Source organism: Rhizobium sp. BR 314, assembly GCF_047445805.1.
In the GTDB taxonomy this organism is placed as follows: Bacteria; Pseudomonadota; Alphaproteobacteria; order Rhizobiales; family Rhizobiaceae; genus Rhizobium; species Rhizobium lusitanum_B.
The window spans coordinates 1-81950 of the sequence record NZ_JARWLA010000033.1 but is presented as its reverse complement, the minus strand read 5'-3'; the positions used below and the strand labels follow the sequence as shown (position 1 = coordinate 81950).

75 protein-coding genes and 1 pseudogene are annotated in these 81950 nt (G+C 59.7%); 38 read left to right on the top strand and 38 right to left on the bottom strand.

Translation table 11 applies throughout. The annotated features are described in order from the left end of the window. The coding region (locus QD461_RS29010; protein WP_414090679.1) for a caspase family protein at positions 1-287 on the bottom strand (287 nt) is incomplete at its 3' end. Positions 288-585: 298 nt separating this feature from the next. On the opposite strand from QD461_RS29010, the gene tyrS reads away from it, so the two are divergent. Next, a complete protein-coding gene (gene tyrS / locus QD461_RS29005; RefSeq protein WP_414090678.1) occupies positions 586-1842 on the top strand; it encodes a tyrosine--tRNA ligase in 1257 nt (418 codons plus the stop codon). Positions 1843-1963: 121 nt separating this feature from the next. Here the strand turns inward: tyrS and QD461_RS29000 are convergent, their stop codons facing one another. After that, on the bottom strand, positions 1964-2569 hold the full coding sequence (locus QD461_RS29000; protein WP_414090677.1) for a Type 1 glutamine amidotransferase-like domain-containing protein: 606 nt from the start codon (positions 2567-2569) through the stop codon (positions 1964-1966). Positions 2570-2877: 308 nt separating this feature from the next. Here QD461_RS29000 and QD461_RS28995 point away from each other — a divergent pair, with 308 nt between their 5' ends. Further along, positions 2878-3204 carry a hypothetical protein gene (locus QD461_RS28995; RefSeq protein WP_414090676.1) on the top strand — a complete coding sequence of 109 codons (327 nt, stop codon included), beginning with the start codon at positions 2878-2880 and terminating at the stop codon, positions 3202-3204. Positions 3205-3242: 38 nt separating this feature from the next. Here QD461_RS28995 and QD461_RS28990 read toward each other — a convergent pair whose 3' ends face one another. After that, a complete protein-coding gene (locus tag QD461_RS28990) occupies positions 3243-6659 on the bottom strand; it encodes an AsmA-like C-terminal domain-containing protein (protein WP_414090675.1) in 3417 nt (1138 codons plus the stop codon). A 130-nt stretch (positions 6660-6789) separates the two neighbouring features. On the opposite strand from QD461_RS28990, the gene QD461_RS28985 reads away from it, so the two are divergent. The 6 genes from QD461_RS28985 to QD461_RS28960 all read left to right on the top strand — a co-directional run bounded on the left by QD461_RS28985 (position 6790) and on the right by QD461_RS28960 (position 12559). Next, a complete protein-coding gene (locus QD461_RS28985; protein ID WP_414090674.1) occupies positions 6790-7272 on the top strand; it encodes a peroxiredoxin in 483 nt (160 codons plus the stop codon). 4 nt (positions 7273-7276) lie between these two features. Beyond that, complete coding sequence (locus tag QD461_RS28980; RefSeq protein ID WP_414090673.1) at positions 7277-8107, top strand: ferritin-like domain-containing protein; 831 nt, start codon at positions 7277-7279, stop codon at positions 8105-8107. A gap of 115 nt (positions 8108-8222) precedes the next feature. Continuing rightward, on the top strand, positions 8223-9539 hold the full coding sequence (locus tag QD461_RS28975; protein WP_414090672.1) for a peptidoglycan DD-metalloendopeptidase family protein: 1317 nt from the start codon (positions 8223-8225) through the stop codon (positions 9537-9539). Positions 9540-9736: 197 nt separating this feature from the next. Continuing rightward, on the top strand, positions 9737-11254 hold the full coding sequence (locus tag QD461_RS28970) for a DEAD/DEAH box helicase (protein ID WP_414090671.1): 1518 nt from the start codon (positions 9737-9739) through the stop codon (positions 11252-11254). A gap of 36 nt (positions 11255-11290) precedes the next feature. Next, a complete protein-coding gene (locus QD461_RS28965; RefSeq protein WP_414090670.1) occupies positions 11291-11713 on the top strand; it encodes an NUDIX domain-containing protein in 423 nt (140 codons plus the stop codon). 213 nt (positions 11714-11926) lie between these two features. Continuing rightward, positions 11927-12559, top strand: coding sequence for a DapH/DapD/GlmU-related protein (locus QD461_RS28960; RefSeq protein WP_414090669.1), 633 nt, complete (start codon positions 11927-11929; stop codon positions 12557-12559). 187 nt (positions 12560-12746) lie between these two features. On the opposite strand, the gene QD461_RS28955 is transcribed toward QD461_RS28960, so the two are convergent. From QD461_RS28955 to QD461_RS28925, 7 genes are read right to left on the bottom strand one after another with little or no spacing between them, the layout of a single operon-like run. Next, positions 12747-13067: a TfoX/Sxy family protein gene (locus tag QD461_RS28955; protein ID WP_414090668.1), complete on the bottom strand. Its 321-nt coding sequence runs from the start codon at positions 13065-13067 to the stop codon at positions 12747-12749. A gap of 3 nt (positions 13068-13070) precedes the next feature. After that, positions 13071-14705: an NTP transferase domain-containing protein gene (locus tag QD461_RS28950; RefSeq protein ID WP_414090667.1), complete on the bottom strand. Its 1635-nt coding sequence runs from the start codon at positions 14703-14705 to the stop codon at positions 13071-13073. Next, entirely contained in the window at positions 14702-15409 is a 708-nt protein-coding gene (locus QD461_RS28945) for an XdhC family protein (RefSeq protein WP_414090666.1), read from the bottom strand. The genes QD461_RS28950 and QD461_RS28945 overlap by 4 nt, the downstream gene beginning before the upstream one ends. Next, positions 15409-15738, bottom strand: a complete 330-nt coding sequence (locus tag QD461_RS28940) for an XdhC family protein (protein WP_414090665.1) — start codon at positions 15736-15738, stop codon at positions 15409-15411. Before QD461_RS28940 ends, QD461_RS28945 begins: the two co-directional genes overlap by 1 nt. A 7-nt stretch (positions 15739-15745) precedes the next feature. Further along, positions 15746-16993: a vWA domain-containing protein gene (locus tag QD461_RS28935; protein ID WP_414090664.1), complete on the bottom strand. Its 1248-nt coding sequence runs from the start codon at positions 16991-16993 to the stop codon at positions 15746-15748. 3 nt (positions 16994-16996) lie between these two features. Continuing rightward, positions 16997-17929 (bottom strand): AAA family ATPase, encoded by a 933-nt coding sequence (locus QD461_RS28930; protein WP_414090663.1) that lies wholly within the window; start codon positions 17927-17929, stop codon positions 16997-16999. Positions 17930-17948: 19 nt separating this feature from the next. Next, the gene (locus tag QD461_RS28925; RefSeq protein WP_414090683.1) at positions 17949-18443 is read right to left on the bottom strand and encodes a flavin reductase; all 495 of its coding nucleotides are present in this window, start codon (positions 18441-18443) and stop codon (positions 17949-17951) included. 169 nt (positions 18444-18612) lie between these two features. On the opposite strand from QD461_RS28925, the gene QD461_RS28920 reads away from it, so the two are divergent. From QD461_RS28920 to purB, 4 genes are all read left to right on the top strand, one after another. After that, on the top strand, positions 18613-19695 hold the full coding sequence (locus tag QD461_RS28920; RefSeq protein ID WP_414090662.1) for an ABC transporter substrate-binding protein: 1083 nt from the start codon (positions 18613-18615) through the stop codon (positions 19693-19695). An 80-nt stretch (positions 19696-19775) separates the two neighbouring features. Then, entirely contained in the window at positions 19776-20462 is a 687-nt protein-coding gene (rpe, locus tag QD461_RS28915; protein ID WP_184704166.1) for a ribulose-phosphate 3-epimerase, read from the top strand. After that, positions 20449-20970: a hypothetical protein gene (locus tag QD461_RS28910; protein WP_414090661.1), complete on the top strand. Its 522-nt coding sequence runs from the start codon at positions 20449-20451 to the stop codon at positions 20968-20970. Before rpe ends, QD461_RS28910 begins: the two co-directional genes overlap by 14 nt. Positions 20971-21068: 98 nt before the next feature. After that, complete coding sequence (gene purB / locus QD461_RS28905) at positions 21069-22370, top strand: adenylosuccinate lyase (RefSeq protein WP_414090660.1); 1302 nt, start codon at positions 21069-21071, stop codon at positions 22368-22370. On the opposite strand, the gene QD461_RS28900 is transcribed toward purB, so the two are convergent. Beyond that, the gene (locus QD461_RS28900; protein WP_414090659.1) at positions 22367-22867 is read right to left on the bottom strand and encodes a low affinity iron permease family protein; all 501 of its coding nucleotides are present in this window, start codon (positions 22865-22867) and stop codon (positions 22367-22369) included. The genes purB and QD461_RS28900 overlap by 4 nt on opposite strands. 87 nt (positions 22868-22954) lie before the next feature. Continuing rightward, complete coding sequence (locus QD461_RS28895; RefSeq protein WP_414090658.1) at positions 22955-23755, bottom strand: DUF2189 domain-containing protein; 801 nt, start codon at positions 23753-23755, stop codon at positions 22955-22957. A 167-nt stretch (positions 23756-23922) separates the two neighbouring features. Between QD461_RS28895 and QD461_RS28890 the strand changes: the two genes are divergently transcribed. The 11 genes from QD461_RS28890 to QD461_RS28840 all read left to right on the top strand — a co-directional run bounded on the left by QD461_RS28890 (position 23923) and on the right by QD461_RS28840 (position 33326). After that, positions 23923-24477, top strand: a complete 555-nt coding sequence (locus QD461_RS28890) for an RBBP9/YdeN family alpha/beta hydrolase (RefSeq protein ID WP_184704156.1) — start codon at positions 23923-23925, stop codon at positions 24475-24477. A gap of 264 nt (positions 24478-24741) precedes the next feature. Next, positions 24742-25506 carry a phosphoribosylaminoimidazolesuccinocarboxamide synthase gene (gene purC, locus QD461_RS28885; RefSeq protein WP_184704154.1) on the top strand — a complete coding sequence of 255 codons (765 nt, stop codon included), beginning with the start codon at positions 24742-24744 and terminating at the stop codon, positions 25504-25506. Between the two features lie 17 nt (positions 25507-25523). Further along, on the top strand, positions 25524-25766 hold the full coding sequence (gene purS / locus QD461_RS28880; RefSeq protein ID WP_414090657.1) for a phosphoribosylformylglycinamidine synthase subunit PurS: 243 nt from the start codon (positions 25524-25526) through the stop codon (positions 25764-25766). Positions 25767-25774: 8 nt separating this feature from the next. Next, positions 25775-26332, top strand: coding sequence for an RNA 2'-phosphotransferase (locus QD461_RS28875; RefSeq protein ID WP_414090656.1), 558 nt, complete (start codon positions 25775-25777; stop codon positions 26330-26332). After that, positions 26329-27000: a phosphoribosylformylglycinamidine synthase subunit PurQ gene (gene purQ / locus QD461_RS28870; protein WP_414090655.1), complete on the top strand. Its 672-nt coding sequence runs from the start codon at positions 26329-26331 to the stop codon at positions 26998-27000. Before QD461_RS28875 ends, purQ begins: the two co-directional genes overlap by 4 nt. Positions 27001-27127: 127 nt before the next feature. Next, complete coding sequence (locus QD461_RS28865) at positions 27128-27538, top strand: hypothetical protein (RefSeq protein ID WP_414090654.1); 411 nt, start codon at positions 27128-27130, stop codon at positions 27536-27538. A gap of 80 nt (positions 27539-27618) precedes the next feature. Then, positions 27619-28152, top strand: a complete 534-nt coding sequence (locus QD461_RS28860; RefSeq protein ID WP_414090653.1) for an AAA family ATPase — start codon at positions 27619-27621, stop codon at positions 28150-28152. 370 nt (positions 28153-28522) lie between these two features. Continuing rightward, positions 28523-29941 (top strand): PLP-dependent aminotransferase family protein, encoded by a 1419-nt coding sequence (locus tag QD461_RS28855; protein WP_184704141.1) that lies wholly within the window; start codon positions 28523-28525, stop codon positions 29939-29941. A gap of 118 nt (positions 29942-30059) precedes the next feature. After that, positions 30060-30674, top strand: a complete 615-nt coding sequence (locus QD461_RS28850; RefSeq protein ID WP_414090652.1) for an acyloxyacyl hydrolase — start codon at positions 30060-30062, stop codon at positions 30672-30674. A gap of 171 nt (positions 30675-30845) precedes the next feature. Beyond that, a complete protein-coding gene (purL, locus tag QD461_RS28845; RefSeq protein WP_414090651.1) occupies positions 30846-33077 on the top strand; it encodes a phosphoribosylformylglycinamidine synthase subunit PurL in 2232 nt (743 codons plus the stop codon). 15 nt (positions 33078-33092) lie between these two features. Continuing rightward, on the top strand, positions 33093-33326 hold the full coding sequence (locus QD461_RS28840; RefSeq protein ID WP_004108912.1) for a BolA family protein: 234 nt from the start codon (positions 33093-33095) through the stop codon (positions 33324-33326). Here the strand turns inward: QD461_RS28840 and QD461_RS28835 are convergent. Continuing rightward, a complete protein-coding gene (locus QD461_RS28835) occupies positions 33312-34511 on the bottom strand; it encodes a hypothetical protein (protein ID WP_414090650.1) in 1200 nt (399 codons plus the stop codon). The genes QD461_RS28840 and QD461_RS28835 overlap by 15 nt on opposite strands. Positions 34512-34736: 225 nt before the next feature. Further along, positions 34737-35039, bottom strand: coding sequence for a hypothetical protein (locus QD461_RS28830; RefSeq protein ID WP_414090649.1), 303 nt, complete (start codon positions 35037-35039; stop codon positions 34737-34739). 381 nt (positions 35040-35420) lie between these two features. Between QD461_RS28830 and grxD the strand changes: the two genes are divergently transcribed. From grxD to QD461_RS28815, 3 genes are all read left to right on the top strand, one after another. Then, positions 35421-35756 (top strand): Grx4 family monothiol glutaredoxin, encoded by a 336-nt coding sequence (grxD, locus tag QD461_RS28825; RefSeq protein ID WP_184704132.1) that lies wholly within the window; start codon positions 35421-35423, stop codon positions 35754-35756. Between the two features lie 139 nt (positions 35757-35895). After that, entirely contained in the window at positions 35896-37128 is a 1233-nt protein-coding gene (locus QD461_RS28820; RefSeq protein ID WP_184704280.1) for a multidrug effflux MFS transporter, read from the top strand. Positions 37129-37141: 13 nt separating this feature from the next. Next, a complete protein-coding gene (locus tag QD461_RS28815; protein WP_184704130.1) occupies positions 37142-38425 on the top strand; it encodes a multidrug effflux MFS transporter in 1284 nt (427 codons plus the stop codon). Positions 38426-38457: 32 nt separating this feature from the next. Here QD461_RS28815 and QD461_RS28810 read toward each other — a convergent pair whose 3' ends face one another. The 12 genes from QD461_RS28810 to QD461_RS28755 all read right to left on the bottom strand — a co-directional run bounded on the left by QD461_RS28810 (position 38458) and on the right by QD461_RS28755 (position 49821). After that, entirely contained in the window at positions 38458-39381 is a 924-nt protein-coding gene (locus QD461_RS28810) for an adenylate/guanylate cyclase domain-containing protein (protein ID WP_414090648.1), read from the bottom strand. Positions 39382-39479: 98 nt separating this feature from the next. Then, positions 39480-40304 carry an inositol monophosphatase family protein gene (locus QD461_RS28805; protein WP_414090647.1) on the bottom strand — a complete coding sequence of 275 codons (825 nt, stop codon included), beginning with the start codon at positions 40302-40304 and terminating at the stop codon, positions 39480-39482. 16 nt (positions 40305-40320) lie between these two features. Continuing rightward, entirely contained in the window at positions 40321-41148 is an 828-nt protein-coding gene (locus QD461_RS28800; RefSeq protein ID WP_414090646.1) for an inositol monophosphatase family protein, read from the bottom strand. A gap of 68 nt (positions 41149-41216) precedes the next feature. Then, positions 41217-42113, bottom strand: coding sequence for a tRNA 2-thiocytidine(32) synthetase TtcA (ttcA, locus tag QD461_RS28795; protein WP_414090645.1), 897 nt, complete (start codon positions 42111-42113; stop codon positions 41217-41219). A gap of 60 nt (positions 42114-42173) precedes the next feature. Next, positions 42174-43103, bottom strand: coding sequence for a glutaminase (locus QD461_RS28790; protein WP_184704119.1), 930 nt, complete (start codon positions 43101-43103; stop codon positions 42174-42176). Between the two features lie 71 nt (positions 43104-43174). Then, positions 43175-43792 (bottom strand): 30S ribosomal protein S4, encoded by a 618-nt coding sequence (rpsD, locus tag QD461_RS28785; protein WP_004108946.1) that lies wholly within the window; start codon positions 43790-43792, stop codon positions 43175-43177. Between the two features lie 232 nt (positions 43793-44024). Further along, positions 44025-45542 (bottom strand): ATP-binding protein, encoded by a 1518-nt coding sequence (locus QD461_RS28780; RefSeq protein WP_184704118.1) that lies wholly within the window; start codon positions 45540-45542, stop codon positions 44025-44027. Positions 45543-45778: 236 nt separating this feature from the next. Then, positions 45779-46924: an alpha-hydroxy acid oxidase gene (locus QD461_RS28775; protein WP_414090644.1), complete on the bottom strand. Its 1146-nt coding sequence runs from the start codon at positions 46922-46924 to the stop codon at positions 45779-45781. A gap of 74 nt (positions 46925-46998) precedes the next feature. Continuing rightward, complete coding sequence (locus tag QD461_RS28770) at positions 46999-47463, bottom strand: N-acetyltransferase family protein (RefSeq protein ID WP_414090682.1); 465 nt, start codon at positions 47461-47463, stop codon at positions 46999-47001. Positions 47464-47465: 2 nt separating this feature from the next. Further along, a complete protein-coding gene (gene murI / locus QD461_RS28765) occupies positions 47466-48266 on the bottom strand; it encodes a glutamate racemase (RefSeq protein WP_199150404.1) in 801 nt (266 codons plus the stop codon). Further along, on the bottom strand, positions 48247-49101 hold the full coding sequence (locus QD461_RS28760; protein WP_414090643.1) for an RNA methyltransferase: 855 nt from the start codon (positions 49099-49101) through the stop codon (positions 48247-48249). The genes murI and QD461_RS28760 overlap by 20 nt, the downstream gene beginning before the upstream one ends. 114 nt (positions 49102-49215) lie before the next feature. Then, complete coding sequence (locus QD461_RS28755; protein WP_414090642.1) at positions 49216-49821, bottom strand: hypothetical protein; 606 nt, start codon at positions 49819-49821, stop codon at positions 49216-49218. A gap of 221 nt (positions 49822-50042) precedes the next feature. On the opposite strand from QD461_RS28755, the gene QD461_RS28750 reads away from it, so the two are divergent. Continuing rightward, a complete protein-coding gene (locus QD461_RS28750) occupies positions 50043-51257 on the top strand; it encodes an NADP-dependent isocitrate dehydrogenase (protein WP_184704110.1) in 1215 nt (404 codons plus the stop codon). Positions 51258-51378: 121 nt separating this feature from the next. After that, entirely contained in the window at positions 51379-52005 is a 627-nt protein-coding gene (locus QD461_RS28745) for a glutathione S-transferase family protein (RefSeq protein WP_414090641.1), read from the top strand. A gap of 49 nt (positions 52006-52054) precedes the next feature. Here the strand turns inward: QD461_RS28745 and QD461_RS28740 are convergent, their stop codons facing one another. The 3 genes from QD461_RS28740 to recA form a co-directional block, all read right to left on the bottom strand. Further along, the gene (locus tag QD461_RS28740; protein ID WP_414090640.1) at positions 52055-52906 is read right to left on the bottom strand and encodes an AraC family transcriptional regulator; all 852 of its coding nucleotides are present in this window, start codon (positions 52904-52906) and stop codon (positions 52055-52057) included. A 136-nt stretch (positions 52907-53042) separates the two neighbouring features. Continuing rightward, on the bottom strand, positions 53043-55703 hold the full coding sequence (gene alaS / locus QD461_RS28735; protein WP_414090639.1) for an alanine--tRNA ligase: 2661 nt from the start codon (positions 55701-55703) through the stop codon (positions 53043-53045). Positions 55704-55875: 172 nt separating this feature from the next. Next, positions 55876-56964, bottom strand: a complete 1089-nt coding sequence (gene recA, locus QD461_RS28730; RefSeq protein ID WP_414090638.1) for a recombinase RecA — start codon at positions 56962-56964, stop codon at positions 55876-55878. A gap of 240 nt (positions 56965-57204) precedes the next feature. Between recA and QD461_RS28725 the strand changes: the two genes are divergently transcribed. Together QD461_RS28725 and QD461_RS28720 are read left to right on the top strand one after the other, a co-directional pair. After that, complete coding sequence (locus tag QD461_RS28725) at positions 57205-58149, top strand: carbohydrate kinase family protein (protein WP_414090637.1); 945 nt, start codon at positions 57205-57207, stop codon at positions 58147-58149. Between the two features lie 46 nt (positions 58150-58195). Then, positions 58196-59122, top strand: coding sequence for a pseudouridine-5'-phosphate glycosidase (locus tag QD461_RS28720; protein ID WP_414090636.1), 927 nt, complete (start codon positions 58196-58198; stop codon positions 59120-59122). A 72-nt stretch (positions 59123-59194) separates the two neighbouring features. Here the strand turns inward: QD461_RS28720 and trpS are convergent, their stop codons facing one another. Continuing rightward, complete coding sequence (gene trpS / locus QD461_RS28715) at positions 59195-60214, bottom strand: tryptophan--tRNA ligase (RefSeq protein WP_414090635.1); 1020 nt, start codon at positions 60212-60214, stop codon at positions 59195-59197. 221 nt (positions 60215-60435) lie between these two features. Then, complete coding sequence (gene cckA, locus QD461_RS28710; protein ID WP_414090634.1) at positions 60436-63054, bottom strand: cell cycle histidine kinase CckA; 2619 nt, start codon at positions 63052-63054, stop codon at positions 60436-60438. Between the two features lie 289 nt (positions 63055-63343). Between cckA and QD461_RS28705 the strand changes: the two genes are divergently transcribed. Beyond that, positions 63344-64279 carry a flagellar biosynthetic protein FliO gene (locus QD461_RS28705; RefSeq protein ID WP_414090633.1) on the top strand — a complete coding sequence of 312 codons (936 nt, stop codon included), beginning with the start codon at positions 63344-63346 and terminating at the stop codon, positions 64277-64279. An 86-nt stretch (positions 64280-64365) separates the two neighbouring features. On the opposite strand, the gene dksA is transcribed toward QD461_RS28705, so the two are convergent. Beyond that, positions 64366-64785 carry an RNA polymerase-binding protein DksA gene (dksA, locus tag QD461_RS28700; protein ID WP_004109001.1) on the bottom strand — a complete coding sequence of 140 codons (420 nt, stop codon included), beginning with the start codon at positions 64783-64785 and terminating at the stop codon, positions 64366-64368. Positions 64786-65065: 280 nt separating this feature from the next. Here dksA and QD461_RS28695 point away from each other — a divergent pair, with 280 nt between their 5' ends. From QD461_RS28695 to QD461_RS28675, 5 genes are all read left to right on the top strand, one after another. After that, a complete protein-coding gene (locus QD461_RS28695) occupies positions 65066-65557 on the top strand; it encodes a SixA phosphatase family protein (protein WP_414090632.1) in 492 nt (163 codons plus the stop codon). Positions 65558-65682: 125 nt separating this feature from the next. Beyond that, the gene (locus tag QD461_RS28690; RefSeq protein ID WP_414090631.1) at positions 65683-67158 is read left to right on the top strand and encodes a YcjX family protein; all 1476 of its coding nucleotides are present in this window, start codon (positions 65683-65685) and stop codon (positions 67156-67158) included. Continuing rightward, entirely contained in the window at positions 67155-68240 is a 1086-nt protein-coding gene (locus QD461_RS28685) for a YcjF family protein (RefSeq protein ID WP_414090630.1), read from the top strand. The genes QD461_RS28690 and QD461_RS28685 overlap by 4 nt, the downstream gene beginning before the upstream one ends. Positions 68241-68344: 104 nt before the next feature. Further along, positions 68345-68896: a hypothetical protein gene (locus QD461_RS28680; protein ID WP_414090629.1), complete on the top strand. Its 552-nt coding sequence runs from the start codon at positions 68345-68347 to the stop codon at positions 68894-68896. A 256-nt stretch (positions 68897-69152) separates the two neighbouring features. Continuing rightward, complete coding sequence (locus tag QD461_RS28675; protein ID WP_414090628.1) at positions 69153-70106, top strand: IS110 family transposase; 954 nt, start codon at positions 69153-69155, stop codon at positions 70104-70106. Positions 70107-70133: 27 nt separating this feature from the next. Here QD461_RS28675 and folK read toward each other — a convergent pair whose 3' ends face one another. The 3 genes from folK to folP all read right to left on the bottom strand — a co-directional run bounded on the left by folK (position 70134) and on the right by folP (position 71950). Further along, positions 70134-70652, bottom strand: coding sequence for a 2-amino-4-hydroxy-6-hydroxymethyldihydropteridine diphosphokinase (folK, locus tag QD461_RS28670; RefSeq protein WP_414090681.1), 519 nt, complete (start codon positions 70650-70652; stop codon positions 70134-70136). Further along, positions 70645-71016, bottom strand: a complete 372-nt coding sequence (folB, locus tag QD461_RS28665; RefSeq protein ID WP_184704081.1) for a dihydroneopterin aldolase — start codon at positions 71014-71016, stop codon at positions 70645-70647. The genes folK and folB overlap by 8 nt, the downstream gene beginning before the upstream one ends. Positions 71017-71080: 64 nt before the next feature. Further along, the gene (gene folP / locus QD461_RS28660) at positions 71081-71950 is read right to left on the bottom strand and encodes a dihydropteroate synthase (protein ID WP_414090627.1); all 870 of its coding nucleotides are present in this window, start codon (positions 71948-71950) and stop codon (positions 71081-71083) included. Between the two features lie 92 nt (positions 71951-72042). On the opposite strand from folP, the gene QD461_RS28655 reads away from it, so the two are divergent. Next, on the top strand, positions 72043-72663 hold the full coding sequence (locus QD461_RS28655; RefSeq protein WP_414090680.1) for a DUF922 domain-containing Zn-dependent protease: 621 nt from the start codon (positions 72043-72045) through the stop codon (positions 72661-72663). 456 nt (positions 72664-73119) lie between these two features. On the opposite strand, the gene QD461_RS28650 is transcribed toward QD461_RS28655, so the two are convergent. Both QD461_RS28650 and QD461_RS28645 read right to left on the bottom strand, forming a co-directional pair. Next, positions 73120-73440: a 2Fe-2S iron-sulfur cluster-binding protein gene (locus tag QD461_RS28650; protein ID WP_414090626.1), complete on the bottom strand. Its 321-nt coding sequence runs from the start codon at positions 73438-73440 to the stop codon at positions 73120-73122. A gap of 144 nt (positions 73441-73584) precedes the next feature. Continuing rightward, positions 73585-73953 (bottom strand): Hpt domain-containing protein, encoded by a 369-nt coding sequence (locus tag QD461_RS28645; RefSeq protein WP_184704073.1) that lies wholly within the window; start codon positions 73951-73953, stop codon positions 73585-73587. A gap of 494 nt (positions 73954-74447) precedes the next feature. On the opposite strand from QD461_RS28645, the gene QD461_RS28640 reads away from it, so the two are divergent. Beyond that, a complete protein-coding gene (locus QD461_RS28640; RefSeq protein ID WP_414090625.1) occupies positions 74448-81638 on the top strand; it encodes a hypothetical protein in 7191 nt (2396 codons plus the stop codon). A 163-nt stretch (positions 81639-81801) separates the two neighbouring features. On the opposite strand, the pseudogene QD461_RS28635 reads toward QD461_RS28640, so the two are convergent. Beyond that, positions 81802-81950: pseudogene (locus tag QD461_RS28635) on the bottom strand (IS5/IS1182 family transposase); the annotation flags it as partial.

Below are 81950 nucleotides of genomic sequence, written 5' to 3'. Positions count from 1 at the left end.
CTCATCGCGTCGCGCAACCCATTCTGATCGAGGTCGCGCGCGCCGATCACATCGAAGCCGGCGGCTTGAAGCGTCTGCGCAATGAGGCCGGCGTCATTGGCAGGCGTCGCCAAGGCGCCAGCCTTGTAAGCCGCGTTGCCGACGACAAACGCTATTCTCTTTTCAGGAGAGCCCTGCGCTTGAGCTGGACTCACGGCAACAACGCCTGCCAAAACCAACATCAGGGCGAGGAATGCAGAGATCGTCTTTTTGAACGACAATCCTATCATCGATAGCAAAGGTGACATACCGGTTTCTTTCACGAAACATGTGGCGCACACGGGATCAATAACAAAGGGTTAGGCTTCGATTCAGGCGATTGCGCGGCATATTCCGGGCAGTATCGGGGCGATGTTACGGTGCATTCACGTTGAGACGCGCCAAATTACAAATGGCGCCGACCGCCCCGCCCGGCTACCAAAACCGGGCCTTTGCATCAAACCAAAATGGTGACGCGCCGGCAAATCAATGCTAAACGCGCCCGGCAACATTCAACAATAGTGAGTTCGCCGCACGACCTTACCGCGGCGTCGAGAGACCAAGATCATGGCTGAGTTCAAATCCGATTTCCTGCGCACACTGCAGGAGCGTGGCTTCATTCATCAGATTTCCGATGAAACGGGCCTCGACGACCTTTTCGCAAAGGAAACCGTGACGGCCTATATCGGCTATGATCCGACGGCATCGAGCCTGCATGTCGGCCATCTCACCCAGATCATGATGCTGCACTGGCTGCAGGCGACCGGCCACCGGCCGATCTCCCTGATGGGCGGCGGCACCGGCATGGTCGGCGACCCCTCGTTCAAGGAAGAGGCGCGCAAGCTGATGACCATCGACATGATCGAGGACAACATCGCCTCGATCAAACGCTGCTTCTCCAATTACCTTGACTACGACAGGCCGGGCAATGCGGCCTTGATGATCAACAACGCGGAGTGGCTGCGCTCGCTGAACTATCTTGAGTTCCTGCGCGATGTCGGCCGTCACTTCTCGGTCAACCGCATGCTGTCTTTCGACAGCGTGAAGACGCGCCTCGACCGCGAGCAGTCGCTATCCTTCCTCGAATTCAACTACATGATCTTGCAGGCATACGATTTCGTCGAGCTCGCAAAGCGCTACGATTGCCGCCTGCAGATGGGCGGCTCGGATCAGTGGGGTAACATTGTCAACGGCATCGATCTCGGTCACCGCATGGGGACGAAGCAACTCTTCGCACTGACATCGCCGCTACTGACGACCTCTTCCGGCGCTAAAATGGGCAAATCTGCCTCCGGCGCCGTCTGGCTGAACGCCGATCTGTTGCCGGTCTATGATTTCTGGCAGTACTGGCGCAATACCGAGGATGCGGACGTTCCGCGCTTCCTCAAACTGTTCACGACATTGCCGATGAACGAGATCGCACGACTTTCCGCCATCGCGGGCTCAGAACTCAACGAGGTCAAGAAGATCCTTGCCACCGAAGTCACGGCAATCCTTCACGGCCGTGCAGCGGCCGAACAGGCAGCCGAAACGGCACGCAAGACCTTCGAGGAAGGCGGGCTGTCCGAAAACCTTCCATCGGTCGATGTGCCGGCATCCGAACTCGAAGCCGGAATCGGGCTTCTGTCGCTGGTCGTTCGCGCCGGCCTTGCCGCCTCGAACGGTGAAGCACGCCGCCACGTTCAGGGCGGCGCTGTGCGCATCAACGACGAGCCCGTCAGCGATGAACGCAAGGTCATCAGCACCGGTGAAATCACCGCCGATGGCGTCATCAAGCTGTCGCTTGGCAAAAAGAAGCACATCCTGATCCGCCCGGCTGCTTGATCGGCTCATATTCGGAATGCAATGAAAGCCGGCGCCACTCGCCGGCTTTTTCATATGCATATCATAGCTTTGATTTTTGAGATCCTTCTGCCGCGTCGCGAAGGTTACGCCCACAAGTCAATCAGCGAGCAAATAAGGAGGTCGCGCCATCTTCAACGATGATTGCGTCTCCATCCCGGATAGCCTGAAAAGGCAGAGAATTTTCTTCGAAAAAGCGCACTGCTTTTTCTGCGGCATCGGCCTCCCCATGATCAGACCTGTAGTGTGGAACGATGGAGAAATCGACGAGGCCCAATCCGTGCCAAAGAACCGGCGGATCATATCCCTCCGCCAGTTCGTGGGGATCGTCCATGAGATCGATTCCTTTCAATGTTCCGGTGGCAACAACGGCGCCGGCGCTGAATCCGCCGTAGACGATGCGGTCCTCCTCCAGCAATCCCGGTATCAGATCGTCGAATCCGCTTTGCCTCATGGCACGACGCAGAAGAAAAGAGTTGCCGCCGAGCACCCACACCAGATCGATTTCTCTCAGCGCTTGTTCCAAGGCACCTGGGTTTCCGAAGTGTCGTCTGAGATCAAGATATTCAGGCTCGGCCCCCAGATCCGACAGTTCCCTCAGTGGACTGTAGACCGTCTCCTCGTATCTTCGCCGCGCGCTGTCGGGAATAAAATCGAGGGCGTTGGCGACGATGCCAACGCGTCGTTCCCCTCGCATAAGATCAAACAATCGATCGGCATGGTCGCCGAGGCGATAGGAAGACAGATACATTCTCACGGAATTACACCCAGCCGAAGATTGATACCGCGGGACGATATTTCCGACGAAGAAGCGAGCATACAGTGTCCGGATTACAATTGTTCCATTGAGACCCACGATAGCTGTCGGTCAGTATAGCCTCATCGGAACGTCGACAAAGGCGAAAGCATTTCTTCATGTATTCACGGGCGATCTCCGGCGATTTTCTTGCGCCCGCTTGTCGGATCACGGATTACGCGTTCGTCCTCTGTTAGGATATACAACATCGGAGGTGGATTATGAAAGAGTTGCCTGTCATCAAGACGAGGGCCAAAGGCCGAAGCGCGACTCAAAGCATGTTGATCCCGAGCGAAGACATGGTCGCCCGCATGCTGCGAGCAGCACCTCCGGGCGAATTGTCCGAAGTGGCCGCTGTAAGAAAATCGCTTGCAGCGCAATATGGAGCCGATGCCTGCTGTCCCGTCACCGTTCAGCGACATCTGGTGCAAATCAGCCAAACCGGTACTGCACCCTTCTGGCGCATTGTCGATCCCGACCGACCATTCGCCAGACGGATGAACGGTGGACCCGACCTCATTCGGGCGCGATTGAAGGAAGAACAATGATCGTTTGTGGAGTTTCCGCTCTATAGTATCAGGCGATATCAGTACTCGAATATCGACCTGAACACCCCTGGCGCGATGATCGACAGCGGATTGATTTGCATGGTCGGCTTGTCGAAGCTGCCGGTTAACCTGAAAGTGATGCCAATCAGGCCGCGATCGCTGCCATTGCCCAAAAGGAAGCCCACGATGGGAACCTCCGCGAACAGGCGGTTCAGGCCATAAGCGGGCATGAAGGTTCCTGTCAGATCCATCTTGCCGTTGGCGTCCTTGACGGTCCCCTGGAAGGTTGCCCCGACCTGCACACCGCGCACGACGCCATTCTCGACCGCCAGTGTCCCATCGCGCAGCACCAGCCGGGCGAAGCCGCGCTCAAAGCTCTGCGCACGCGTATCGATATTCTGCTTCACGGCGGAATTCAGGCTCTTGCCGTTTTTGCCGCTTGGCGTCGAAACGATGGTCGACAGCTTTTTCTCATCGATGATGGAGAAGTTGCGGATATCCAGCGAGCCGTCCCAGTCGTCCTGCCCGATCGAGCGCAGCGACAGATTGAGCAGGCCGCCCTGCAAATGCTTGTAGAGGTCGGTAAAGCGCGCCACCGCGCCCGCGTCGCCGCTGGTAATGCGGATCACGCCATTGTTGCCCTTGCTCATCTGGGTGACGAATGCCTCGCCACTGCGGGTAACGCCGGCAAAATCGACAGCCGTCGTCTTGCCGCCGGAAATGGAATAGACCCCCTTGAGATTGCCGATCGATTCATCGTTGAAGCCGACAACCTTGTTGAGATTGACGCGAACGGTCGCGCTTGTGCTCGCGGGATCGTCGGATCCCTGCTTCCCACCTGATGATGATTTGATACGTGCGAGAATCGGGCGGATATCGGCCGAGTTTCCGGACACCGAGACATCGTAGCCGCCGCCCTTGCCGTGCTTCAGCGATAGTCCGAAATCGTCGAGTGCCGAGAGCTTCACCTCGCTGAAGTTCGCTGAGGTCAAGGTCCCCTTGCTGATCACGAGATCGCCGCCTGCGCCGAAACCATCCCCCTTGAGCACGAAGTTCTTCAGCATCATCTGATTGTCGGAACCAGACGCTTCGAACTGTGCACTCGCCGGAATACCGCTGCCCTTCGACCATCCGATCCAGGGCACCGTCAACGCGGCCTTGCCCAGATCGACCTTGACGCCCTGATGCTCATCGTCGATGCGCGTCAATTCGATCTTGACCGGTCCGTCGATCATGTCACGCAGACCAGGCAGAACATTGTTGCGTTGAGCATCGGTCAGAGTTGCCGATATCACCCGGCCGCGCTTGACGGTCGACTTGCTGTCGGTGGGCTCGACCATGTTGATCTGCGCGGGAATGCCATCGATCTGAGCCTGGGCCTGCAATTGCACCGACTGCGGATCGGCGTCGATCTCGCCATTCAGATCGGTGATCTTGCGATTGTTCATCGGCTTCAGCAGATCGACATCGATGAGCGTCAACTTGGCCTGCCAGTCGGGCGGTGGCGGTTTCTGGTCGCTGATCAGGCCGATCCGCGCGTCGATCTTCGCGACGATCTTGCCGTTGAAATCCTCCGGCTTGAATTCGGTCCTTTGCAACGCCTGAACAGGCTTGTAGGTCAGCAATTCGCCGATGGCATCGCCAGCGCCGGAAATCTCCAGATCCAGATCGGCCATCAAGGGTTTGTCGTATGTGGCGGGGATCGAAAAGTTGCTGTTGTTCAGCGTTATTGTGCGCCCTGTCGGAAAATAGGAGGTCGCACTGGCGATATCGACCGCCATCTTCGGGCCGGTCAGGTCGAAATGCGCCTTCGCATCGCGCAGCGGTGGAATGTCGCCGGGCACGTTGAGGCGCGCTCCGTCGATATCGAAGGCGATATGCAGCTCATTAGGGCCGAGTTGCAGTCGGCCGGTTTGCGACGCCTCTCTCAGCCTTCCGGCTGGAATGAAAACGGATATGATCGCGTTTGTGACCGAGCCGCCGAAAAGATTGTTCTCCACCCAGGTCCTGGGTTTCGACGCCATCCAGAAGGGCCACAGCTGCTTGACTGCAGTAGTGTCAAGCTTATCCGCGCGGCCACCGAAACTGATTTCGGGCGAGCTGTCTCCGAGCTTCAGATGCAGCGAGCCGAACAGCGCACCCAACGGCGTCGATACGCCGAGGTTATCGAACTGAAACTCCTTCGTTGCCGCCAGAAAACGTCCGGTCGCCTGACCGTCGAAGCTTACGGGCTTCTCTCCGGAAACCGAAGAGGCAGCGGTGCCGTTCTTGATCAGGAAATCGATGCCGAAGCCCTTGCCCGCATTCGCGTCGACGCGATCAAGATCGATAAGTGCGCCGGAAAACGGCACGATGGTCCGAGCGAACTGCGCCTCCGATGGCGCAATCTCAAGCGTCTGATGATCGAAATTATAGGATAGGTTGAGGCTTGCCGCGGTCAGATCCTGTGGATCGCGATCCATGTAGAGTGTGCCGGGCCGCATCTTGATCGATGTCTCAAGTTTCGGATCGACGCCGGCGTCCCCCTTGACCGCCGAAAGCGTCACATCGGCAAAGCTCATGAGGCCCTGACGCGGAGCGCCGGACACGTCGTAAACCATCGTCAGCGGCTGGAGGTCGAGATTGGCAATTTTCGCGATCAGCGAGGACGTGCGGCCGGCTTCCTTCTGCTCAGCCCTGATATCCAAGGTCGCCACAGAGCCATTGACGGCAACCTGCCCATAAAGATGCAGCTGGTTTTGCTCTGCACGCTCGAACGTGAGGTTATCTACGACGAGCGCTATGGGCGCAGCTTCCGCGCGCGCCAGCTTTACGGAGAAGCCCGAAATATGCACGGAGTTCGTACCGCCGCGCTGCACGAACCGCTGAAGAAAATCGAGATTGTCGAAGGCGGCGATCAGCGCTTTCGGCAGCGCATCCACGCGCAATGCGGTGAGATCCACAGGATCGCCCTGCGGCAATAGCGACGTATCGAGCGCTATGCCTTCCGCCGCCACGCTCGCAACCTCCACGCGCCCTTCGACGAGTGCAAACGGATCGAGCTCCATATTGACCACCGACATGGTCGATAGATGCTTGCCGCTATCCTGATCGACGACATTGACGTCCCGCGCCTCGAGCGCAAGACGCAGGTCTGATGTGAAGCGGATAGCGGTCGCGCCGACCTCTGCCTTGTAGCGCGGGCCGATTGCCTTATCGAGCGCGATCTGTGCCTTTTGCGACAGCGGCTGGTCGAAAACACCGCTTTCTATGGTGACGATCACCGCCCCGAGGATGATGGTGAGAAACGTGAAGAAAACCAGCGTGATACGGCAGACATGCCAGACATGGGAACGGTTACGGCGGGAGCGCTCGGGCACATGCACGATCAACGGGTCATCGACCTGAGCGGAGGGCAAATGGTCGAGTGACACGAGATCCTTTTTGCGGAATGTTACCTTTTCGCCTCGGATCACTCCTGTGCGTCCCTTTCGTTCTCAACAATTTTTTTGGTGACGCCGCGTCCCATGTGGACGCCATACCTGATCAGTATATATGGCTCACCCCGTGTGTCATCTAAAAAACCGGCAAAAGAAAGGTTTTCCTGTGACGGAACTTGCTCCTGTTGAACTGAAAATTGGCGACAAAGCGGCAGATTTCGATCTTCCGCGTGACGGTGGCGGACACGTGCGTCTGGCCGATTTTGCGGGGAAACCGCTGGTTATCTACTTCTATCCCAAAGACGACACGACCGCCTGCACAACCGAATCGATTTCCTTCACGGCGCTGGCAGCCGATTTTGCCAAGATCGGCGTTGCCCTTCTCGGCGTATCGCCCGACTCGGTCAAAAGCCACGACAAGTTCGTCAAGAAGCATGCCCTCTCCATTCCGCTGGCTGCGGACGAGGAAAAGGCAATGGCGATGGCTTATGGCGTTTGGCGGGAAAAGAGCATGTATGGCCGCACCTATATGGGGGTCGTCCGCTCGACCTTCCTGATCGGCGCAGACGGGCGGATCGCCAGAATATGGGATAAGGTCAAGGTCGCCGGCCATGCGGAGGATGTTTTCGCTGCCGCAAAGGAGCTTTGACGGCATGACAGGCAATCCCAATGCGATTACATCGCTGCGTGGCGGCGCGATCTCCGCCATTCGGTCTACCGACCTTGATCGCAAGACTGCGCTTGCGCAGGAATCCGCGACGCGCTGGTTTGGGCGCACCCTGTCACTGCGTTCGCCGCTTGATCCGCCGCTTGCCGATCGTCCCGGCCGGCCGGAGCGCCCGGAGCTGGTGCCGCCGAAGCATATGGAGAAGCGCTCTCTGCATACGCTGAAGGGCCGCATCGCATTGCTGCATGCGATTGCCCACATCGAGCTCAATGCGGTCGACCTCGCCCTCGACATCGTCGCGCGCTTCGCAACCGAGCCGGTTCCCAACTCCTTCTTCGATGGCTGGATGCAGGTGGCCTTCGAGGAGGCCAAACATTTCCGCATGGTTCGAGATCGTCTCCGCGAACTCGGTGCCGACTACGGCGATCTGCCGGCCCATGATGGTCTTTGGCAGGCCGCGCACGCGACACGCACCGATCTCACCGCTCGCCTCGCAGTCGTACCGCTGATCCTCGAAGCCAGAGGGCTGGACGTGACGCCCGCACTGCAAACAAAAATGCGAGAGACCGGCGACATGGAAAGTGCGGCCGTGCTCGATGTCATCTACAACGACGAAAAGGGCCATGTCGCCGTCGGCGCCAAGTGGTTCCGATTTCTCTGCGCGCGCGAGAAGCGCGATCCTGCCCGCACATTCCAGGAATTGGTTCGCGCAAACTTCCGCGGTTCGCTGAAGGCGCCGTTCAATGACATAGCGCGCGCCGAAGCCGGGCTGACGCCCTCGTTCTATCGCTCGCTGACCTCCACAAGCAACGCATGATATACTGATAAAACTCACTTTTTCCGGCAATCAATACTGAAACAGAAAGCATTCGTTAACCATAATACCGTGTACTTCCATTGGGTGCCAAAAGGCATCGATTGGGAGAGTCTCGGTGACAGCAAGGCCTCAAAACCGGGTTTTCGGCAAACAAAAGCACCATCACACCATCATCCTCGCCAGCGGCGATATGGTACGCCATATGACCGTGCGCCCGTGGATGGCGGCTTTGGCCGTCTGTATGGTCGGTATCCTTTCGATTGGCTACCTCCTGGCGACCTCCTACCTCGTCCTGCGCGATGATCTGATCGGTGCGACGATGGCGCGCCAGGCCCGCATGCAATACGACTACGAAGACCGCATCGCCGCGCTGCGCGCGCAGGTCGATCGCGTCACCTCCCGCCAGCTTCTCGATCAGCAGGTGGTGGAAGAAAAGGTCGACAAACTCATCGAGCAGCAGCAGCAACTCTCTTCACGCGGCGGCAAGCTCAATGCCTTGCTCGACCGGGCCGAAAGCTCCGGGTTGACGGACAAGGGGTCCCGGACCGATGCCAATGCGCCAGCGGCGAAGAATGAGCATGCGCAGCTGACGGCACCGAAGGCAATCGAGAAGCTTCTGTCGTCGGGCAAGCCTGCGGACGCAACGCCTGACAACTCGACCCTCGCCTATGTTCCTGCTCCGGAAACCGTCGCGGATCGAGCCGATCGGGTCTTTTCCAAGGTGACGCTTTCGCTGAAGCATATCGAACAGGACCAATTGACCCGCATCCGCAACCTCACCGCTGATGCCTCCGGTACGGCAAACGAAATTCAGTCAATCATGCACAATGTCGGCATCAAGCTTCCGAATGAGGTGGCAAGTACCGCCGGCAAGGACGAAGACGGCGGCGTCGGCGGTCCTTATGCCGCGCCGGAGAATGTCGATCAGTTCGAGCAATCCATGGCCGACCTCGATACCGCGCTGACGCATTTGGAGACCGTACGCGGCGCAGCAGAAAGCCTGCCGTTCCGCAACCCCGCACCCGGTAAGCTCGTCACCAGTCCTTTCGGTAATCGCAAGGACCCGTTCTTTGGCACGCTGGCTCTCCATACAGGCACCGATTTTCACTTCAGCCCCGGTGAAAAGATCAAGGCGACGGCTCCCGGCAAGGTCGTGGCGGCCGGCTGGACGGGCGGCTACGGCAACATGGTCGAGATTGATCATGGCGACGGAATATCCACCCGCTACGGCCATATGGAACAGGTGCTCGTCAAGATTGGCGACAAGGTCGACCGCAGCGGCATAGTCGGTCTCGCCGGCAGCACCGGCCGTTCGACGGGAACGCATCTGCACTATGAGGTCAGGGAAAACGGCCGCCCCGTGGATCCGATGTATTTCATCAATGCCGGTGCGAAGCTTGCAAGTTACATCAGTGGAATGGGCGCAATTTAGCCGCCAAAATTGTGACATAGGCGCAACAAAGATGACACTAATCTGAAAATTGCGCCAGGAATTAACTTCAGGCCGGTAGAAGCGCCCGCTTTCCTTGACTTCGCAGGTATTTGGTTCTATGTCGCGCTGCATTCCGGCACGTTGTTGCGTGTCGATTCATGGTGTTCGACCGAACCAAGACGGAACTAGTTTTCCCTTTGACAACATTTGCTGACCTTGGCCTGAGCCAAAAAGTCCTTTCCGCGGTGACTGACGCGGGTTATTCCACACCGACTCCGATCCAGGCCGGTGCCATCCCCTTTGCGCTCCAGCGCCGCGACATTTGCGGCATCGCCCAGACGGGAACCGGCAAGACGGCCTCTTTCGTGCTGCCGATGCTGACGCTGCTGGAAAAGGGCCGCGCCCGCGCCCGCATGCCTCGCACGCTGATCTTGGAGCCGACACGCGAGCTGGCAGCCCAGGTTGCTGAAAATTTCGAAAAGTACGGCAAGAACCATCGCCTGAACATCGCCCTTCTGATCGGCGGCGTTTCCTTCGAAGAGCAGGACCGCAAGCTCGAGCGTGGCGCCGATGTGCTGATCTGCACGCCTGGCCGCCTGCTGGATCATTTCGAGCGTGGCAAGCTCTTGATGAGCGGCGTCGAAATCTTCGTCATCGACGAAGCGGACCGTATGCTCGACATGGGCTTCATCCCGGATATCGAGCGTATCGCCAAGCTCATCCCCTTCACGCGCCAGACGCTGTTCTTCTCGGCAACGATGCCGACCGAAATCCAGAAATTGGCCGACCGGTTCCTGCAGAACCCGGAACGCGTCGAAGTCGCCAAGCCTGCCTCGACGGCCAAGACCGTGACGCAACGCTTCGTCGCTTCGCACGGCAAGGATTACGAGAAGCGCGCGACTTTGCGCGATCTCATTCGCGAGCAGACCGATCTGAAGAACGCGATCATCTTCTGCAATCGCAAGAAGGACGTGTCCGACCTCTTCCGTTCGTTGGATCGCCACGGCTTCTCCGCCGGCGCGCTGCACGGCGACATGGATCAGCGCTCGCGCATGGCCATGCTGCAGAACTTCAAGGACGGCAATCTGCAGCTGCTCGTCGCCTCTGACGTTGCAGCACGCGGCCTCGACATCCCCGATGTCAGCCACGTCTTCAATTTCGATGTTCCGATTCACTCGGAAGACTATGTCCACCGCATCGGCCGCACCGGACGTGCCGGCCGTTCGGGCGCTGCCTTCACCATCGTGACGAAGCGCGACACCAAGCATGTCGACGCGATAGAAAAGCTCATTGGCGAAGATGTTCAGTGGCTTAACGGCGACCTCTCGTCGCTGCCGCCGGCCGACGAGAGCGCGGACGACAATCGTTCTTCCCGTCGCCGCGACCAGAAGAACAAGGGCCGCGATCGAGATCGCAGCCGCGGAGGCCGGAGTGCCTCGAGTCATAAATCTGATATCGACGTCGAGGATAATGGCGTCGTGGCGATCGAAGCAGCACCAGCAAAGGCCGAGAGCGTGAGAAACGAGCGCAAGTCTGAGAACAATAACAAGTCCAACAACGGTTCTCGCAACAACAACCGGCCCTTCCCCGCTGCCAACGACGATCATCGCGAACGCCGCAACCGCTACCGCGACCACGATGACGGCCCGACGCCAGTCGGTTTCGGCGACGATATTCCGGCTTTCATGCTGATCGTTGCCAACGCCAAGGCCTGATCGCTCCCATCCAGCAGCACATCTCGGGATGTACGCATGGGCAAGCCCGGCATCGATTTCCCAGGTTTAGGAACCGGTCTCGCAATATTGCGGGACGGGAAGTTATTGCTGTATCGGCGCCTCAAGGCGCCAGAGGCCGGTTTCTGGAGCATCGTCGGCGGTAAAGTCGACCATATGGAGCCAGCCGCAAGAGCCGCTATCCGCGAGGCGGAAGAAGAAAGCGGCCTCTCGATCGGCAGGATCGACTATCTCTGCACCGAAGAAGTGATCGTAGAGGCGGATCGCCAGCACTGGATCTCCCTGATCTATGTATGCAAGGACTTCTCCGGCGAGCCTCGGCTAATGGAGCCGGACAAGCTCTCCGATTTCGGCTGGTTCGGCCGCAAAGACCTGCCCTTGCAGCTTTCCGAATTCGCCAAGGCAACTATCTCGCACCTGAGCGAAGAAGACTTTCGCTAAGGCGCGAATCACCCGATCCCAGCACTCGCTGCCAGCCCTCTAACTCTATGATTTTCATAGGCGATTATCGCGACGCCACCCTTGTGCCTGCGCAGCAAGATCCCTCGATTGCTATTTCCTGCACCAGCGAGCCGCGCAGCTGAACTTGCGTTTCCCGGCGTCACATATGCTTCACCGTTCCCGGATAGGCAGTGCGAAACTTGGAGATTGTCAATGGACCAGACCGCACAACCAAATCGCCCCAAAATCGCCGAGACCTTCATCCACCCATCGGCCAGCATCAAAGATTCGAGCATAGGCAAATGCTGCGAGATCCTGGCGGATGCATCGCTACATGCGGTTGAACTCGGTGATTATTCCTATCTGGGGCAACGCTGCATGGTCGGGGATGCGACGATAGGAAAGTTCTGCGCCATCGCGGCGGAAGTGCGGATCGGCGCGCCCAATCACCCGATGGATCGCCCGTCGATGCACCGCTTCACTTACTGCCCGGAATATTACTCCGCCGAAGCCGTGCGTGACCATGCCTTTTTCGATGAGCGCAAGCAGGATCGCGCCATCATCGGCAACGACGTGTGGATCGGTCACGGGGTCATTGTTCTTCCGGGCGTAACCGTCGGAGATGGTGCCGTTCTTGCTGCCGGAGCGGTCGTCACCAAGAACGTCGAGCCATATACCATCGTCGGCGGTGTTCCGGCGAAGTTCATTCGCGAGCGGTTCTCGCGAGCCATTGCGGAGAGGTTGACCTCCATCGCCTGGTGGAACTGGCCATTCGAAACCATCATGGCGCGGCTCGCAGACTTTCAGTCAAGCGACATCGAAGCCTTTTGCGAACGTTGGGCATAAAACAACGCCGGTAAAAATGCGCGGCGGATTTGCTTCCTAGATTGCATCGTAGCAGAGAGGTAAAGCATTTCCGCGACGCCATTGGAGGCAGAAATGCTCCAGTACATTTGCTCAACCGCTTCTTTGAAAGAGCTGCCGCTGGATCAGCCGGCGTCACGGTCCCTCATCCCAACGCAGCGGTGCCCATCTATTTATCCGCGCGCAATGCCGCCTCATAAGCGAGCCTCACCCAACGCGACATCTCATCCGGATCGTCGAAGGCGTCCTCGGGGATAGACCAATAGGGCATATTGACGGCCTTACCCTTCTTGCTCTCAAAGGCCCAGCGTCGCGCGCCGGCAGCCTCGAATTCGGAAGCACTGGCGTCGTCGGCCTTCAGTAGAATTTCATCGTCTACTTCCAGCGCCAATATCCGGCCCATATGATAGATGCCCTTGCCGCCGAACATCCGCTTGATGGTCACAGGCCCGAGCGACTGAAACATTTCCTCAATATCTGTATTGTCCATTCCCTATCCCTTCAGGACTCCCCCGGCCGCGACGACAGCCTCGGGCGTATCGACATCGAGATGTGCCGCATCGCCGATGTCGACGTCGATCACCGATAGCCCCGATGTTTCGATAATATGCCGGGCGCCGACATCACCCTCGAGCCGCATGACGGCATTCAACACAGATCTGGGCAGAATGACGGGATTGCCGCGCTTGCCGCTCGATACCGCCCGTACGATCGCCTGGCCGTTCGTCCTGCGAAATGCCGTGATCAGTGTCCTCAGATCGTCGCTGGTGATGCCCGGCATGTCCGCTAGCATGACTAGCACACCGTCTGCCTGCTGAGCAGCTCGCGTGCCGACACCTGCAACCAGGGAACTAGCCATGCCGGATGCGTAATCCGGATTATACACCCGCGTGATATCGAGGCCTTCGAGTGCCTGCTCGATGTCGTCCCGACGATGTCCCGTCACGGTGACCACGGCGGACGCTCCACCGGCCATCGCTGTCGACGCCGATCGGCGAACCAGCGAAATGCCATCGAACTCGGCCAGAAGCTTGTGGGCACCGCCCTCGCCCATGCGGCTGGCCCTGCCGGCAGCCAACAGGACAATAGCAACCTCGATCGCTGCCACTGGCTTTGCGGCGATATCGCGTGGCCGCGGTCGCGACTGAATTTCCATGAGCAGCCCTCCCACGCCCAAGCCGCTTATATCTCGCGAGGTCGGTTGTTCGCCGGCTAATATGCGATCAAGAACCCAGTCAAAGCCGTTTTCCTTTGGGCTGCGAGCGCATCCGGGTGCCCCGACGATGTGCACGTTGCCTACTTTTCCGAGCACCAGCAGATTGCCCGGATCGACGGGCATTCCGACCTGCACAACCTCGCCCCCCGCAAGCCGGATAGCAGCCGGGATGACGTCGTCGGCATCAATGACGGCAGACGCGCCGAAAACAATCACCAGCTTCGGCAAGCGATCCGGCGCTTTGAGTGCACGAGTGATCGCGTCTGCAACCACACCGGCTCGATGAGCGACGCGTTCTTCCCGCTGGAGGATGCTACCTGCAACTTGCAGCCGCTGTAAGAGGATGCGAGCCGTCTTGTCCATGACTGTTGTCTTCAAGGACGGCAGCTCCGTCGCGACGAGCGACACCGCATGTGGCTGGAACGGCTTGACCTCGAAGACGGTGGTGCGTCGTAGGATCTCGACGCCTGCCGCCACCTTGCTTCCCGAGACAGCCAGCGGAATGATCTTGAAGGTGGCAACCATGTCGCCCGAACGGACCGGCACATGATCGGCCAGACAGGCAAGGGTGATTGCGGGATCCACGCTGTTCAGCCCGTCGACGGCCGCTCGGTCTGCAACGAAAAGCCCGTCGACAGTGCTGTGAACGTTGACGCGCCCCGTTGCCGCCTCCGAGAAAGTCAGGTGATCTGGAGCAATTGCTCGCGCCAGTTGTTCGGCGGCCTCGTCCTCCATGAGATCGCCCGGCTCGATACGAGCGGCGATGACGCGGTCGATGCCGTCAGTCGCCAGACGTTCGATATCTCCTCGATCAAGCTTGTGCCCCTTGGCGAAGCTACCGTCGGACAGCCGGACGGAATGCGCGAGAACGGCACCTTCGGCTTCCACCGTCGGAAACTCTCCAAAGATCATGATCTGCCACCTTTCGGCAACGACACATCGCGCCCACGCAGCGAAGCGATGATCTCAGCCAGGATGGCGACGGCAATCTCCGCCGGACTGGCGGCTCCAATGGCAAGACCGATAGGCGCACGAATGCGGGCCAAATCCGCTTCCGTCAATCCCTCACGCCTCAAGCGCTCCACGCGCCCGGCATGCGTCTTGCGGCTGCCAAGGGCGCCGACATAAAAACAGCCGGCCCTCAGCGCCTGCGCGATCGGCTCATCATCAATCTTCGGATCGTGGGTGACGGCGACCAGCGCCATGTAACCGTCGAGCGGACGCTCCTTCAGCGCATCCACGGGCCAGTCGGCGACAAGATCAATGCCTTCGAAGCGTTCCGGCGTCGCAAAGGCGGTGCGCGGATCGATGATCGTGATGTCGAAGCCTGCAAGTGCTGCCATGCGAGCCAGGACCTGGCTGATATGGACAGCGCCGATAACGACGATGCGCGGCGGCGGCAGGTGCACATTCAAGAACAGGCTCTGTCCTTCAATCTCTACCGCCGACGACTTGCCTGAGCGGAATGCCGAAGCCGCTGCCTCCGTGAGAGCACCGTCGAGCACGTCGCCCTCGACAACAAGCCTATCCGGGCCGCCATCGAGATCCGTCACAAGGATCGCGGCCTGCCGTTTGCGGCGCATTTCATTCAGCCGCGCCAGTATCTGACGATCCATCAGCCCAGCCTTTCCACATAGACGCGGATGCGGCCGCCACAGGAAAGGCCGACACGCCAGGCCGTCTCATCGGCAACACCGAATTCCAGCATGCGGGACTTGCCGGTCTCGATGACGTCAAGCGCCTCCGTAATCACGGCGCCTTCAACGCAGCCGCCCGAAACCGAACCGTGAAAATTGCCCTCGCCGTCGATCACCAGATGGCTGCCCGAGGGGCGCGGCGCCGAGCCCCAGGTATCGACGACCGTCGCCATGGCCACGCTGCGCCCTGCCGACACCCATTCCTCCGCAATGACAAGCGGATCCAGACTTTCGGATATATCTGACATCGGAGCCTCATGACTTGCCGAGAAACCGGCGCGGATCGTAAGCGCCCGCGCGGCCGGCGGTGAGAGCCGATACGAGATCGGCCAGAGATAATAGATTGTGAACGGGACGGAATTCGTCAACATGCGGCAGCATTGCTTTTACGCCGCGAGCCCGCGCCTCGAAGCCTTCGAAGCGCAGCAGCGGATTGAGCCAGATCAGCCGCCGGCAAGAGCGATGAAGGCGATCCATCTCCTCGGCAAGCAGTTCCACTCCCTCGCGCTCCAGCCCATCGGTGATCAAAAGCACGATCGCGCCCTGCCCCAACACGCGGCGCGCCCATAGCCGGTTGAATTCCTTCAGCGTCTCGCCGATCCGCGTTCCTCCCGACCAGTCGCGCACCGCCGCGGCGCATTCGTCAAGCGCCTGGTCCGGATCCTTGTGGCGCATGGCTCTCGTGACATTGGTCAGCCTTGTGCCGAACAGAAACGTATGCACGCGCCGGCGCCGTTCGGTCAAAACGTGCAGAAAATGCAGAAAAATGCGCGTGTATTGGCTCATCGAACCCGAGATATCGGCAAGCACCACGAGCGGCGGCTGCATCTCCCTGGGCTGCCGAAAGCGCGGCAGGATCAGAGCACCGCCGGTACGCAAGGCGGACCGCATCGTCGCACGAGGATCGACCTTGACTGAAGCATGCGACGGCGCGAAGCGGCGCGTCCGCACCCGGTCCAACGGCAATTGCAGCTTGGCGAGCTCCTTCTTGGCCACGGCGATCTCTGTTGCCGACATCTGGGCAAAATCCAACCGGCGCAGAACTTCGCTTCCTGATGTGGTGAAGCGGGCATCGATTTCGATGTCGGGCGTCTCACGCTGCGGTCGACGGTCGTCACGATCACCGAGCAAGGCATCTCCGGCTCTGGTTTCGCCAGGCTTCGGTTTTTCCTTCTCGCGACTGTCAGGTGCGACCGGCGACATCATGGCGATCATCTTCGCAACAAGATCGCGAGAGCGCCAGAACAACCGGAATGCCTCATCGAAAACGGCGAGATCCTCATGGCGCTTCACGAAGACCGAACAAAGAGCGGCGTGGAATTCCTCGCGAGAGCCGATGCCGATCGCCTTGACTGCCTCAATGGCATCGGCAATCGCACCAGGCCCGATCTTCAGCCCGGCCTTGCGAAGGGCGCGGCCGAACAGCACGATATTGTCGGCCAAGCGACCATCACCGGGCGGTGACGGCGCAAGAATGATGCCATCTTGCGCACCCGGTTCCATGGCTCATCCCGCCGCAAGCAGTTCGGATTTCACGTCGTCGAGCACACGTTTGCCCTCGCCGCCTTGAATGCGGGCTATATCGTCCTGGTATTTCAGGAGCGTCCCCAGCGTGTCTGAGATCGTCTCTGGGTCGAGCGCGAGCCGGTCGAGCTCGGTCAAAGCCGTCGCCCAGTCGATCGTCTCGGCAACGCCGGGATTCTTGTAAAGATCGAGTGTGCGGAGCTTCTGCACATAGGCGACGATCTGGCGAGACAAGACTTCGTTGCAGCCCGGTACCTTGCGGCGGATGATCTCCAGCTCCTGCTCGGCTTGCGGATAGTCGACCCAATGATAGAGGCAGCGTCGCTTGAGAGCGTCGTGCACCTCGCGCGTCCGGTTCGTGGTGATGATGACGATGGGCGGCTCAGCCGCACGGATCGTCCCAAGCTCCGGCACCGTGACCTGGAAATCGGACAGCACTTCCAACAGGAATGCCTCAAAGGCCTCGTCCGTGCGGTCAAGTTCATCGATCAGAAACACCGGTGCGCGTCCGCCAAGACCGGAAAGCGCCTGCAGCACCGGTCGGCGGATCAGATAGCGTTCGGAGAAGATATCGGCTTCGATGCGATCGCGATCGGTTAGACCGGATGCTTCGGCAAGCCGGATTTCCAGCATCTGTGCCGGATAGTTCCATTCATAGACGGCCGATGAAACATCGAGCCCTTCATAGCATTGCAGCCGGATGAGCGGTCGGTCGAGCGCCTTGGACAGGACCTTGGCGATCTCGGTCTTGCCGACACCTGCCTCCCCCTCCAGAAAGAGCGGTCGCTTCATTTTCAATGCCAGGAAAAGGACCGTGCCAAGCGCGCGCCCAGCCAGATAGTCGTGCTCCGCGAGCAGAGCCATCGTCTCCTCGATCGATCCCGGCAACGCATTAGATGATTTGTGATCCGCCATGATAGCTCCCCTGCAGGGGTTATAGCGCGTGATAGCCCCGGTTCATATAGAGCAATGCCGGCTTCGGCTCGCTATAGCGGACGGCCATGACTTCACCGAAGATGATGTTGTGCGTCGATGCCTGCTTGATCTCGATGACGCGGCAATCGAAAGCAGCAAGTGCATCCGATAGCACCGGCGCCCCGGTCACCAGTGTCTCGAATTTACCGGAAGCGAAACGCTCATCCGTCGTCAGTTGCGTCTTGCCGGAAAAGGCATCCGCGAGCGATTGGTGGTCAGCACCAAGCGTATTCAAGGCGAAAATACCGCTATTGAAGAAGATATCGTTCTTCTCATTGCTGTTGTTGAGGCAGATCAGAACGGTGGCCGGGCTGTCCGACACCGAGCATGCAGCCGTGATCGTGACACCGCGCCGCTCTTTGCCGAGCGCCGTCGTCACCAATTGCACATGCCCCGCATAGCGGCTCATGGCATCGCGATAAAGCGCCGGATCCATACGCTGCCTATCTAGCACCATCATCTCCATTTCTCTGTGACACCCCGTCTTTCTTTCAATATGGCGGTCAGATGTTAGCTTTTCTACAATGACTCCATTGAAAGCTGAGGGATTTTGCTGCTTTTTCTTTGACGAGCCTCTTCATACGGATAAATAGAGCAGAAAAATTGCCCGGGATAATCGATCGATGAACGTTCTGCGTCGCCTTCCGCTTCTGTTCGCGCTGCTTTCTGCGGCCGGCAGCAGCTACGCGGCAGGAATTCACATCGGTGTCGTCGCGCCACAGGACGGTAATTTCGCCACGCTCGGAGCCGAGATCACTGCAGGCGCCAATTTCCAGATCCAGGCGCAGAAGGACACGGCGACTGTCGTCAACGAGCCCTGCACCGAAGATGGCGGTCGCGTCGCCGCCGAGGCGCTGATCGCCGCGAAAGCGCAGGTGGCGATTGGCTTCCTGTGCACGGAAACGCTCGAAGGCGCATTGCCCCGCCTCAAGGATGCCGGCATTCCCGCCATCACTGTTTCGGTGCGCTCCCGTATCCTGATGGAAGACGCTTTGAAGAACGGCTGGCCTTTGTTCCGTCTTACCTCGGTGGACAGCGCCGAATCTGCCATTGCCATCAGCACCATCCTGAAGAACTGGGCGGCCGAGCCGATGGCCCTGATCGATGACGGCACGATTCACGGACGCGAACTGGTCGGCGCGATCCGCAGTGCGCTTGAGGAAAAGGGGCTGAAGCCCGTCTTCACCGACACCTACCGACCGGGCCAGGAACAGCAGATCGCCCTCGTCCGCCGCCTGAAGAAGGCCGGCGCCACACGCGTCTTCGTCGGCGGCGACCGCAGCGATGTCGCCGTGATTGCGCGCGACGCCAAGAGCGAAAACATTCCGCTGACCCTCATGGGAGGTGACGCGATGCGCGCCGCCGATCAACCGGTGCCTCTGCTCGAAGGCGTACAGGCAATCGCGCTGCCTGATTTTGCCAGCCTGCCCGCAGCGCAATCGACGGCACAGGCCATGCGTGCTGCCGGCATAGAACCGGACGGCTATACACTGCCCGCCGCCGCGGCCGCACAGATCGCCAGTCAGGCCGCCGAAAGCGCCAAGACGGAAAACAAGCCCGTCGCGGACAAGCTTGTCAGTACGGCTTTCCAGACGGCGATGGGTCCGATCACATTCGGTCAGAACCACGAACTCACCGAGAATTTCTATCAGCGGCTGGAATGGCGCGGCAACACTTTCGTGCCGGTAACGACGCCATCAAATTGAGACGCCCTCCGCGAACGGTTGTTTGCCCGCACTGTCGGTGCTAATTCAAGCCGAAAATTCAGTTGGAGCTCAGCTACACCATGACCTTGCCGATCCGCATTGCCCCTTCCATTCTTGCAGCCGATTTCGCCAGACTAGGGCAGGAAGTGAAGGATGTGACCGAAGCCGGAGCCGACTGGATCCATCTGGATGTCATGGATGGGCATTTCGTGCCGAACATCTCCTTCGGCCCCGATGTCATCAAGGCGCTGCGCCCCTATACGACCGCTACCTTCGACTGCCATCTGATGATCTCGCCGGCCGATCCCTATCTCGAAGCCTTCGCTAAGGCCGGCTGCGACCGCATTACGGTCCATGCGGAAGCAGGCGTGCATTTGCATCGCTCACTGCAGACGATCCGTCATCTCGGCAAGAAGGTCGGCGTCACCCTTAATCCGGCCACGCCGCTATCGATCTTGGAAAACGTGCTCGACGATATCGACCTGATCCTGATCATGTCGGTCAACCCGGGCTTCGGCGGCCAGAAATTTATCCCGGCCATGGCCGACAAGATCCGCAACGCCAAGTCCCTGATCGGTGACAGACCAATCGAACTGGAAGTCGACGGCGGCGTTTCCACCGACACGGCCGAGCTCATCATCGCGGCAGGCGCCAACGTTCTGGTTGCCGGTTCAGCAATCTTCAAGGGCGAATCGGTCGATGCCTACAAACAGACGATCGGCGACCTCAGAGCTGCGGCGGAAAGAGGTCGCGTTGGATCCAAGTAATCCAGCCAGAATTATCGAGGCGGCGGACCGGACCCGGACTGCCGTTTCCTATTGCCTTGGATATCTGCGCGACGCAGCCTGCTGGGGGCTGGCAATGACCGCCTCGGCTCTTGCCGCGCTTTATCTACGCAACGGCCTGCTCACGAGCCACTTGACCGCGCTGACCCTCATCTACTTCTTTGGCGGTCTCCTCACCTGGCCGATCGTCGTGCCGATCGCCAAACGCTACGCAAGCCATCGTCCGCCAACCGCGCGCTTCGCAGCCTTCTTCCTGGCGCTATCCATCGGCACCCTAGCCATGACGGCATTCCTCTTTGCCATGGACTATCGCTGGTTCTACGCACGCTGGCATGCACCGTTCGGCTCGCTCATCTGGATATTCCAATTCCTGTTCACCAGCGCCAGCGCCGTTTATCAGTTCGCCGTTCTCGGCTCTACGCTGTTTTTGCCCCTCGGTTTGCTTTGCCTGATCGCTGCATCGGCCTATCTTGTGCGACATAGGCGTTGAGGATCAAAGATTGATCCGCCAAACATTGTGAATGCCGCCCGTCTTTGTTATGGGGGCGCAAGTTCTCCTTTCCCGTTAGCCAAGAAAGCTCTGAGCCAATGATCCCGCGCTACTCCCGACCGGAAATGGTCGCCATCTGGTCGCCCGAAACCAAGTTTCGCATCTGGTTCGAGATCGAGGCCCATGCCTGCGATGCACTGGCCGCCCTCGGTGTCATCCCGAAGTCCGCAGCCGACACCATCTGGGAAAAGGGTGGCAAGGCGACCTTCGACGTCGCCCGTATCGATGAGATCGAAGCCGTTACCAAGCATGATGTCATCGCCTTCCTGACGCATCTGGCCGAAATCGTTGGCCCGGACGCCCGCTTCGTGCATCAGGGCATGACCTCCTCCGACGTGCTCGACACCTGCTTCAACGTTCAGCTCGTACGCGCTAGCGACCTGCTGCTTGCCGATATCGACAAGCTACTTGAAGCCCTGAAGCGCCGCGCCTTCGAACACAAGGACACCGTCACCATCGGCCGCTCGCACGGCATTCACGCCGAGCCAACCACCTTCGGCGTCAAGCTGGCGCTTGCCTATGCCGAATTCGAGCGCTGCAAGCAGCGCCTGATCGCAGCACGCGAAGAAGTCGCCACCTGCGCTATCTCGGGTGCCGTCGGCACTTTCGCCAATATCGACCCGCGCGTTGAAGAACATGTCGCTGCTGCCCTTGGCCTGAAGCCGGAGCCGGTCTCCACACAGGTCATCCCGCGCGATCGCCATGCCATGTTCTTCGCCACCCTCGGCGTCGTCGCTTCCTCGATCGAGCGCCTTTCCACCGAAATCCGCCACCTGCAGCGCACCGAAGTCCTGGAGGCCGAGGAATATTTCTCGCCGGGCCAGAAAGGCTCGTCGGCCATGCCGCACAAGCGTAACCCGGTGCTGACGGAAAACCTCACCGGTCTCGCCCGCATGGTCCGTTCCTACGCGATGCCGGCTATGGAAAACGTCGCACTCTGGCACGAACGCGATATCTCGCACTCCTCGGTCGAACGCATGATCGGCCCGGATGCGACGGTTACGCTGGACTTCGCGCTGGCCCGCATAACGAGCGTCATCGACAAGCTTCTCGTCTACCCGGACAATATGATGAAGAATATGAACAAGTTCCGCGGACTTGTTCATTCGCAGCGCGTCCTGCTGGCACTCACCCAGGCCGGCGTCTCCCGCGAGGATTCCTACCGCCTTGTGCAGCGCAACGCGATGAAGGTCTGGGAACAGGGCAAGGACTTCCTCGAGGAGCTTCTGGCCGACCAGGAAGTGCGTGCCGCGTTGTCCGAAGAGGATATCCGCGAAAAGTTCGACCTCGGCTATCACACCAAGCATGTCGACACGATCTTCAAGCGGGTCTTCGGCTAAGTCTTGGTATGATTGGTCTGATTTGACGGTGAGGCGGTGCGGTTGACGCGCCGCCTTTTCCTTTTGTTCGCGGGCTTGGCAACGATCACGGCATCGAGCTCGACGCTTTCGCCGGCCTTGCCTTTGTGTCGTTCCTGGTGCCGCTTTGCTGCCTTCTCGACGAGCCTATCGAGGTGCTTCAGATCCTCTTCATCGAGATTTTCGATCCCAACGAAGCGATTCTCTGCCCCGCTGGTCAGGATCAACTCGTTGAGTTTCGCCTGAATGGCCCGCGTGTCGCGCGTCTGCGCGCTCTGCAGCAGAAAAACCATCAGAAAGGTGACGATCGTCGTGCTGGTATTGATGACCAGCTGCCAGGTGTCCGAATAATCGAAGATCGGCCCTGTCGTGCCCCACACAATGACGCAGAGCAGCGCCAGCACGAAGATGGCCGGCTTGCCGGTCCAATCCGAGACCGTCATCGCGAAACGGGTGAAAATATGCGTGAGCGAAGGCATGATCCGCATCTCCATGATGATGCGGATCAACGTAGAAATCCCGTTGCGGTTCCAACGATGGCTGAAAACCGCTGAAAGCTTGAAGGCCTATTCCTGAGCTACGACCAGCTTGCGGTAGAGATGCCAGGACGCGTGGCCGAGGATGGGCATGATGACCGCAAGACCGGCAAAGATCGGGATCGTGCCGACAGCGAGCAGTGCTGCCACCATCAGGCCCCAGACCGCGACCGGAACCGGATTGATCAGCGTCGCCCTGATGCTGGCGTCGATCGCCGCAACGACACCGACGTCACGGTCCAATAGCAGCGGAAACGTCACGACCGTGGTCGCGAGCACGACGAGCGCGAAGAGGAAACCTGCCAGATTACCCCAGAACATCATCGCCATGCCTTCCCGTGTCGTCAGAATTTTCGACACGAAGGATGAAAGCGTCGGCGGCACGCCGTCGCCGAAGAAGATGAAGTAAATGTTCTGCGCCACGATAAGCCAGACGATGAAAAGGCCGAACAGCATCAGGCCCGCAACGATGATCGACGGCAAGGCCGGCGAATGGCGAACCTCGAATGCATGACTCCAGGATGTGTCCATCCCCTTTTCCCGGCGCCGGCTGATCTCGTAGAGACCGATTGCCGCTATAGGGCCGAGCAGGGCAAAGCCTGACATCAGCGGGAATAGCAGCGGCAACAGGTTCTGGTCTGTGCTCCAGATTGCAAGCGCAATGCCTGCAATCGGATACATCAGGCACAGGAAGACATAATGCGAAGGCTTCTCGCTGAAATCGTCGAGCCCCAATTTCAGGGCGTCGACAAGGTCTGCAATACCTATCTTGCGGATGGCGGGACGGGAAAATGTATGGTCCGCTCCGGCCATGACATGAAAGGCCGTCATAATGCTCTCCTCCTCAACCGTGGCGCTCGGCTGCGGTGAAAGATGGCGGCAAATTGCTCGCCGACATCGTCATTCGCTACCGGCAAGAGCAATCCTAGCAAATTTCGCCGCAATTGTCGCCTTTTTCCCTTGACACTTGGGGCCACCTTTTCCACATCGGCGCTATCATGAAAGCTTCCGACGCAAACATCCTCATCATTCCCGGCTATACGAACTCCGGCCCCGACCACTGGCAGACGCGATGGGAGCAGAAGCTCTCCACTGCGCGGCGCGTGGAACAGGCCGAATGGTCGAAGCCCGTGCGCGACGATTGGGTAGCCCGTATCGCCGAAGAGGTGAACGCCTCGGATAAGCCTGTTGTGCTCGTGGCACATTCGCTCGGCGTGCCGTCGGTGATCCATGCGATCCCGCATTTCCGCAACAAGGTCGCAGGCGCCTTCCTCGTGGCGCCGCCTGATGTTGCCAATCCGGGCATCCGGCCGAAGCATCTCATGACGTTTGGCCCCTACCCGCGTGAGCCGCTGCCGTTCCCGTCGATCACGATCGCGAGCCGCAACGACCCTTTCGGCAGCTATGAGCATGCAGACGATGTTGCCAACAGCTGGGGCTCGCAGCTGATCGACGCCGGCGAGTCCGGCCATATCAACAGCGAATCCGGTCACGGCCCCTGGCCCGAAGGTACCATGGTCTTCGCCAAGTTCCTGAGCCAATTGAAGCCATGATGGCCCGGAAATAACAATGGGATGGAGAGGGCCGGGCTCACTAGCCTGTGAAGTATAGACCGCCTTCATTCCATCGTCAGATAAAAGCCTGTAAAACAGGGTGTGACAGGATCTCGATTCAGAGCCTTGGCACCCCGCCCGGGCCGGAATTCCGAGGAAGGAGGCGCAGGCGGATTGTGAATTCGCTTCTTATCCGTTATGGGGACGCCCACACACGATCCACTTGCGCTGTCCCATGAGCGCCAAAGACAGAGAACAATACCAATGAACCGTCGCCGCCGTATCTACGAAGGCAAGGCCAAGATTCTTTATGAAGGACCTGAGCCGGGCACGCTGATCCAGTTCTTCAAGGACGACGCTACTGCCTTCAACAAGAAGAAGCACGAAGTCATCGATGGCAAGGGTGTTCTGAACAATCGCATCTGCGAATATATCTTCAGCCATCTGAACAAGATTGGCATCCCCACCCATTTCATCCGTCGCCTCAACATGCGCGAGCAGTTGATCAGGGAAGTGGAGATGATTCCGCTCGAGATCGTCGTTCGCAACGTTGCCGCTGGCTCGCTCTCCAAGCGCCTCGGCATCGAGGAAGGCGTGGTGCTGCCGCGCTCGATCATCGAATTCTATTACAAGTCCGATGCCCTCGAAGACCCGATGGTCTCCGAAGAGCACATCACGGCTTTCGGCTGGGCCAACCCGGCGGAGCTCGATGACATCATGGCGCTCGCCATCCGCGTCAACGACTTCATGACCGGCCTTTTCCTCGGCGTCGGCATCCAGCTCGTCGATTTCAAGATCGAATGCGGCCGTCTCTTCGAAGGCGACATGATGCGTATCATCCTCGCCGACGAAATCTCGCCGGACAGCTGCCGTCTCTGGGATATCGCAACTCATGAGAAGATGGACAAGGATCGATTCCGTCGCGATATGGGCGGTCTGCTCGAAGCCTATTCCGAAGTCGCTCGCCGCCTCGGCATCATCAATGAAAACGAACCCGTGCGCGGCACGGGCCCGGTTCTCGTCAAGTAAGTTCAGGAAGGACAATCGTGATCAAGGCTCGTGTAACCGTCACGCTGAAAAACGGCGTTCTCGATCCTCAGGGCAAGGCAATCGAAGGCGCACTCGGCGCACTTGGCTTTGACGGCGTCCATCAGGTTCGCCAGGGTAAAGTCTTCGACCTTGAGTTTGAAGGCACCGACAAGAGCAAGGCCGAAGCCGAGCTGAAAGCCATGTGCGAAAAGCTCCTCGCCAATACGGTGATCGAGAACTTCGCCATTTCGATCGACTGATATCGTTGATGGCAGCCACCAAACTCCGGACCGAAATTTCGAAGTTCATGAGCTACGCGCTAAGGCATGCACCGCATGAGGCTGGCCTGGCTCTGGACTCTGAAGGGTGGGTGCCTTTTGACGATTTGAAAAAGGCGGTTCTTGACCGCTTCGATGTCACCGAAGCCGATATCCTCGAAGTGATCGAGTCCAATCCGAAGAAGCGCTTCACGCTGCTGGGTGATCGTATCCGCGCAGCGCAGGGCCACAGTGTCACGGTGGATCTGGCGCTGAATTCGGCGACGCCACCGTCGAAGCTGTTTCACGGAACATCGCTCGAAAGCTGGTCGGCAATCCAAAGTTCAGGACTGAATAAGATGCAGCGCCATCATGTTCACCTGTCTCCGGATATAGAAACGGCCAAAATCGTCGCGACGAGACGCAAGGGTGACTACATCATCCTCGAAATCAACGCGGCGCGCATGCATGCGGAAGGTCATTCTTTCTTTGTCAGCGACAATGGAGTATGGCTCACCGATCACGTTCCAAGCCAGTATCTTTCGCCTCTTGCGGGACCAGCATCATGAAATCAGCAGTCGTCCAACTCCCCGGCCTCAATCGCGATCGCGACATGATTGCGGCTCTGACCAAGATTTCCGGCCATGCGCCCGTGACCGTCTGGCAGACCGAAACCGAGATCCCGGATGTTGACCTGATCGTTATTCCCGGCGGCTTCTCTTACGGCGATTACCTTCGCTGCGGCGCGATCGCAGCGCGCATGCCGATCATGCAGGCGATCAAGGACAAGGCCGACAAGGGCGTCAAGGTTCTCGGCGTCTGCAACGGTTTCCAGATCCTGCTGGAAGCCGGCATGCTGCCCGGCGCGCTGATGCGCAACGCCTCGCTGAAATTCGTCTGCCGCGAAGTGAAGCTAGAAGTGGTGAACGCCGATACGGAATTCACCAGCGCCTATGCCAAGGGTCAGGTCATCCGCAGCCCGGTCGCGCATCATGACGGCAACTATTTCGCCGATGCCGACACGCTGAAGGCGATCGAAGACAACGGCCAGGTGGTCTTCCGCTATGCCGAAGGCACCAATCCCAACGGCTCTGTCAATGATATTGCCGGCGTCATCAACGCCAAGGGCAATGTCCTCGGCATGATGCCGCATCCGGAAAACCTGATCGAAGCGGCACATGGTGGCAATGACGGCCGCGGCCTGTTCGCCTCCGCACTCGGCGTCATCGCCGCCTGATAAATCGCCGAGCCGGGCGTCAACATCATAAAAACGGCGTCTTTGCGCAAAACAGCAGAGCGCCGACGAATGGTCAGTTGGTGACTATGGCAGAGCCAGACCTAACCGCTTCACTGGAAAGAAATTGATGCGCCCTCGCCTCCCGACAGGACTTTACTCCGCCGCTGCCATCGCGATGCTTGGGCTTCTCGTCACCTCTTGCGCCGGTCCGCGCACTCCCAGCATCGTCGCGACCGATCGCAGCGCACTGTCGACGATGGAACGCGTCATGCTCAATGCCAGCGCCTGCTGGTTCAAATCGTCGGACCCGGCCTTTGCGGGTTACCAGCTTTCTCCGGAACTCAATTCCTTTACCGGTCGCCCGCGCATTCTCGTAGTCGACAAGAAGCATCCGACCGGCCGGCCGTCGCTCGTTGTCCAGGCGGAAGGCAATCCGGCCCAATTGCAGGCCTTCGGTCCGATGATGGGTGGCGCTTCCGGCGGCCGTATCACGGGCGACGTCAATCGTTGGGCTGCGGGTTCGAAAAACTGCACCTAAGGCCATCGGCCTGAACTCTTCTCGCATTCTGCGACACCGCAGCCGACGCATGACGGCCCTCAACTTCAGGGATCATTGTCATGGATAGATTTGTCATTCTTTCAGGCTGCTCGGGTGGGGGCAAATCGACCCTGCTCGAAGCGCTCCGGCTTCGCGGACACCATGTCGTCGAAGAACCGGGCCGACGCATCGTCACGCAAGAACTGGAGAGCGGCGGATCGGCGCTGCCCTGGGAGGATTTGACCGCCTTCCTGCGCCGGGCAATCGATATGTCACTCTCCGATCGCGACGCGGCAACCAAGCGCGCCGGTATCGTTTTCTTCGACAGAGGATTGATCGATGCTGCGTCGGCGCTTCAGCACATCACCGGCGAACCGGCGCTGGCCTCCTATAGCCAGAAGCATCGCTATAACAGCCATGTCTTCCTCACGCCGCCCTGGCCGGAAATATATGTCGGTGACCATGAGCGTAGGCACGATCTATCCGCCGGCATTGCCGAGTATGACCGGCTGTGCGCAGACTATCCCAAGCTCGGCTACGGGCTGCATATTTTGCCGAAGATCAGCGTCGACGCGCGCGCCGACTATGTGCTCTCAGCGCTGGGCCTGCTTTGATAACGGCCCAGCTCCGATGAGAGCGGACATTCCGCGACGACCGATCAATCCCAGAAGAACGATTTGTTGGCTTCGGTATTCGCTTCGCGGCGCGTGAGACCGATGTCCCGCAGTTGATCATCGGTCAGCTCCCGCAGAACCCAGCGGCCCTCCCGCTTCTGCATCCACAGAAGAAGGGCTACCCAAAGCCGGCGCATGGGGTGCGACTTTGGCCGTGTCGCTCCACTCTCCGCATTCGCTGCGCAAATTGTATCAATTGTACTCATATCAAGGCCTATAGGGTTGAATCAATGTTCGTGCGCCTAGCCAAACGGCGCAATTGACTCATAGTATTGACTCCCGTTTCGAGACAATCTAGGAAATTGTCATTATGACAAATTGGCTCCCTGACATTTCCAGTGGCAACGGACCGGTCTATATCCGCGTTGCCGACAGCATCGAAAACGCGATCACGCATGGTGTCCTGCCTCCCGGCACCAAGCTGCCGCCACAGCGCAATCTTGCCTATGACATCGGCGTAACGATCGGTACGGTGAGCCGCGCCTACGCGCTGGTGCATGAGCGCGGCCTCGTCGCCGGCGAAGTCGGTCGCGGCACCTATGTGCTTGAGCGCTCGAACGGCAAGCAGATAGAGCAAGTGGATCCGATCACGCAGGCGCTGGCCGGCACACGCGGCCTAAACACGCCCGATGCCAAGATACGCTTCGACACGACGGCCGCTCCCGATATCGGCCAGGGCGAGATTATCGGAAAGCTGTTTGCCGACATCAGCTTGGATCATCGCTCGGAGATCTCATCCTATTCGCGGAACTTTCCCGGAAGCTGGTTCGATGCGGGGCAGATCTGGCTTGCTCGCAATGGCTGGAAGCCAGCAATCGAAACGGTCGTGCCGACGCTGGGCGCCCATGCTGGAGCCATCGCCGTGATTTCGGCCGTGACGTCGCCGGGCGACAAGATCGTCTTTGAGAATCTCACCTATACGCAGATCAGCCGCGCAACGCGCCTTCTCGGTCGCCGCTCGATATTGGTCGATTCCGACGAGCACGGCATGATCCCGGACGATTTCGAGCGACTGTGCCAACAGCAGCACCCCCGCCTCGCGTTCCTGATGCCGACGGGCCACAATCCCACGCTGGTGACGATGCCCGAGGCGAGGCGGCGCGCAATCGCTGCCATTGCCCGCCGCCACAGCGTCTGGCTGATTGAGGACGATCTCTATGGCGGCATGACCGGCGACCAGAACCCGCTAATGGCCACCATCGCACCGGAGCGAACCTTTGTTGTCAGCAGCCTGGCGAAAGCGGTAACGGCCGGCGTGCGCGGCGGCTGGGTCGCCTGCCCGCCGCATTTCGCGCAGCGCATCAAGGTCACCCATAAGATGACCACTGGCGGTCTACCTTTCATTCTGGCGGAAACCTGCGCGCGTCTCGTGCTGGAAGGTCACGCACTCGAATTACGCCGCAAGTCGATCGAGGAAATCAAGGCACGCGAGCGGATCGCACGGGAGGCATTGGCTGGCTTCGAATTCAATTCGCATCCACACCTGCCATTCCTTTGGCTGAAGCTGCCTGAGCCTTGGCTTTCTGGCACCTTCAAGAATGCTGCTATTGCCGACGGCGTGCTCATTGATGACGAGGACGAGTTCAAGGCCGCCCGGATGGAGAAAGTCTATCACCGCGTTCGCGTCGCCTTTTCCTCGCCACGGCAACGTGAAGATGTCGAGGCCGGCTTCATGACTTTACGCCGGTTGCTGGAAAATGGCTCATCGGGTTACGATAGTCACATTTAAGCAAGACTTTTAGTTTATCGACAGAGATCTTGCCGAATCCGAGTTCAGCCGTCTCGACTCCTAGCTCCCTACCATTCTATGAATATTGCGGGATTCGCCCGCCATTCAGGGGGAGTGCATGGCTATTGACAGCGTTTCAGCATGCAGTTCGCGTAAGCGTTTAGTCGCGAGTTTTCTAGCAATCAGCACGGTATTCGTCACAGGTGCGTTCACAGCAACCGCGGCAGATCAGGTAGCGGTCGCCGCTGGCCCGAAGGTCTTCGACGAATTGCGTTTCGGCGCAAGCGGCTCGATCCAGACAGGATACGATCACGAAAAGGGCGTTTTTCCGGACGTCCAGGTGCTTTTCAATCCGTTCGGTTACAACCCGACCGCCGATTGGAAAGACCAGCTGATGCATCCGCGCATCCACTTGGGGACATCGATCGGCACTGCGGGATCGGCGACCCAGGTCTATAGCGGCCTCTCGTGGACACTCACCCACAGCAACGGTATCTTCACGGAACTCGGCTTCGGTGGGGCGGTGCATACCGGCAATCTCGACGATTGGCAGGATCATGGCCCGATGCTTGGCTGTCGGCTGCTTTTCCACGAATATGCCGGCCTCGGATACAATTTCGACAACCACTGGAACGTGATGGCGCAGATCGCGCATTCGTCGCACGCCAATCTTTGCGACGGCCCGAACGGCGGCATGACGCGCGTCGGCCTCATGGTCGGCTACAAATTCTGATTGATGGAAGCGGCCGCGAATGGCCGCACCCTTCATTCGGCGATGACAAGTGCCGGCGTCCTGTGAACGCCGGTGATTTTCCTGTCGCACGACGGAGAGACTTGCGCTAAAGAGACCCCGATCCCCTGACCGGCCTTCAAACCCTTTACAGGCAAGGACACTCGAGCGCCCATGACCATTTCCAATACGATCCAGATCACCCCCGAACTGATTGCCGCCCACGGCCTGAAGCCGGATGAGTATCAGCGCATTCTGGATCTGATCGGCCGCGAACCTTCCTTCACCGAACTTGGCATCTTCTCGGCGATGTGGAACGAGCACTGCTCGTACAAATCCTCGAAAAAGTGGCTCCGCACGCTGCCGACGAAAGGTCCGCGCGTTATCCAGGGCCCGGGCGAGAACGCCGGCGTCGTCGACATCGATGACGGCGACTGCGTCGTCTTCAAGATGGAAAGCCACAACCACCCGTCCTATATCGAGCCCTACCAGGGCGCTGCGACCGGCGTCGGCGGCATTCTGCGCGACGTCTTCACCATGGGCGCTCGCCCTGTCGCTGCCATGAACGCACTGCGCTTCGGCGAGCCCGACCATCCGAAAACGCGCCACCTCGTCTCCGGCGTTGTCGCCGGTGTCGGCGGCTATGGCAATTCCTTCGGCGTTCCGACTGTTGGCGGCGAAGTCGAATTCGATGCGCGCTACAACGGCAACATCCTGGTCAACGCTTTTGCGGCCGGCCTTGCCAAGTCCAACGCCATCTTCCTGTCCGAAGCCAAGGGCGTCGGCCTCCCCGTCGTCTATCTCGGCGCCAAGACCGGCCGCGACGGTGTCGGTGGTGCGACCATGGCGTCGGCAGAGTTCGACGAATCGATTGAGGAAAAGCGTCCGACCGTTCAGGTCGGCGACCCCTTCACCGAAAAATGCCTGCTGGAAGCCTGCCTGGAATTGATGCAGACCGGCGCCGTCATCGCCATTCAGGACATGGGTGCGGCCGGCCTCACCTGCTCGGCCGTCGAAATGGGCGCCAAGGGCGACCTCGGCATCGAGCTCGAGCTCGACAAAGTGCCGGTGCGCGAAGAGCGGATGACGGCCTACGAAATGATGCTGTCGGAAAGCCAGGAGCGCATGCTCATGGTGCTGCAGCCGGAAAAGGAAGCTATCGCCAAGGCGATCTTCGTCAAGTGGGGACTGGATTTCGCGATCGTCGGCAAGACGACGGACGATCTGCGCTTCCGCGTCATCCATCAGGGCGAAGAAGTCGCCAACCTGCCGATCAAGGATCTCGGCGACCAGGCTCCGGAATATGACCGCCCATGGCGGGAATCCGACAAGCGCGCCGCCCTGCCCGCTGACCTCGTGGCAGCTCCGGAAGATTACGGCCAGGCGCTGCTGAAGCTCGTTGGTTCCGCCAATCAGTCCAGCCGCCGCTGGGTCTACGAGCAGTACGACACGCTGATCCAGGGCAATTCGCTGCAGCTTCCCGGCGGCGATGCCGGCGTCGTGCGTGTCGAAGGCCATCCGAGCAAGGCTCTGGCCTTCTCCTCCGACGTCACGCCGCGCTATGTCGAAGCGGATCCTTTTGAAGGCGGCAAGCAGGCGGTGGCGGAGTGCTGGCGCAACATCACGGCAACCGGCGCCGAGCCGCTGGCTGCCACCGACAACCTGAATTTCGGCAATCCCGAAAAGCCGGAGATCATGGGCCAGTTCGTCGGCGCCATTAAGGGTATCGGCGAAGCATGCCGGGCGCTCGATTTCCCGATCGTCTCCGGCAACGTCTCGCTTTACAACGAAACCAACGGCGTCGCGATTCTGCCGACTCCGACGATTGCCGGCGTCGGCCTGCTGCCGGACTGGAAGACGATGGCTCGCATCGGTTCCGCGTCGGAAGGCGATCACGTCGTCATGATCGGTCTCGACGGCAGCCATCTCGGCTCATCTATCTATCTGCGCGATATCATCGGCTCGACCGATGGCCCCGCGCCGGAAGTCGATCTCTTCGCCGAGCGCCGCAACGGTGATTTCGTGCGCTCCGCAATTCGCAACGGCCAGGTCACGGCTTGCCACGACATTTCCTCCGGTGGTCTGGCACTCGCCCTTGCCGAAATGGCGATGGCCTCGCATAAGGGCCTGCGCATCGATCTCAGCGAAGGCCGGACGCAGCCGCATGCGGCACTGTTCGGCGAAGATCAGGCGCGCTACATCATCACGGTTCCGGCCGATGTCGCCGATTTCGTCTGCATCAATGCAGAAAGCGCCGGCGTGCCCTTCCGTCGTCTCGGCACGGTCGGTGGCGACGCACTGGTTGTCGATGGCCTGTTGTCACTTCCGGTTGAACAGTTGCGCGAAGCGCATGAATCGTGGTTTCCTGCCTTCATGGATGGCAGCGCCCTCGCTGCCGCTGAATAGATCGAGGTACCACTTATGCCCATGAACCCCGGCGATATCGAAGACATGATTAAGGCCGGCATTCCCGGCGCCAAGGTAACGATTCGCGACCTGGCCGGGGATGGCGATCACTATGCTGCAGAAGTTGTCGCGGAAGCCTTCCGCGGCAAGAGCCGCGTGCAGCAGCACCAGATGGTCTATGATGCCCTAAAGGGCAATATGGGCGGGGTGCTGCACGCCCTTGCGCTACAGACCTCAGCGCCCGATTGAGAGCGCCTGCGCCTCGTCGCCGGAGTTGAATGTCAGCTCCGGCATTTTCTTCAGGGAAAACTCAGCGAAATGCGAGGTCGGCAGCGGGCCGGCCGTCATCAACGTGAAATCGAAGAACGCTTTCACATCCGGGCCGAGCACATATTGCCGGTGAACCCGCAGAAAATCGCGCTTGATCTTGGCATAGTGTTGCGCTGTCAGCATCTGCTTGAAACGCACGAAAAGGATCGACGCCTGCTCGGCATCCGGATGCCCGCAAACGGCGGCAACCTTCGCTTTGTAGAAATGGATCGCATCGGTCAGACAGTGAATGTCGAGCCAGAAGATCTCCCTGCAGCGCGCGATCAATCCGACGCGTGCGCGCAGCACCGAGGCCGGACGCATGAGGGCGCATTGCAGGATGGCGCTGCCAAGCGTCATGAACACCACTTGTTTGCCCTGCAGCAGTCCCGGCTCCCGCTCCAACAGCAGACCGATCACGTGCGTCGCAACGGATGAGCCCATGCTGTGCGAGGAGATGACGAATTCGTCGACGTCGGGTTCTTCCAACGCCTGCCGCACACTAAGCGCGCTCGCCTCCAGCCATTGCTCGGCAGCGAGCCTGTTCAATCCAGCCATTGCCACCGCCATCTCCCAGTCGGAGAACAGGTGCAGCGTATGCAGCTTCTCCGCCTGCGGCAGGAAAACGTAGACGAAGAACGCAACCGCCAAGGCAATGCTGCCGATATGGCTCCAGGATGGCAAGCCGAACAGGAATGGTGCAAAGGCGATGGAGAGGCTAATCGCCAACCCGCAAAGCATCAGCAGAAACGGAAAAATAAAGAACAGGCCGAAACGCCACGCATGGCGAAAATAGCCGACCATGCCGCCGCTAAGGGCGACCCTCGCCGCCGCAAGATAGCCGTTCAGCAATCGTATGAAGAATGGCCGGCCGTTCAGCGCGGCAACCAAATCATTGTGATCGACGATATGGACGCGGCTTTGCGTCTGCCAATCCGCCGCCGCCGCAACGACGTCGAAATAGGGCGCGCGTCCGAAATTTTTCAATTCGTCGACAGAGGCGGAAAAGTTCCATACGGCCGCGCTCTGGCGAGCCGAACGCTCGTAACGAGCCCGATGCGCGGCAGCATCCAACGGCTCGAAGCCAGGGAAGTGGAGAACCACCCTCTTCTTGATCCTGTTCATATTTTAGTCTGTCCCCGGGGTGCGCCAGTACATCGATGAATGCTGGACGTCAGCCAAGACCACGGGCTGCCGGCTTTTTCATGGCAACACAAGACAAATCGTCTAAAAACAAAAAGATAAGATCAAGTACTCGGCGGCAAGGTGCCTCGCCCCGCGAACGGACATAGCTCGGCCTTGCGCCCTCTCCGGATCACCATGCGGTGACGATATTGAGCTATATGAATATTAGCATTCCCGGCGTGGATACGGAGAAACCTCAGCACAAGAGTCCAAAGCCGGTTCGGTCATGATCTTCTGTACGATCGGCGCGACGGCCGGTTGCTGCGTTGGGGTGATCGAGGCTCGGTAGCCGAAGACGACACTCAGAATGAGCACGATTGCGCTCACGGTTACCGTGCTGTTCAGCACCGAGGCTCTTGGCGTACGGACATGCTCATAATATTCCCGTTCGCCTTCGCTCGTATCGTCAGAACTATAGAATTCCCGTTCCTCACCAACCTGCCCGTCAGAATAGTGATGGTGGCTCATGGTGTTCGCTCCCTCAAAAAATGCGAATGCCGTGCTCATAAGGGACCGATACGTGCCAAATCGCATCAATCGACGAACTCTAACAAACAAACCGGCCGCATGTAAATTAAGTAGCAGCCTAATCTTAATCGTCCCTTATGTTTTCCCCATATGCGTTGTTCGCCTATCGAGTTGAAGAGCCGTTTTCAAAACGCACTGTTCAGAAAAAAATGCCAATGAATCATTTTCGCCGTCTTCCTTAACAGCGCCACCCGGAATCATTCATGCGATGAAAAAGAAGACGACGACGTTTTGCCGCTGGAAATCACGTCGGTCGCTTGCTATTTAGAGAACGGATTTTAACGCTGCGGACCTTGACTCCGCATGTGAAAGGAACTGGACATGAGCGGCATTCAGGAATTCATCGCCAACGAAGTAAAGAACAACGACGTCGTTCTCTTCATGAAAGGCACGCCCCAGTTCCCGCAATGTGGTTTCTCGGGCCAGGTCGTGCAGATTCTTGATTATATCGGTGTGGACTATAAGGGCATCAACGTCCTTGCCGACGCCGAGATCCGCCAGGGCATCAAGGACTACTCCAATTGGCCGACCATCCCGCAGCTCTATGTGAAGGGCGAGTTCATCGGCGGTTGCGATATCGTCCGTGAGATGTTCCAGGCAGGCGAGTTGCAGCAGCATTTTCAGGAAAACGGCATCAGCGTTCGCGGCGCCGCCTGACCGGTCACCGGGCTCTTCGTCCGGTTTCCATAGTCCAGTTCGATCGATCAGGCGCTGCTGCCGAGCAGCGCCTTGATATGTTTATGGGAATAATACCGTGACGACTTCATCCCAGGCTCTGTCCCATGGGCAACTGCCCATGGGCAAGCGCGAGTTTATCGCACTTGCGGCCTTCCTGATGGCAACCAATTCGCTTGCAATCGACATCATGCTCCCTGCCCTTCAGCAGATCGGCTCCAGCCTTGGCGTGCTGAACGAAAATCATCGCCAGTTCGTGGTGACGGCCTACCTGATCGGCTTCGGTGGTGCACAGCTCATCTACGGTCCGCTGTCGGATCGTTTCGGCCGTCGCTTGCCGCTGCTGATCGGCCTTGCAATCTACGTTGTCTCCGCTTTCGGCATCGCGCTCATACCGTCCTTCGGCGGTCTGCTCGCCCTTCGCTTTATCCAGGGCCTGGGCTCGGCAGCAACCCGCGTCATTACCATTTCCATCGTCCGTGACGTCTTCGGCGGCCGCCTCATGGCCGAAGTGATGTCCCTGATCATGATGGTGTTCATGATCGTTCCGGTCATCGCGCCGGGAAGCGGCCAGATCATCCTGCTGGTCAGCACCTGGCACATGATCTTCGTCTTTATCGGCGTCATGGCGATGCTCGTGGGCGCATGGATGTATTTCCGGCTTCCCGAGACACTGAAGCCGGAAAACGTGCGTCCGCTGACGATCAAGTCCGTCGCATCGGGCTTCAAGATCGTTCTGACGAACCGCGTTGCGCTCTGTTACACCATCGCCAGCACGTTCCTTTTCGGCGCGCTGTTCGGCTTCATCAATTCCGCGCAGCAGATCTACAACAATATCTACGGCCTCGGCGCCTATACACCGCTGGCGTTCGGCGGCGTGGCGGCTTTCATGGCACTCTCGTCCTTCGTCAACTCCCAGTTCGTCGGTAGGTTCGGCATGCGAAGGCTGTCGCACACGGCGCTGCTCGGCTTTGTCGGCATCACCTTCTGTTGGCTGCTGGTGCAGCTCTACGGACCGTCACCGATGCCATTCCCGCTGTTCATGATCTTTTTCGCGCTGGCCATGTTCCAGTTCGGCTGGATCGGCTCCAATTTCAACTCTCTCGCGATGGAACCCCTCGGCCACGTCGCCGGCACGGCATCCTCCGTACTCGGCTTCATGAGCACGGTTGGCGGCGCGTCGATCGGCGCATGCATAGGGCAATTTTACAACGGCACGGCAACACCGATGGTCATCGGCTATTTCACCGTTTCCCTCATCGGCGTCGTCTTCGTGCTGATCGCCGAAAAGGGAAAGCTGTTCCGCCCGCACAATGCGCCGCCGCCGGCTGACCAGTCCCTCGCTTTGCATTGATAGGCAAACTCATATGACCCCGCCTCAAGAACAGAAAACATCGGCGCCAACTGGCGCCAACCGCATCGGCCTCGGCATCGTCGAGTTCATCATCACGATTGCCCTGATGACGGCGAGCATCTCCATGGGCATAGACAGCATGTTGCCGGCACTGCCGAACATCGGCCAGTCGCTCCATGTCGCCAATCCCAATGACACCCAGCTCGTCATCGGCGTCTATTTCCTCGGCTTCGGCATTTGCCAGCTCTTCTTCGGCAGCCTGTCGGACACCTATGGCCGGCGGCGCATCCTGCTCGGTGGCCTGGCCTTCTATACGGTAACCCTCTTTGCTGCGGCCTGGAGCGGCAGCCTTTTCGCACTGCTCGCGATGCGCTTTGCACAGGGCGTCGGCGCCGCGGCCGTGCGCATCACGACACTGGCGATTGTCCGCGATTGCTTCGGCGGCCGCGAAATGGCGCGTGTCATGTCCTATGTCATGATCGTCTTCATGATCATGCCAATGGTGGCGCCTTTCGTCGGCCAGGTGATTGTTGCCTATTCCAATTGGCAGTGGATCTTCATCCTGCTCGGCATCGTCAGCGCCGGCCTCGTTCTGGTGGCCTTTTTCCGCATGAAGGAAACGCTGCCGAAGGAAGAGCGTCTGCCGCTCTCCGTCGCTTCCGTTCTTTCCGGCTTCAAGACGGTCCTGACGAACCGCATCACCTGCGGTTACATGATCGGACTTACGCTCTATACCGGCGTGATCTGCTCTTACATCGTCTCGGTGCAGCAGGTATTCGGCGAAGTCTACGGCCTCGGAGATTCGTTCCCGATCGCCTTTGCGGCAACGGCAGCCGGCACGGCCGTCGCGCAGTTCGCAAACGGCTATTTCGTCCGCAGCTTCGGCATGAGGCGCATATCGCATGCCGCGATGATCATCTTCACCGTTCTGGGCGCCATCGGCTACGTCGCAGGCATGTTCGGCCAGCCGAGCTTCACGTTCATCTATGTGCTGATCTCGGTCATGCTGATGATGTTTGCGGTCATCACCACCAACTTCATGGCCATCAGCCTGGAGCCGATGGGACACCTGGCGGGCACGGCGGCTGCGATCACCAGCTCGGTCTCAACCACGGTGGGCGTTCTCCTGGGCGGCATCGTCGGCCAGATGTTCGATGGGACCGCCCAGCCGATGATCGCCGGTTTCACCATATTCGGTGCACTAACGATCCTGGCAACGCTATGGGCCGAACGGGGCAAGCTCTTCACCCATCCCGGCGATACGCCGGCGCTGGAGCCGGGCATGGGTCACGTCTAGTCCGACGGGCCGCCAATATTGGACGTGTAATCCTAGACGCGGCTGCGTGGGCGGCTTACCCAGCGCAGCGCAGCTGCGATACCGAGCCCGAGCAATGGCAGGATTGCCCATGGCGTTCCATGCCATGTGAAGAGATTGATCATGACGATGCCGACACCGGTAACGGCAAGCGCGGCAATGGCCGTATCGATCTGCTTATTGCTACGAACAAAGCGAAGCGCAGCCACCCATGCAATGGCGAGGATTGGCCATTTGGCCCAGAACTCTCCATGCCAGCTCAGCCCATTGAGCATGGCAAGACCGATGCAGATGACTAGCGGCACGCCAAAGCTCCGCCGCCAATCTTGTATCACGGGCTCACCGATAGAAGCCTCAGGCGCGCGGTAGGGTTCCGGTGCGGCCCGATAGTCCGAAGTGGTGTCGGCAACCTGCACGCCGCCGACCCGCACCGCATAGCTCGGCACGCCACCGTCGATATTCTTGACATCCAGCTGGCCGAGAAAATCGAAGCCGACCGCAACCTTGTTGCGGACCTGATCGTAAACCGTGTTGGAAATGACAATGCCGCCGGCAACAGCGCGCGATTGCAGTCGCGCAGCTATGTTGACGCCATCGCCATAGAGATCGTTGCCATCGGCAATCACGTCGCCCAAATTGAGGCCGATACGGAAAAGCATCTGCTTCTCGGCGTCCATGGCGGCGTTGTACCCGGCCAGCTCGTTCTGAACGTCGATCGCCGCCCGCACCGCTTCGACAACGCTTGGAAATTCTGCAAAAACGCCGTCACCCCAGGTATTGATGACCCGACCGCCACGCACCTCGATCAGCCTTTTCATGGCGTCACGATAGCGGCGGAGGGTCGCAAGCGTACCCTCCTCGTCCTTTCCCATGAGGCGCGAATAATCCTGCACGTCGGCGCAGAAAATGGTGGTAAGCTTGCGGCTCGTTTCGGACATCTGCCTCATCCTTTGGCAAGGGCCGACCAGGCTGCTTGCCTACGCGGCAAGGATAGCCCGCCCGGCTCCAGTTTCCAAGTAGCCGCGTTGCAGGTCCGTCACACGGTGAAGACTTCGCGACGCAGCAATTCCCAGGATCCCTTGTCCACCGCGATCAGCAACCCGCCGTCGAGATGATGCGGCAGATAGGGCGTGCCGTCGAAACGGCGCACATAGGCACCAGCTTCCTGCGAGATCAGCGAACCGGCCAGATGATCCCAGGGCATCAGCTTGTTATACATAAGATAGTGAACGTGGCCGCCGGCAAGCGTGCGATATTCATGCGCGGCGCATCGATAGTTAGTGGAGTAGCGGACCTTGGCGAGATTGCCCATGATCTCCGCCCGCTTCTCCTTCGGCAGGAAGCCTGTCGACGCCATGCCGACCATGTCCTCCAGTGCCACGGCCTGCGTGGTTTTCAGGCGTAGCATTTCGCCGTCGGGACGGCGCAGCCATGCGCCGCCGCCGCGCTCGGCAAGCACCCAGTCGTCACCCATCGGATCGAAGATGATGCCGGCGACCGTCTCTCCCTTGGAGATGACCGAAGCCATTACACCGAAAGCGGGAATGCCGGAAGCAAAGTTGAAGGTGCCGTCGACGGGGTCGACGATGATGGCAAGATCGGCTTCCTTCAGCTTGTCGAGCAGCGCCGGGTCGGCCGCGACGGATTCCTCGCCGATGAACAAGGCTTCCGGCCAAAGTCGCGAAACCTCGGCCTTCACCATCCGTTCGGCACGCTCATCAGCCTCGGTGACCAGATCGGTGGCTTCGCTCTTGGCGCGAACGTCGTCACTGCCGAGCCTGCGGAAACGTGGCAGGATCTCCGTCTGCGCCGCGCGGCGCAACACATGGGCAAGTGTGGTAACGTCAACCAGCGAAGTCATGATTGGTCCTTTCCTGTCAGTCGCCGATGATTTCGCGGCGAATTATGTGCCAGCTATGTTCATCCGGCGCAGAGATTATGCCGCCGGTCGTTTCGCCGGGCCGGTAGGGTGTGCCGTCGAATTTTGCCGTATAGCCGCCAGCCTCCTGGTGCACCAGTACCCCAGCAAGATGATCCCAGGGCATCAACGTGGAATGACCGATAAAGTGCCATTTGCCTGACGCCACCATCCAATATTCATAGGCAGAGCAATTCAGCGCGAAAGCCATGCGGGCCTTCCGCAGATTCCCACCGATGCGGGACCGGTCAGGCTCCTTCATATGCCCCCAGGATATGGCCCCGGTCATCGCGCTCAAAGGTGCCGCCGGAGCAACGGAAAGTCGCCTCGCCTGCCCCGCCTGCCGGCGAAGAAAAGCACCGGCCCCGCGTATCGCGGTTATCGTATCGCCGAGAACGGGATCATAGATGACGCTTGCGATCGTCTGGCCTTTAGCGACCACGGCGACGATCGTGCCGAAAACGGGAAGCCCGGCCGCAAAATTGAACGTGCCGTCGACCGGGTCGATCGTAAAAGCGAGATCCGCATGTGCGAGCGCCGACACCACGGACTTGTTGGTCTCGTAAGCCTCTTCTCCAACGATAAGGGCGCCCGGGAAATGCGCCTTCAACGCTACGGTAATGTGCTTTTCCGCCAGCAAATCGGCTTCGGTCACCAGATCGATAGCCGAGGTCTTTTCCGATATGTCATCGGCGCCCAGATTGCGGAACCGTGGCATGATTTCCTGCGCCGCCGCTTCGGCGACGATTGTCATCAGGTAGTCGAGATCTGTATCGGAGAAAGTCATCGGAAGCCTTTGTTTTGGAAGGGCCTCCTCTTATGCCCGATTCGATGACAGTGGTGTGGCGAAACCACTTATCCGGCGTCAGATGGCTCCGCAGAGGATCCTGCGGCCATCAGGCCGGCGAAATCGAAGAGTTTCGGATCCAGCAGATGTGAAGGGTTCACATGCGCCAGCGCGCGCAACATCGTATCCTTGCGACCCGGCATGCGCCGCTCGATGTCAGCAAGCATGTCCTTCATGGCGTTGCGCTGCAGACCGTCCTGCGAACCGCAGAGATCGCAAGGAATGATCGGAAATTGCATGGCGGTCGCAAATTTGGCGAGATCGTCCTCGGCGGCATAGGCGAGCGGACGCAGCAGCATCAGATCGCCCTCGTCATTCAGAAGTTTCGCCGGCATGGAAGCCAGCCGTCCACCATGGAAGAAGTTCATGAAGAAGGTTTCGAGAATGTCTTCGCGATGATGGCCGAGCACCAGCGCGTCGCAACCTTCCTCGCGGGCGATGCGATAGAGATTGCCGCGACGCAGGCGCGAACAGAGCGAGCAATAGGTTGCACCCTCGGGCACCTTTTCCTTCACGATGGAATAGGTGTCGCGATACTCGATGCGATGCGTGACGCCGATCTTCGTCAGATATTCGGGCAGAATATGTTTCGGGAAATTCGGCTGGCCCTGGTCGAGATTGCAGGCAACCAGTTCCACGGGCAACAGACCGCGCCATTTCAGGTCAAGCAGCAGCGCCAGCAAACCATAGGAATCCTTGCCGCCGGAAAGACCGATCAGCCAGCGCTTCTGCCCCTTCAGCATCTGGAAGTCTTCCATAGCCTGGCGAACCTGCCGCAGCAGCCGCTTGCGAAGCTTGTTGAAGGAGACCGAACGCGGCGCTTCGGAAAACATCGGATGAACGGCAGAGCCGCCATCTTCAGCCTCGATATCGATTTCATCCTTCACGGTCGTCGCGATATTCATTCCGTCATTCCTTGCAGGTCGTCACGCTGATAGCAGAAAGCAGCGCGAGAAGACACCGTATCAATCGCCGAACACCGACCAGCCCGTGCGTGCCGCCAGCATTTCAAGCGCCACGGCCCCAAGCAGCGAATTGCCGACCTTGTTCAGCCCCGGCGACCAGGCGGCGATCGAGCCGATGCCCGGAGCAACCGCCAGGATGCCGCCACCGACGCCGCTCTTGCCCGGTAGGCCGACGTGATAGGCAAAGTCGCCGGAGCCGTCATAATGGCCGCAGGTCAGCATCAGCGCATTGATCCGTCGCGCCCGTTTTGGCGAAACGACTGAATGGCCGGTGATCGGATTGCTGCCCCGCGCGGCGAGATAGAGCCCCGCCTTGGCAAGCTGCTGGCAGCTCATCGACAGCGCACATTGATGAAAATAGACGCCGAGCACATGCTCGACCGGATGATGGATATTGCCGTAGGCGCGCATGAAATTGGCAAGCGCAAAATTGCGATAGCCCGTCTGCGTCTCCGAGCGCGCAACCCTGTCGTCGATGCTGATCGTTTCGTCGTCGGCCACATAACGCACAAAGCGTAAGAGCTCGCCGATCGCTTCACGCGGCTCGTGCCCGGCCAGCACGACATCGCTGACGGCAATCGCGCCGGCATTGACGAAGGGATTGCGGGGAATGCCTTCTTCCCGCTCGAGCTGCACGATCGAGTTGAAGGCCGTGCCGGAAGGCTCACGCCCCACCCGCTTCCAGAGGCTTTCCCCGACCTTGCCGAGCGCAAGGGTGAGCATGAAGACCTTGGAAATACTCTGAATGGAGAAAGGAATTGCAGCATCGCCGATGCTGTAGACATCACCATTGACCGTTGCGATCGCCATGCCGAACTGGTTCGGATCGACCTTCGCCAATTCGGGAATGTAATCGGCAACCTTGCCTTCGCCGATGCGTGGCGAAAGCTCCGCATGAATGCCGTCGAGAATAGCCTGCAAATCCGTCATGAGGCGCTCCAAAGACAAAAAAGCCGCTCGAACCGAGCGGCTTTTCATTCATCAAGAAAGTTATCCGCTTATTAACGCGAATAGAATTCGACGACCAGATGCGGTTCCATGACGACAGCGTACGGTACGTCGCTGAGAGCCGGAACGCGGGCGAAGGTCGCAACCATCTTGTTGTGGTCGACTTCGACGTAGTCCGGAACGTCGCGTTCAGCCAGGGCAACCGACTCGAGGACGGTTACGAGCTGCTTGGACTTTTCGCGAACTTCGATAACGTCGCCAGCCTTGCAGCGGTACGAACCGATGTTGACGCGAACGCCGTTAACGGTGACGTGACCATGGTTTACGAACTGACGGGCAGCGAAGACGGTCGGAACGAACTTGGCGCGGTAGACGATCGCGTCAAGGCGCGATTCGAGCAGGCCGATCAGGTTTTCCGAGGTATCGCCCTTGCGGCGGTCAGCTTCAGCGAAGATGGCGCGGAACTGCTTCTCGCGCAGGTCGCCGTAGTAGCCCTTCAGCTTCTGCTTGGCGCGCAGCTGCACACCAAAGTCCGAAAGCTTGCCCTTGCGGCGCTGGCCGTGCTGGCCCGGGCCGTATTCGCGGCGGTTAACCGGGGACTTCGGACGGCCCCAGATGTTTTCGCCCATACGGCGGTCAATTTTGTACTTGGACGATTCGCGCTTGCTCATCGCATTTCCTTTCAAAGTGTTGTGGCGGCCCGTTGCCGAACCGCGAAGGAAACACGCCCTCCTCTGAACTCCGTTTTCGAGCTCTGACAGGCTTCTCACGTTCGCGAACGGACGAAGCCACGGGACATGTCAAATGAAACACCGGACATTTCTGCCCGGCGTTGGGCGGTCTCTAAGCGGTCGTCATGAAAATGTCAACAGCGCCAAGCGCTCTTCAACGAGAATAGGGCAGCTATTCCGCAGCTGCCTGCTCGCCGCCATCCAGATCAGGCGCATTGGCATCGCCCGGAGCGGTCTGGCATCCCATATCCGGGAAGGCGACGATACGCTTGCCGGAGAAATCCGTGTGGACGACGACGCTGCCCTGCTCCTCGAAATAGCTGAGAAGACGCCGCGCGCGACGGGCCGAATGGGTGCCGTAGGCACGGGCGATGCGCGCGTCCGAGGGGCACGGCTCACCGCTGATGGCGGCCTTGGCCAGCATCAGGAAAACGCCCTGCAAATCATCGGTGACGCTGGAAGAAAGCGAGAGCGCCGTCGCCCATTGTTCGGTTGCCATGATCTCTTCGTCGGCGCCAGACCGCGTGATCGCCACGCGGCGCCGGAACTCCGACAAGCTCATCGGCGAACCGGGAACGCGGCGCATGCGCAACCGCACGAGAAACTCCTGATAGAGCACCGAATCCGTGCGGAAGCCTGACGCCGGATCGTCAAGGATCTCGGAGAGCACAGCGCTGACCCTGGCTTCACGATCCTCGCTCGATAATTCCGGCTGGCTGACCTTCGACTCCGAAGGTGCCGGTCCTGCGGCTGGCACCGAGCGGGAAAGCTCGGCCAGAATATCGGTCGTCGGACGCGGCGCCGGCGTGGCGCGGCGAACGGCGGGTCGTGTAAATTCTTCGGGATCCGGCGTGAAGATCAGATCTTCCACGTCCTGCGGCGCATCCGGCAAAGGCATCAGCTTCGGGCTGGAAGAACGCGCCGAGGTTTCCACCGTGCCGATCGCGATCGGCAGCGGGCGACGCGAAAGCGCCGGCCCAAGTGCGACGAAATTGCCGCGCTTCAGATCGCGGAACATTTCCGCCTGCCGGCGATCCATGCCAAGAAGGTCGGCGGCACGGGCCATGTCGATATCGAGGAAGGTGCGGCCCATCAGGAAGTTGGACGCTTCTGCCGCCACGTTCTTGGCAAGCTTTGCCAGGCGCTGCGTGGCGATGACGCCGGCAAGGCCGCGCTTTCGACCACGGCACATCAGATTGGTCATCGCGCCGAGCGACATCTTGCGCGCGTCTTCCGAGACGTCGCCGCCGACAGAGGGTGCAAACATCTGCGCCTCGTCCACCACGACAAGCACCGGATACCAGAACTCGCGATCGGCATCGAACATGCCGTTGAGGAAGGCGGCGGCGGCGCGCATTTGCTGCTCAATATCGAGCCCCTCCAGCGTCAGCACGCAGGAGACGCGATGCTGGCGGATGCGGTTGGCGATACCGGCAAGCTCAGCTTCCGTGCGCTCGCCATCGACGACGACATGACCGAATTTGTCGGCCAGCGTGACGAAATCGCCTTCGGGATCGATGATGACCTGCTGTACCCACTGCGCGGATTGCTCAAGCAACCGCCGCAAAAGGTGCGATTTTCCGGAGCCGGAATTGCCTTGGACCAGGAGACGCGTCGCCAGCAGCTCCTCGATATCGAGCTGGGCGCTGGTCCCGCCGGACGCCGTTCCCATGTCGATGCCGACCTGCAATGCACTTCCCCTATATGATCAAGAATCAAATGCGGCTGCGTCCCATCATTCTGAAAGGACGAGCCTCCGTCTAGAGCACTTCCGCTTTTCTTCGAATCGCGAAAATGCTCTATCTCGTATTCATTTAACGCAATTCCGGACGGAAAACCGCTGCGCACTTTTCCTGGAACTGCTCTAGCAAAGATTTCCAACCTTCGCGCCCGTGGATTGAGAAAACCCACAGGCGATTGCGAGATCTACCTGAACCGCAGATTGGCCCGCGACAGCTGGCTGACGGAGCTGCAGCCCATCAGCTTCATGTCGCGCTCGACTTCGGTACGCAGATGCCGCAATGCGCGCTCCACGCCCGCCTGACCGGCGGCAGCCAGAGGATAAAGATAGAAGCGGCCGAGGCCGACCGCCTTGGCGCCGAGCGACAAGGCTTTCAGGACATGCGTGCCGCGCTGAATGCCGCCATCCATCATCACATCGATGCGGTGCCCGACGGCGTCGACGATCTCGGCCAGTTGATCGAATGCTGAGCGAGAACCGTCCAGCTGTCGCCCACCATGGTTCGAGAGCACGATGCCGGTGCAGCCGATATCGACGGCGCGCTTGGCGTCCTCGACCGACATGATGCCCTTCAGGCAGAACTGCCCGTTCCAATGCTTCACCATTTCGGCAACGTCGTTCCAGTTCATCGACGGATCGAGCATCTCGGTAAAATACTTGCCGATCGACATGGCGCCGCCGCTCATATCCACATGCTCGTCGAGCTGCGGCAGCCGGAACTTCTCGTGCGTGACATAGTTCAGCGCCCAGGCAGGCTTGATGGCGAACTGGGTAAGGCCTGCGAGATTGAGCTTGAACGGAATGGAGAAACCGGTACGCAGATCGCGCTCGCGATTGCCGCCGGTGATGCTGTCTACGGTCAGCATCATCACATTGATGCCGGCGTCCTTCGCCCGCTCCATCATCGCCCGGTTCAGCCCACGATCCTTGTGGAAATAGAACTGATAGACCTGCGGCCCCTGATACTTCTTGCGTATTTCCTCAAGACTGACGGTGCCGAGCGAAGAGACCCCGAACATCGTTCCGAGAGAAGCCGCAGCGGCGGCAACTGCATTCTCGCCCTGATGGTGAAACAGCCGCTGCAGCGCCGTCGGCGAGCAGTAGAATGGCGTCGCGAGCTTTTGTCCCATGACGGTGACAGACATATCGATCTCACTCACCCCACGCAGGACGTTGGGAACGAGATCGCAGCTTTCGAAGCTCGATGTGTTTCGCCGCAGGGTCACCTCATCGTCGGCTGCGCCGTCGATATAGTTGAAGATCGGGCTGGGAAGACGCTTTTTCGCGAGTAGGCGAAAATCATGGAAGTTGTAGCATTCACGCAGGCGCATGGCTTGCCTCGGCATTCTCAAAAGACATCAACTATCGAACTCCCGCTAATCCCGCCGTTCATACCGGTCGTGCATTACATCCGGTGCAGACGTGCTTCCCATTTGTAGAGCACATCCGGTTCCTTTTCCTCATTGCCTGCCCCGTCCGACTCGTCAACCACGAAGAAGCCGTGCTTCTCGTAAAAGCGGCGCGCCGGCGCATTTCTCTGGAAGGTCCAGAGCGAGAGCACCGGATAGCTGGATTTCGCCACATCAAGCAGGCGGCCGCCGATGCCGCGCCCTTGGGCCTCGGGCAAAACATAGAGCTGGTCGATCCAATCCTCGAGAAAGGCGATGACGCCCACCAATCGGCCGCCCTCTTCTGCGCCCCAGATCTGGCAATCCTTGTAGACGACGGCGCTCCAGAAACCGACATCCTCTTCGGGCGTATGAAGGCCGCTAAGCGTCGGCAGCCGTTCGTCGAAGGACGCGCGGTGGACCGCCGCAGCGGCCGGCATGTCGGCAAATTCGAGTTTACGCAACGAAATCTTGTCGGTCATCATCAAGCCTTCAGTCCAAAACCCTGCATCAGCCGGCGGGTGGGAAAATCCGGCGCACCTGACGTGAACACCGCAAAGTCGAAATTGTCGGGATGGACCGCATCGGCCGCTTGTGGCACCAGGCTGCGGGCGCGCCTCGCGATCGCCTCGGCGGGATCCAGCCAATCGACCGGCCACGGCGCCAGCCGACGAAAAATATTGGCCATGAACGGATAATGTGTGCAGGCGAGCACGACGATATCGGTCTTGCGGCCATCCATCTCGACGAAGCACTGGTCGATCTCCGTCATGACAGCCTCGTCGGCAATCGCATCGCCGCGAATATAGCTCTCCGCAAGGCGCGCCAGATTTTCCGATCCGACAAGCCGGACATGGCATTGGGTGGCGAAAGACTGGATCAGATCGCGCGTATAAGCTCGTTTGACCGTGCCTGGCGTCGCCAGCACCGAAACTAGGCCTGAACGCGTCCGCTCCGCAGCCGGCTTGATCGCCGGCACCGTGCCAATGAAGGTCATCTGCGGAAAAGCCGCGCGCAAATCAGCCCCGACAAGCGTGAAGGCTGTATTGCAGGCGATGATGCAGACTTCCGGATCATATTGCGCAAGCAGCTTTGCAAAGAGATCGACAACGCGTTGCTTCAGCGCCGGCTCTTCCCAGCCGCCATAAGGAAAGCCGGCATCGTCAGCGACATAGATGAAACCGCGCTCCGGCATCAGCACCCGCGCCTCCCGTAGCACGGTCAAACCGCCGATTCCTGAATCGAAGACGAGGATCGGTTTCAGCTCATTCGCCGCTGCTGTCATCGCTGATGGTTTCCTTGGGCGCCTTGGAGGAGGTTTTGCCGGGCCGGGGATGCGAACCGCTACCGCGCGGAGACTTCCGCGTGAAGCGATCAAGGGAAGATATCACCCCGCGAAGGACGCTGATTTCCTGCTCGGTAAACGCCCGGCGCGAGAGGACTGCGCGAAGATTGTCGACCATTTTCGGCTTTTTCCCGGCGGGATGGAAATAATTGCGCGCATCGAGCGCTTCCTCCAACTGGTCAAAAAGGCCGAAAAGCTGATCCTTCGTCGAGGGTCGCTGTTCCAGCGCCTGGAACGGCACCGCACCAAGATCCTCCATGCCCGATTTCATCCACTCATAGGACATCAGCAGCACGGCTTGCGCGATGTTGAGCGAAGCGAAGGCAGGGTTGACCGGAAAGGTGACGATTTCGTCGGCCAGCGCCACTTCCTCATTCGTCAGGCCCCAGCGCTCGCGCCCGAAGAGAATACCGGTGCCCTCGCCCGCCTTGAACTTCGCGCGAAGGGTTTCGGCCGCAACGACTGGCGAGCGAACCGGCTTGTAGCCGTCCCGTTCCCGCGCGGTCGTCGCATAGACGAAGTTGAGATCCGATATCGCCTGTTCCAGCGTGTCGTAGACCTTCGTCGCTTCAATGATGTGATCCGCCTTGGAGGCGGTGGCCTGCGCCCTCTCGTTGGGCCAGCCATCGCGCGGATTGACGAGGCGCAGCTCGGCAAGGCCGAAATTCGCCATGGCGCGCGCCACCATCCCGATATTCTCGCCCATCTGCGGCTCGACCAGAATGACGGCCGGCCCCTCGGCCAGAAGTTGACGTTCGCTGTTCGTGCCTGCCATGGTGCTCAAATCTCCGCACGCGAACCCAGCCGCGCCATTTACGGGTCGCAATAGCGGCACACCAACCGATCGGCAAGGTTTTTGCGCGCGGGCTCGGTAATGCTGTTCGCCCGATTATTGCGGATTGGCCGGCTTCGCCTGATCCGTGGGCTGCTGTTGCTGATCGGCAGGCTGTTGTTGCTGCTGTTTTACGAGATCCTGCATCACGTTTTTCAGTGAGCTCGGATTACCATTGTCATCGTTCGTGACGATATCGTCGATGACGGGCTTTCCACCCTCTTCGATCACCTCGAAGCGCACCGTCGTCATCTTCTGATAGTCGGCATCCGAGCCCATGCAGGTGGATTTCTTGAAGGTCGCCAACACTTCCGTTGTATTGTTCTTGGGTGGTTGCGCGACGATCTTCATCTCCTCAAGCGGACACGCATCCTGCGCATTGACGATCACATCGTAATCGAAAGGCGAAATCCCATCTTCATCCGCGGCAGGAAATTGCGCTGCCGCCTGATACTTTGCCGCGAAATCCTTGCTGTAGACATTCTTGAGCTTGTCCTCGCCGAAAATATCCTGCCAGTCGCTGTCGCCGCCCGCCCAGTTCGAGACGGTCGCATCCATAATGACCTTGACCGGCGTCGTCGCATCGGCGGCGAGCGCCATATGCGCACCGAGCGAAAACTGAAAGAGCGTGAGGGCAAGCGCGGATACGGCAAATTTCTGCATGATACGATTCCGTTGCGATCGGCAAAACATGCGCGACATTAGACCCATCGACCGCTTTGGCAATGCCCGATCGCAAAATGCCAATGATGTCACGAATGATCAAAAACGCGACGCGGGAGGCTCTAGCGGCTTTGCGTTCGCTGCTTGCAGTGTTATAGCGCTCGGGACTTCACATTACCCACAGGGCCATCCGGTCCCACCAGCTTAAACGAGGCAGAAGTATGAAGAAGATCAAGGTCGCTAACCCCGTTGCCGATCTCGATGGCGATGAAATGACTCGCATCATCTGGCAGTTTATCAAAGACAAATTGATCTACCCCTACCTCGATATCGATATCGACTATTACGATCTCTCGGTTCAGAACCGCGACGCGACCAACGACCAGGTCACCGTCGATGCCGCCAACGCCATCAAGAAGCACGGCGTCGGCATCAAGTGCGCGACGATCACCCCGGACGAAGATCGCGTCAAGGAATTCAACCTGAAGCAGATGTGGAAGAGCCCGAACGGCACGATCCGCAACATCCTCGGCGGCGTCATCTTCCGCGAGCCGATCATCTGCAACAACGTACCGCGCCTCGTTCCCGGCTGGACCAAGCCGATCGTCGTCGGCCGTCACGCCTTCGGCGACCAGTACCGCGCAACCGATTTCAAGTTCCCGGGCAAGGGCAAGCTAACCATCAAATTCGTCGGCGAAGACGGCACGGTCATTGAAAAGGACGTATTCGACGCCCCCGGCGCCGGCGTTGCCATGGCCATGTACAACCTCGACGAGTCGATCCGCGAGTTCGCGCGCGCCTCGATGATGTACGGCCTGATGCGCAAGTGGCCGGTCTACCTCTCCACAAAGAACACCATCCTCAAGGCCTATGACGGCCGCTTCAAGGACATCTTCGAGGAAGTCTACCAGAACGAGTTCAAGGCGCAGTTCGACGAAGTCGGCATCACCTACGAACACCGCCTGATTGACGACATGGTCGCTTCCGCGCTGAAGTGGTCCGGTGGTTACGTCTGGGCCTGCAAGAACTACGACGGCGACGTCCAGTCCGACACGGTCGCTCAGGGCTTCGGCTCGCTCGGTCTGATGACCTCGGTTCTCCTGACGCCGGACGGCAAGACGGTGGAAGCTGAAGCCGCACACGGTACGGTGACCCGTCACTACCGCCAGCACCAGAAGGGCCAGGAAACCTCGACGAACTCGATCGCGTCGATCTTCGCCTGGACCCGCGGCCTCGCTCATCGTGCCAAGCTCGACGATAACGCCGAACTCGCGAAGTTCGCCGCCACGCTCGAAAAGGTCTGCGTAGACACCGTCGAAGCCGGCTTCATGACCAAGGACCTAGCGCTGCTCATCGGCCCGGATCAGCCGTGGCTCTCGACCACCGCATTCCTCGACAAGATCGACGAAAACCTTCAGAAGGCCATGGCTGCCTAAGCCTCGTCGACAATGAGCCCCTTGAAGACCCGGCCCTAGCGCCGGGTTTTCTTTTGTCCGGAAGCTTGCCGTCGCAGTCGGCCGGTGGCAACAATGCGCGCGTCAAAAATGGGAGAGACAAATGGCCGAAGAACTCGTTTTCTATACAAACCCCATGTCACGCGGACGCATCGCTCGCTGGATGCTTGAGGAAATCGGCCAGCCCTATCGCACCGAATATCTCGATTACGGTACGACGATGAAGTCACCCGAATATCTCTCCGTGAACCCCATGGGCAAAGTGCCTGCGATCAAGCATGGCGATACCGTCGTCACCGAGGGTGCTGCCATCTGCGCCTATCTGGCCGAAACTTTTCCGGATGTTGGCCTTGCGCCGACCGCGGCCGAACGCGGTCGCTATTTCCGCTGGATGTTCTTTACTGCCGGCCCTTTGGAAGCGGCAGTTACCATCCGCGCGCTTGGCTTCGAAATTCCGCCGGAACGTCAGCGAATGGCGGGCTGCGGCAGCATCCAAAGCGTGCTCGATACGATCGAATATGCAGTCTCAAGCTCGCCATTCATCGCCGGCGACCGCTTCACGGCCGCCGACGTCTATGTCGGTTCGCATATTGGCTGGGGTCTCAACTTCGGCACGATCGAGAAGCGCCAGGCCTTCATCGATTATTGGGCTCGGGTCACCGACCGCGACGCATACCGCCGCGGTAACGAGATCGACAACGCTGCCATGCCGAAAAAGGAAAACAGTTGAATATACAATGCGCTGAAGAGAAATCCTCAGCCCAAATTCCTATATGCCGTTATTTCAGCGGCATATAGATATCGGTCAGAAGCTCCGTCGGCGGCACGTCGCGCGGATTGTTGATGTATTCCTCAAACATGACGGTATCGCGCAACTGTCGCCCGGAAGCCGGCAGCCACTGCGCATAGAGCCATTGATAGGCCTTGTGCATGTTTGCGTAAGGTCCCTTGTGGCGCAGCACGGCATATTCGCCGCCTTCAAGTGAGCGCCGCTCCAAGGGAGCATCGGCAGCGACAGTTTCCGCCGCGCTGACGCAGGCGTAAGAGCGCAACTTATCGACAGCAACGACATCGGGATCATCGAGATAGATGCCAATCATGCGCATATTTGGCCCGGCAAGCCCGCGAGTGAAGATCGTGCCGAAAAGCGTTTCGAAAGCCTGACCAATCTGCATGTAGGAACCGCTATGAGCGACACCGACGAGCGAAATCGGAGAAATGGTGCGAAGCGTAACGTCGAACAAGAGAGTAGTCCTTCCTTGGATATTGGGTTCGAAGATCGTGTGGCTTCCCTCATTCCGATATCGCGCCGGCGGCATGCCGTAGACGGATCCAAAGATGCGGTTGAACGACTGGAGGTTGGGATAGCCCGACCGCTTTGCAATGTTGCTGACGGATAGACGGGTGTTGACGAGATCGCCCGCGGCGCGATGCAGCCGAAGCCGCTTGACCGTTGCCGCCGCCGTCTCGCCGTATATCGCCCGATAGATCCTGTGCCAGTGATAGCTGGACATACAGGCGATCTCGGCGAGCTTTTCCATATCAAGTTCATCGTCCAGATGCTCATGGATATAGGCCGAAACCCGCCGCAACCGGGTCTCGTAAAGCGTCCACGCCGTTCCACCACTCATGTCAACTCCCTTGCAAATCGATCGGCCCGACAAGACCATAACCTGATTTGACAAATCCTGCTGACTTGCGCTCGCAAAAAGAAATGGCGGATACCGAAGTATCCGCCATTGTCATTATAGACAGAAAATCAGTCTGTTAGCCGGCAAGCGCCGCAGCAATCGCCTCGATCGCTTCGTCGGCCTTATTGCCATCTGGACCGCCGGCCTGCGCCATGTCGGGACGCCCGCCGCCGCCCTTGCCGCCGAGGGCAGCTGACGCGACGCGCACGAGATCGACGGCACTTGCGCGGCCGATCAGATCCTCGGTAACGGCCACGACAGCACTGGCCTTGCCATCTTCGGAAACACCGATCAGCGCAACCACGCCCGAGCCGAGGCTTGCCTTGGCCTCATCCGCAAGACCCTTCAGATCCTTCGGATCGACGCCGGAGATGGCCTTGCCGAGGAACTTGACGCCGTTGACGTCGCGTACCGCATCGGCAGAGCCGCCCTGACCGCCGCCCATGGCAAGCTTGCGCTTGGCGTCTGCCAATTCGCGTTCCAGCTTGCGGCGCTCGTCCATCAAGGCTTCGACGCGCGAAACCACCTCTGCCGGCTGGACCTTCAATGTCGAGGCGAGGCTCTTCACGCGATCATCCTGCTCGGCGAGATAGTCACGCGCGGATTCGCCGGTGACAGCTTCGATGCGGCGCACGCCGGCACCGACGGCGCTGTCGCCGAGGATGCGCACCAGGCCGATCTGGCCAGTGGCGGACACATGCGTGCCGCCGCACAGCTCGATGGAATAGGCCTTGCCGGCCTTGGTGCCGCGCACGCCCTGCCCCATGGAAACGACGCGAACTTCGTCGCCATACTTTTCGCCGAACAGCGCCATTGCTCCTTCTGCGATCGCGTCGTCGACGCTCATCAGACGGGTTGTGACCGGCGAGTTCTGCAAGACGATCTCGTTGGCCATCTCTTCAACGACCTTCAGCTCCTCGGCCGTCATCGGCTTCGGATGCGAAACGTCGAAGCGCAGGCGCTCCGGCGCGACCAGCGAACCCTTCTGGGCGACGTGGGTGCCGAGCACTTCGCGAAGAGCTTCGTGCAGCAGATGGGTGGCCGAATGGTTGGCGCGCAGGCGCGAACGCCTGTTATGATCGACCGTCAGCACGACGGCATCGCCAACCTTGATCTTACCTTCAGAAACTTCCGAGCTATGAACGAAAAGGCCTTCGCCCTTTTTCTGGGTGTCGCCAACAGCAAGCTTGCTGTGGTCGCTTGCGATGACGCCCGTATCGCCCATCTGACCACCGGACTCGCCGTAGAACGGCGTCTGGTTGACGATGACCTGCACCTTCTCGCCGGCAGACGCGCTGTCAACCGCGACGCCGTCCTTGATGATCGCCTGGATCACGCCCTCGGCCGTTTCCGTGTCGTAGCCGAGGAATTCGGTCGCGCCGAGCTTCTCCTTGAGCTCGAACCAGATGGTTTCGGTCGCCTTGTCGCCGGAGCCGGCCCAATGCGAACGTGCCTCTGCCTTCTGGCGCTCCATGGCGTCGGTAAAGCTGGAGGTATCGACGCCGATGCCGCGGGCGCGTAATGCATCCTGCGTCAGATCGAGCGGGAAGCCATAGGTGTCGTAGAGCTTGAAAGCGGTTTCGCCGTCCAGGCTGTCGCCCTTGTGCAGGTCCGAGGAGGCATCGTTGAGCAGCGACAGGCCGCGCTCCAGCGTCTTGCGGAAACGGGTTTCTTCCAGCTTCAATGTCTCGGAGGTCAGCGCCTCAGCGCGAACCAGCTCGGGATAGGCACGGCCCATCTGCTGGATCAGCGCCGGCAGCAGCTTCCACATTAGCGGCTCCTTGGCACCAAGCAACTGCGCATGACGCATCGCGCGGCGCATGATGCGGCGAAGCACGTAGCCGCGGCCTTCGTTCGACGGCAGCACGCCATCGGCAATCAGGAAGGCGGAAGAGCGCAGATGGTCGGCGATGACGCGGTGGCTGGCGCGATGCTCACCCTCGGCCTTGACGCCGGTCGCCTCTTCCGAAGCTTCGATCAGCGCACGGAAGAGATCGATATCATAATTGTCATGCTTGCCCTGCAGAACCGCGGCAACGCGCTCGAGGCCCATGCCGGTGTCGATCGACGGACGCGGCAGGTCGACACGCTGTTCCTTGGTGATCTGCTCGAACTGCATGAAGACGAGGTTCCAGATCTCGATGAAGCGGTCGCCGTCTTCTTCCGGAGAACCGGGAGGGCCACCCCAGATATGATCGCCGTGATCGTAGAAGATTTCCGAACAGGGCCCACAAGGACCGGTATCGCCCATCGCCCAGAAATTGTCATTGGTAGCGATACGAATGATCTTGTCATCGGAAAGACCGGCGATCTTCTTCCAGAGGTTAAAGGCGTCATCGTCCGTGTGGTAGACCGTGACCAGCAGGCGCTTGGCGTCGAGGCCGAATTCCTTGGTGATCAGGTTCCAGGCAAGCTCGATGGCACGCTCCTTGAAATAGTCGCCAAAAGAGAAGTTGCCGAGCATCTCGAAGAAGGTGTGATGGCGCGCGGTGTAGCCGACATTGTCGAGGTCGTTGTGCTTGCCGCCGGCGCGCACGCATTTCTGCGCGGTCGAAGCCGTTGTATAAGGGCGCTGTTCCAAGCCGGTGAAGACGTTCTTGAACTGCACCATGCCGGCATTGGTGAACATCAATGTCGGATCGTTGCGCGGGACGAGCGGGCTCGACGGCACGATCTCGTGGCCGTTTTTCTTAAAATAGTCGAGGAAGGTCGACCGGATTTCATTCACACCGCTCATAGGGGGCCCTTCAGTACTGCCGTCAACAACTTGCTTCAAAGTCAGTGGCTTTTATCGTTCGCTCCGGGCGCTGTCCAGCCGCACGAACAAAACCGGCCGCACATCCCTTGGACAATACGGCCGGTTTCAGCATTTAATCTTGTCTTACGCCGGGAATTGCTCCCGAAATTCCTTATTCGCCGCCGGCATCGCCATCGTCGCCGGCATCCGGACCGCCATTCTGCAGGAAGCGGTCGGCAATCAGGCCGGCGTTCTGGCGCAGAGACAGTTCGATCTCGCGAGCTAGATCCGGATTGTCGCGCAGGAAGATTTTCGCATTTTCTCGGCCCTGACCGAGGCGCTGGCTGTTGTAGGAGAACCAGGCGCCCGACTTCTCGACGATGCCTGCCTTGACGCCCAGATCGACCAGCTCGCCGGTCTTGGAAACGCCTTCGCCATACATGATGTCGAATTCGACCTGCTTAAAGGGAGGCGCCATCTTGTTCTTGACGACCTTCACGCGGGTCTGGTTGCCGATCACCTCTTCGCGTTCCTTGACCGCGCCGATACGACGGATATCGAGGCGAACCGAGGCGTAGAACTTCAGCGCGTTACCGCCGGTCGTCGTTTCTGGCGAGCCGAACATGACGCCGATCTTCATGCGGATCTGGTTGATGAAGATCACCATGCAGTTCGATTTCGAAATCGAGGCAGTGAGCTTGCGCAGCGCCTGGCTCATCAGACGGGCCTGCAGGCCCGGCAGGCTGTCGCCCATTTCGCCTTCGATTTCGGCGCGCGGCGTCAATGCCGCAACGGAGTCGACGACGAGAACGTCGATGGCGCCGGAGCGCACCAGCGTGTCGGTGATTTCAAGCGCCTGCTCACCGGTATCCGGCTGCGAGATCAGCAGGTTCTGAAGGTCGACGCCGAGCTTGCGGGCATAGACCGGATCGAGCGCATGTTCAGCGTCGACGAAGGCGCAGATGCCGCCTTTCTTCTGGGCCTCTGCGATGGTCTGCAGCGCCAGCGTCGTCTTACCGGAGCTTTCCGGTCCATAGATTTCGATGATACGACCCTTCGGCAAGCCGCCGATGCCGAGGGCAATATCCAGGCTCAGAGAGCCGGTGGAAACCGTTTCGATTTCAACCACGTTCTCGTTTGAGCCGAGCTTCATGATCGAGCCCTTGCCGAACGACCGCTCAATTTGAGAGAGTGCCGCTTCAAGTGCCTTGCTTTTATCCACCGATTTGTCCTCTACAAGCCGCAAAGAATTCTGAGACATTCGATCCACCTTTAGGTTATTGAAGCCGCTCAAGCAATGTCGCCGCTGATGAGAATTATGTACTCTATTTGTTCTCTAGTCACAAGAGCACAACAAGCAATTGAAAGAAAAAGGTAAAATGAATTCCGTTCTACTTTTGTTTTCTCTTTTCTTACCAGATACTTACATATCTGGGACGATCGGTTCCGCCATGTCGGCAGACGGCTCGATTCGCTTTTTTTGATTGCTGAGGAAAACCATATGGCGAAGAAGATTCTCGTTCTCGGCGGCGCTCACGTCGATCGTCGCGGCCGCATTTTCGGCGAGACGGCGCCCGGAGCCAGCAACCCCGGAGCATGGTTCGAGGAGCCAGGCGGCGGCGGCTTCAATGCGGCCCGCAATCTCGCCCGCCTCGGCTTCGACGTGCGGATGATTTCGCCTCGCGGCGGCGATCCCTCGGGCGAGATGGTGGCTGAAGCCGCAAGCCACGCCGGCGTCGATGATACGCCCTTCGTCTTCCTCGACCGCAAGACGCCGAGCTACACCGCGATCCTCGAGCGTGACGGCAATCTGGTCATCGCGCTTGCCGATATGGAACTCTACCAGCTGTTCTCACCGCGGCGCCTGGCGATTCGCGCCGTTCGCGATGCGTTCGAGGCAGCCGATCTCGTTCTCTGCGACGCCAATCTGCCAGCCGAGACTCTCACCGCAATCGCTATGAAGGCGGCTGCAGGCGGCAAGCCCGTTGCAGCCATCGCAATCTCGCCCGCCAAGGTCATGCGACTGAAACCTTGCCTTGCCGGCATCGATCATCTCTTTCTCAATGAAGCGGAAGCCGCAGCACTAACAGGCCATCGGCCGGAAGACCCGCGTGAATGGGTGAGCGGATTGCGGGCGCTCGGGTTGCGCAATGGCGTCATCACCCGCGGCAAACGCGAGCTGATTGCATTCTCGCACAATGCGGTCGTCAGCCTGCAGCCGCCCATCGTCGAAAATGTCGCCGATGTCACCGGTGCCGGAGATTCGCTGGCTTCAGGCGTTCTGGCCGCCCTGCTTGCCGGTCACGATCTCGCGGAAGCCGTTCGTCACGGCACGGCGGCAGCGGCGATTACGGTGCAATCCCCGTTCGCGACGGCCGAAAATCTCTCGCCCGAACTGCTAAACTCGATGTTGGCCCTTGTTCCCAAGGCCGAAATTCTGTCATGAAGCCTCTTCAAAACGCCTAAATAGTTTCAGTGAATTGGAAACGAAAATGACCCAGCCTATCTCGCCCCTGCTTCCGATCGCCTATTCGAAGGAAGTTGCTGCCGCCAAGCTGCGCGGTGCGCCGATCGTCGCTCTCGAGTCGACCATCATCACCCATGGAATGCCCTACCCGGGCAATATCGAGATGGCCCGCAGCGTCGAAGCGATCATCCGGCAGAAGGGCGCCGTACCGGCAACCATCGCCGTCATTCACGGCACCTTGCATATCGGCCTTGAGCCGGAGGAACTGGAAGCGCTCGCCAAGACGGAAGGCGCCATGAAGGTCTCGCGTGCCGACATCGCCTTTGCGATCGCCGAGCGCCGCACCGGCGCAACCACTGTTGCCGCAACGATGATCGCGGCTGCCCGCGCCGGCATCAAGGTATTCGCAACCGGCGGCATCGGCGGCGTGCACCGCGGCGCAGAAGAGAGCTTCGATATCTCGGCCGATCTTGAAGAACTCGCCCGCACCGGCGTGATCGTCGTCTGCGCCGGCGCCAAGGCCATCCTCGACATTCCGAAGACGCTCGAAGTACTCGAAACCCGCGGCGTTCCGGTTGTCACCTATGACAGCGCCGAATTCCCGGCCTTTTGGTCGCGCTCTTCCGGCCTGCCGAGCCCGCTGACCCTGAACAGTCCCGCTGCGATCGCCAACTTCCAGACCACCCGCGAACAGCTCGGCATCGACGGCGGCATGCTGATCGCCAACCCGGTTCCGGAAGGCGACGAAATCCCGCGCGAGGAGATGGAAATCTACATCGAGCGCGCCCTCGACAGCGCTGCCCGCGACGAGATTGCCGGCAAGGCAGTCACGCCCTATCTGCTAAGCACCATCTTCGACATCACCGAAGGCCGCAGCCTCAAGACCAACATCGCTCTGGTCGAAAACAATGCACGTCTCGGCGCGGAAATCGCGGTTGCTCTCGCGGAATAGCTAGTACTGCCACCACGACAAAGGGCCGGGCGTTTCGCACGATCGCCCGGCCCTTTGCATTTCGGGATTCCTTCAGGCCAGCGTGAACAGGCCCAGGGCGTTTCGCAGCTCGGCGAGCGTCGCCTCCGTCCGTTCCCTCGCCCTCCGCGTACCATCGCGCATGACACCCATCACATAATCCGGCGCCTCAGCATAACGAGCACGCCGTTCTCGAATGGGTGCAAGTAGTGCCTGCAGAATGTCCTCAAGCTGTCTCTTCAGGGTGACATCCCCGAGGCCACCTCGGCGGTAATGCGCCTTCATCTCCCCGACCAGCTGCCGGTCGTCACAGAAAGCATCCAGATAGGTGAAGACGACGTTTCCCTCTACTTTGCCGGAATCAACGACCTTGAGATGATCAGAGTCAGTATACATGCGCCGCACCGCAGCACTGATATCATCCGGCGATGCCGAAAGCGCGATAGCGTTGCCCTGCGATTTGCTCATCTTCGCCTTGCCATCGACGCCGGGCAATCTTCCGACGCTCGGCACCATGGCCGTAGCTTCCACGAGGATCGCGCGTCCGATCTGCCGGTTGAGGCGACGAACGATCTCGTTGGTCTGCTCGATCAGGGGCGTCTGATCCTCGCCGACCGGCACGACAGACGCCTTGAAGGCGGTGATATCAGCGGCCTGCGCCACCGGATAGCAGAGGAAACCCGCCGGCACATCTCTCTCGAAGCCACGCAGTTGGATTTCCGTCTTGATCGTCGGATTGCGCTCGAGGCGGCTCACGGTGACGAAATTCATATAGAGCAGCGTCAATTCCGCCAGCGCCGGTAGTGCGGATTGCACGCAGATCGTCGTCAGCGCCGGATCTATGCCGACGGCAAGATAGTCGATGGCAACCTCCAGAACATTGCGGCGAACCTTTTCGGGGTCTCCGGCATTGTCTGTCAATGCCTGCGTATCGGCCAAAAGCAGGAATTGTTGGTGGCTGCGCTGAAGCGCAACCCGGCTCTTCAGCGAGCCGACATAATGGCCGAGATGGAGTGGGCCGGTTGTCCGATCGCCCGTCAGGATGACGGGACGGGTATCGATGGGGGAAGACATTCTTTGCTCCGCAAAAGGAGCCGCCGCAATCGGGAAGGGAATTGAAATGAACATGCCTGCCGGATCACGGCGGCAGGGTCGATTTCAAGATATGACGACTGCCGCTCCTAGAAGGAGCGCCACCACATTTGGCAAATTGGCTTGGCAAGGTCGATCATACGCGATTGATTACACCTTTGCGCTGCAGTCGGCAACAGTAAGAGGCGAGCAACGCCTCTCACTTAATCCTTGTCCAGCGTCTCGCGCACGACCACAGCAAGCTGCTTCAGCGAGAACGGTTTCGGCAGGAAGCCGAACTGCGCATCGGCAGGCAGATTTCGGGCGAATGCGTCCTCGGCATAGCCCGAGACGAAGATGAACTTCAGATCCGGATACTTCTTGCGCAGCTCGCGGAGCAGCGAAGGACCGTCCATTTCAGGCATCACGACATCCGACACGACGACATCGACCTGGCCATCGAGTTCGTCCATGATATCCAGCGCCTCGACACCAGAGCCGGCCTCGTGGACCGTATATCCGCGCGTCTCGAGCATACGCTTGCCGCCGCGGCGAACTGCCTCCTCGTCTTCGACCAGAAGAACGACGGCGGATTTTCCGGTCAGATCGGCCGGTTCTTCAGCGGGGGTGACAGCTGCAACGCTCTGGTCCATCGCGGTGACATCGCGGCTTTCCGGCGCCTTCGCTTCGGTGACGGCAGGCATTTCGACGATGTGGCGCGGCAGGAAGATGCGGAAGGTCGTTCCCTTGCCCACTTCCGATTCCGGCTGGATATAGCCGCCGGACTGCTTGACGATACCGTAGACCATCGCCAGCCCGAGACCGGTACCCTTACCGACTTCCTTGGTGGTGAAGAAGGGCTCGAAGATCTTGTCCATGATCTCGGGCGCGATGCCGGTGCCGGTATCGCTGACCTCGATGAGAACCATGTCTTCATGCGGCAGATAAGGGTAATTGAAGGCGCTGACATCGGTCGCGAGCAAATTGCGGGTGCGCAGCGTCAGCATGCCGCCGCCCGGCATCGCATCGCGAGCGTTGACGCAGAGATTGATAATTACCTGCTCGAACTGCGACAGGTCGGTTTTCACCGGCCAGAGATCGCGGCCATAATCGACGTCGAGCTTGACATGCGTACCCGACAGCAGCCGGTCCACCAGCATGCGCAGATCGCCGATCACATCGGTCAAGTTGAGCACGGTCGGCCGCATCGTCTGCTTGCGCGAGAAGGCCAGCAGCTGGCGAACCAGCACCGCCGCACGATTGGCGTTGCGCTTGATTTCCATTAGATCCGCAAAGCTTGCATCGGAGGGTCGGGCTTGCAGCAGCAGATGATCGGAAGACAATAAGATCGCGGTCAACACATTGTTGAAGTCATGCGCGATGCCGCCAGCAAGCGTGCCGACAGCGTTCAGCTTCTGCGTCTGCGCCATCTGCGTCTCGAGCGCCTTCTGCTCAGTCACCTCGACCGCATAGACGATCGCAGCCTCCTCCGGCGCCTCGTCGGTCTGGTCGATAACGGCATTGACATAGAAGCGGAAATGCCGCGTATCGTCCTTCGGATTTCGGGAGTCGATGGGCGGGATATCGCCCTGCCGATCCTTGGCGGCGGCCAGTGCCTGATGCAGTCGCGACCGGTCGCTCTCGTTGACGATGGTCTCCAGCGCCGCACCGCGTTCGATATCGTCGCGTGAAACGAGATCAGAGAAAAGTTTCAGGAATGGCGCGTTGGTACGCAGAATGCGGCCGCTGCCATCGACGGACGCGATCGCCATCGGCGTATTGTTGAAGAAGCGGCTGAAGCGCATGGCTGCCGCCGAAGCCGAGTGTTCCGTATCGCCGCCATTCTGCCGGGTCAGCACGATGGTGCGGCTTTCACCCGGAGCGCCATCGCGCATCGACGTGACACTGTGGACGATCTGCACCGGCAGACTCTGGCCGTTGGAACGCCGCAGATCGAGATCGAGCGTCACCGTCTTCTTGAAGCCAGGTTCGGCCTGCACGGACTGGATGAGCGCCAGCCCCTCCCCGGCCACGAGATCGCCTATGGTCATGGATCCCGGCACGAATTTCGTAAGATCGAAACCAAGCCACTCTGCCAGCGTCGCGTTAAGATAGAAAATCTCACCCTTGCGACCGGCAGAGAAGAAACCGGCCGGCGCGTGATCGAGATAATCGATCGCGTTCTGAAGCTCTTTGAAGAAGCGCTCCTGATCATCGCGTTCTGAGGTGATGTCGGTGATCTGCCAGATGTGCAGCGCGTTGCTTCCGCCCTGCTCCGGCTGCAGCACCCGCGCCTTCAATCGATACCAATGCGCTCCCTGGCCTATTCCATTGAAAGGACCGAGCGGCTTCAGCAGCCGAAACTCCTCCGACCCCTCCTTGCCGTCACGCAAGCCGTTGGCGAGGCGGTAGAGAGCCTCGTTCGACTCGCGATTGCGGGAGAGCAGCGTCTCGAGAGACTGCACCTCGGTCGCCTTGTTGGCTCCCGTCAGCCGTCCGTAGGCGGCATTGGCGTAGACGATGCGGCCCTTCTCATCCGTGATCAGCGTGCCGTCCGGATGGCTGTTCAGAAACGAGCGCGCCAGGCTATCGGACTGGGGCTGCGGCATGACCTCGACGAAGCCGATGATCGAGGAAACCAGAAAGAAAATGCCGACCATGGCAAGAATGCCGAGGCCGCCGAGCACGGCTTCATTGTCGAGCTGGCTCTTGAACAGGACGAAAGCGGCTGCGGCAGCCATGAGAACGAGCGCAAGCAGGATGATGCGCAGCACGGTTCCGGAACGAACCCCGCGATCCACCAGCGGCACGCTATACTCGTCGGACGGACGCTGCTTCGTCATAAACCCCTCGTCTGCGCCGTTCTCCTCGCGACATGTCTAAACACTACGGATCGCCGGAGTCGGACCTTTCGAATCTTCTTTACCAATTTGCATGACAGGCAAAAAGCTTTGCAGGGCCAGAAAGGCTTGAATTCACAAGCAAGAGAGCCCGAGAGGCTATAATCTCATCTTGTATCCCGCTAGATCCTGTCCTTATGATCGCCGCATAGGAAGACCAAAGTCACAGCATCTACTTTGCAGTGGTTGCGCCTCGGCCGCGACATCGGGGACAAATACGGAGTATCTCGACATGTGGGACGACATTGCCGGAGCCTATGGCAGCCGCTTTTTCCTCGCAGCCGGTGGGGTTGCCCTCGCTCTTATCTTACTCGTTGGCGTTCTATGGATCTTGCGAAATCGGGCGCCATCGCCCTTCGTGCGCGGCGGCAAGAGCCGTCAACCGCGCCTGCAGGTGCTGGATGCCGCAGCGGTTGATGCCCGTCGACGGCTTGTGCTCGTGCGGCGCGACGGCATCGAACATCTGATCATGATCGGCGGCCCGACCGATATCGTCATCGAAACCGGCATTTCCGATCCGACGAAGGCAGGTGCCGCGGCATCGCTCGACATTTCCGCTGCCACGCCCGAAAACCGGCCGCAGCTGCAACAGAGGGTCGCCGAGCCGAACAGTCCGCCGGTCGCACTTCCCGTGCAGCGTCAGCAGCCTGCGGAAGACTCGCTCGAAGCCTATCTGCGCTCCGGGTCTGTCGCTGCCGCAACACCAAAGCCAGCGCCGCAACCGGTCGAACGCGCGCCCCAGCCGCTCGCAGCGCCGCCGCAGCGCGCCCCTCAGCCGGCACCCGTCATAACCGAGGCGGAGGCTGCCGACATATTGGATGCGGCCCGCCATGCCGTGCTGCCGCCTCAGGCCCAGCCGCAGCCGGTACGGGCCGCACCGGTCGAACCGACTGTCACTCCGCCGGTCGCGCAGCCTGCCTCCAATGATGCCGCCAACGATTTCCAGAAGATATTGGAAGCGGAAATGTCGAAGAACTTGACGGCCGAGCGGATCATTCCAAGCGCTCCGCCTCAGCGCCAGGTTCAGCAACAACCCGCGGCTGCTGCCAGCCACTCTCCTGCGCAACGCGTCGAGCCGGAACTTGCGCCGATGACCGGGGCAGATAGTGCCCTTCAGAAGGAAGTGGCGCGCATCTTCGGTGAAATGAGCGTCAGCCGCGACAAATAAAACGAAGCAGGTGACATCCTGGAATCAAAAAGGCACGGCGGATATTCCGCCGTGCCTTTTTGATTCGGTCGAAACCGGCCGTCTCTTTATTCGTCGCGATAAACCTTCTCACGGCGCTCATGACGTTCCTGCGCTTCGATCGACAAGGTGGCGATCGGACGTGCATCGAGACGCTTGAGGCCGATCGGCTCGCCGGTTTCTTCACAGTAGCCGTAAGTGCCGTCTTCAATGCGCTGCAAGGCGGCATCGATTTTCGAGATAAGTTTACGCTGGCGGTCTCGAGCCCGAAGTTCGATGGCTCTATCCGTTTCTGAGGAGGCCCGATCGGCGAGATCGGGATGATTTGCGCTTTCTTCTGCCAGGTGATCCAGGGTTTCGCGCGCTTCTCTTAGGATATCGTTTTTCCAGGCTATCAGCTTCGCTCTGAAGTAGGCTCGCTGATTAAGGTTCATGAACTCCTCGTCTTCCGAGGGCACGTAGTTACTAAGATCGATCTTCTCACTCAACGCGATTCTCCTGAAGAACATCTCATATGGCGGGGTGTATATCCCAACCGCTAGTGCCGATTCAAGCCAAATAGACGCTGTCAACTGATTTTTAAATTTGTCATAAATTTCAGCTAAGTGTATATTTTTTCATCATATATTGGCTTTGCCGGAAAATCGGCATTTTTAAAACCTTGGCGAGACTATGCGCTGGATCGCGATTCGGGCGGTCTCGCGGCGGTTGACGGCATAGGCGAAGAGACGCTACCTGATTATCGAAATCGAGCTCCGGAATTTCATCATGACCCGCATCTTGCCGCCGCCATCGAGGATCTATCTCCTGCGTCATGCCGAGGCCCAGCGCGCCGCACCCGGACAAAAGGATTTCGATCGCCCGCTGAACGACAATGGCTACGCTGCAGCCGAAATCGTCGCCGATGAAGCTGCAGAAAAAGGTTACAAGCCGGAGCTGATCATTTCGTCGACTGCGCTGCGTTGCCGCCAGACTACGGAGGCTATACGGCGGATCGTCAGCCCCTCCACCGAATTCCGTTTCGTCGATGCGATCTACAATGGAACGCTCGATATCTACCTCTCTCTCATCGCATCGCAGAACGGCCGCCAATCCGTGATGCTGGTGGCGCATAATCCGACTATCGAACAAACGCTGGAGGCCCTGATCGGCCATGAGGCGCTGGGACGAACGCTTCCGCATGGCTTTCCGACAGCAGGCCTTGCTGTGGTCGATGCGACGACATCCGGCTGGTCGCTGACGGATTTCATCACCGAATAGAGATAGCACCGGGCGCAGAAACGCCGTCCTGCACCGAGCAGGTGCAGCATTGCCGATCGCTCATCTTTTCTGCGCAAGCTTTACTTCCTATATTCCCGGTCACGCTGCCACCCAGGGATCCCGCCTTGTCGCCAAGCCTGACCTCCTTCACAGACGACGCTCTCATCGCCTTCGACAATCTTGCGGATCGTGCCGCCGGGCTCGTCAACCCGACAATTCGGCTGGGAGTGACCGGCCTGTCGCGTTCCGGCAAGACCGTATTCATCTCGTCGCTCGTGCACAATCTGCTGAATGGCGGCCGCCTGCCGCTGTTCGAACCGGTGCAGTCCGGCCGTGTTTCGGCTGTTCGGCTTGAGCCCCAACCTGATGATGCCGTGCCGCGCTTTCAATACGAGGATCATATCCGCGCGCTGGTCAAGGAGCGCATATGGCCGGATTCGACCCGCGCGATCTCCGAACTGCGCATCACACTCGACTATCAAAGCGCCAGTGGCTGGAACCGGCTGTTTTCCCCCGGCCGACTTTCCATTGACATCGTCGACTATCCGGGTGAATGGCTGCTCGACCTGCCGCTGCTAGGCAAGGATTTCCGCACGTTCAGCGAGGAAACCCTCGCTCTGGCGAATACCGGCATCCGCGCCGAACTATCGCATCACTGGCTGGAGACAACCATAAGGGCCGATATCCTCGCGCCGGCCGACGAAATGGCTGCACGGGACCTTGCCACTGCCTTTGCCGATTATCTGAAGGCCTGCAAATCCGACGAGCGCTCGCTGTCGACGCTGCCGCCCGGTCGCTTCCTTTTGCCCGGCGATCTCGATGGTTCGCCCGCCCTCACCTTCGCACCGCTGAAACTTCCGGCAGAAGGCGCCGCGCCAAAGGGTTCGCTCTGGGCGATGATGGAGCGCCGCTACGAGGCCTACAAATCGGTCGTGGTCAAACCCTTCTTTCGCGAACACTTCGCCCGCCTCGACCGCCAGATCGTTCTCGTCGATGCATTGCAGGCCATCAATCGCGGTCCGGAAGCCGTGCAGGATCTCGAACGCGCACTGACGGATGTGCTTGCCTGCTTTCGTCCCGGCAATAATTCCCTGCTTTCGTCGCTGCTCGGCCGGCGCATCGACCGCGTGCTGGTGGCAGCCACCAAGGCCGACCACCTCCATCACGAAAGCCACGACCGGCTGGAGACCTTGACCCGCCGTCTCGTCGAGCGCGCCATCGAGCGGATCGGCATGGCGGGTGCCGGCATCGAAGTCATGGCAATCGCCTCCGTGCGCGCCACACGCGAGGCGACGGTCACGCGCGACGGTGAGACGCTTCCCGTCATCGTCGGCACGCCGATGGACAGGGAAACGATTGCCGGCGAGACTTTCGACGGCAACCGCAAGACGGCCGTATTCCCCGGCGACCTCCCCACCAGTCCGCATTGGCTGTTCGAAGCCCTTGAATCGGATGGGGCGAAGGTCCACTTGCCGGAGGTGAATGTCATCCGCTTCCGCCCGCCGGAGCTAGACGAAGCCAATGGTGGCATCAAACTGTCTGTGCCGCACATTCGGCTCGACCGCGCCATGCAGTTCCTGTTCGGAGACCGTCTCGCATGACGAAGCCGACCGCAAACGAACCCGGCGGGACCGCCCGCCGCCCGGCAGCCTTTGCGCTAGACCCGAGCGAAACGAGCGCCAAGGCCCCCCCCGAAACCGTACGCCGCAAGCCGCAGAGCTTCGATACGGAAATCGTACTCACCCCGGATGAGGAAGATCCGTTCCTCAATCCGGCCCTCGACCCGGCATTTGCCGGAACCGCTGAGGCAAAACCGCGCCGCCGCGGCTTTTCCTTCGGCAAGGTTGCCTTAAGCGCGCTCGGCATTCTCATATCGCTTGCCTTCGGCCTCTGGACTGATCAGCTCATCCGCAATCTGTTCAGCCGCGCCGACTGGCTCGGCTATACGGCCCTTGCCGCGGTCGCTATCGGCATTCTCGCCGTGCTCGCGATCGTCGTGAGGGAAACGGCGGGCATGATGCGGCTCGCCGCCGTGCAGACGATCAAGGCCGAGGCGGAAGCAGCCGTATTGGAGACGCGACCGGCGCGAGCGAAAGCCTTGGTGAAGCGCCTCTGCGTCATTCTCGAGGCCAATCCTGAAACAGCGAGGGGCCGCGCAACGCTGAAGGCGGCAGAGGATGACATCATCGATGCGCCGCAGCTGATCGACCTCGCGGAGCGCGAGCTCCTCGGCCCTCTCGACCGGCGCGCAAGGGCACTCATCCTCGGTGCATCAAAGCGCGTCTCGGTCGTTACGGCCGTCAGCCCCCGTGCGCTCGTCGACATCCTCTACGTTCTCTATGAGGCGGCCAAACTGGTGCGCGCCATGGCGGAACTCTATGGCGGAAGACCAGGCACGCTCGGAATGGTCAGGCTGGTGCGTGATGTGCTCGCCCATTTGGCCGTCACCGGGTCGATCGCGGTCGGTGATAGCATCGTTCAGCAACTGATCGGCCATGGTCTTGCGTCCAAGCTCTCGGCGCGACTCGGCGAAGGCGTCGTCAACGGCATGATGACGGCACGAATCGGAATCGCGGCCATGGATCTGTGCAGGCCGCTCGCCTTCAAGGCGCTCAAGCGACCCGGCATTGCCGACTTCGCCGGTGATCTCACACCGAATGTAACCGGCCGTTCCACAACGTAAACGCTTGCGAAGCCGGCCTTGCAAGGCGCAAGAAACCAAGCATTAACCATTATCAGGCAAAAGTGAGTACCAGTTTTACGGTTCCGCCTCGCTAGGGAATGCCCATGTTTTCGCGTCAATTTCTTCTTGTAAGCAGCCTCGCCGCCGCGACCCTCACCGCCGGTGTTTGCGTGCACTCTGCCGAAGCGGCTCCCCGCGACAAGGCATTCTTCCAGTCGGTCGCCGGCTCGTGGAATGGTCCGGGGGAAATCGTCGCCGGCAAATACAAGGGTACGAAGTTCACCTGCAGCCTCACGGGCAAAGCAATCGATGGCAGCGGCGCCGGCGTGAAGCTCGACGGCACCTGCCGCGTCGGCGTCTTCCAACAGCCGATGTCGGCGGAGATTACGCAAAGCGGCGGCTCTTATTCCGGCAAATTCTTGGATGGCGCAGCCGGAAAGGGCCTCGACGTCACTTCCGGCACGGTCAATGACGGCACGGTGGTTCTCGGCCTCAACCGACAGAAACTGAACGGCGCCATGATCGCCCGGGTTTCTGACAGCAAATCGATGAACGTCACGATCTCGGTCAAGGTCGGAGAGCAGATGGTACCGGTTATCGGCGTCACTCTGAAGCGTGCCGATGTGGACCCGATAGCGGTGGGATCGATCCAGTAATTAGGGCGCACAGCACCATGGTCGAAGGCCGGCTATTTGCCGGCCTTATACATTGCGAGGCCGGTGCATTCTATGATGCACCGGCCTCGTTTGTCATTGGGGTGATCGCAGCACCGTGATGACGATGCGTATAGTGGTTGGTCCTTGCCGGGCCTGAACTTTCGTTCGTAAAAATGCAGAACCCTGTGCGCATTTCGAGGCTTCGTCGAACCGTTGAGAGAGCTACGCGCTCGCGTATATGGGAGACTACAGCCTCATGACCTATACTAGTCGTTTTATCGGCATCGACATATCGAAATCGTCGTTCGACATCTGCGTGCTTCCCGACAGACACTCGGCAAGCTTCTCCAACGATACTGACGGCATTGCCCGGTTCATCGCCTTGCTCGCGCGGCTGGATGGCGTCGAACGCCTGGTTCTGGAGCCGACAGGCGGTTACGAGCGATCCGTCGTGGATGCCCTACTGGCCGCTCATCTGCCGGTCGCCAAGGTCAATGCCAAGCAGATCAGACAGTTCGCGCGTGCCTGCGGCCAGCTGTCGAAAACCGACACGATCGATGCATTCGTCCTGGCCGACTATGCCAGACGTATGGAAACCAAGGTTCTCATGGCACCCTCACCGGCACAGGCGAGGCTGTTCGATCTGGTGTCGCGCTACAGGCAGCTGTCGCATATGATCGTCCAGGAAAAGAACCGGCGCGAGAAGCTCGGCGCTCGGACCGATGCCAGGGCAAGGGCGTGGATCGAGGAGACGCTTGCGTTCCTGCTGCAGCAGCGCCAGTCGGTGGTCGATGCAATGGAGGCTTGCCTCACGTCGGACAAAGACCTTGCTGGCAAGGCGCATGTTCTCATGTCCCTCAAGGGCATCGGCCTGCGAACCGCATGCTTCCTGATCGCCGGGCTGATGGACAAGGGGCTGATGGACAAGGGGCAAATCGCCAAGCTGGTCGGTGTTGCACCGGTCAACCGCGACAGTGGCCTGATGCGCGGCAAGCGGATGATCGCAGGCGGTCAAAAGCCGGTGCGAGACGCTCTCTACATTGCCGCCTTACCGGCCATCCGCTTCGATCCCCGCATGAAGGCCGTCTTCGAGGGCCTAAAGACCAAAGGCAAACCCGCAAAGGTCGCTCTCGTCGCTGTCATGCGCAGGATGATCATCATCCTCAACGCGAGAATGCGCGATCATCGGGCAACGGTGCTTGACGCCTAACACCGTTGCTTTTTCGTTCATCCTCGTTCAGGCCGACCGCCACCACTCCTGGCTCTGATCGGCGACTTCAATTCCCTCAATCTCGACGTCCTGGAGCCACTCATTGATGGCCCGGCCTCCGACCACGAGATCCCCGGCAAAATCGGCAAGCGGCATCAGCACAAAGCCACGCTCGGTCATGCGCGGATGCGGAATGATGAGCAACGGCTCGGCTTGCACCAGATCATCATAAGTCAGGATATCGATATCGATCGTGCGCGGTCCCCAACGCTCGATCCGGACCCGCTTCATTTGACGTTCGATGTCGAGACAGACGTCGAGCAATGCTTCCGGTGTAAGCGTGGTATCGATTGCCGTGCAAGAATTATAAAAGAAGGATTGATCCGTCTTGCCCCATGGCGGCGTGCGATAGAGCCGCGACACCGCAATCACATGGCAATCGTCGCGCGCATCGATGGCACGCAAGGCAAGCGTCATTGCCCGCACCGGATTATCAAGATTGCCGCCCAGACCGAGCGTCGCACGCATCGCAGTACCTTCAGGCAAAGTGCTCAACGCTCACCTGTACGTAATCGAGAACGCCGGGCACTGGGGCATTGGGCTTGCGCACCGTGATCTTAGCCCGGCGAATGCTGGGGAAACGCCGGCACAGCTCCTTCGCCACATCGAGCGCCAAAGCCTCGATCAGATATCGGCGGCGACCGGTAACGATTTCCTCGATAACCGTGAAGGCGATGCCGTAGTTGACGGTATCGTCGATCGAATCGCGCTCTAACGCGTCGCCGGCCTCCACATCGAGTTCGGCATCGACAAAGAAGCGCTGTCCGAGGAATTCTTCCTCGTCATGCACACCGTGTCGGGCAAAGAATGCGCAATTCTGTAGAGTAATAGTATATGTCACAGCGCTCATGGCGTCCCTCCGTTTCGAACAGGCACGACGGCGTCCGAAAACCGTTCCCTATCATGTTTCGGGATCATGCTTTAAGTCTCGCGCGCGTCCTGAGAATAGCATCAGCAACCGCCAGCGCGTCTCTGTTGATTGCGACATTGTGCACGCGGAACAGGGCAGCTCCCTGCAAACGCAATATCGCGCTTGTCGCCGCCGTACCCGCATCTCGATCCCCCGCATCGCGCCCGGTGATCGTACCGACAAACCGCTTGCGCGACGTGCCAACCAGAAGAGGCAGCTCGAACCGGAGCAGCGCATTGAAACGCGCCATCAGCTCGAGATTTTCCTCGGCGCTTTCCTTGGCAAAGCCGAAACCGGGATCGAGCACGATATTCTGCCTGCTGACGCCCGCCGCGGCTGCAATGTCGAGCGAGCGATTGAGGAACAGCAATTGGTCGTCGATTACATCGGGAAGCTTCTGCCGGTCGCGGCCGGTATGCATGATGCATAGCCCCGCTCCTGTCTGCGCCGCCAAGTCAGCGATATCAGGCTCTCGTTGCAGCCCGAAGACATCGTTGACGATATGCGCTCCCGCGCCGATCGCCAGCCGGGCCGTATCGGCGCGGTAAGTGTCGACCGAAATCAATGCGTCGGTCTTGCCGCGCAATGCCTCAATGACGGGCAGCACCCGCCCCTGCTCCTCGCTGGCGCTAACGGCATCAGCGCCCGGCTTAGTCGATTCGCCGCCGATATCGATAATGGCAGCTCCGTCCTCGACGCAGGCGAGCGCATGGGAAACAGCTGCATCGACAGCTTCATAATGCCCGCCGTCGGAAAAGGAATCCGGCGTCGCATTGACGATCGCCATGATCAGGCTCTGCTTGCCGACCTCGATGCTGCGGCCATGTGCGACATGCCAGATGTGGCTGCGAAGCTCCGTCAAGAACTGTCCCATCCCATTGAAAATGAAAAAACCTTGCGCTTGATATTGCGCTCACAGTGGCTATGCCGCAAGGTTCGCCGAAGTTCAACATGGTAGCGACACGAATGCCGCTTGCATCCCAAAAGTTCAGTATTTCGTGTGCATTGCTGCTCGCGTTGTGCCTGCCTGAAATAGCCAAGGCCGAAGTAGTCGCCCGCAAATCCATTTCCTATTTCGACATCAAGGGCCGCACCGCCGACGAAATCGACGCGTCGCTGAACCAGCGCGGTCCGCTTGCGATGGGCTCCAGCAGCCATCATCCGGGCGCCACCAAAATTCGCTTCGGCGGCAACGCGACCTATAGCGAGGCGAAGGGCCGCTGCTACATCTCGGGCGTCAAGGTCACGGTCGACACCGAGATCATCCTGCCACGCTGGCGTGACAGGCGCGGTGCAAACAAGCAGCTGTCGATGATCTGGGATACGCTGACGGCCGACATTCGTCGCCATGAAGACCGGCACGTCGAGATCGCCCGTCAGCATGCGCGACAGATGGAACAGCAGATCCTGGCGCTGCCGCCGGCGACCGATTGCGACACGCTTCAGGAACGGGCAAACGAGGTCACCGCAAGAGAAACAGATCGGCATGATGCCGATCAGGCGCGCTTCGATCGCGTCGAGGCGATCAACTTCCAGAGCCGTATGCGGAGACTGCTCTATTATCGCAGCCGGCAGAATAGCCAATAATTCATCTGCGAGAGCTTCATCCCTGTGGGAATGATGATCGGAAGCCCGCCCTCTGTGGGAAAACCGCCACTATATCTGTGAATCGTCCCGTTTTTTCGTTCTTTGAACTTTACGAGAATCTGAAATAGGTTTTTTCTATCAAGCATAGAGATAGATGTACCAACTGATTCTAAAGAGCGGACAATATCTCGAAACGGAACGATTTTTGAGTGCCTGCGCCGTCAGGTTATCTCAGTGTTCGGCGCAGTCTGGGGTTTGTTTTTCAAAGCATGCGCTAAGTGTTCTCCTGGCGCGTCCTGAAGCCGCAGGTGTTTCCTCCCTTGCCTGTGGTGATGCGCCCGCCTCGCCTCGCTCGCTGCACCAGCTGAGCGGGGCATCTTTTTGGTACGGGCGCCAACCTCAGTATCCGACAGACCGGCAGGAAAAACACTGGCAGCCAATCAGCGCCGGAAAATCTCAGGCTTGACGTTCCGGCACATGGACGACGAGCCCGTCAAAGGCAGCCTTCATCCGGATCTGACAGGACAAGCGCGAGTTCGGGCGAACGTCGAAGGCGAAGTCGAGCATGTCTTCTTCCATCGCCTCGGGGCTGCCGACCTTCTCCGTCCATTCCTCATCGACATAGACATGACAGGTGGCACAGGCGCACGCGCCGCCGCATTCGGCTTCGATGCCCGGAACGGAGTTGCGCACGGCATTCTCCATTACGGTGGATCCGTTGTCGACATCGAGGTCAAAGCGTGTGCCGTCGAAGGCGACGATGGTCAGTTTGGTCATGTCAGTGAATTCCGAAATTCGTGAATGAAGAACGATCCTGAATTTTACTTCCAACAAATCGTCTAGCCAGTCAACATTTGCGCCGCCGAAACGGTTTTGCCCGTCTGGCGGCGCAAGCATTTACTGATTGCCGGAGCGAAGGCTTCAGCGTGACAATTTGAGGATGAAGTTCTCTGCCTCGATCACCGAGGTGGTGACAGCCGCCATTTGAGCGGCGTCGCTTCCATTCCTTTCGAGCGCAGCAGCGGCATCCGCGACGCGGAACGCACCGACGGCGCTCGCCGCACCTGTCAGCTTGTGGGACGCGGCATGAATACGCTTGGCGTCGCCGCTGCCGATCTCCTGCAGACAGGAACGAGCCTGCCGGGCGAACATCTGCAGCACCTCGACTTCGAGTGCCTTGTCGCCCATCGTCTGTTTTCCGAGATGAACAAGATCGATTGCCTTCGTCTGCGCGGGGGTCGGTCCCCGCGAGTTATCCGGAGATTCAAATGCAATATTCGATGCTGCCATGTGCCAACGCTCCCGTCCTTTATCTATTACTATATTAGCGACCCGCCCTATACTTGCGGCCTGGGCATGGCCATCGAGTTAAATTTTGGCACATTGAGGGCGTAAAACTCGAGACATGGTTAACGTGCATTAAACATGCTCAAAATCTTGGATTTTCATGACGTTGAACGTGCAAAGAGGGTTAACGTGACCCTAACGATCCACTGTATTTAAGGTGGAATTAATTGTCATGACTGGGGGAATGTGTCACTACGATACTGGTGAAATGGGTAGATGGCACATGCCTTTGCCCAGGAAGTGGATGATGGTAATGTTTTCATAACATCCGTTTGAAAAACCAGTTATCCACTCTGAAATGTAATGGGAATTCCAATACCGGTTTCGACCGGAGGCGGAGCCCCCCACGGGAGGCAGGGTTCGTCTTTTCCGGACGCGGCGGAATTACCGGAAACGACACGGCAGGCCCGAGTGAGTTTGTAACGAGGCGTAACCGCATGGCGAACAAGAAGTACATCGAGTCGGTCGAGGACAAAGCCTTCCAGGCGTTGGACGAAGCATTGCAGATCGATTTCAGTGACGAGAACTTGGAGTCTCGCAGCGGCCCTGCGCCTGATGTCCCGGAGCGAAAAGTGTCTGAGCCGCCAAAACAGCCGATCAAGCAGACCATGGACGATGCCGCTCGCAAGACCGCCGGCGCACGCAGCGCAGCCGCCCCGGCCGCATCGCCCCGCTCCGCCGAGGCGCCAAAGAGCCCTAACCTGGCAGCCGCCAACGACGGCAACCGGGCAAGCCCCGCCAGCATCCTGAAGGCGCTCGACGGCGGCTCGCAGAGCCATGCTGTCCGCAACGCGACGATCTTCTCGCTGTTCTGGATCATCGGTGGCGCCGGCCTCGCCTTCCTTCTTTATGGAGAGCAGATCCGCAACATTCGCTCGATTGCCGATCTAGCGGCCCTCCCCGGTGTCATCGCCTGCATTGTCGGCGTCGTCGTTCCGGTTTTGCTGTTCTACGCCTTCGGCATGATGATTTCGCGAGCGCATGACATGCGCAATGCCGCGCGCTCCATGGCAGAAGTCGCCCTGCGCCTCGTCGAACCCGAAACCGTTGCCTCCGAGCGCATCATGACGGTCGGTCAGGCCGTTCGTCGCGAAGTATCCGCGATGAACGAAGGCATCGAGCGGACCATCGCACGCGCCACCGAACTGGAAACCCTCGTCCATTCGGAAGTCAACGCGCTCGAACGCAGCTACGCCGACAACGAATTGCGTGTCCGCGGTCTCGTCCACGAACTCGGTACCGAGCGGGACGCGATCGTCAACCACGCCGAGCGGATCCGTTCGTCGATCGCAGGCGTTCACGATCAGATCAAGGAAGACCTGTCGCTTGCGACCGAAGAGATCGCGGTGCGCCTCTCCACCTCAGGCGAAGCCTTTGCCTCCATGATCGATACGCGCGCTGCGGCGCTGATGGAGAAGTCGGATTCTGCCGTCCAGGCGCTCGGAACCCTGCTTTCGGCCAAGACCGACAGCCTCCTGCAGAACCTCAACGCTTCCGGCCTGGCGCTCAGCCATGAATTCGACTCCCGATTGGATGCGCTGTCATCGACGCTGAGCGAGCGCGGCAGGGAACTGCTCGGCCAGTTCGAGACCCGCGCATCCACGCTCGACGCGAACACGGAAAAGCTGAACAACGCGCTCAACGATCGTGCCCGCCAGCTGAACGAAACGCTGGTCGCACGCACCCGCGAAATCAGCGAGAGCCTGACGGGCGGCGAACGCTCCATCACCGGCACACTGGATAATGTTCTTGCCAAGCTCAATTCGTCCCTCGACGAAAAGGGCGCGAGCTTTCGCCAGAGCCTGCAGTCGACGGCCGACGATGCCATCATGGACATCGACCTGCGCTCCGGCTTCTTCGATGAACGCTTCCAGTCGACGATCGCGCAGCTTTCGACGACTTTCGACGAACGCGTCTCGGAATTCACCTCGGCCTTCGACAAGCGCGCCGGCACGCTGGACAGCAAGCTTTCGGAAAGCCTCGCCCGCATCAATCAATCGCTCGGCAGCAACTCCGAGGCTCTCGAAGGCATTCTGACTTCAAGCATCGAGCGTCTCGGCTCGTCCCTCACGGATCAGTCCTTTGCTCTCGCAACCACCCTTGCCACCGGCCAGGAAGTGCTGGAAAGCGCAATCGGTTCCAGAGCCGGGGAAATCACTTCTGCGCTCCAAAACGCCACCAGCGGAATTTCGTCAGCCCTCAGCTCCGGCACAGGCGAGTTGCATTCCGCGCTGTCGACCCACGCAAACACTTTCACCAATGCTGTGCAGGGTGTGACCCGGGACGTCACCACCGCGCTTCAGAGCGGCACCGAAGAACTCACGACGGCCTTCACGGGCCGCGCCGCCGAGATCAACGACACGCTCTCTTCGCGCACCAGCGAAATCACGCAGGCGCTGGGTTCTGCCCATGAGCGCATCGACGCCGTCATGGCCTCGCGCAGCAGCGCATTGTTCGGCGCTTTGGCCGACAATCAGTCGCGCTTCGAGAAGACGCTCGCCGAGCGTTCCGAAGGTATCGTCAGCGCCGTCAGCGGCTCGCATGAGCATCTGACTGCCGCGCTCGATGAGCGCACCTCGATGCTGGCGATCTCACTGGCCGAAAACCAGCTTCGCCTGGAAAATACGCTGGCGAGCCGCTCCGATGCCATCACCGGCGTACTCGCCGATACCCATGGCAAGATCGCCGATACGCTAGACGATAAGACGATGGCGCTTGCCATCGCCCTCTCCGAAAGCCAGTCGCGGCTGGAGGATACGGTCTCCGGACATGCCGAGCAGGTGGCCGGCACCCTGGATGAAAAGACCAAGGCCATCGCCCGCGCTCTTGCGGAAGGTCAGGCCCGTCTTGAAAGCACCGTTTCCAGTCACGCGGAAAGCGTCACGAATGCGCTCGACGACCGTACCATGGCGTTGGCGATCGCTCTCTCCGAAAGCCAGGCTCGCCTCGAAGACACCGTTTCCGGCCATGCCGAGCGCGTCACCGAGACATTGGACGGCAAGACCGGAGCGCTGGCGCGCGCCCTCTCCGAAGGTCAGGCTCGCCTGGAAAGCACCGTGTCCGGCCATGCGGAAAGTGTGACCAATGCGCTTGACGACAGGACGATGGCCCTGGCGATCGCACTCTCTGAAAACCAGGCGCGTCTTGAAGAAGCCGTCTCCGGTCACGCAGAGCGCATCGCAGCAACGCTCGACGGCAAGACCGGAGCTCTGGCTCGCGCCCTTGCCGAAGGGCAGGCACGCCTGGAGAGCACCGTTTCCGGACATGCGGAAAGCGTAACCAACGCGCTCGACGACCGTACAATGGCGCTGGCGATCGCTCTCTCCGAAAGCCAGGCTCGCCTCGAGGAAACCGTCTCCGGCCACGCCGAGCGCGTCGCCGATACACTGGATGGCAAAACCGGCGCCCTCGCCGCAGCTCTCACCAGCGGACAGAGCCGCCTTGAGGAGACGCTTTCCAATCGCGCCGAAGAGATCATCCGGGCGTTTGCCGGCAATCATGCCGCCCTGGCCAATGCGCTCGACGACAGGACGATGGCCTTGGCCGTCGCACTGGCCGAGAGCCAGGCTCGCCTGGAAAGCACCGTCTCCAGTCACACCGAAAGCGTTACAAACACGTTGGACGACAAGACGATGGCGCTTGCCATTGCTCTTTCGGAAACCCAATCCCGCCTTGAAGACACCGTTTCCGGCCATGCCGAGCGCGTCGCCGATACACTGGACGGCAAGACCAGAGCGCTCTCGGATGTTCTGACGAACGGCCAATCCCGCCTTGAGGCGACGCTTGCCAATCGCGCCGAAGCCATCGCCAGCGCATTTACCAACAACCATGCTGCCCTGGCCGATGCTCTGGACGACAAGGCGATGGCACTCGCCATTTCGCTCTCCGATACCCAGTCGCGCCTCGAAGACACGCTTTCGAGCCGGTTGGACGCGCTTTCCAGCACCGTGGCCGGAACCCACGACAAGATCGTCAACAGCCTCGACGACAGAACGATGGCGCTGGCAATCTCGCTCTCGGAAAACCAGGCGAAGCTCGAGGAAACTCTGGCCAACAGCGCTCGGACCATCGCAAACACGGTAACCAGCGGCCACGACGCGCTAACCAATACGCTCGATGACAAGAGCATGGCTTTCGCGATCTCTCTCGCCGAAAACCAGAACCGCTTCGAAAGCGCTCTGGAATCGCGCGCCAACGCCCTGCTCGACAGCGTCTCAGGCGCTGAAGCACGCGTCGCAGGCGCCTTTGGCGACAATGCGGATGCCATTCGCGCTGCCTACTCCGAAAATCAGGATCGCCTCGATCGCTCGCTTGTCGCCCACACGGAATCCCTTTCCGGATTGCTCGGCAGTAACGCCGATCGGATGGAAAATGTTCTTGGCAACACGACGCGCCAGCTTGAAAATACGCTTGGTACGGGCCTGTCCGAAATGGATCAGAACCTTGCCTCTGCCTACGAGCGCATGCGCTCCACTTTGGAGGATCGCAGCAACGCGATCAGCCTGACGCTTCGCGATGCCCATGCCCAGATCGACAATACGCTGCTTGAGCAGACCACCAACATCGGTACGTCGATCGCAACCAGCGCCAGCATGTTGGAAATGTCTCTCGAAGACCGCGAAGCCTCGCTGCGCCAGACGATCGACAACAGTGCCAAGATCCTCGAAGAGCGTCTGAACAGCGGTGCCGGCAATATCGCCGGCCGCATTCAGCAGGCCGCGGGTGATATCGCTCGCTCGGCCGATACCTTCTCGTCCAACCTCAATCAGTCGATCGACGGCATGAACAGCCGCTTCGCTGAAACTGGCTCGCGTGTCGAGGCAAGCCTTTCTGCCCTCGAAAACCGCATCCATGAGGGAGTGTCCGGTGTCACCGCCCAGGTCGACGCGTCCGGCAACCGCCTCTCGGACACGTTGGCAACCGGCTCGGCCCGAATCGACAGCAGCGGCAACGAGGCTGCGGCTCGGATCGAAGAGCGCCTGGCCACTATGGATCGTGCCCTCAATCTCGGTCTCGAAGCCGTCAACCGCACGATCGAAGGCAAGGCTGCCAACCTCGCGACGACACTGCGCACTGCCGTTGCCGATGCAGCTCAGGGCATGGACAGCGAGGCGACCCGCACGGCCGACCTGCTTGCCCAGACCGGCCAGCAGTTTGCCGAAAACCTTGGCACCCGCAGCGATGCCTTCACCCGCGCCATGACAGAACGCTCCGACGACCTCGTCAGCCGCGTCTCGGAAACGCAGAACCGGCTGGCAAGCCAGGCGGCTGCGGTTGCGCAGACCTTCTCAGAGGCCGGCAACGCGATCGTCAACAAGGTTGCGGAAGCAGAAGGCCTCGTCAGCAACCAGGTCAACACGATCTCACAGGCCCTTTCTTCAGCCGAGCAGTCGCTGGAAGCCCGTGGCGCAGCCATCCGCAATACGCTTGCCGGCGGCAGCGAACAGATCGCCTCCACCATGTCTCAGGTCGAGCGTGCCCTCGAAGAGCGCAGCACGGCTATTCGTAGCTCGCTGGAAGACCGTGCCCGCGAGATCGACGCCACACTCGCCGATGTCGACAATGCACTGGAAGCACGCGGCTCCTCGATCCGCACGTCGCTCGACGAACGCACCCGCGAACTGAACTCGATGTTGGCCGGACGCTCCACCGAACTGTCTCGCCTGATCGACGAGAAGGCGCGCCCGATCGTCGACCGCTATGCAGCAACCGGCCAGGAAGCGGCAGCGCTCATCACGGCGGCGGCGCAGGAAAGCACGGAGCGCCTGCGCGCCGAAAACGCCGCTCTGATCAATGCCATCGCATCGCGCACCGAGCATGCAGTCGGCACCGTCAGCGCGCTGGAAAACAACCTGCTCGCTAGCGTCAACGGCATCATCGCCCGTCTTGCGGAAAATAACTCCGCTATCACCGGCCTGCTCTCCAATGCTGCAGCCGAGTTCGCAAGCGTCGACGATCGTCTCAGCGCAACATCGGCACGCTTCGCCGACTCCGCTGCAAAGGCCGGCGAGATGGTTTCGGCTTCCAGCCGTCTCCTCGAAGGCAAGGTCGACAAGCTGTCTGAGATCACCGGCCAGACCCTGTCGCAAGTCGGCAGCATCGTCGGCCGCTTCGACGACCACTCCAAGGTACTGACACAGGCCTCCCATCTCCTTGGTGCCGCCCAGTCGAACCTCGTATCGACGCTGGAAGAACGCGAGACGGCGCTGCAGAATCTGGCCGTCGGCCTCGTTCAGCGCTCGGAAGAGATCGAGAACACCATGCGCGCCCTCGGCTCCATGGTGGAAACCGCCTTCGATCGCGCCGAACAGCGTTCGAACCAGGTCACCGGCAATCTGCGCCAGAGCGTGCAGTCTTCCTTCGCGGACATCGGCCGCGTTCTCTCCGACGCCGAGAAGCGTGCCGAGGATGCAGCGGAAAACATGCGCGGCTCTCTCCAGAAGGCCGGCGAGGAAGCAAGCCAGGCGATGGAAAGCAGCTTCGCCAACGCCGAGCGCCGCTCCAACGATCTCACCAACCGCCTGCGCGGTGGCTTGACCTCCTCTCTGTCGGAAGTCGAGCGGATGTTTGCCGAAGCCGGCAAGACCTCCGACGGTGCCGCCGAACAACTTCGCGAAACCCTGCGTGTCGCAGTCGATGACGCGATCGGCCGCTTCGCCGGCGCCACAGACGAGATCCGTCGTTCGGCCGGCGATATCCGTCGCGAACTCGACCTGACCCGCAGCGAGCTGAAGCGCGGCGCATTCGATCTGCCGGAAGAAGCCAAGGAAAGCGCCGCTGCCATGCGTCGCGCCGTGGCGGAACAGATCAAGGCGCTGCAGGACATCTCGCAGATCGTCGGCCGTTCGACGCAGCAGCTGGAAATCTCAGAACCCGCAGCACGCGCCCTGGCAAATGCACAGCCGGCACCGCGCCCGCAGCCCGCAGCAGCCCCCGCACCGGTGGCCGCCGCTCCCGCCCCGAGGCCGCAGCAGCCYGCTCCTCAGCCTCAGCCGGCACCGCAGCAGAGCGTCCAGCAACCGGCGCCGCAGCCGCAGCAGCCTTCGATCGAGACGCTCGGTCTTCGCGGTTCGATCCCTGTCGAACGCCCGGCCGTCCAGCCGCAGCGCCCTACTGAAACGCCCGCACCTGCCCGCCAGGAAACGGCAGCCGGCGGCGGCTGGATCAGCGACTTGCTGCGCGGCGCCTCTCGCGACGAGAACGCAGATCTGCCGCCTGCGCGTCAGGCCGCGCCGCGTGCCCAGGTTGAACAGCCAGCCGCTCCGGCAGCTCGCAACCCGCGTCACGTCGTCGAGTCGCTGAACTCGCTGTCAGTCGATATCGCTCGCGCCATCGATCATGACGCCTCGGTCGACCTGTGGCGCCGTTATCAGCGCGGTGAACGTGACGTGTTCACCCGTCGTCTCTACACGCTGAAGGGCCAGCAGACCTTCGACGAAATCAAGCGCAAGTACGACCGCGAGCCAGAATTCCGCACAGCAGTCGATCGCTACATCGCCGATTTCGAAAAGCTGCTTGCCGACGTTGCCCGCACAGATCGCGATCGCACCGTCACGCAATCCTATCTCACCTCGGATACCGGCAAGGTCTACACTATGTTGGCCCATGCCGCGGGCCGGTTGAGCTAGGATCCGGACAAACAAGGATACTGAAAATCCCCGGCTAAACGCCGGGGATTTTGATTCCAGGCAATCGTGCGTTTGATGATATGAAAAAAAGGCGCCCCGAAACAGCCCGTGTGGAAACGTTTGGAGGCTCCGGTTTGACCGGAGCCTCTTTTGGTTTCTGGGTCTATGCGGGCTTTGATGTCATGTTTATGGTGGGCATGATGTTGTAGGCGAGCACGGAGAGGGCCATTTCGGTTCTGGTGCCCTTGAGGTTTCTGGTCAAGAAGCGTCCGCCTGCCATCATCCGTTTGATGGTGCCGAACGGATGTTCTG

Bases quoted from the DNA above. Each gene is read 5' to 3' on its own strand.
- tyrS (WP_414090678.1), top strand. From the start codon at position 586: ATGGCTGAGTTCAAATCCGATTTCCTGCGCACACTGCAGGAGCGTGGC.
- QD461_RS28995 (WP_414090676.1), top strand. From the start codon at position 2,878: ATGAAAGAGTTGCCTGTCATCAAGACGAGGGCCAAAGGCCGAAGCGCG.
- QD461_RS28980 (WP_414090673.1), top strand. From the start codon at position 7,277: ATGACAGGCAATCCCAATGCGATTACATCGCTGCGTGGCGGCGCGATC.
- QD461_RS28965 (WP_414090670.1), top strand. From the start codon at position 11,291: ATGGGCAAGCCCGGCATCGATTTCCCAGGTTTAGGAACCGGTCTCGCA.
- QD461_RS28960 (WP_414090669.1), top strand. From the start codon at position 11,927: ATGGACCAGACCGCACAACCAAATCGCCCCAAAATCGCCGAGACCTTC.
- QD461_RS28955 (WP_414090668.1), bottom strand. From the start codon at position 13,067: ATGGACAATACAGATATTGAGGAAATGTTTCAGTCGCTCGGGCCTGTG.
- QD461_RS28950 (WP_414090667.1), bottom strand. From the start codon at position 14,705: ATGATCTTTGGAGAGTTTCCGACGGTGGAAGCCGAAGGTGCCGTTCTC.
- QD461_RS28945 (WP_414090666.1), bottom strand. From the start codon at position 15,409: ATGGATCGTCAGATACTGGCGCGGCTGAATGAAATGCGCCGCAAACGG.
- QD461_RS28940 (WP_414090665.1), bottom strand. From the start codon at position 15,738: ATGTCAGATATATCCGAAAGTCTGGATCCGCTTGTCATTGCGGAGGAA.
- QD461_RS28935 (WP_414090664.1), bottom strand. From the start codon at position 16,993: ATGGAACCGGGTGCGCAAGATGGCATCATTCTTGCGCCGTCACCGCCC.
- QD461_RS28930 (WP_414090663.1), bottom strand. From the start codon at position 17,929: ATGGCGGATCACAAATCATCTAATGCGTTGCCGGGATCGATCGAGGAG.
- QD461_RS28920 (WP_414090662.1), top strand. From the start codon at position 18,613: ATGAACGTTCTGCGTCGCCTTCCGCTTCTGTTCGCGCTGCTTTCTGCG.
- rpe (WP_184704166.1), top strand. From the start codon at position 19,776: ATGACCTTGCCGATCCGCATTGCCCCTTCCATTCTTGCAGCCGATTTC.
- purB (WP_414090660.1), top strand. From the start codon at position 21,069: ATGATCCCGCGCTACTCCCGACCGGAAATGGTCGCCATCTGGTCGCCC.
- QD461_RS28900 (WP_414090659.1), bottom strand. From the start codon at position 22,867: ATGCCTTCGCTCACGCATATTTTCACCCGTTTCGCGATGACGGTCTCG.
- QD461_RS28895 (WP_414090658.1), bottom strand. From the start codon at position 23,755: ATGACGGCCTTTCATGTCATGGCCGGAGCGGACCATACATTTTCCCGT.
- QD461_RS28890 (WP_184704156.1), top strand. From the start codon at position 23,923: ATGAAAGCTTCCGACGCAAACATCCTCATCATTCCCGGCTATACGAAC.
- purC (WP_184704154.1), top strand. From the start codon at position 24,742: ATGAACCGTCGCCGCCGTATCTACGAAGGCAAGGCCAAGATTCTTTAT.
- QD461_RS28875 (WP_414090656.1), top strand. From the start codon at position 25,775: ATGGCAGCCACCAAACTCCGGACCGAAATTTCGAAGTTCATGAGCTAC.
- purQ (WP_414090655.1), top strand. From the start codon at position 26,329: ATGAAATCAGCAGTCGTCCAACTCCCCGGCCTCAATCGCGATCGCGAC.
- QD461_RS28865 (WP_414090654.1), top strand. From the start codon at position 27,128: ATGCGCCCTCGCCTCCCGACAGGACTTTACTCCGCCGCTGCCATCGCG.
- QD461_RS28860 (WP_414090653.1), top strand. From the start codon at position 27,619: ATGGATAGATTTGTCATTCTTTCAGGCTGCTCGGGTGGGGGCAAATCG.
- QD461_RS28855 (WP_184704141.1), top strand. From the start codon at position 28,523: ATGACAAATTGGCTCCCTGACATTTCCAGTGGCAACGGACCGGTCTAT.
- QD461_RS28850 (WP_414090652.1), top strand. From the start codon at position 30,060: ATGGCTATTGACAGCGTTTCAGCATGCAGTTCGCGTAAGCGTTTAGTC.
- purL (WP_414090651.1), top strand. From the start codon at position 30,846: ATGACCATTTCCAATACGATCCAGATCACCCCCGAACTGATTGCCGCC.
- QD461_RS28840 (WP_004108912.1), top strand. From the start codon at position 33,093: ATGCCCATGAACCCCGGCGATATCGAAGACATGATTAAGGCCGGCATT.
- QD461_RS28835 (WP_414090650.1), bottom strand. From the start codon at position 34,511: ATGAACAGGATCAAGAAGAGGGTGGTTCTCCACTTCCCTGGCTTCGAG.
- QD461_RS28830 (WP_414090649.1), bottom strand. From the start codon at position 35,039: ATGAGCCACCATCACTATTCTGACGGGCAGGTTGGTGAGGAACGGGAA.
- grxD (WP_184704132.1), top strand. From the start codon at position 35,421: ATGAGCGGCATTCAGGAATTCATCGCCAACGAAGTAAAGAACAACGAC.
- QD461_RS28820 (WP_184704280.1), top strand. From the start codon at position 35,896: ATGGGCAAGCGCGAGTTTATCGCACTTGCGGCCTTCCTGATGGCAACC.
- QD461_RS28815 (WP_184704130.1), top strand. From the start codon at position 37,142: ATGACCCCGCCTCAAGAACAGAAAACATCGGCGCCAACTGGCGCCAAC.
- QD461_RS28810 (WP_414090648.1), bottom strand. From the start codon at position 39,381: ATGTCCGAAACGAGCCGCAAGCTTACCACCATTTTCTGCGCCGACGTG.
- QD461_RS28805 (WP_414090647.1), bottom strand. From the start codon at position 40,304: ATGACTTCGCTGGTTGACGTTACCACACTTGCCCATGTGTTGCGCCGC.
- QD461_RS28800 (WP_414090646.1), bottom strand. From the start codon at position 41,148: ATGACTTTCTCCGATACAGATCTCGACTACCTGATGACAATCGTCGCC.
- ttcA (WP_414090645.1), bottom strand. From the start codon at position 42,113: ATGAATATCGCGACGACCGTGAAGGATGAAATCGATATCGAGGCTGAA.
- QD461_RS28790 (WP_184704119.1), bottom strand. From the start codon at position 43,103: ATGACGGATTTGCAGGCTATTCTCGACGGCATTCATGCGGAGCTTTCG.
- rpsD (WP_004108946.1), bottom strand. From the start codon at position 43,792: ATGAGCAAGCGCGAATCGTCCAAGTACAAAATTGACCGCCGTATGGGC.
- QD461_RS28775 (WP_414090644.1), bottom strand. From the start codon at position 46,924: ATGCGCCTGCGTGAATGCTACAACTTCCATGATTTTCGCCTACTCGCG.
- QD461_RS28770 (WP_414090682.1), bottom strand. From the start codon at position 47,463: ATGACCGACAAGATTTCGTTGCGTAAACTCGAATTTGCCGACATGCCG.
- murI (WP_199150404.1), bottom strand. From the start codon at position 48,266: ATGACAGCAGCGGCGAATGAGCTGAAACCGATCCTCGTCTTCGATTCA.
- QD461_RS28760 (WP_414090643.1), bottom strand. From the start codon at position 49,101: ATGGCAGGCACGAACAGCGAACGTCAACTTCTGGCCGAGGGGCCGGCC.
- QD461_RS28755 (WP_414090642.1), bottom strand. From the start codon at position 49,821: ATGCAGAAATTTGCCGTATCCGCGCTTGCCCTCACGCTCTTTCAGTTT.
- QD461_RS28750 (WP_184704110.1), top strand. From the start codon at position 50,043: ATGAAGAAGATCAAGGTCGCTAACCCCGTTGCCGATCTCGATGGCGAT.
- QD461_RS28745 (WP_414090641.1), top strand. From the start codon at position 51,379: ATGGCCGAAGAACTCGTTTTCTATACAAACCCCATGTCACGCGGACGC.
- QD461_RS28740 (WP_414090640.1), bottom strand. From the start codon at position 52,906: ATGAGTGGTGGAACGGCGTGGACGCTTTACGAGACCCGGTTGCGGCGG.
- alaS (WP_414090639.1), bottom strand. From the start codon at position 55,703: ATGAGCGGTGTGAATGAAATCCGGTCGACCTTCCTCGACTATTTTAAG.
- recA (WP_414090638.1), bottom strand. From the start codon at position 56,964: ATGTCTCAGAATTCTTTGCGGCTTGTAGAGGACAAATCGGTGGATAAA.
- QD461_RS28725 (WP_414090637.1), top strand. From the start codon at position 57,205: ATGGCGAAGAAGATTCTCGTTCTCGGCGGCGCTCACGTCGATCGTCGC.
- QD461_RS28720 (WP_414090636.1), top strand. From the start codon at position 58,196: ATGACCCAGCCTATCTCGCCCCTGCTTCCGATCGCCTATTCGAAGGAA.
- trpS (WP_414090635.1), bottom strand. From the start codon at position 60,214: ATGTCTTCCCCCATCGATACCCGTCCCGTCATCCTGACGGGCGATCGG.
- cckA (WP_414090634.1), bottom strand. From the start codon at position 63,054: ATGACGAAGCAGCGTCCGTCCGACGAGTATAGCGTGCCGCTGGTGGAT.
- QD461_RS28705 (WP_414090633.1), top strand. From the start codon at position 63,344: ATGTGGGACGACATTGCCGGAGCCTATGGCAGCCGCTTTTTCCTCGCA.
- QD461_RS28695 (WP_414090632.1), top strand. From the start codon at position 65,066: ATGACCCGCATCTTGCCGCCGCCATCGAGGATCTATCTCCTGCGTCAT.
- QD461_RS28685 (WP_414090630.1), top strand. From the start codon at position 67,155: ATGACGAAGCCGACCGCAAACGAACCCGGCGGGACCGCCCGCCGCCCG.
- QD461_RS28680 (WP_414090629.1), top strand. From the start codon at position 68,345: ATGTTTTCGCGTCAATTTCTTCTTGTAAGCAGCCTCGCCGCCGCGACC.
- QD461_RS28675 (WP_414090628.1), top strand. From the start codon at position 69,153: ATGACCTATACTAGTCGTTTTATCGGCATCGACATATCGAAATCGTCG.
- folB (WP_184704081.1), bottom strand. From the start codon at position 71,016: ATGAGCGCTGTGACATATACTATTACTCTACAGAATTGCGCATTCTTT.
- folP (WP_414090627.1), bottom strand. From the start codon at position 71,950: ATGGGACAGTTCTTGACGGAGCTTCGCAGCCACATCTGGCATGTCGCA.
- QD461_RS28655 (WP_414090680.1), top strand. From the start codon at position 72,043: ATGCCGCTTGCATCCCAAAAGTTCAGTATTTCGTGTGCATTGCTGCTC.
- QD461_RS28650 (WP_414090626.1), bottom strand. From the start codon at position 73,440: ATGACCAAACTGACCATCGTCGCCTTCGACGGCACACGCTTTGACCTC.
- QD461_RS28645 (WP_184704073.1), bottom strand. From the start codon at position 73,953: ATGGCAGCATCGAATATTGCATTTGAATCTCCGGATAACTCGCGGGGA.